Source organism: Pseudomonas putida (genome assembly GCF_022627325.1).
Taxonomy (GTDB): domain Bacteria; phylum Pseudomonadota; class Gammaproteobacteria; order Pseudomonadales; family Pseudomonadaceae; genus Aquipseudomonas; species Aquipseudomonas putida_X.
On sequence record NZ_JAETZZ010000009.1, the window covers coordinates 1 to 115,343 of the forward strand.

At 62.2% G+C, this 115,343-nt stretch carries 97 protein-coding genes, 1 other RNA gene and 3 pseudogenes (1 of these 101 running past the window's edge); 61 read left to right on the forward strand and 40 right to left on the reverse strand.

Going from position 1 to position 115,343, the window contains the following annotated elements; genetic code table 11:
• The 6 genes from JNA92_RS15155 to JNA92_RS15180 form a co-directional block, all read left to right on the forward strand.
• Positions 1–9,614 (forward strand): immunoglobulin-like domain-containing protein (locus tag JNA92_RS15155; RefSeq protein WP_241805460.1); only part of this gene is annotated, 9,614 nt, incomplete at its 5' end.
• A 156-nt stretch (positions 9,615–9,770) separates the two neighbouring features.
• Positions 9,771–10,112 carry a tryptophan synthase subunit beta gene (locus tag JNA92_RS15160; RefSeq protein ID WP_241805699.1) on the forward strand — a complete coding sequence of 114 codons (342 nt, stop codon included), beginning with the start codon at positions 9,771–9,773 and terminating at the stop codon, positions 10,110–10,112.
• A gap of 218 nt (positions 10,113–10,330) precedes the next feature.
• The gene (locus JNA92_RS15165) at positions 10,331–11,230 is read left to right on the forward strand and encodes a TauD/TfdA dioxygenase family protein (protein WP_241805461.1); all 900 of its coding nucleotides are present in this window, start codon (positions 10,331–10,333) and stop codon (positions 11,228–11,230) included.
• A 17-nt stretch (positions 11,231–11,247) separates the two neighbouring features.
• Positions 11,248–12,267: an ABC transporter substrate-binding protein gene (locus JNA92_RS15170; protein WP_241805462.1), complete on the forward strand. Its 1,020-nt coding sequence runs from the start codon at positions 11,248–11,250 to the stop codon at positions 12,265–12,267.
• A gap of 6 nt (positions 12,268–12,273) precedes the next feature.
• Entirely contained in the window at positions 12,274–13,137 is an 864-nt protein-coding gene (locus JNA92_RS15175; RefSeq protein ID WP_241805463.1) for an ABC transporter ATP-binding protein, read from the forward strand.
• A 14-nt stretch (positions 13,138–13,151) separates the two neighbouring features.
• Positions 13,152–14,015 carry an ABC transporter permease gene (locus JNA92_RS15180; RefSeq protein WP_241805464.1) on the forward strand — a complete coding sequence of 288 codons (864 nt, stop codon included), beginning with the start codon at positions 13,152–13,154 and terminating at the stop codon, positions 14,013–14,015.
• A gap of 13 nt (positions 14,016–14,028) precedes the next feature.
• Here the strand turns inward: JNA92_RS15180 and JNA92_RS15185 are convergent, their stop codons facing one another.
• A complete protein-coding gene (locus JNA92_RS15185; protein WP_241805465.1) occupies positions 14,029–14,586 on the reverse strand; it encodes a WYL domain-containing protein in 558 nt (185 codons plus the stop codon).
• Between the two features lie 206 nt (positions 14,587–14,792).
• Between JNA92_RS15185 and JNA92_RS15190 the strand changes: the two genes are divergently transcribed.
• The 6 genes from JNA92_RS15190 to JNA92_RS15215 all read left to right on the forward strand — a co-directional run bounded on the left by JNA92_RS15190 (position 14,793) and on the right by JNA92_RS15215 (position 20,725).
• Entirely contained in the window at positions 14,793–15,590 is a 798-nt protein-coding gene (locus JNA92_RS15190; RefSeq protein ID WP_241805466.1) for a tetratricopeptide repeat protein, read from the forward strand.
• A 102-nt stretch (positions 15,591–15,692) separates the two neighbouring features.
• Positions 15,693–16,145 carry a MarR family winged helix-turn-helix transcriptional regulator gene (locus JNA92_RS15195; protein ID WP_241805467.1) on the forward strand — a complete coding sequence of 151 codons (453 nt, stop codon included), beginning with the start codon at positions 15,693–15,695 and terminating at the stop codon, positions 16,143–16,145.
• Positions 16,142–18,229, forward strand: coding sequence for an FUSC family protein (locus JNA92_RS15200; protein WP_241805468.1), 2,088 nt, complete (start codon positions 16,142–16,144; stop codon positions 18,227–18,229). The genes JNA92_RS15195 and JNA92_RS15200 overlap by 4 nt, the downstream gene beginning before the upstream one ends.
• Complete coding sequence (locus JNA92_RS15205) at positions 18,226–18,438, forward strand: DUF1656 domain-containing protein (protein ID WP_209862598.1); 213 nt, start codon at positions 18,226–18,228, stop codon at positions 18,436–18,438. Before JNA92_RS15200 ends, JNA92_RS15205 begins: the two co-directional genes overlap by 4 nt.
• The gene (locus JNA92_RS15210; RefSeq protein WP_241805469.1) at positions 18,435–19,310 is read left to right on the forward strand and encodes an efflux RND transporter periplasmic adaptor subunit; all 876 of its coding nucleotides are present in this window, start codon (positions 18,435–18,437) and stop codon (positions 19,308–19,310) included. The genes JNA92_RS15205 and JNA92_RS15210 overlap by 4 nt, the downstream gene beginning before the upstream one ends.
• Positions 19,307–20,725 carry an efflux transporter outer membrane subunit gene (locus JNA92_RS15215; protein WP_241805470.1) on the forward strand — a complete coding sequence of 473 codons (1,419 nt, stop codon included), beginning with the start codon at positions 19,307–19,309 and terminating at the stop codon, positions 20,723–20,725. The genes JNA92_RS15210 and JNA92_RS15215 overlap by 4 nt, the downstream gene beginning before the upstream one ends.
• 142 nt (positions 20,726–20,867) lie before the next feature.
• Here the strand turns inward: JNA92_RS15215 and JNA92_RS15220 are convergent.
• Positions 20,868–21,323, reverse strand: a pseudogene (locus JNA92_RS15220) (REP-associated tyrosine transposase).
• 1,015 nt (positions 21,324–22,338) lie between these two features.
• On the opposite strand from JNA92_RS15220, the gene JNA92_RS15225 reads away from it, so the two are divergent.
• Complete coding sequence (locus tag JNA92_RS15225) at positions 22,339–22,791, forward strand: YaiI/YqxD family protein (protein ID WP_241805471.1); 453 nt, start codon at positions 22,339–22,341, stop codon at positions 22,789–22,791.
• On the opposite strand, the gene elbB is transcribed toward JNA92_RS15225, so the two are convergent.
• The gene (elbB, locus tag JNA92_RS15230; protein ID WP_241805472.1) at positions 22,792–23,457 is read right to left on the reverse strand and encodes an isoprenoid biosynthesis glyoxalase ElbB; all 666 of its coding nucleotides are present in this window, start codon (positions 23,455–23,457) and stop codon (positions 22,792–22,794) included.
• A gap of 113 nt (positions 23,458–23,570) precedes the next feature.
• On the opposite strand from elbB, the pseudogene JNA92_RS15235 reads away from it, so the two are divergent.
• A pseudogene (locus JNA92_RS15235) lies at positions 23,571–24,197 on the forward strand (sterol desaturase family protein); the annotation flags it as partial.
• A 501-nt stretch (positions 24,198–24,698) separates the two neighbouring features.
• Here JNA92_RS15235 and JNA92_RS15240 read toward each other — a convergent pair.
• Positions 24,699–25,343 carry a DedA family protein gene (locus JNA92_RS15240; RefSeq protein ID WP_241805473.1) on the reverse strand — a complete coding sequence of 215 codons (645 nt, stop codon included), beginning with the start codon at positions 25,341–25,343 and terminating at the stop codon, positions 24,699–24,701.
• Between the two features lie 275 nt (positions 25,344–25,618).
• Here JNA92_RS15240 and ppk1 point away from each other — a divergent pair, with 275 nt between their 5' ends.
• Positions 25,619–27,799, forward strand: coding sequence for a polyphosphate kinase 1 (ppk1, locus tag JNA92_RS15245; protein ID WP_372490516.1), 2,181 nt, complete (start codon positions 25,619–25,621; stop codon positions 27,797–27,799).
• On the opposite strand, the gene ppx is transcribed toward ppk1, so the two are convergent.
• A complete protein-coding gene (gene ppx, locus JNA92_RS15250) occupies positions 27,786–29,288 on the reverse strand; it encodes an exopolyphosphatase (RefSeq protein ID WP_241805475.1) in 1,503 nt (500 codons plus the stop codon). The genes ppk1 and ppx overlap by 14 nt on opposite strands.
• A 243-nt stretch (positions 29,289–29,531) precedes the next feature.
• Between ppx and trxA the strand changes: the two genes are divergently transcribed.
• The 5 genes from trxA (at position 29,532) to JNA92_RS15275 (ending at position 34,884) form a co-directional block, all read left to right on the forward strand.
• The gene (gene trxA / locus JNA92_RS15255) at positions 29,532–29,861 is read left to right on the forward strand and encodes a thioredoxin TrxA (protein ID WP_009684153.1); all 330 of its coding nucleotides are present in this window, start codon (positions 29,532–29,534) and stop codon (positions 29,859–29,861) included.
• Positions 29,862–30,089: 228 nt separating this feature from the next.
• A complete protein-coding gene (gene rho / locus JNA92_RS15260) occupies positions 30,090–31,349 on the forward strand; it encodes a transcription termination factor Rho (protein WP_003253661.1) in 1,260 nt (419 codons plus the stop codon).
• Between the two features lie 204 nt (positions 31,350–31,553).
• Positions 31,554–33,020 carry a 4-hydroxy-3-polyprenylbenzoate decarboxylase gene (gene ubiD, locus JNA92_RS15265; RefSeq protein WP_012316791.1) on the forward strand — a complete coding sequence of 489 codons (1,467 nt, stop codon included), beginning with the start codon at positions 31,554–31,556 and terminating at the stop codon, positions 33,018–33,020.
• The gene (locus JNA92_RS15270) at positions 33,020–33,988 is read left to right on the forward strand and encodes a CDP-6-deoxy-delta-3,4-glucoseen reductase (RefSeq protein WP_241805476.1); all 969 of its coding nucleotides are present in this window, start codon (positions 33,020–33,022) and stop codon (positions 33,986–33,988) included. The genes ubiD and JNA92_RS15270 overlap by 1 nt, the downstream gene beginning before the upstream one ends.
• A 245-nt stretch (positions 33,989–34,233) precedes the next feature.
• Positions 34,234–34,884, forward strand: coding sequence for a gamma-glutamylcyclotransferase (locus JNA92_RS15275; protein ID WP_241805477.1), 651 nt, complete (start codon positions 34,234–34,236; stop codon positions 34,882–34,884).
• A 70-nt stretch (positions 34,885–34,954) separates the two neighbouring features.
• Here JNA92_RS15275 and JNA92_RS15280 read toward each other — a convergent pair whose 3' ends face one another.
• Positions 34,955–35,932 (reverse strand): NADPH:quinone oxidoreductase family protein, encoded by a 978-nt coding sequence (locus JNA92_RS15280; RefSeq protein ID WP_241805478.1) that lies wholly within the window; start codon positions 35,930–35,932, stop codon positions 34,955–34,957.
• Positions 35,933–36,088: 156 nt separating this feature from the next.
• Here JNA92_RS15280 and JNA92_RS15285 point away from each other — a divergent pair, with 156 nt between their 5' ends.
• Positions 36,089–36,493: a flagellar basal body-associated protein FliL gene (locus JNA92_RS15285; protein ID WP_241805479.1), complete on the forward strand. Its 405-nt coding sequence runs from the start codon at positions 36,089–36,091 to the stop codon at positions 36,491–36,493.
• Between the two features lie 33 nt (positions 36,494–36,526).
• Here the strand turns inward: JNA92_RS15285 and JNA92_RS15290 are convergent, their stop codons facing one another.
• Positions 36,527–36,979: an EVE domain-containing protein gene (locus JNA92_RS15290; protein WP_241805480.1), complete on the reverse strand. Its 453-nt coding sequence runs from the start codon at positions 36,977–36,979 to the stop codon at positions 36,527–36,529.
• A 178-nt stretch (positions 36,980–37,157) separates the two neighbouring features.
• Between JNA92_RS15290 and JNA92_RS15295 the strand changes: the two genes are divergently transcribed.
• The gene (locus JNA92_RS15295) at positions 37,158–37,307 is read left to right on the forward strand and encodes a hypothetical protein (RefSeq protein ID WP_241805481.1); all 150 of its coding nucleotides are present in this window, start codon (positions 37,158–37,160) and stop codon (positions 37,305–37,307) included.
• A 20-nt stretch (positions 37,308–37,327) separates the two neighbouring features.
• Here JNA92_RS15295 and JNA92_RS15300 read toward each other — a convergent pair whose 3' ends face one another.
• The 4 genes from JNA92_RS15300 to JNA92_RS15315 form a co-directional block, all read right to left on the reverse strand.
• Positions 37,328–37,936, reverse strand: a complete 609-nt coding sequence (locus JNA92_RS15300) for a 5-formyltetrahydrofolate cyclo-ligase (protein WP_241805482.1) — start codon at positions 37,934–37,936, stop codon at positions 37,328–37,330.
• Positions 37,937–38,003: 67 nt separating this feature from the next.
• Positions 38,004–38,183: non-coding RNA, 6S RNA (gene ssrS, locus JNA92_RS15305), on the reverse strand.
• Between the two features lie 17 nt (positions 38,184–38,200).
• Positions 38,201–38,521 carry a cell division protein ZapA gene (locus JNA92_RS15310; protein ID WP_241805483.1) on the reverse strand — a complete coding sequence of 107 codons (321 nt, stop codon included), beginning with the start codon at positions 38,519–38,521 and terminating at the stop codon, positions 38,201–38,203.
• Entirely contained in the window at positions 38,518–38,700 is a 183-nt protein-coding gene (locus JNA92_RS15315; protein WP_042112137.1) for a TIGR02449 family protein, read from the reverse strand. Before JNA92_RS15315 ends, JNA92_RS15310 begins: the two co-directional genes overlap by 4 nt.
• Before the next feature lie 181 nt (positions 38,701–38,881).
• Here JNA92_RS15315 and JNA92_RS15320 point away from each other — a divergent pair, with 181 nt between their 5' ends.
• From JNA92_RS15320 to gcvP, 10 genes are all read left to right on the forward strand, one after another.
• Complete coding sequence (locus tag JNA92_RS15320) at positions 38,882–39,436, forward strand: YecA family protein (protein ID WP_241805484.1); 555 nt, start codon at positions 38,882–38,884, stop codon at positions 39,434–39,436.
• A gap of 22 nt (positions 39,437–39,458) precedes the next feature.
• Positions 39,459–40,793 (forward strand): Xaa-Pro aminopeptidase, encoded by a 1,335-nt coding sequence (pepP, locus tag JNA92_RS15325; protein WP_241805485.1) that lies wholly within the window; start codon positions 39,459–39,461, stop codon positions 40,791–40,793.
• Positions 40,790–41,989 (forward strand): 2-octaprenyl-6-methoxyphenyl hydroxylase, encoded by a 1,200-nt coding sequence (gene ubiH, locus JNA92_RS15330; RefSeq protein WP_241805486.1) that lies wholly within the window; start codon positions 40,790–40,792, stop codon positions 41,987–41,989. Before pepP ends, ubiH begins: the two co-directional genes overlap by 4 nt.
• A complete protein-coding gene (locus JNA92_RS15335; protein ID WP_241805487.1) occupies positions 41,986–42,468 on the forward strand; it encodes a DUF4442 domain-containing protein in 483 nt (160 codons plus the stop codon). Before ubiH ends, JNA92_RS15335 begins: the two co-directional genes overlap by 4 nt.
• A 9-nt stretch (positions 42,469–42,477) precedes the next feature.
• A complete protein-coding gene (locus JNA92_RS15340) occupies positions 42,478–43,695 on the forward strand; it encodes a 2-octaprenyl-3-methyl-6-methoxy-1,4-benzoquinol hydroxylase (protein ID WP_241805700.1) in 1,218 nt (405 codons plus the stop codon).
• Positions 43,696–43,850: 155 nt separating this feature from the next.
• The gene (locus tag JNA92_RS15345) at positions 43,851–44,852 is read left to right on the forward strand and encodes an extracellular solute-binding protein (protein ID WP_241805488.1); all 1,002 of its coding nucleotides are present in this window, start codon (positions 43,851–43,853) and stop codon (positions 44,850–44,852) included.
• Between the two features lie 90 nt (positions 44,853–44,942).
• Entirely contained in the window at positions 44,943–46,565 is a 1,623-nt protein-coding gene (locus JNA92_RS15350; RefSeq protein WP_241805489.1) for an ABC transporter permease, read from the forward strand.
• Between the two features lie 123 nt (positions 46,566–46,688).
• Entirely contained in the window at positions 46,689–47,771 is a 1,083-nt protein-coding gene (gene gcvT / locus JNA92_RS15355) for a glycine cleavage system aminomethyltransferase GcvT (protein ID WP_241805490.1), read from the forward strand.
• Between the two features lie 47 nt (positions 47,772–47,818).
• Positions 47,819–48,202 carry a glycine cleavage system protein GcvH gene (gene gcvH / locus JNA92_RS15360; RefSeq protein ID WP_241805491.1) on the forward strand — a complete coding sequence of 128 codons (384 nt, stop codon included), beginning with the start codon at positions 47,819–47,821 and terminating at the stop codon, positions 48,200–48,202.
• A gap of 131 nt (positions 48,203–48,333) precedes the next feature.
• Positions 48,334–51,207, forward strand: coding sequence for an aminomethyl-transferring glycine dehydrogenase (gene gcvP, locus JNA92_RS15365; RefSeq protein ID WP_241805492.1), 2,874 nt, complete (start codon positions 48,334–48,336; stop codon positions 51,205–51,207).
• A 34-nt stretch (positions 51,208–51,241) separates the two neighbouring features.
• Here the strand turns inward: gcvP and JNA92_RS15370 are convergent, their stop codons facing one another.
• Entirely contained in the window at positions 51,242–51,556 is a 315-nt protein-coding gene (locus JNA92_RS15370; protein WP_241805493.1) for a DUF2388 domain-containing protein, read from the reverse strand.
• A gap of 89 nt (positions 51,557–51,645) precedes the next feature.
• The gene (locus JNA92_RS15375) at positions 51,646–53,331 is read right to left on the reverse strand and encodes a GspE/PulE family protein (protein WP_241805494.1); all 1,686 of its coding nucleotides are present in this window, start codon (positions 53,329–53,331) and stop codon (positions 51,646–51,648) included.
• Positions 53,332–53,673: 342 nt separating this feature from the next.
• Between JNA92_RS15375 and gabD the strand changes: the two genes are divergently transcribed.
• The 3 genes from gabD to JNA92_RS15390 all read left to right on the forward strand — a co-directional run bounded on the left by gabD (position 53,674) and on the right by JNA92_RS15390 (position 57,972).
• A complete protein-coding gene (gene gabD / locus JNA92_RS15380) occupies positions 53,674–55,116 on the forward strand; it encodes an NADP-dependent succinate-semialdehyde dehydrogenase (RefSeq protein WP_241805495.1) in 1,443 nt (480 codons plus the stop codon).
• A gap of 178 nt (positions 55,117–55,294) precedes the next feature.
• A complete protein-coding gene (gabT, locus tag JNA92_RS15385) occupies positions 55,295–56,572 on the forward strand; it encodes a 4-aminobutyrate--2-oxoglutarate transaminase (protein ID WP_039601890.1) in 1,278 nt (425 codons plus the stop codon).
• A 137-nt stretch (positions 56,573–56,709) separates the two neighbouring features.
• Positions 56,710–57,972: a response regulator gene (locus tag JNA92_RS15390; RefSeq protein WP_241805496.1), complete on the forward strand. Its 1,263-nt coding sequence runs from the start codon at positions 56,710–56,712 to the stop codon at positions 57,970–57,972.
• A 31-nt stretch (positions 57,973–58,003) separates the two neighbouring features.
• On the opposite strand, the gene JNA92_RS15395 is transcribed toward JNA92_RS15390, so the two are convergent.
• Positions 58,004–58,990 (reverse strand): GGDEF domain-containing protein, encoded by a 987-nt coding sequence (locus JNA92_RS15395; RefSeq protein WP_241805701.1) that lies wholly within the window; start codon positions 58,988–58,990, stop codon positions 58,004–58,006.
• 141 nt (positions 58,991–59,131) lie between these two features.
• Positions 59,132–60,316, reverse strand: coding sequence for a delta-9 fatty acid desaturase DesA (gene desA, locus JNA92_RS15400; RefSeq protein ID WP_241805497.1), 1,185 nt, complete (start codon positions 60,314–60,316; stop codon positions 59,132–59,134).
• Between the two features lie 146 nt (positions 60,317–60,462).
• Between desA and dibA the strand changes: the two genes are divergently transcribed.
• Positions 60,463–62,358 (forward strand): phosphodiesterase DibA, encoded by a 1,896-nt coding sequence (gene dibA / locus JNA92_RS15405; protein WP_241805498.1) that lies wholly within the window; start codon positions 60,463–60,465, stop codon positions 62,356–62,358.
• 195 nt (positions 62,359–62,553) lie between these two features.
• On the opposite strand, the gene tcyN is transcribed toward dibA, so the two are convergent.
• From tcyN to tcyJ, 3 genes are read right to left on the reverse strand one after another with little or no spacing between them, the layout of a single operon-like run.
• The gene (gene tcyN, locus JNA92_RS15410) at positions 62,554–63,312 is read right to left on the reverse strand and encodes an L-cystine ABC transporter ATP-binding protein TcyN (protein ID WP_241805499.1); all 759 of its coding nucleotides are present in this window, start codon (positions 63,310–63,312) and stop codon (positions 62,554–62,556) included.
• Between the two features lie 2 nt (positions 63,313–63,314).
• The gene (tcyL, locus tag JNA92_RS15415; RefSeq protein WP_012316742.1) at positions 63,315–63,983 is read right to left on the reverse strand and encodes a cystine ABC transporter permease; all 669 of its coding nucleotides are present in this window, start codon (positions 63,981–63,983) and stop codon (positions 63,315–63,317) included.
• The gene (tcyJ, locus tag JNA92_RS15420; protein WP_241805500.1) at positions 63,980–64,774 is read right to left on the reverse strand and encodes a cystine ABC transporter substrate-binding protein; all 795 of its coding nucleotides are present in this window, start codon (positions 64,772–64,774) and stop codon (positions 63,980–63,982) included. Before tcyJ ends, tcyL begins: the two co-directional genes overlap by 4 nt.
• 268 nt (positions 64,775–65,042) lie before the next feature.
• Between tcyJ and epsC the strand changes: the two genes are divergently transcribed.
• Positions 65,043–65,975, forward strand: coding sequence for a serine O-acetyltransferase EpsC (epsC, locus tag JNA92_RS15425; protein WP_241805501.1), 933 nt, complete (start codon positions 65,043–65,045; stop codon positions 65,973–65,975).
• Positions 65,976–66,296: 321 nt separating this feature from the next.
• Positions 66,297–68,258 (forward strand): choline transporter BetT, encoded by a 1,962-nt coding sequence (betT, locus tag JNA92_RS15430; RefSeq protein WP_241805702.1) that lies wholly within the window; start codon positions 66,297–66,299, stop codon positions 68,256–68,258.
• A gap of 81 nt (positions 68,259–68,339) precedes the next feature.
• On the opposite strand, the gene tauD is transcribed toward betT, so the two are convergent.
• The 4 genes from tauD to tauA are packed head-to-tail and all read right to left on the reverse strand — an operon-like array spanning position 68,340 to position 71,834.
• A complete protein-coding gene (gene tauD / locus JNA92_RS15435; RefSeq protein ID WP_241805502.1) occupies positions 68,340–69,173 on the reverse strand; it encodes a taurine dioxygenase in 834 nt (277 codons plus the stop codon).
• Positions 69,174–69,224: 51 nt separating this feature from the next.
• Complete coding sequence (gene tauC / locus JNA92_RS15440) at positions 69,225–70,064, reverse strand: taurine ABC transporter permease TauC (protein ID WP_241805503.1); 840 nt, start codon at positions 70,062–70,064, stop codon at positions 69,225–69,227.
• Positions 70,061–70,849 (reverse strand): taurine ABC transporter ATP-binding subunit, encoded by a 789-nt coding sequence (tauB, locus tag JNA92_RS15445; protein WP_241805504.1) that lies wholly within the window; start codon positions 70,847–70,849, stop codon positions 70,061–70,063. The genes tauC and tauB overlap by 4 nt, the downstream gene beginning before the upstream one ends.
• Positions 70,850–70,862: 13 nt before the next feature.
• Positions 70,863–71,834, reverse strand: a complete 972-nt coding sequence (gene tauA / locus JNA92_RS15450) for a taurine ABC transporter substrate-binding protein (RefSeq protein WP_241805505.1) — start codon at positions 71,832–71,834, stop codon at positions 70,863–70,865.
• Between the two features lie 500 nt (positions 71,835–72,334).
• Here tauA and JNA92_RS15455 point away from each other — a divergent pair, with 500 nt between their 5' ends.
• The 7 genes from JNA92_RS15455 to JNA92_RS15485 all read left to right on the forward strand — a co-directional run bounded on the left by JNA92_RS15455 (position 72,335) and on the right by JNA92_RS15485 (position 78,658).
• On the forward strand, positions 72,335–73,648 hold the full coding sequence (locus JNA92_RS15455) for an OprD family porin (protein ID WP_241805506.1): 1,314 nt from the start codon (positions 72,335–72,337) through the stop codon (positions 73,646–73,648).
• Between the two features lie 165 nt (positions 73,649–73,813).
• The gene (locus tag JNA92_RS15460; protein WP_016497546.1) at positions 73,814–74,452 is read left to right on the forward strand and encodes a peroxiredoxin; all 639 of its coding nucleotides are present in this window, start codon (positions 73,814–73,816) and stop codon (positions 74,450–74,452) included.
• Positions 74,453–74,606: 154 nt separating this feature from the next.
• Positions 74,607–75,572, forward strand: coding sequence for a sulfonate ABC transporter substrate-binding protein (locus tag JNA92_RS15465; protein ID WP_241805507.1), 966 nt, complete (start codon positions 74,607–74,609; stop codon positions 75,570–75,572).
• A gap of 60 nt (positions 75,573–75,632) precedes the next feature.
• Complete coding sequence (gene ssuD, locus JNA92_RS15470; protein WP_241805508.1) at positions 75,633–76,781, forward strand: FMNH2-dependent alkanesulfonate monooxygenase; 1,149 nt, start codon at positions 75,633–75,635, stop codon at positions 76,779–76,781.
• Between the two features lie 10 nt (positions 76,782–76,791).
• A complete protein-coding gene (ssuC, locus tag JNA92_RS15475; RefSeq protein ID WP_241805509.1) occupies positions 76,792–77,589 on the forward strand; it encodes an aliphatic sulfonate ABC transporter permease SsuC in 798 nt (265 codons plus the stop codon).
• Positions 77,586–78,398 (forward strand): aliphatic sulfonates ABC transporter ATP-binding protein, encoded by an 813-nt coding sequence (gene ssuB, locus JNA92_RS15480; protein ID WP_241805510.1) that lies wholly within the window; start codon positions 77,586–77,588, stop codon positions 78,396–78,398. The genes ssuC and ssuB overlap by 4 nt, the downstream gene beginning before the upstream one ends.
• A 44-nt stretch (positions 78,399–78,442) precedes the next feature.
• Complete coding sequence (locus JNA92_RS15485; protein WP_008095172.1) at positions 78,443–78,658, forward strand: TOBE domain-containing protein; 216 nt, start codon at positions 78,443–78,445, stop codon at positions 78,656–78,658.
• A gap of 139 nt (positions 78,659–78,797) precedes the next feature.
• On the opposite strand, the gene JNA92_RS15490 is transcribed toward JNA92_RS15485, so the two are convergent.
• The 4 genes from JNA92_RS15490 to JNA92_RS15505 form a co-directional block, all read right to left on the reverse strand.
• On the reverse strand, positions 78,798–79,436 hold the full coding sequence (locus JNA92_RS15490) for a TetR/AcrR family transcriptional regulator (RefSeq protein WP_241805511.1): 639 nt from the start codon (positions 79,434–79,436) through the stop codon (positions 78,798–78,800).
• Positions 79,436–81,013 carry a glutamate--cysteine ligase gene (gene gshA, locus JNA92_RS15495; RefSeq protein ID WP_277818178.1) on the reverse strand — a complete coding sequence of 526 codons (1,578 nt, stop codon included), beginning with the start codon at positions 81,011–81,013 and terminating at the stop codon, positions 79,436–79,438. The genes JNA92_RS15490 and gshA overlap by 1 nt, the downstream gene beginning before the upstream one ends.
• A gap of 154 nt (positions 81,014–81,167) precedes the next feature.
• Positions 81,168–81,551: a PaaI family thioesterase gene (locus JNA92_RS15500; protein WP_241805513.1), complete on the reverse strand. Its 384-nt coding sequence runs from the start codon at positions 81,549–81,551 to the stop codon at positions 81,168–81,170.
• Positions 81,551–83,875 carry a Tex family protein gene (locus JNA92_RS15505; RefSeq protein ID WP_241805514.1) on the reverse strand — a complete coding sequence of 775 codons (2,325 nt, stop codon included), beginning with the start codon at positions 83,873–83,875 and terminating at the stop codon, positions 81,551–81,553. Before JNA92_RS15505 ends, JNA92_RS15500 begins: the two co-directional genes overlap by 1 nt.
• Positions 83,876–84,103: 228 nt before the next feature.
• Between JNA92_RS15505 and ompR the strand changes: the two genes are divergently transcribed.
• The gene (ompR, locus tag JNA92_RS15510; RefSeq protein WP_241805515.1) at positions 84,104–84,844 is read left to right on the forward strand and encodes an osmolarity response regulator transcription factor OmpR; all 741 of its coding nucleotides are present in this window, start codon (positions 84,104–84,106) and stop codon (positions 84,842–84,844) included.
• Positions 84,845–84,857: 13 nt separating this feature from the next.
• Positions 84,858–86,171, forward strand: coding sequence for an ATP-binding protein (locus JNA92_RS15515; RefSeq protein ID WP_012316722.1), 1,314 nt, complete (start codon positions 84,858–84,860; stop codon positions 86,169–86,171).
• A gap of 43 nt (positions 86,172–86,214) precedes the next feature.
• Here the strand turns inward: JNA92_RS15515 and rimK are convergent, their stop codons facing one another.
• Both rimK and JNA92_RS15525 read right to left on the reverse strand, forming a co-directional pair.
• Positions 86,215–87,120, reverse strand: coding sequence for a 30S ribosomal protein S6--L-glutamate ligase (gene rimK / locus JNA92_RS15520; RefSeq protein WP_012316721.1), 906 nt, complete (start codon positions 87,118–87,120; stop codon positions 86,215–86,217).
• Positions 87,117–87,599, reverse strand: a complete 483-nt coding sequence (locus JNA92_RS15525; RefSeq protein ID WP_241805516.1) for an ATP-dependent zinc protease family protein — start codon at positions 87,597–87,599, stop codon at positions 87,117–87,119. The genes rimK and JNA92_RS15525 overlap by 4 nt, the downstream gene beginning before the upstream one ends.
• A gap of 109 nt (positions 87,600–87,708) precedes the next feature.
• Here JNA92_RS15525 and JNA92_RS15530 point away from each other — a divergent pair, with 109 nt between their 5' ends.
• Entirely contained in the window at positions 87,709–88,110 is a 402-nt protein-coding gene (locus JNA92_RS15530; RefSeq protein ID WP_241805517.1) for an RNA-binding S4 domain-containing protein, read from the forward strand.
• 27 nt (positions 88,111–88,137) lie between these two features.
• On the opposite strand, the gene JNA92_RS15535 is transcribed toward JNA92_RS15530, so the two are convergent.
• The gene (locus JNA92_RS15535) at positions 88,138–88,932 is read right to left on the reverse strand and encodes a phosphatase PAP2 family protein (protein WP_241805518.1); all 795 of its coding nucleotides are present in this window, start codon (positions 88,930–88,932) and stop codon (positions 88,138–88,140) included.
• Between the two features lie 119 nt (positions 88,933–89,051).
• Here JNA92_RS15535 and hslO point away from each other — a divergent pair, with 119 nt between their 5' ends.
• The 3 genes from hslO to JNA92_RS15550 all read left to right on the forward strand — a co-directional run bounded on the left by hslO (position 89,052) and on the right by JNA92_RS15550 (position 92,344).
• On the forward strand, positions 89,052–89,951 hold the full coding sequence (gene hslO, locus JNA92_RS15540) for an Hsp33 family molecular chaperone HslO (protein ID WP_241805520.1): 900 nt from the start codon (positions 89,052–89,054) through the stop codon (positions 89,949–89,951).
• A 179-nt stretch (positions 89,952–90,130) separates the two neighbouring features.
• Entirely contained in the window at positions 90,131–91,672 is a 1,542-nt protein-coding gene (locus tag JNA92_RS15545) for a phosphoenolpyruvate carboxykinase (protein ID WP_241805526.1), read from the forward strand.
• 231 nt (positions 91,673–91,903) lie between these two features.
• On the forward strand, positions 91,904–92,344 hold the full coding sequence (locus JNA92_RS15550; protein WP_241805527.1) for an acyl-CoA thioesterase: 441 nt from the start codon (positions 91,904–91,906) through the stop codon (positions 92,342–92,344).
• Between the two features lie 54 nt (positions 92,345–92,398).
• Here the strand turns inward: JNA92_RS15550 and JNA92_RS15555 are convergent, their stop codons facing one another.
• From JNA92_RS15555 to fdhD, 3 genes are all read right to left on the reverse strand, one after another.
• Positions 92,399–92,878 carry a glycine zipper domain-containing protein gene (locus JNA92_RS15555; RefSeq protein WP_241805529.1) on the reverse strand — a complete coding sequence of 160 codons (480 nt, stop codon included), beginning with the start codon at positions 92,876–92,878 and terminating at the stop codon, positions 92,399–92,401.
• Positions 92,879–93,091: 213 nt separating this feature from the next.
• Positions 93,092–95,437 carry an FdhF/YdeP family oxidoreductase gene (locus tag JNA92_RS15560; RefSeq protein WP_241805531.1) on the reverse strand — a complete coding sequence of 782 codons (2,346 nt, stop codon included), beginning with the start codon at positions 95,435–95,437 and terminating at the stop codon, positions 93,092–93,094.
• Between the two features lie 5 nt (positions 95,438–95,442).
• On the reverse strand, positions 95,443–96,273 hold the full coding sequence (gene fdhD, locus JNA92_RS15565; protein ID WP_241805536.1) for a formate dehydrogenase accessory sulfurtransferase FdhD: 831 nt from the start codon (positions 96,271–96,273) through the stop codon (positions 95,443–95,445).
• A gap of 192 nt (positions 96,274–96,465) precedes the next feature.
• On the opposite strand from fdhD, the gene lysM reads away from it, so the two are divergent.
• On the forward strand, positions 96,466–96,906 hold the full coding sequence (lysM, locus tag JNA92_RS15570; protein ID WP_241805537.1) for a peptidoglycan-binding protein LysM: 441 nt from the start codon (positions 96,466–96,468) through the stop codon (positions 96,904–96,906).
• Between the two features lie 80 nt (positions 96,907–96,986).
• On the opposite strand, the gene yrfG is transcribed toward lysM, so the two are convergent.
• On the reverse strand, positions 96,987–97,649 hold the full coding sequence (gene yrfG, locus JNA92_RS15575; RefSeq protein WP_012316708.1) for a GMP/IMP nucleotidase: 663 nt from the start codon (positions 97,647–97,649) through the stop codon (positions 96,987–96,989).
• 64 nt (positions 97,650–97,713) lie between these two features.
• Here yrfG and nudE point away from each other — a divergent pair, with 64 nt between their 5' ends.
• Both nudE and cysQ read left to right on the forward strand, forming a co-directional pair.
• A complete protein-coding gene (nudE, locus tag JNA92_RS15580; RefSeq protein ID WP_241805538.1) occupies positions 97,714–98,280 on the forward strand; it encodes an ADP compounds hydrolase NudE in 567 nt (188 codons plus the stop codon).
• A complete protein-coding gene (gene cysQ / locus JNA92_RS15585; RefSeq protein WP_241805542.1) occupies positions 98,277–99,104 on the forward strand; it encodes a 3'(2'),5'-bisphosphate nucleotidase CysQ in 828 nt (275 codons plus the stop codon). The genes nudE and cysQ overlap by 4 nt, the downstream gene beginning before the upstream one ends.
• Here the strand turns inward: cysQ and JNA92_RS15590 are convergent.
• From JNA92_RS15590 to rfbC, 5 genes are read right to left on the reverse strand one after another with little or no spacing between them, the layout of a single operon-like run.
• Complete coding sequence (locus tag JNA92_RS15590) at positions 99,093–99,548, reverse strand: YiiD C-terminal domain-containing protein (RefSeq protein ID WP_241805544.1); 456 nt, start codon at positions 99,546–99,548, stop codon at positions 99,093–99,095. The genes cysQ and JNA92_RS15590 overlap by 12 nt on opposite strands.
• The gene (locus JNA92_RS15595) at positions 99,545–100,954 is read right to left on the reverse strand and encodes a sigma-54-dependent transcriptional regulator (RefSeq protein WP_241805545.1); all 1,410 of its coding nucleotides are present in this window, start codon (positions 100,952–100,954) and stop codon (positions 99,545–99,547) included. Before JNA92_RS15595 ends, JNA92_RS15590 begins: the two co-directional genes overlap by 4 nt.
• A complete protein-coding gene (locus tag JNA92_RS15600; RefSeq protein ID WP_241805546.1) occupies positions 100,951–102,765 on the reverse strand; it encodes a sensor histidine kinase in 1,815 nt (604 codons plus the stop codon). The genes JNA92_RS15595 and JNA92_RS15600 overlap by 4 nt, the downstream gene beginning before the upstream one ends.
• A gap of 38 nt (positions 102,766–102,803) precedes the next feature.
• Complete coding sequence (rfbD, locus tag JNA92_RS15605; RefSeq protein WP_241805547.1) at positions 102,804–103,664, reverse strand: dTDP-4-dehydrorhamnose reductase; 861 nt, start codon at positions 103,662–103,664, stop codon at positions 102,804–102,806.
• Positions 103,661–104,203, reverse strand: a complete 543-nt coding sequence (gene rfbC / locus JNA92_RS15610) for a dTDP-4-dehydrorhamnose 3,5-epimerase (protein ID WP_012316701.1) — start codon at positions 104,201–104,203, stop codon at positions 103,661–103,663. Before rfbC ends, rfbD begins: the two co-directional genes overlap by 4 nt.
• Before the next feature lie 191 nt (positions 104,204–104,394).
• Between rfbC and JNA92_RS15615 the strand changes: the two genes are divergently transcribed.
• From JNA92_RS15615 to JNA92_RS15630, 4 genes are all read left to right on the forward strand, one after another.
• Positions 104,395–107,295 (forward strand): aminotransferase, encoded by a 2,901-nt coding sequence (locus JNA92_RS15615; RefSeq protein ID WP_241805548.1) that lies wholly within the window; start codon positions 104,395–104,397, stop codon positions 107,293–107,295.
• 153 nt (positions 107,296–107,448) lie between these two features.
• On the forward strand, positions 107,449–108,555 hold the full coding sequence (aguA, locus tag JNA92_RS15620; protein WP_241805552.1) for an agmatine deiminase: 1,107 nt from the start codon (positions 107,449–107,451) through the stop codon (positions 108,553–108,555).
• A 181-nt stretch (positions 108,556–108,736) separates the two neighbouring features.
• On the forward strand, positions 108,737–108,934 hold the full coding sequence (locus tag JNA92_RS15625) for a hypothetical protein (protein ID WP_241805553.1): 198 nt from the start codon (positions 108,737–108,739) through the stop codon (positions 108,932–108,934).
• A gap of 474 nt (positions 108,935–109,408) precedes the next feature.
• Positions 109,409–110,698: an OprD family porin gene (locus JNA92_RS15630; protein WP_241805555.1), complete on the forward strand. Its 1,290-nt coding sequence runs from the start codon at positions 109,409–109,411 to the stop codon at positions 110,696–110,698.
• A 363-nt stretch (positions 110,699–111,061) separates the two neighbouring features.
• Here the strand turns inward: JNA92_RS15630 and JNA92_RS15635 are convergent, their stop codons facing one another.
• Both JNA92_RS15635 and JNA92_RS15640 read right to left on the reverse strand, forming a co-directional pair.
• The gene (locus JNA92_RS15635; RefSeq protein ID WP_241805556.1) at positions 111,062–111,709 is read right to left on the reverse strand and encodes a hypothetical protein; all 648 of its coding nucleotides are present in this window, start codon (positions 111,707–111,709) and stop codon (positions 111,062–111,064) included.
• A complete protein-coding gene (locus tag JNA92_RS15640) occupies positions 111,678–112,265 on the reverse strand; it encodes a DUF6036 family nucleotidyltransferase (RefSeq protein ID WP_241805558.1) in 588 nt (195 codons plus the stop codon). Before JNA92_RS15640 ends, JNA92_RS15635 begins: the two co-directional genes overlap by 32 nt.
• Before the next feature lie 136 nt (positions 112,266–112,401).
• On the opposite strand from JNA92_RS15640, the pseudogene JNA92_RS15645 reads away from it, so the two are divergent.
• The 3 genes and pseudogenes from JNA92_RS15645 to JNA92_RS15655 all read left to right on the forward strand — a co-directional run.
• Positions 112,402–112,902, forward strand: a pseudogene (locus JNA92_RS15645) (DUF2442 domain-containing protein).
• Between the two features lie 564 nt (positions 112,903–113,466).
• Complete coding sequence (locus JNA92_RS15650) at positions 113,467–114,681, forward strand: reverse transcriptase family protein (RefSeq protein ID WP_241805559.1); 1,215 nt, start codon at positions 113,467–113,469, stop codon at positions 114,679–114,681.
• Positions 114,620–115,343 carry the 5' portion of a retron Ec48 family effector membrane protein gene (locus JNA92_RS15655; protein ID WP_241805560.1) on the forward strand. 38 nt of this gene lie beyond the right edge of the window, so only the first 724 of its 762 coding nucleotides appear in the window; its start codon is at positions 114,620–114,622; its stop codon lies beyond the right edge, outside the window. The genes JNA92_RS15650 and JNA92_RS15655 overlap by 62 nt, the downstream gene beginning before the upstream one ends.

Consider the following 115,343-nt stretch of genomic DNA (forward strand, 5'->3'; position numbering starts at 1 on the left):
CGGCGGATGACGTTTACAAAGACGCCGGCCAGGTCAAAGCCACCATCACCGACACCACCGGTGGTGACTTCGAGAACCTCGCAGTCAATCCGGCTGAAGCCATAACTAACGTCAGCGATACGCTCGACACGTCGACCGTCACGTTGACCGCCACTCCAAGCGTGATCGAGGGCGGCACTGTGGTGTACACCGCGTCCGTGTCGGCCCCAGTCACCGGCAGCCCACTGGTGGTCACCCTGGCCAACGGCCAGAGCATCACCATCGGTGTCGGTGAGTCGTCCGGCTCGGTCAACTTCACCGCACCGAACAACGTCTACAACACCAATGCACCGTTGACCAACAGCATCACCAAGGTTGACGGCGGTAACTACGAGAAGCTGGATACCGCCGGTACTCCAACCACGACGGTTACCGACAGTCCTGCTACCCAGGCGACTACCAGCCTGGTGCTGAGCGCCACCGGCGATGTCGCTGAAGGCGGTCAGATCGTCTACACCGCGACCTTGAGCAACCCAGCCGGCACGGCGATGACTGTCACCCTGAGCAATGGCGCGACCATCAATATCGCGGCCGGCCAAACCACTGGCCAAGTGACCGTCGCTGCACCGGCCGATGACGTCTACAAAGACGCCGGGCAGGTCAAAGCCACCATCACCGGCACCACCGGTGGCGACTTCGAGAATCTTGCGGTCAATCCGGCTGAGGCCGTGACCAACGTCAGCGATACGCTCGACACTTCGACCGTGACCCTGACGGCCAATGCTTCAGTAATCGAAGGTGGCGTGGTGACCTACACCGCCTCGGTATCGGCGCCTGTTACTGGTTCGCCGCTGGTCGTAACCTTGGCTAACGGCCAAACCATCACCATCGGCGTTGGCGAGTCGTCCGGTTCGGTCGACTTCGTTGCGCCGAATAACGTCTACAACACTAACGCACCGCTGACCAACAGCATTACCAAGGTCGACGGCGGTAATTACGAGAAGCTGGATACCGCAGGTACTCCAACCACGACTGTTACCGACAGCCCCGCTACCCAGGCGACTACCAGCCTGGTGCTGAGCGCCACTGGCGATGTCGCCGAAGGCGGTCAGATCGTTTACACCGCCACGCTGAGCAACCCGGCAGGCACGGCGATGACCGTGACCCTGAGCAACGGCGCGACCATCAGTATCGCGGCAGGCCAGACCTCCGGCACGGTCTCTGTTCCAGCCCCGGCTGACGATGTTTACAAAGACGCCGGTCAGGTCAAAGCCACCGTCACCGGTACCACCGGTGGTGACTTCGAGAACCTCGCAGTCAATCCGGCTGAAGCCGTGACCAATGTCAGCGACACGCTCGATACCAGCACGGTGACCCTGACCGCCACTCCAAGCGTGGTCGAGGGCGGTACCGTGGTGTACACCGCCTCGGTATCGGCGCCTGTTACTGGTTCGCCGCTGGTCGTAACCTTGGCTAACGGCCAAACCATCACCATCGGTGTCGGCGAATCGTCCGGCTCGGTCGACTTCACCGCGCCGAACAACGTCTACAACACCAATGCGCCGCTGACCAACAGCATTACCAAGGTTGAAGGCGGGAATTACGAACAGCTCGACACCGCCGGCACTCCAACTACAACGGTCACCGACAGTCCGGCTACCCAGGCGACTACCAACCTGGTGCTGAGCGCCACCGGCGATGTCGCTGAAGGCGGTCAGATCGTCTACACCGCGACCTTGAGCAATCCAGCCGGCACGGCGATGACCGTCACCCTGAGCAACGGCGCGACCATCAATATTGCGGCCGGCCAAACCTCTGGCCAAGTGACCGTCGCAGCTCCGGCCGATGACGTCTACAAAGACGCCGGGCAGGTCAAAGCCACCATCACCGGCACCACCGGTGGCGACTTCGAGAACCTCGCAGTCAACCCGGCTGAGGCCGTGACCAACGTCAGCGATACGCTCGACACGTCGACCGTCACCTTGACCGCCACTCCAAGCGTGGTCGAGGGCGGCACCGTGGTGTACACCGCGTCGGTGTCGGCCCCAGTCACCGGCAGCCCACTGGTGGTCACCCTGGCTAACGGCCAAACCATCACCATCGGTGTCGGCGAATCGTCCGGCTCGGTCGACTTCACCGCGCCAAACAACGTCTACAACACCAATGCGCCGCTGACCAACAGCATCACCAAGGTTGAAGGCGGTAATTACGAACAGCTCGACACCGCGGGCACCCCGACCACGACGGTTACCGACAGTCCGGCTACCCAGGCGACCACCAACCTGGTGCTGAGCGCCACCGGCGATGTCGCTGAAGGCGGCCAGATCGTCTACACCGCCACGCTGAGCAACCCAGCGGGCACGGCGATGACCGTGACCTTGAGCAACGGCGCAACTATCAACATCGCGGCAGGCCAGACCTCTGGCCAAGTGACCGTCGCCGCTCCGGCCGATGACGTCTACAAAGACGCGGGCCAGGTCAAAGTCGGCGTTACTGGTACCACCGGTGGTGACTTCGAAAATCTTGCGGTCAATCCGGCTGAGGCCGTGACCAACGTCAGCGATACGCTCGACACGTCGACCGTGACCCTGACTGCCAATGCCTCGGTTGTCGAAGGCGGGGTGGTCACCTACACGGCGTCGGTTAGCGCTCCGGTCACCGGTAGCCCACTGGTGGTCACTCTGGCTAACGGCCAGAGCATCACCATTGGCGTCGGCGAATCGTCCGGCTCGGTCGACTTCGTTGCGCCGAATAACGTCTACAACACTAACGCACCGCTGACCAACAGCATTACCAAGGTCGACGGCGGTAATTACGAGAAGCTGGATACCGCAGGTACTCCAACCACCACGGTCACCGACAGCCCGGCTACTCAGGCGACCACCAACCTGGTGTTGAGTGCCACCGGCGATGTCGCCGAAGGCGGTCAGATCGTTTACACCGCCACGCTGAGCAACCCGGCGGGCACGGCGATGACCGTGACCTTGAGCAACGGCGCAACTATCAATATCGCGGCCGGCCAGACCTCTGGCCAAGTGACCGTCGCTGCACCGGCTGATGACGTCTACAAAGACGCCGGTCAGGTCAAAGTCACCGTCACCGGCACCACCGGTGGTGACTTTGAAAATCTTGCGGTCAACCCGGCTGAGGCCGTGACCAATGTCAGCGATACGCTCGACACGTCGACCGTGACCCTGACTGCCAATGCCTCGGTTGTCGAAGGCGGGGTGGTCACCTACACGGCGTCGGTTAGCGCTCCGGTCACCGGTTCGCCGCTGGTCGTAACCCTGGCTAACGGCCAAACCATCACCATCGGTGTTGGCGAGTCGTCCGGCTCGGTCGATTTTGTTGCGCCGAATAACGTCTACAACACCAACACACCGCTGACCAACAGCATTACCAAGGTCGACGGCGGTAACTACGAGAAGCTGGATACCGCGGGTACTCCAACCACCACGGTCACCGACAGTCCTGCTACCCAAGCGACTACCAGTTTGGTGCTGAGCGCCACCGGCGATGTCGCTGAAGGCGGTCAGATCGTCTACACCGCGACCTTGAGCAACCCTGCCGGCACGGCGATGACCGTCACCCTGAGCAACGGCGCGACCATCAACATTGCAGCCGGCCAAACCTCTGGCCAAGTGACCATCGCTGCCCCGGCGGATGACGTCTATAAAGACGCCGGTCAGGTCAAAGCCACCGTTACTGGTACCACTGGTGGCGACTTCGAAAACCTCGCGGTCAATCCGGCTGAAGCCGTGACCAATGTCAGCGATACGCTCGATACGTCGACCGTGACCCTGACGGCGAATGCTTCGGTGGCCGAAGGTGGCGTGGTCACCTACACGGCGTCGGTTAGCGCTCCGGTCACCGGCAGCCCGCTGGTCGTGACCCTGGCTAACGGTCAAACCATCACCATTGGTGTCGGTGAATCGTCCGGCTCGGTCGACTTCACCGCGCCGAACAACGTCTACAACACCAATGCACCGTTGACCAACAGCATTACCAAGGTCGACGGCGGTAACTACGAGAAGCTGGATACTGCCGGTACTCCAACCACCACGGTCACCGACAGCCCAGCTACGCAGGCGACTACCAACCTGGTGCTGAGCGCCACTGGCGATGTCGCTGAAGGCGGCCAGATCGTCTACACCGCGACCTTGAGCAACCCAGCCGGCACGGCGATGACCGTGACGCTGAGCAACGGTGCGACCATCAATATCGCGGCTGGCCAGACCACTGGCCAAGTGACCGTCGCCGCACCAGCCGATGACGTCTACAAAGATGCCGGCCAGGTCAAAGCCACCATCACTGGCACCACCGGTGGCGACTTCGAGAAGCTGGCGGTCAACCCGGCGCAAGCCGTGACCAACGTCAGCGATACGCTCGACACGTCGACCGTCACGTTGACCGCCACTCCAAGCGTGGTCGAGGGCGGTACCGTGGTGTACACCGCCTCGGTGTCGGCCCCGGTTACCGGTAGCCCGCTGGTCGTGACCCTGGCCAACGGTCAAAGCATCACCATCGGTGTCGGCGAATCGTCCGGCTCGGTCAACTTCACCGCGCCAAACAACGTCTACAACACCAATGCACCGCTGACCAACAGCATCACCAAGGTCGACGGCGGGAATTACGAGAAGCTGGATACTGCAGGTATTCCAACTACGACGGTCACCGACAGCCCTGCTACGCAGGCGACCACCAACCTGGTGCTGAGCGCCACCGGCGAAGTCGCCGAAGGCGGCCAGATCGTCTACACCGCCACGCTGAGCAACCCAGCGGGCACGGCGATGACCGTGACCTTGAGCAACGGCGCAACTATCAACATCGCGGCAGGCCAGACCTCTGGCCAAGTGACCGTCGCCGCTCCGGCCGATGACGTCTACAAAGACGCGGGCCAGGTCAAAGTCGGCGTTACTGGTACCACCGGTGGCGACTTCGAGAACCTCGCAGTCAACCCGGCTGAGGCCGTGACCAACGTCAGCGATACGCTCGACACGTCGACCGTCACGTTGACCGCCACTCCAAGCGTGGTCGAGGGCGGCACCGTGGTGTACACCGCGTCGGTGTCGGCCCCAGTCACCGGCAGCCCACTGGTGGTCACCCTGGCTAACGGCCAAACCATCACCATCGGCGTCGGTGAGTCCTCCGGCTCGGTCAACTTCACCGCGCCGAACAACGTCTACAACACCAACACCGCGCTGACCAACAGCATCACCAAGGTCGACGGCGGCAACTACGAGAAGTTGGTCACCGCTGGCTCCCCGTCAACGACGGTAACGGATGTGGCAGGCACCAAGGACACCACGAGCCTTGTCCTGAGCGCGACGCCAACGGTCGCCGAAGGCGGCAAAATCACCTACACCGCAACCTTGTCCAACAAGGCCGGTTCTGACATGACCATCAAATTGAGCAATGGCGAGACCATCTCCATTGCCAAAGGTCAGACCGAGGGCAGCATCACCCTCAACGCGCCCGCCGATGACCCTTACATCGATGCCGGCTCGGTACAGGTCAAGATCGACGGCAGCACCGGCGGCGATTTCGAATTGCTCGCCGTCGACGGCGCTTACGCCGTGACCAAGGTCTCCGATACGATCGACAATACCAGCCTGACCCTCAGCGCCACGCCCACGGTCGCCGAAGGTGGCCAGATCACCTACACCGCCACGTTGAGCAACCCGGCGGGCACGGCGATGACGGTCACCCTGAGCAATGGCCAGACCATCAACATTGCAGCAGGCAAAACGTCAGGCTCGGTAATTGTCGCCGCGCCCGCCGAGGATGTGTACATCGATGCCGCGGACGTGTCGGCGAAAATTACCGGCACTTCAGGGGGCAACTTCGAAAACCTCGTCGTCAGTAACACGGCAGCGGTCACCGCCGTGACCGACACCATCCAGACGACTACCCTGAGCATCAGTGGTACAACCGCTGTTGCCGAAGGTGGCAACGCGACTTACACGCTGAACCTCAGCAACAATGCGCAAACCGATGTGACGGTGAAGCTTTCGTATACCGGCACCGCCACCAATGGCGCCGACTACACCGGTGTGGCCATCGTCACGATCAAAGCGGGCAGCAACTCAGCCACCTTCACCATCCCGACCATCAAGGACAACGTCACCGAAGGTACCGAGCAGTTCACCGTCAAGATCGACTCGGCCACCGGCGGCAACTTCGAAAACCTGGCGGTCAGCGGTAGCGCTGGTAGCGTCACCACCCAGATCTTCGAGCCGGCGCCCGTCCTGGACCTGGACGCCAACAATTCTAGCGGCAAGACCGGCGCCGACTACCAGACCACGTTCACCGAGAACCAACCAGGAAGCGGTGTTTCGATCGGCGATATCGACGTGTCGATCACCGACTTCGACAGCTCGATGCTGACCGGCGCGACGGTGACCCTGACCAATCGCCAGCCAGGCGATGCCCTGAACCTGGGCAACAGCGTCAATGGCATCTCGATCAACGCCAACAGCACCGATGGCAAGGTGGTCCTGACCCTGAGCGGCACCGCTTCGCTGGCTGACTACATCCAGGCGATCAAGAACATCACCTTCATCAACACCAGTGAAGACCCGAGCACCGTCCCTCGGATCATCACGGTCACGGTGACTGACGGTGTGAACACCTCGAACACGGCCACCACCACGGTCAACGTCGTGGCGGTCAATGACCTGCCCACCACTACCGGCGGAGCGGTCACCGGCACCGAGGACACCGACTTGGTGCTGGGTTGGAGCGACTTCAACATCAGCGATGTCGACTCCTCGCTTAGCAGCCTAGGGGTGACCATCACCCAGCTGCCAGGGGCCGGTACCTTGAAGCTGTACAACGGCACCAGCTGGGTCGATGTGAAGGCAGGCCAGACCATCAGCCAGGCCGACATCGCCGCCGGCAAGCTCAAGTTCGTTCCCGTGGCTAACCAATCGGGTGTCGACGGTTACGGTGGTACCGGTGTGGGCAACAAGCAGGCGGACTACGCGCAGATCAAGTACGCGCCTACCGATGGCAAGGGCACGGGCAGCGAAGCCACGCTCAAGGTCGATATCACGCCGATGGCTGACAAGCCGGACCTGAGCATTGGCAGCAACAACGTCAATTCGCTGGGCCTGACCAAGGAAACCTGGACCAGCCTCAACGGCCTGGGCACCAACGGCAATGGCATCACCGGTGACGCGCTGAAGAACGTGTTCGCCAACTCCGGCAGCGCCGGCAAGAGCGAGCAGGTGACCACGGTCGACACCACGGCCACCGTCACCCCGGGGTCGGGCTCGAAGACCTCAGGCCTGATCTACCTGGAGGCCGGCAAGACCTACACCTTCAGTGGCACCGCTGACGACAGCCTGCAAATCGTCATCGGCGGTAAGAACGTCGCCGGCGGTACCTGGGGCTCGGCCAGCGGCAGCATTTCCGGCAGCTACACCCCGACCACCAGCGGCTATTACACCCTGGAGATCTACAACGCCAACCAGGCCGGGCCAGGCAGCCTTGACGTCAACATCAAGGTGGGCAATGGCGCGGTCACAGACCTTAGCAGCGCCAACATCCCGATGTACCCGAACGTCGCTGCGCTGGCCAACGCCGGTGTCACGGTGTCCGACCTGCATGGCAGCAACGGCGTGGGTTACTACGACGGCTACAAGCTCAACGAAGGCGGCGAGAATGGTGCGCCGGTCAAGTTGGTAGGCATCAGTACCGCACTGACCGACACCGATGGTTCCGAGAGCCTGAGCGTCAAGCTCAGCGGCATCCCGACAGGCTCGGTAGTGGCCGACAATGCAGGCCATACCTTCACCGTTGGCTCCAGTGCGGTGGATGTCACGGGTTGGAATCTGGGCAGCCTGACCATCAAGCCGCCGGCCTACTACTCCGGCCAGTTCGACGTGAAAGTCACTTCGACGTCCACCGAAAGCGTTGGCGGCAGCACTGCCACCAGCGAAGGCAGCATCAAGGTCACGGTCTACCCGCAGTCGTATACCACCAGCAACCTGTCGTCCGACAGCGATACCATCACCGGCACCGATGGCAATGACATCGTGGTCGCGGATGTCAGCGGCCTGCACGTGGTACCAGGCAAGGACTACAACATCGCCTTCATCGTCGACACCTCGGGCAGCATGGGCTCTGCGGGCGTCGATGCCGCGAAGCAATCGCTGGAGTCGGTGTTCAAGACCCTGGCTGCAAGCGTCAAGGGCGCACAGTCCGGGACGGTGAATATTCTGTTGGTCGACTTTGCCACCCAGGTCAAGAGCAGCGTATCGGTGACCCTCAACGATGCGGGCCTGAAAACCCTGCTGAGCGCGTTGGGCACGTTGAACTCCAATGGCGGCACCAACTATGAGGATGCCTTCAAAACGACAGCCAACTGGTTCGCCAACCTCAAGGCTGCAGGTAGCACCGGTAGTAACCAGACATTCTTCATCACTGACGGTGAGCCGACCTATTACCAGACCAGTGAACAGGGCAACCCGAACCTGGGCAACACCAACGTCAAGCTCGATACGTTCCTGTCGTCGATCAACTACAAGATGGGCGACACCGTTACCAACTATCAGTTGGATACCAACAATCGTCTCTCGATCGACAGCAGCGGCAAGTTGACCATGCAGGTTCGCGAGTTGGACTGGAGCTGGAACTCGGGTTACTACTACAAATGGTCCACCCAGAGCACAGCCACTATACGTGCCGAGGGTAATGGGGGTTATGAGCTGTCGACCCGCGACGGCACGGGCAACTCGACTGACCGGGCAACCACCAACAACTCGACTGACAGCTTCAAGATCCTCGCTGGTTTGTCCGACGTCGAGGCGATTGGCCTCAACAGCGGCGTGAACAAGGATGACCTGAAGCCCTATGACTCCGATGGCAAGCCACAGGCCAACATCGACCCGAGCAAACTGGCAGATGCCATCCTCGGCCACACCGAAGTCACCCAGCCGGGCAACGACACGGTCAACGGTGGTGATGGCAACGACATCATCTTCGGCGACCTGCTGACCTTCCCGACGGTCGCCGGCACGGGTGTAGAGGCGATCCAGGGTTACGTGGCGAACAAGCTCGGTGTGGATGCGGGCGATGTCGACGCGCGGGCAATGCACAAGTACATCAACGAGCATTACACCGAGTTCGATATTGCGGGCAGCAATGATGGCGCCGACACCCTGATGGGGGGCGCAGGCAATGACATCCTCTTCGGCCAGGGGGGTAATGACACCCTCGATGGCGGCAAAGGTAATGACATCCTGCTGGGCGGCACTGGCAACGACACCCTGATCGGCGGCCAAGGCAACGACCTGCTGATCGGTGGCAGCGGTGCCGACACCTTCGTGTGGAAGTCCGGTGACATTGGCAGTGACGTGATCAAGGACTTCAAAGTCAGCGAGGGTGATCGCCTGGACTTGCGCGACCTGCTGCAAGGTGAGAAGGCCAGCACTATCGACAACTTCCTGAAGATCACCACCGTCGATGGGTCCTCGACCTTGCAGGTCAGCACCGAAGGCAAGCTTAACGCAGCCGGTGGCCTGGCCAATGCCGATGTGTCTATCAAGCTGGAAGGGGTCAACTGGTCCAATACCACGGTCAACTCGTTGATCAGCGGTGCCGACCCCACCATCAAGATCGACAACGCCTGATCCCGTCTGCGCGGTGGCCAGCCCGGCCACCGCGCAGCGCGGTCTTTTCTGTCATCTTCGTGCAGCGCATACTTCTGCGCCGGGCTGTCATGCCCGATGAACTTTGCCTATGCTGCTGACTACCAACAAGGAACCATCGTGACGAGGGATGACGCCATGTTCTACGTGCAACGCGACGCCGAGGGCCAGTTGCTGCGGGTAGAAGCTGCACCTTATGCCGAACACACGGAGATTCTCCCAGCAGATCATGCCGAGATTCAGGAGTGGTTTGCTGACGATGTCGTCGAAAATAGCCTCAAGCAGCTCAAACAGAGCGACTTGGACATGATCCGGGTGCTTGAGGACTTGATCGAGGTGCTCACTGCCAAAGGTGTCTTCAGCATCACCGACCTGCCGCCTGGCGCCCAAGCCAAGCTGCTCAGTCGCTCCACCGCGCGAAAGGCGCTCGGCAGCTTGAACAACCTGATCGAGGAAGAGGAGGAGGGCGGGCTGATTTAATCCTCCACGCTTGTCTGCTTGGCCGGCAGACAACTGCCCTCTCATATCGTTATTCATTAAAGGTATTTAAATTATTTTTTTAATTACCTTATAGTCACTCCACTGCGTACCCGTCGACCAATCGATGCGCCGCACGACTTGAACCCACACGGGTAAACCCCCCGTGCGTTTCTGATCGTTGCGCGTCATTGAAGTCGCGCACTGCGTGGGAGTGAAAAATGTCCGCCGCCTCGAACGCCTTGCCGTCCAACCACCGCGCTCAGCCGCAAACCTTTGAAATCCGCCCGTTCTCGGGTGCCGTTGGCGCCGAGATCATCGGCCTGGACCTGGCTAAACCGGTCAACGCCGAGGACTTCAGCCTCATTCATCGCGCCCACCTCGACCACCACGTACTGGTGCTGCGCGACCAGCGCATCAGCCCTGAACAGCAGATCGCTTTCAGCCGCCGTTTCGGGCAACTGCAGATCCATGTGCTGAAGCAGTTTCTGCTCACAGGCCACCCCGAGATACTGATCGTCTCCAACATCATCGAGAACGGCCAAAACATCGGCCTGGGCGATGCCGGCAAGTTCTGGCATTCAGACCTCTCATACAAAGCGCTCCCCAGCCTGGGGTCCATGCTGCATGCCCAAGCGTTGCCCAGCGAAGGTGGCGACACCCTGTTCGCCGACATGCACAAAGCCTGGGACGCGGTACCTCAAGCACTGCGCAAGCAGGTCGAGGGCCGCAGCGCCGCTCACTCCTACACCGCCCGTTATGCCGAGACCAAGTTCGAAGGCAACTGGCGCCCGACCCTTAGCGCCGAGCAGCTTGCACAGGTGCAGGAAGTGGTCCATCCGGTGGTGCGTACCCATCCGGAAAACGGCCGCAAGGCCCTGTTCGTCAGCGAAGGGTTCACTACCCGGATCATCGGCCTGCCCGATGATGAAAGCCGCGATGTGCTGCAGCAGCTTTATGCCCTGAGCGTGCTCGAACAGAACATCTACCGCCACCAGTGGCAGCCACACGACCTGGTGTTCTGGGACAACCGCTCGCTGATCCACCTTGCCACAGGCTGCCCGTCCCACCTGCGGCGCAAGCTTTTCCGCACCACCATCCAGGGCGATGCCCCGTTCTGACGACTGAGGAAACCATCATGCGCAAATCCATCAGCCGCCTGGCGGCAAGTATCAGCCTGGGCGCAAGCCTGGTCGTGGGCAGCCTTGCGGCCCCCACCCTGGCCCATGCCGAAGGCAAGATCCGCATCGCCGAGCAGTTCGGCATCGTCTATCTGCTGCTCAATGTGGTGCGTGACCAACAACTGATTGAAAAGCACGGCAAGGAGCAGGGCATCGACATCGACGTCGACTGGGCCCAGCTATCCGGGGGGGCTGCGATCAACGACGCGCTGTTGTCCGGCTCGGTGGACATCGCCGGTGCCGGCGTTGGGCCGTTGCTGACCGTATGGGACCGCACCAAAGGCCGGCAGAACGTCAAGGCAGTGGCCTCGCTGGGCAATTTCCCGTACTACCTGGTCAGCAGCAACCCGAACGTGAAGACCATCGCCGACCTATCCGACAAGGACCGCATTGCCGTGCCGGCCGTGGGCGTGTCGGTACAATCACGCTTGCTGCAGTACGCCGCTGCCCAGCAGTGGGGCGACACGCAATACAACCGCCTCGACAAGTACACCCTGGCCGTACCGCACCCAGATGCCACCGCCGCGTTGCTCGCTGGCGGCACCGAGCTCAACGGGCACTTCTCCAACCCGCCGTTCCAGGACCAGGTATTGGCCAACAAGGACGTGCACGTGGTGCTCAACAGCTATGACCTGCTCGGCCCCAACTCGCCGACCTTGCTGTTTGCCACCGAGAAATTCCGCAACGACAACCCCAAGACTTACCAGGCATTCGTCGATGCCCTGGCCGAGGCTGCGGACTTTGCCCAGAAGGACAAAGCGGCGGCTGCCGACACCTATATCCGCGTCACCAAGGCCAAGATTGACCGCGATGTACTGATCAAGCTGATCGACAACCCCCAGTACGAGTTCACGGTAACCCCGAAGAACACCTACAAGCTGGCCGAGTTTCTCTACCGGGTGGGCGCCATCAAGCACAAGCCAGAGTCGTGGAGGGACTACTTCTTCCAGGATGAACGCCCACTGCAGGGGAGCTGACCGACCATGACCGCCCCATTGCCAGGCCACACGGCCAGCAACCTTAGCCGTGTGGCCACACCGCCCTTGCTCAAGGTGGATAACCTGAGCCTCGAATACCGTACTGCGCAGCGCGTGGTGCGGGCCACCCATCAGGTCAGCTTCGAAGTCGACCGTGCCGACCGCTTTGTCTTGCTGGGCCCCTCGGGGTGTGGCAAGTCCACATTGCTCAAGGCCGTGGCCGGGTTCATCAGCCCGCAACACGGGCAGATCCTGCTGCAGGGCCAGCCGGTCAACGGCCCTGGCCCCGATCGCATCGTGGTGTTCCAAGAGTTCGACCAGCTGCCGCCGTGGAAGACGGTAAAGCAGAACGTCATGTTCCCGCTGCTCGTTTCCGGCCAGCTCAAGCGAGCCGAGGCCGAAGAGCGCGCGTTGCATTACCTCGACAAGGTTGGCCTGGCGGCGTTTGCCGACGCTTATCCGCATACCCTGTCGGGCGGCATGAAAGCGCGCGTGGCAATTGCCCGTGCACTGGCCACGCAACCGAAGGTCCTGTTGATGGACGAACCGTTCGCCGCGCTCGATGCGCTGACCCGGCGCAAGATGCAGGAAGAGCTGCTGCTGCTGTGGGAGGAAGTGCGCTTCACCCTGTTGTTCGTCACCCATTCCATCGAAGAGGCGCTGGTAGTGGGCAACCGCATTCTGTTGCTGTCACCTCATCCGGGGCGGGTGCGGGCCGAGGTGCACAGCCATCAGTATGATCTCGGCAGCCTCGGCGCCAGTGACTTCCAGGCCAGCGCCCGGCGCATCCATCGGCTGTTGTTCGACGAGGCCGATGCCCCCGGGCCGGCCGAGGAGCTGGGTTTCAACGACATCCGCATCGCCTACTGACAGGAGCTTGAGCCATGACCACTACACCTGTACGACAGGAATACGAGGTGCAGCTCGAGCCGCTGCTCAGTGTGCCTCTGGAACGCAACCTGCCGCTGGCGCAACGCTTGTGGCAGCACGGCTGGTTACGCAAGGCGGTGATCCTGGTGGTGATCGCAGCATTGTGGGAGGCCATTGCCCGCTACCAAGGCAACGACCTGCTGCTGCCGAGCTTCTTGCAGACTGCCGCAGCGCTGTGGGGCGGCCTGCTCAGCGGTGAGCTGCCGGCCAAAGTCGGCGTGTCGCTGGTGATCCTGCTCAAGGGGTACGTGCTGGGTATCGTGCTGGCGTTCGGCCTTACCAGCCTGGCGGTATCCACCCAGTTGGGCCGTGACTTGCTCGGTACCTTGACCTCAATGTTCAACCCGTTGCCGGCGATTGCCCTGCTGCCTCTGGCTTTGCTGTGGTTTGGCCTGGGCGACAACAGCCTGATTTTCGTGCTGGTGCATTCAGTGCTCTGGGCGCTGGCGCTCAATACCTACGCGGGCTTTCTGGGGGTGTCGGAGACGTTGCGCATGGCGGGGCGCAACTATGGCCTAAAGGGGCTACGGTTGGTGCTGCACATCTTGGTGCCCGCGGCACTGCCGTCGATCCTGTCGGGGCTGAAGATCGGCTGGGCCTTTGCCTGGCGCACGTTGATCGCCGCCGAGCTGGTGTTCGGTGCCAGCAGCGGCAAGGGCGGGCTGGGCTGGTACATCTTCCAGAACCGCAACGAGCTGTATACCGACAAGGTTTTTGCCGGGTTGGCGGTGGTGATCCTGATCGGGCTACTGGTCGAAGGGCTGGTATTCAATACGCTGGAACGGGCGACCGTGCGGCGCTGGGGGATGCAGCGCTGATCTGCAGTGGCCCCTAATTCTGGTACTGCGCAGCCGCCTTGCTCAGGGTCTGGGCAATCTCACTGCGCAGTTCATCCGGCTGTTCGACCTTCACGGCGTCCCCTTGGCTCAACACCCACCAGCGTAGCGCCCAGCCATCTTCCATCGTCGCCTGCAGCCGATGCCCATGCTCCAGGGCAGTCAGCTGCATGTCTGCACTCAACGGCTGATCGCGCAACTGCCGCGCCACCCTGTCGTTGACCCAGGCTTGCAGCACCAGCCCATCACCTTGCGCCGGTTGTAGCGCCTCACCGCGCAAGTAGCCCTGCAGGTCAAAATTCCCGCGCAGCTCCCCCGCGGCGTTGACCGACCAGTGCCAGCCGAACGGAATGCTCTTGTCATTGCGCTCCAGCGGGAAGATCAACGACAGCTCGTTGAGGTCGCGTTCAACCGTGCGTTTGCTGACGCTGAAACCCACATCGCGCAGGCGCCACACCAGTTCTGCGCTGGTAATGCCCGGGGAACGGCTGGGTAGCTGGCGCAACAGCGCCCACTGACGGCTGAGGGTGGAGCGGGTGGTGGCGAACGGCAAAAGGTAACGTCCTTGTCTAGGCTTGCCGCATCAGGATGGCGGCATTAGCGGGTCATGGCAATTAGCCACGATCCGATCAGATCAAGCAGCCGCCAATTGGTTGCCTGGCGTCGAATCGTTCGCGACAGGTTTTGACGTGACGTCGCGCAGAATCACGCCTCATCACAGCCGCAGTAAGGCCTGTGGGTCGTTCAATGAGGATGAACATGTCAGCTGTCAGCAATATCCACTCGCTGCTCGCCCGTCTTCTGCCTGAGCAGGTCATTCCCGCGCCGACCCCCGCTGGCAGGCGACAGCGGCTGTTCGCCGGGGTGGGGTTGCCCAGCCAGCGGGCGCTGCTGGTCAACCGTCTGGACGAAGCGGCGGACCTGCAAGCGGTGTATGCCGACCTGCGCCATCAAGCGCTGGCTGGCCATGTGGCGGCGCTCAATGACCTGGGTTGGGTCTGGCTCAATGGCAAGTACTGGCGTGCCGACACCGTGCTGGCCGGGCACCTGCTGCGCATGGCGGCCATGCAAGGCAATGCCGCCGCCTGGTTCAACCTGGGGCAGCAACACTACTTCGGCAAGGGTGTGGAGGTTTCTTACGCCCAGGCCGCAGAGTGTTATCGCCATGCTTTTGACCGTGGCCTGCTGCATGCCGCAGCCGCACTCGGCGATTTGTACGAAGAAGAAGTCTGCGATGCGCAACTGGGCTGGCAGGTCGATCTTGCGCAGGCTTACCAATGGTTTCTTCGTGGCGCCGAACGGGGCGAGGTGCGTTGCCGCTTCGAGGTGGGCTACCGCTTGTTGCATGGCTTGAGTGTGCAGGCCGATATCAAGGCCGGGCTGTATTGGCTGGAGCTGGCGGCGGCGACCGGGGTCATGCAGGCGGCCGAGGAGCTGGCCGTGCATTTCAGCCGTAGCGATGCGGCGCGCTATCTGGATTGGCGGGATCGGGCCGTGCAGATGGGCAGTACGCTGGCATTGGCGATGAAGTTGGAGGACCAGGTACAGCCTCGATGAACAACAATTCATGTACACCCCCCGTCGCCCGCGGTTGACGACAGGGGGAGGGCCAGGCGTATATTGATAGTTAGCAAACTATGAATATCCCTGGTTCTTTACATGACGCTTGATTCACTGCGCCTGCAAGTCAGCACTGGCATGATCGTTTCCGCCCGCCATTGGCGGCGCATCTGCCATACGGCGCTGACCAGTTACGGCATTTCCGAAGCCTGCGCCGCACCCTTGCTGATGATCGTGCGCCTGGGCGATGGAGTGCACCAGGTAGCCGTGGCTCAGGCCGCGGGCCTGGAAAGCCCGTCGCTCGTGCGCCTGCTTGACCAGCTGTGCAAGGCCGGCCTGGTATGCCGTAGCGAGGATCCGCTGGACCGCCGTGCCAAGGCCCTGAGCCTGACCGGCGAGGGCCGGGCTTTGGCCGAAGCCATCGAAGCTGAGCTGGTGCGAGTCCGCCACGAAGTGCTGCAGGGCATCGATGAAGCTGACCTGCATGCCACCTTGCGCGTGCTTCGTGCCTTCGAGGCGGCAGGCCTTGGCAGCACTGGCGGGGTGGCATGAACGGTTTCTTCAGTTCGCTACCGCCGGCCCGCGACTGGTTCTATGGTGTGCGTACCTTTGCCGCGTCGATGATCGCGTTGTACATCGCACTGCTCATGCAGCTGCCACGCCCGTACTGGGCGATGGCGACGGTCTATATCGTTTCCAGCCCGTTCGTTGGGCCTACCAGCTCCAAGGCCCTGTACCGCGCCCTTGGCACGCTGCTCGGCGCTGGCGGGGCAGTCTTCCTGGTACCGCCGCTGGTGCAGTCGCCATTGTTGCTGACCGTCGCGATCGCCCTGTGGACCGGCACATTGCTGTACCTCTCGCTGAACCTGCGCACCGCGAACAACTACATGCTGATGCTGGCAGGCTATACGTTGCCGATGATCGCCCTGGCGGTGGTCGACAACCCGCTGGCAGTGTTCGACGTTGCGTCTTCACGTGCTCAGGAAATCTGCCTGGGGATCGTCTGCGCCGCTGTGGTCGGCGCCATTTTTTGGCCGCGACGCCTGGCGCCTGTCGTGGTCGGCTCGACCGGCACCTGGTTCACCGAGGCGATTCGTTACAGCGATACCTACCTCGCCCGGGATATGGCTGCCGACAAAGTAGGGGGTATGCGCGGTGCCATGGTCACCACCTTCAACTCGCTGGAGTTGATGATTGGCCAGTTGGGCCATGAGGGGGCAGGCCCGCATATGGTGAAGAACGCACGCGAACTGCGTGGGCGGATGATCCACCTGTTGCCGGTCATAGACGCCCTCGACGACGCCCTGGTGGCCCTCGAAGGCCGCGCCCCTGCGCAGTTCGCCCAATTGCAGCCTGTGTTGGCCGCCGCTCGCGAATGGCTCAAGGGCACCGCCGACAGTGCCTCGGTAGCACGCTGGACCGCCCTGCACGAGCAGATCGACCGCCTGCAGCCCGGAGCCGCCGCCCTCGACCAGCGTGCTGAGCTGCTGTTGTCCAATGCACTGTATCGCCTGACCGAGTGGGCCGACCTCTGGCAGGACTGCTGCACCTTGCAGCATGCCCTGCGCATGGATGACCCCAAGCCTTGGCGCGCAGTTTACCGCCACTGGCGCCTGGGCCGCCTGACGCCCTTCTTCGACCGTGGCTTGATGCTGTATTCGGTAGTTTCCACCGTGCTGGCGATCATCGTCGCCTGCGGCCTGTGGATTGGCCTGGGCTGGAACGACGGCGCCAGTGCGGTGATTCTCGCCGCCGTGTCATGCAGCTTCTTCGCCGCCATGGACGACCCCGCACCGCAGATCTACCGGTTCTTCTTCTGGACCCTGATGTCGGTCATCTTCTCCAGCCTGTACTTGTTCCTGGTGCTGCCCAACCTGCACGATTTCCCGATGCTGGTGCTGGCATTCGCCGTGCCGTTCATATGCGTCGGCACCCTGACCGTGCAGCCCCGCTTCTACCTGGGCACTTTGCTGACCATCGTCAACACCTCCACCTTCATCAGCATCCAGGGCGCCTACGACGCTGATTTCTTCACCTTCCTCAACTCCAACCTGGCAGGGCCTGCAGGGCTTCTGTTCGCGTTCATCTGGACCCTGGTGATGCGCCCCTTCGGGGTGGAACTGGCCGCCAAACGCATGACTCGCTTCGCCTGGCGGGACATCGTCGAGATGACTGCGCCGGCGACCCTGGCCGAACGTCGCCAGCTCGGCGTGCAGATGCTCGACCGCCTGATGCAGCACCTGCCGCGCCTGTCGCAGACCGGCCAGGACACTGGCGCAGCCCTGCGCGACCTGCGCGTGGGGCTGAACCTGCTCGACCTGCTGGCCTACCTGCCGCGCGCAGGCACCCAGGCCCGCGAACGCCTGCAAACGGTGATCGAGGAAGTGGGCGGCCACTACCAGGCCTGCCTGCGCGCCGGTCAGCGCCTGCATGCCCCTGCGGCGCTGCTGCGCAACATGAAGCGGGCGCGCCTGGCGCTGAACCTGGATGAGCTGTACGAACGCGGCGATGCCCGCACGCACCTGCTGCATGCCCTGAGTGGCCTGCGCCTGGCATTGCTGCCGGGTGTCGAGGTGATGCTCGAGCCTGCCGAACAACCGCAACTGCCCCCCGGCCTCGACGGAGCGCCCCTGTGATCGGTGAACTGGATATCAGCGGGGTGTTCCTGCCCACGCTGCTGGTGATGATGGTCTGCACTTACGTGCTGTTTCTGGGGGTGCACGCGGTGCTGGTGCGCCTGCACTTCTACCGCCTGGTCTGGCACCGGGCGTTGTTCAACGTTGCTCTGTATGCCGTGCTGCTTGGCGCGGTGGACCATTTTTGCCGAAGCCTGATGCTGCCATGAAAAAACCTTTGCTGACCCTGGGCCGTGTGGTCCTGACCTTGCTGGTAGTGACCTTCGCCGCTGTGCTCGTGTGGCAGATGGTGGTGTACTACATGTTCGCCCCCTGGACCCGCGACGGCCACATCCGCGCCGACGTGATCCAGATCGCCCCGGATGTTTCCGGGTTGATCCAAAAGGTCGAAGTGCATGACAACCAGACCGTCAAACGCGGCGACGTGCTGTTCACCATCGACCAGGACCGCTTCACCCTGGCGCTGCGCCAGGCCAAGGCGACCCTTGGCGAACGCCAGGAAACCCTGGCCCAAGCCTCTCGCGAAGCGCAGCGCAACCGTAAGCTGGGCAACCTGGTGGCAGCCGAGCAACTGGAAGAAAGCCAGTCCCGCGAGGCTCGTGCCCGTTCGGCCGTGAGCGAGGCCCAAGTGGCGGTCGACACCGCCCAGCTCAACCTTGACCGTTCGGTGGTGCGCAGCCCGGTGGACGGCTACCTCAACGACCGCGCGCCACGTAACCACGAATTCGTCACGGCTGGCCGCCCAGTGCTTTCGGTCGTCGACAGTGCTTCGTATCACGTCGATGGCTATTTCGAAGAGACCAAATTGGGCGGCATCCACATTGGCGATGCCGTGGACATCCGTGTGATGGGCGACAACACTCGCCTGCGTGGCCATGTGCAGAGCTTTGCCGCCGGCATCGAAGACCGCGACCGCAGCAGCGGCAGCAACCTGCTGCCCAACGTCAACCCGGCGTTCAGCTGGGTGCGCCTGGCCCAGCGGATCCCAGTACGCATCGCCTTCGATGAAGTGCCGCAAGACTTCCGCATGATCGCCGGGCGTACCGCCACGGTCTCGATCATCGAGGGCCCGCGCCCATGAAACAGCTGATCCTGGCTGGCTTATGCCTGTCGCTTGGGGCCTGCATGATGGTCGGCCCGGACTATGAAGTGCCCAAGGACGCGGCAGTGCAGCGCAGCGACCTCAGTGGGCCACTGCGCCAGGATGCTGCCAGCGTGGTGTCGGCGCCGGTACCTGAGGACTGGTGGCAGCTGTATCAGGATCAACGCCTCAATGAGCTGGTGCGCCAGGCATTGAGTGCCAACACCGAACTGCGCGTGGCGGCCGCCAATATTGCCAAGGCCCGTGCGCAGGTCGAGGTCGCGCAGTCGCAGGGTGGCTTCAATGGCGGCATCAAGGCCGGCGCCCAGCGCTTGCAGGAGTCTGGCGAGGCTTTCCTGCTGACCGAGAAGGTGCCAGTGGCCAACATCGGCGAGGCGATCATCAGTGCCTCCTACCAGTTTGACCTCTGGGGCACCTTCAAGCGCGGCACCGAAGCCGCCAAAGCCAATGCCGACGCTGTGCAGGCCGCCGCCGATACTGCCCGCATCACGCTGGTGGCCGATGTGGTGAAGGCTTACACCCAGGTGTGTTCGGCCAACGAGGAGTACCACATCGCCCGTGAGTCGCTCGATCTGCAGCAGCAGAGCGTGCAGCTCAACCAGCGTCTGCGTGATGCTGGCCGGGGTGACGAAACCCAGGTCACCCGCTCGCAGACCCAGTTCAAATCGCTGCGCGCAGAGTTGCCGCGCTTCAAGGCCGAGCGGGAAACTGGCTTGTACACGTTGGCTGCGCTGCTGGCCAAGCCTGTGGAGCAACTGCCGGCCGGCACTGCCGATTGTGCCGAGCTGCCACATCTGAACCAGCTGTTGCCGGTCGGTGATGGCGCCGCGCTGCTCAAGCGCCGCCCCGACGTGCGCCAGGCCGAACGCCAGTTGGCGGCGTCTACAGCGAATATCGGCGTGGCCACGGGCGCGCTGTATCCCGACATCAGCATCGGCGCCCAGGTCGGTACCATCGGTATTCTCGAAAACCTGGGGGAACCTGCAACCAACCGGTGGGGCTTCGGCCCGCAGATCAGCTGGAGCATCCCCACCAACGGCACCCGTGCGCGCATTCGCATGGCCGAGGCCTCGACCCAGGCGGCGCTGGCGCATTTCGACGGCGTGGTGCTCAACGCCATTCGCGAAACTCAGACCCGCCTGGCCCAGTACAGCGCCTTGCTGGACCGGCGTGATGCGCTGGCCGAGGCGGAAAAATCGGCGAAAGAAGCGGCGGACCAGACGCACCGGTATTACCAGGCGGGGCGTGAGTCATTCCTGGCGGACTTGCAGGCGACACGGACGTATACCGATATGCGTGCGCAGCTGGCTGCGGCCAACAGCCAGGTGGCGATGGGGCAGATCGGGGTGTTCCTGGCGTTGGGCGGTGGGTGGAAGGATACCGCCAAGCCTTGAGGCCCCATCGCCGGCAAGCCGGCCCACAGGTACCGCGCAGCTCTTGAGCGCTGCGCTGTACCTGTAGGTGCAACTGTCTTACCCAATTTCTAAAAGTTGACGCGGTTGGTGTGGCCGGCTTGCCGGCGATAGGCCCTGCGAGTCAAACCCAGATAGCATCCCAATGCGGATAATCCCCCACCCGCTCAACCAACCCTGCCCGCTTAGGATTCAAGACGATATACCGCGCCACAGCCTGCACGTCCTCTTCTCGCCGCAACGCCCTGTCATGAAAGCTCTTCTGCCAAAGCCGCCCATATCGCCCGAGATGGCGGTTGATGGCACAGGTGCTGCGTGACTTCACTCGGCGCATCAACGTTTTCAGGCTCACCGGCCCCAGCTCGATCAACCAGTGGAAATGATCAGGCATTACAACCCAGGCTAAAGACCGCGCTGCACCTTCTGCCTCGGCCTCGCGCAGCTAGCTGACCAACAAGCGGGCCGAGTGAAACTCACCCAGCACAGGGGCCCTGTGCAATGTGGTGCTGGTGAGAAGGTACAACCGATGCCTTTCTGAGAACCTGCCAACCCTTGGCTGATTTAAATGGGGACGATCCATGTTCCCTGCCTCCTGATGGTTTGCTCATGAGGCTAGTAGCGACGGTTCCACTAGGTTGGGCTCAATTGGTACCTGCTGTTTCTGCAGGGCCATCGCCGACAAGCCGGGCCCTATTGTTAGCAACAGTCTTGCCTGCGATGCAGACGCAGCGCTGCATGGCACCGGCTTCGCCGGTGATCGCCGGCAAGCCGGCTCCCACTGGGCTGCGGCATTTCTTGAGGCCTATGCCAGAATCTCTGGGAGCTAGACTTCGGCAGTTTTTGAGGCTTGCGCCGTATTTGTGGGAGCCGGCTTGCCGGCGATCGAGGGCGAAGCCCTCGCAGCCGCCGCAAAGCCGTAAGACGTTTCCGAACCTGAAACCAAATGCTTCAGTTCTTTCACTCTGGCGACTTACCCTACGATGCCTGTCGCAATGGTGCCGTCTTGGCTGTTAAGCGCTCCGGGAATAATGTCCTCGGGACGCCTCGCAAGGCGATCGGGCGTGCGACGCCCGGTTCACATTCGGTACCGCCGCGCCATGGCGGTCGTGCGCGGGCAGGCTTAGGTCTTGCCGGGTTCCTGTACCCCCGGGTCTCACCCTACGCACGACTGCCACCCAAGCTCGATCCTCCCGCCATCTCGCTCCCGTAACCACCACTGAACGAGCACGCCGGCGCGCAAAGAGCGTCACAATGGGCAAGGCTCACTGAGGCTGCAGGCTCCATCTGTTGCGATTGCTGCTTTTGCCACTGCACGGGGCCATTGAAATAGATGTGCCATTGCGTGTTTCTTTCGCCGGGACGAGTAACATGACCCTAGTCGCGCAAGGAGAGCGCAGGCTTGATGCCAGTCGTTAGGGTTTCGGGGCTGCTCTGCAGCCCATCGCCGGCAAGCCCCACCGGTACCTCGCCGTTCCTAAGCTGTGCGTCCATACCTGTGGGAGCCAGCTTGCCGGCGATGGGCCGCAAAGCGGCCCCAAATCGCTCGACTGAAGGGCATCGGGCACTGCCCCACCTGCTTCAAGAGGAAACATGCAATGCGCATATGGATCGACGCCGACGCCTGCCCCAAGGCAGCCAAGGACCTGATCGTCAAATTCGCCCTCAAGCGCAAGCTCGAGGTGGTAATGGTGGCCGGGCAGGCCGTGGCCAAACCGGCCTTCGCCGTGGTGCGGCTGATCGTGGTACCCAGCGGCATGGATGCCGCCGATGATTACCTGGTCGAGCATGCCGTGCCAGGTGAGCTGGTCATCTGCAGCGATGTGCCGCTGGCCGACCGCCTGATCAAGAAGGGTGTAGCGGCACTGGACCCACGTGGCCGTGAGTTCGACGAGCGCAACATGGGCGACCGCCTGGCAGTGCGCAACCTGTTTACCGAGTTGCGCGAGCAGGGCCAGGTCGGCGGCGGCCAGGCGCCTTATGGCGAACGCGAAAAGCAGGCGTTCGCCAATGCGCTGGACCGTATTCTGGCCCGCTTGGCCAAGGGCTGATCAGTCAGCCTCGTGGGTCATTTCCAGCACACGATCCACCAACTTGTAAATGCCGCCAGCCGCCTCGCTGATCGACTGGGCCAGCATGTACGCCGGCGTAGTCACCAGCTTGCGCTGGGTGTCCTCGACAATGTCATGCACATCGCACTCTTCATGGGTGCCACCCATCTTGACCACCGCGGCGGCAGTATCGGCATCGTTACCGATGGTGCAGACCACACCCGGGCCGTAGATCTTCGCCGCCAGTGCCGGTGAAATGCACATCAGGCCAACCGGCTTGCAGGCTTCGGCAAAGGCTTCGGCCAAGGCCAGGACCTGCGGGTTGACCGTACACTCGCTACCTTGAGTGGCAAAGTCGGACAAGTTCTTCGCCGCGCCGAAACCACCCGGGACGATCAGCGCGTCGAAGTCCTCGGCCCTGGCCTCGCTGATGTCCTTGACCTCACCGCGGGCGATGCGCGCCGATTCCACCAGCACATTGCGCGACTCAGGCACCTGCTCACCGGTGAGGTGGTTGATCACATGCAGCTGCGCGATGTTCGGCGCGAAGCACTGCACCTGCGCGCCGCGCTGGTCGAGGCGCAGCAGGGTGATCACGCTTTCATGGATTTCGGCGCCATCGTAGACGCCACAGCCGGAAAGAATCACCGCTACTTTTTTCGTCATGCTCATTACTCCAGTGTCGAGGCGCTAAATGTCCTCTAGTTTGGCAGATGTGGCCATAGGGGTTGCCATGGGAGCATCCTAATCTCTCTGGGTACCCTTGGAGGCAGCTGTCCATGGACCTGATTCTGCTGGCCGTACCGTTCTTTTTCGTGCTGATCGCGGTTGAACTGGTCGCCGACCGTGTGCGTGGCCAGCGTAATTTCACCGTGGCCGATTCGATCAACAGCCTGAGCACTGGCGTGCTTTCCACCAGCACCGGCCTGCTGACAAAAGGGGTAGGGGTGGTGACCTATGCACTGGCGTGGGAGCATCTGGCGCTGCTGCACTTGCCGGACCACGCCCTCTGGGTCTGGTTGCTGGCGTTCGTGCTGTACGACTTCTGCTATTACTGGCTGCACCGCTTGGGCCATGAGCGCAATGTACTGTGGGCGGCCCATTCGGTGCATCACCAGAGCGAGGAGTACAACCTCACCACCGCGTTGCGCCAGACCAGCAGCGGTTTCCTCTTTTCGTGGATCTTCTACCTGCCGCTGGCGCTGCTCGGCGTGTCGCCCTGGGTGTTCATAACGGTGGCGTCGCTCAACCTGCTGTACCAGTTCTGGGTGCATACCCGGCACATTCCCAAGTTGGGCTGGCTCGAATGGATACTGATCACTCCGTCCAACCATCGCGTCCACCATGCGCAAAATCCTGTTTATTTGGATCGCAACTACGGCGGTGTGTTCATTCTGTGGGACCGTCTGTTTGGCACATTCAAGGAAGAAGATCCGGCCGAGCCCGTGGTGTTTGGCGTGACCACGCCGCTGGCCAGCTGGAACCCGTTATGGGCCAACCTGCAGTTCTATGCCCAGCTCTGGGACGATGCCCGGCGCACCGAAAGCCTGTGGGACAAACTGCGTATCTGGTTCATGCCCACGGGCTGGCGGCCGGCGGATGTCGCCGCGCGTTATCCACAGGCCAAGCAGAACCTGGCGCTGTTCCGTAAGTTCGCGGTGGCCCTGGGGCGGGCGCAGCAGGTTTACGTGGTGCTGCAGTTCGCCGTTTACGTGGCATTGGGCAGCTACTTGATGAGCGTTGCCGAGCAGGTGCCGACAGCGGCCCTGGTGCTGGGCTGGGCGGTGATGGCCTTGGGCCTGTTTGCCTTGGGCGCGGCCTTGGAGAACCGGCCGTGGGCAGCGCGCCTGGAGCTGGTGCGCCTGTTGTTGAATGCGCCCGCACTGTATCTGGCTGGCGCTCTGGGCTTAGGGGTTGTCACGCCCTTGGTCTGGGCCATGCTCGCGCTTTACAGTTTGCTCAGCCTCGTCAGCCTGGGCTTGTGCGGCGGCCTTGCGCTCGGCGCGCAAGGTGCGAAAGCGCCGGCGCAGCCACAGCAGGGCACCGAGCAGCAGCAGGCCACCGAGCACCCATAGCTCGTACTTCTTCACGTTGCCCAGCATGCCTTCCAGAATGGCGCCGAAGTGGTACGCGGCAGCGCCCAGGGCCAAGGCCCACACGGCTGCACCGATGCCGTTGAGCAGCAGGTAACGCCGGGGTGGGTAGCCAGACAGGCCGATAGCCACGGGCATCACCGTGCGCAGGCCATAGACGAAGCGGAAGCTCAGTACCCAGATGTCGGGGTGGCGGCGGATATGCTCCAGCGCCCGGTCGCCCATTGCCTGCCAGCGCGGCTTGCGCGCAAGGATCTTGCGCCCGTGCCGGCGGCCCATGAAGTACCACAGCTGGTCGCCGGCATAGCTGCCGAAGAATGCCACGATCACCACCAGGCTGATGTCCATGTACCCGCGGAACGCAAGGAATCCTGCAAGCACCAGGATGGTCTCGCCTTCAAAGAAGGTGCCTAGAAAAAGGGCAAAATAGCCGAAATCCTGCAGGAATTGTTGAAGCATTTTCTGAGGTGCTGGCGAAATGAACGCGCAGCCTACCCCTTCACGCGCGTTCGTGAAAGTGCCCAGGCGCGTCTCGACGTGAACAATTGGTAGAAGGACAATGGCTTGAGCCACAAGTCGCGGGCTTGCCTATAGATGTAACACAGACGTCATAATGGCCGCTTATCGTCCCGCTCAATTGATGATAGGGCGTTAACGTCCTCCAGGAACGCCAGATGAATAATGAAGTGCTAACCCCTGTCGCGATCAAGGATGCCCAGGCAGTCCCTGAAGAGATGGTGCAGACCCCGCCAGATCTGCCAGAGGCCCCGGAGCCTGCAGCAGAGGCCGCCGCCCCCGCGCCGGTGCATGCCGCCCCCGCGCCGGCCATCGCCATCCCAAGCCTGGACGACAGCAGCCTGTACATTCATCGCGAGCTGTCGCAACTGCAGTTCAACATCCGCGTGCTGGAGCAGGCGCTGGATGAGTCCTACCCGCTGCTCGAGCGCCTGAAATTCCTGCTGATCTTCTCCAGCAACCTCGATGAGTTTTTCGAGATCCGCGTCGCGGGCCTGAAGAAGCAGATCAACTTCGCCCGTGAACAGGCCGGTGCCGACGGCCTGCAGCCGCATCAGGCGCTGGCGCGCATCAGCGAGCTGGTGCACACCGAAGTGGAGCGCCAGTACGCCATCCTCAATGACGTGCTGCTGCCGGAGCTGGAAAAGCACGCGATCCGCTTCATCCGCCGCCGTTACTGGACGCCCAAACTCAAGACCTGGGTGCGCCGCTACTTCCGTGACGAAATTGCGCCGATCATCACGCCGATCGGTCTGGACCCGACGCACCCGTTCCCGTTGCTGGTGAACAAGAGCCTGAACTTCATCGTCGAACTCGAAGGGGTCGATGCCTTCGGTCGTGATTCGGGCTTGGCGATCATCCCGGCGCCGCGCCTGCTGCCGCGGGTCATCCGTGTGCCGGAAGACGTCGGTGGCCCTGGGGACAACTACGTGTTCCTGTCCTCGATGATCCACGCCCATGCCGATGACCTGTTCCAAGGCATGAAGGTCAAGGGTTGCTACCAGTTCCGCCTGACCCGTAACGCCGACCTGGCACTGGATTCGGAAGAAGTCGACGACCTGGCGCGCGCCCTGCGCGGTGAGCTGTTCTCGCGCCGCTACGGTGATGCCGTGCGCCTGGAAGTGGCTGACACTTGCCCCAAGCACCTGTCCGACTACCTGCTCAAGCAGTTCAGCCTCAGCGAGAGCGAGCTGTACCAGGTCAACGGCCCGGTCAACCTGACCCGCCTGTTCAGCATCACCGGGCTGGACAGCCACCCGGAGCTGCAGTACACGCCGTTCACCCCGGCGATCCCCAAGCTGCTGGCCAACGCCGACAACATCTTCAGTGTCATCAGCAAGCAGGACATCCTGCTGATGCACCCGTTCGAGTCCTTCACCCCCGTGGTCGACCTGCTGCGCCAGGCCGCCAAGGACCCGCACGTGCTCGCTGTGCGCCAGACGCTGTACCGTTCAGGGGCCAACTCGGAAATTGTCGATGCGCTGGTGGATGCGGCACGTAACGGCAAGGAGGTCACTGCGGTGATCGAGCTGCGTGCGCGTTTCGACGAAGAGTCCAACCTGCAGATGGCCAGCCGCCTGCAGGCCGCCGGTGCCGTGGTCATCTATGGCGTGGTGGGCTTCAAGACCCACGCCAAGATGATGCTGATCCTGCGCCGTGAGCAGGGCGAGATCGTCCGCTACGCCCACCTGGGCACCGGTAACTACCACGCCGGTAATGCCCGCCTGTACACCGACTACAGCTTGCTGACCTCCGACGACGCCCTCACCGAGGACGTGGGCAAGCTGTTCAGCCAGTTGATCGGCATGGGCAAGACCTTGCGCATGAAAAAGCTGCTGCACGCGCCGTTCACCCTGAAAAAGGGCATGCTCGACATGATTGCCCGGGAAACCCAGTTCGCCCTGGAAGGCAAACCCGCGCATATCATCGCCAAGTTCAACTCGCTGACCGATGCCAAGGTCATCAAGGCCCTGTACAAGGCCAGCCAGTCGGGTGTGAAGATCGACCTGGTGGTCCGTGGCATGTGCTGCTTGCGCCCAGGCATTCCGGGGGTTTCGCATAATATCCAGGTGCGCTCGATCATCGGCCGCTTCCTGGAGCATACCCGGGTGTTCTACTTCCTCAACGGCGGCGACGAGCAGATTTACCTGTCCAGCGCCGACTGGATGGAGCGTAACCTCGACAAGCGTGTAGAGACCTGCTTCCCGGTGGAGGGCAAGAAGCTGCTGCTGCGGGTGAAAAAGGAACTGGAAGGCTACCTGACCGACAACACCCACGCCTGGACGCTGCAGCCGGACGGGCGCTATGTGCGCAGCACGCCGACCGGCAACCAGAACCCGCGCAGCGCCCAGGCGACCCTGTTGGAGCGCCTGAGCAACCCGGTACTTAACGTACGCTGAGGACGAAGTTGACCCGGGTCAGCCACTCCGCCTCGTTGGCGAAGTCGGCCTGGGTCAGCTGGTTCTGCTCCAGCCAGCCGGCCGGGAAGGCCACATCGAGGCTATTGTCTGCGGCCTGCAGTTGCACCTTCGGCATCTGTTGGGTGCCGCGGATGTGATGGAACAGAATGGCGAAGCGCAGCAGTACGCAAAGACGCAGCAGTTTCACCCCTTCATCGCCCAGTTCGGCGAACTTTTCCTTGGGGATGTTGCGCCGGTGGCCACGGACCAGCAGCGCCATCATCTGCTGGTCTTCACGCGAGAAGCCCGACAGGTCGGAGTGTTCGATCAGGTAGGCGCCATGCTTGTGGTAGTGATAGTGGGCGATGTCCAGGCCGATTTCGTGAATTTTGGCAGCCCAGCCCAGTAGATCGCGCCAGTTACCCTCTTCAAGGTCCCACGCCTTGGCCACTTGGTCAAAAGCGTGCAGCGCCTTGCGCTCGACGCGCGCCGCCTGGCCCTGATCGACGTGGTAGCGTTCCATCAGCGAATTCAGGGTGCGTTCGCGCACGTCTTCGTGGTGGTGGCGGCCAAGCAGGTCGAACAGCACGCCTTCACGCAGCGCGCCATCGCAATGGTCCATGCGTTGCAGTTCCAGCGCGTCGAAGATCGCTTCGAGAATCGCCATGCCGGCTGGGAAGATGGCGCGGCGGTCGGGTTTGACCCCGTCGAAGTCGATCTTGTCGGTGTCGCCCAGCTTGAACAGCCTGCGTTTGACCCATGCCAGCCCCTCGGCGTTGACTTCGCCATTGCCCAGGCCTGCTGCTTTGATCGCGGCGCCGATGGCGCGGATGGTACCGGACGAGCCAATCGCTTCATCCCAGGTCAGGCGGTGCAGGGCGTTCTCGATGCTCATCAGCTCCAGGCGCGCTGCCGTGTAGGCCTGGGCGTAGCGGGCCGGGGTGATCTTGCCATCGCGGAAATAGCGCTGGGTGAAGCTGACGCAGCCCATCTGCAGGCTTTCACGCAGCAGCGGCTCAAAGCGCTGGCCGATGATGAACTCGGTGCTGCCGCCGCCGATGTCGGCGACCAGGCGTTTACCGGGGGTGTCGGCCAGGGTATGGGACACGCCCAGGTAGATCAGGCGCGCTTCTTCGCGGCCGGAGATCACTTCCACAGGGTGGCCGAGGATCACTTCGGCACGCTGGATGAATTCGTTGCGGTTGCGCGCCTCGCGCAGGGCGTTGGTGCCAACGATGCGCACGGCGCCTGCAGGCATGCCGTTGATCAGTTGGGCAAAGCGTTTCAGGCATTCCAGGCCCCGGACCATGGCTTCTTCACTGAGCATGCGTGCTTCGTCGATGCCAGCGGCGAGCTGAACCTTCTCCCCAAGCCGTTCCAGGATGCGGATTTCGGTATGGTGAGCCTTGGCCACGACCATGTGAAAACTGTTGGAGCCCAGGTCGATGGCGGCAATCAGGGACAGGTTCTTCGCTAAGGTATGCGGCATGATCTGAGTAGTCTCGGTCGGTAACCCGGCAATCGTGCCACGTTAGCAGGCTGTCGCCAACGCGCGACTCGCCAGGGCTTGATGCAAGGCAATGTGCCAGTCGATGCTATGACACTTCTGTGACAGTTTCGATTCGTGGCGTCTTGCACAACTATAGTGACACTCAATCGTCCGTGACTTCCTGTAGCGCGTGGGTGCGGCTATGATGGGCCACGATTTTTGCTTACGACCCTGGAGATATCCATGAGCAGCGACCTTATCAAACACGTCACCGACGCCACCTTTGAGGCCGAAGTCCTGCAAGCCCAAGGCCCGGTGCTGGTCGACTACTGGGCTGAATGGTGCGGCCCATGCAAGATGATCGCTCCAGTTCTGGACGACATCGCCAGCACCTACGAGGGTAAACTGACCGTCGCCAAGCTGAACATCGACGACAACCAGGAAACCCCGGCCAAGCACGGCGTGCGTGGCATCCCGACGCTGATGCTGTTCAAGAACGGCAACGTCGAGGCCACCAAGGTCGGCGCCCTGTCCAAATCCCAGCTGGCTGCGTTCCTCGACGCCCACCTGTGATGTGAAAAAGCCCCGGAAATTCCGGGGCTTTTCTTTTCCAACCCACTAGACGTCTAAAAAAGCAAGTGTTACATTCGGCCTCGCACTGTTTCTCCAGTGCCCCCTGCACGCCGTCGCCGACGCACTCCTAATTAGAATCTGTGCGCGATCCTATCGCCTTCTAGCGGCGCGGCTTCATTAAGCCAGAAGCTTAATCCTCCCTTCATACATGATTACGTCATTCCCCTTATGAACCTGACTGAACTCAAGCAAAAGCCGATTACCGATCTGCTGGAAATGGCCGAACAGATGGGCATCGAAAACATGGCCCGTTCGCGCAAACAGGACGTGATTTTCGCCCTGCTGAAGAAGCACGCGAAAAGCGGCGAAGAGATCTCAGGTGACGGCGTGCTGGAGATTCTCCAGGATGGTTTCGGTTTCCTGCGTTCGGCTGATGCGTCCTATCTGGCCGGCCCCGACGACATCTACGTCTCGCCTAGCCAGATCCGCCGCTTCAACCTGCGTACCGGCGATACCATCGTCGGCAAGATCCGCCCGCCGAAGGAAGGGGAGCGTTACTTCGCGCTGCTCAAGGTCGACACGATCAACTTCGATCGCCCGGAAAACGCAAAGAACAAGATCCTCTTCGAAAACCTGACGCCGCTGTTCCCGAACAAGCGCCTGAAGATGGAAGCCGGCAACGGTTCCACCGAAGACCTGACCGGCCGCGTCATCGACCTGTGCGCGCCGATCGGCAAGGGCCAGCGTGGCCTGATCGTCGCCCCGCCGAAAGCCGGTAAAACGATCATGCTGCAGAACATCGCGGCCAACATCACCCGTAACAACCCCGAGTGCCACCTGATCGTTCTGCTGATCGACGAGCGCCCGGAAGAAGTGACCGAAATGCAGCGCACCGTGCGCGGTGAAGTGGTGGCTTCGACCTTCGATGAGCCGCCAACCCGCCACGTGCAGGTTGCCGAAATGGTCATCGAGAAGGCCAAGCGCCTGGTCGAGCACAAGAAGGATGTGGTCATTCTGCTCGACTCCATCACCCGTCTGGCGCGTGCCTACAACACCGTGATCCCGAGCTCCGGCAAGGTACTGACCGGTGGTGTCGATGCCCACGCCCTGGAGAAGCCGAAGCGCTTCTTCGGTGCTGCGCGTAACATCGAGGAAGGCGGTTCGCTGACCATCATCGCCACCGCGCTGGTAGAAACCGGTTCGAAGATGGACGAAGTGATCTACGAAGAGTTCAAGGGTACCGGCAACATGGAGCTGCCCCTGGACCGTCGTATCGCCGAGAAGCGTGTGTTCCCGGCCATCAACATCAACCGCTCGGGCACCCGCCGTGAAGAGCTGCTGACCGCCGACGACGAACTCCAGCGCATGTGGATTCTGCGCAAGCTGCTGCACCCGATGGACGAAATCGCCGCCATCGAGTTCTTGGTCGACAAGCTCAAGCAGACCAAGACCAACGACGAGTTCTTCCTGTCGATGAAGCGCAAGTAAGCGCTCAGATCGTCCAAGCAATGATTGGGGCTGCTTCGCACCCCATCGCCGGCAAGCCGGCTTCCACAGGTCCTCTGCGACCCTTGTGGCGGCCGGCCTGCCGGTGATGGGGCGCGAAGCGGCCCCAAGTCATTTTTGGCCATTGAGCACTGAACGGCGCTACACTCTGCACCCCGACCGATACGGCCAACACGAGGCTCATGCATGCAGTATCGCGACTTGCGCGACTTCATCCGTGGCCTGGAACAGCGCGGTGAACTCAAGCGCATCCAGGTTCCGATCTCCCCCGTCCTGGAAATGACCGAGGTGTGTGACCGCACCCTGCGTGCAAAGGGGCCGGCGTTGTTGTTCGAAAAGCCCACGGGCTTCGATATCCCGGTGCTCGGCAACCTGTTCGGCACCCCGGAGCGGGTGGCCATGGGCATGGGCGCCGAATCGGTCGAGGAGCTGCGCGAGATCGGCAAGCTGTTGGCCTTCCTCAAGGAGCCGGAGCCGCCGAAAGGCCTCAAGGATGCCTGGTCGAAACTGCCGATCTTCAAGAAGGTCGTGTCCATGGCACCGAAGGTGGTCAAGGATGCCGTTTGCCAGGAGGTGGTGGTCGAGGGCGATGACGTCGACCTTGGCCAACTGCCGATCCAGCACTGCTGGCCGGGCGACGTGGCGCCGCTGATCACCTGGGGCCTCACCGTGACTCGCGGGCCGAACAAGGACCGCCAGAACCTGGGCATTTATCGCCAGCAGGTCATCGGCCGCAACAAGGTCATCATGCGCTGGTTGAGCCACCGCGGTGGTGCGCTGGATTATCGCGAGTGGTGCGAGAAGAACCCCGGCCAGCCGTTCCCGGTCGCCGTTGCCCTGGGCGCTGACCCGGCAACCATCCTCGGCGCCGTCACGCCGGTGCCCGATACGCTTTCCGAGTACGCCTTCGCTGGCCTGCTGCGCGGCAACCGCACCGAGCTGGTCAAATGCCGAGGCAGCAACCTGCAGGTACCTGCCACCGCCGAGATCATCCTCGAGGGTGTGATCCACCCGGGGGAGATGGCCCCGGAGGGCCCCTATGGTGACCACACCGGCTACTACAACGAAGTGGACAGCTTCCCGGTGTTCACCGTCGAACGCATCACTCACCGGCAAAAACCGATCTACCACAGCACCTATACCGGTCGGCCGCCAGATGAGCCAGCCATCCTTGGCGTGGCACTCAATGAAGTGTTCGTGCCAATCCTGCAAAAGCAGTTCCCGGAGATCGTCGACTTCTACCTGCCGCCGGAAGGGTGCTCGTACCGCATGGCGGTGGTGACGATGAAGAAGCAGTACCCGGGCCACGCCAAGCGCGTGATGCTGGGTGTGTGGTCGTTCCTGAGACAGTTCATGTACACCAAGTTCGTTATCGTCACCGATGACGACATCAACGCCCGTGACTGGAATGACGTGATCTGGGCCATCACCACGCGCATGGACCCCAAGCGTGATACGGTGATGATCGACAACACGCCGATCGACTACCTGGACTTTGCGTCGCCGGTATCGGGCCTGGGGTCGAAGATGGGCCTGGATGCCACCCACAAGTGGCCGGGCGAGACTACACGCGAATGGGGCCGGGTCATCGTCAAGGACGAGGCCGTCACCCGCCGCATCGATGAGTTGTGGGACCAGTTGGGAATAGATTGATGCAGGTAACGTTGCAGCCGTCCGGGGCGGTGCTGGCGCTCGAACCCGGGGAACGGATCCTGGATGGAGCGCGGCGGCTGGGCTATGACTGCCCGAACAGCTGTCGCAATGGCAATTGCCATGTGTGCGCCGCATTGTTGGTCGAGGGTCGCGTTCGCCAGAATGGTGAGGTGCGCGACCATGGTGAGCTGTTCACCTGCATCGCCGAACCACTGGAGGACTGCGTGCTGCTCTGGGATGGTGTGCTGGCCTTGGGCGAGCTGCCAGTGCGCAAGCTGGCATGCAGCGTCACTGAATGCGTCGAGGTAGGTGGCGACGTCTGGCGCGTGCGCTTGCGTGCGCCGGCTGGCAAGCCACTGCGCTATCACGCCGGGCAGTACCTGATGATCGAGCGCGAGGGCGGCAAGCCGGCGGCGTTCTCGCTGGCGTCTGCCCCCCACAGTGGGCGCGACCTTGAGCTTCACGTGCTGGTCCGCGAAGACAGTGCCAGGCAGCTGTTGGCGCAGTTGCAGCGCGACCCTGTCGCGCGCATCGAGATGCCATTCGGGGACACCCACCTGGCCGAGTTGCCCGATGGGCCCCTGGTGCTCATCGCTGCGGGGACCGGCATGGGGCAGATGCACAGCCTGGTCGAGCATTGCCGCGCCCAGGGCTTCAAGCACCCGGTGCACCTCTACTGGGGGGTGCGACGCCCTGAGGATTTCTACGCCATCGAGCACTGGGCCGAGTGGGAGCGCTTGCCCAACCTGTTCCTGCACAAGGTGGTGAGCGACTTGTGTGGCTGGGAAGGCCGTTGTGGCATGTTGCACGAGGCGGTATGCGAGGACGTGCAAGACCTCAATACGGTTCACGTTTATGCCAGTGGCTCGCCCAACATGGTTTATGCCACGCTCGATGCCCTGGTCGAGGCCGGTATGGATGCGCATCGCATGCGCGCTGATGTGTTTGCCTACGCCCCGCGTGGTTAATAACCGAAGTTCAAAGTAGTGGGTATAAGGCGGTAATTCCTGCCGCCTTGCCTAATAACTTTCACTATACTTTGCAGCAAGGCGCTCCAGTCGTCGGAAGTTCGCGTGAAACTCAGGCTCCAGGGCTTGAGTGTTGGCGCGCTTCTTCTTAAGGTGATTGCAGCCTCCAAGGGCATCGGCGCAAGCCCCGCCCTACAGGGCTTTTCGCGCTATCAGTAGTTCACAGGGAATAATGGCGGCAGCTTATGTCGGCACTTGAAAGTTTAGCCTGGAAAAGCACTTATCCTCCGGCACTCGACTTCGGCCAGCAACTGACCCGCGAGCAATTGATCAACTCCATGCATACCACCATGTCGCGCCATCACGGCGGCCCGGTCTGGTTATTTGCCTATGGTTCGTTGATATGGCGCCCGGAGTGCAGTTCGGTAGAGCGCCAGCGTGCACGGGTGCATGGCTATCACCGTGGCCTTTATCTGTGGTCGCACGAGCATCGGGGCACGCCGGAAACGCCAGGCCTGGTATTCGGCCTCGACCGCGGCGGTTCGTGCAGCGGTTTTGCCTACCGCCTCGATGAAAGCAACCTCGACGACTCGCTGATGGCCTTGTGGCAAAGAGAGATGCCGTACCCGGCGTACCGGCCTCACTGGCTCAGCTGCCGGCTGGGTGATGGCAACAAGGTGCAGGCCTTGGGCTTCGTACTTGAGCGACACCTGCCGTGCTACGCCGGGAATTTGCCCGATACGCTTCTTAGCCAGATTCTTGCCAGTGCCAAAGGGCGCTATGGCACCACGCGTGAGTATGTCGAGCAGACGTTGAACGCACTGCGCAGCCACCAGATGCCCGACCGCAACCTCGAAGCGCGCTTCAGGCGCTGCCACAACCTGCGTGAGGTCTGATCGGGCGGTGCAGCGCTCTTCGCGGGCTCATCCGCGAAGCGCGCTGCGGGGTCAGCCTTTTCTCAAATGATCATCTGGCCTGTACCACCAACTTACCTACCGCTTTCCTTTGGCCCAGCTGCTCGATCGCCGCGCCCGCCTCGGCCAGCGGGTAAGTCTTCGATACCAGGGGCTTCAGCTTGCCCTCGGCATGCCAGGCAAACAGCTGGCTGAAGTTGGCCGCATTGTCCTGCGGCTGGCGCTGGGCAAAGGCCCCCCAGAATACCCCCAACACCGCGGCGCCCTTGAGCAGTACCAGGTTGGCCGCCATCTGTGGAATCGTCCCGCTGGCGAAGCCGACCACCAGCAACCGCCCGTTCCACGCCAGCCCGCGCACGGCCTGGTCGAACAGTTCACCGCCGACCGGGTCATAGATCACATCTACCCCTTGGCCGCCGGTCAGACGCTTGATTTCCTCCTTGAGGCTGGCCTGGCTGTAGTCGATCAGCTCGTCCGCACCTGCAGACTTGGCCACAGCCAGTTTCTCGGCGCTGCTGGCAGCTGCGATCACCTTGGCGCCCATCGCCTTGCCGATCTCCACGGCCGCCAGGCCGACGCCACCGGACGCACCTAGCACCAACAGGGTTTCCCCTGGCTGCAACTGGCCGCGCTGCTTGAGCGCGTGCATCGAGGTGCCATAGGTCATGCCAAAGGCGGCAGCGGTGGTGAAGTCCATGCTTTCGGGGATGGGCAGCACGTTGTAGAACGGCACGGCCACCTGTTCGGCGAACGCCCCCCAGCCGGTGAGGGCCATCACTCTGTCCCCGACCTGTAAGGCACCGGCGCGCTCGCCCACAGCGGCAACGACACCCGCCGCCTCGCCACCTGGAGAGAACGGTAGCGGTGGCTGGAACTGGTATTTGCCTTCGATGATCAGGGTATCTGGGAAGTTGACCCCGGCCGCATGCACCTCGAGCAGAATTTCGTTTTTCTTCGGTACCGGGCTGGCCACCTCTTCCAGAACCAGGTTGCGTGCGGGCCCCAAGGTTTTACACAACACAGCTTTCATCGGGCTATTCCTTTGCGGGTAGTGGCCGATAAGTGTAGGAGGGCGACCTGCCGGGTCAACGAGCATGGCTCGCCCTGATGGGGCGGCATAAGCCCGGGCTTGGGTTTGGGTCGCATGCTGGGTAAGCTGGCGCCAATTGTTTTGAGGAGCGAATTCGTGAAAGCGTGGATCTTGATGGTGCTGGCCCTGATGCTGCCAGCGGCGGCTCTGGCCGAAGAAGCCAAGGAAGGAGCCCCCAAGGTCTCCTATATCAGCCTGAGCCCGCCCTTTGTAGGCAACTATGCCCTCGATGGTGGCCCCAGGTTGCGCGTGTACAAGGCTGACGTAGCCCTGCGCGTGACTGGCGACGAGGCAGCCAAGGCGGTCAAGCACCACGAGCCGTTGATTCGCAACCAGCTGGTGGCGCTGTTCACCCAGCAGGGTGTGGATAACTTGAGCAACGTCGAAGCGAAGGAAAAACTGCGCCAAGAGGCACTCAAGCAAGTGCAGCAGGTGATGGAAGCAGAAGAGGGCAAGCCGATTGTCGAGGACCTGCTGTTCAATAACCTGATCGTGCAGTGAACGAGATCCAGGCTGGCCCCTTCGCGGGGCCGGTCATGTGCTTAGCGCAATGATCGCCGCCCACTGCTCTGCGGTCACCGGCATCACCGACAGCCGAGTGCCTTTCTGAACCAGCGGCAATTCCTCCAGCGCGCTTTGCTGCTTGAGCAAGCCCAGCCCCAGTACCTGCCTGAATGTCTTCACGTGCGCCACATCCACGGCGCTCCAAGGGTTCTTTTCGGCAGTGGCCTTGGCGTCGTAGTAATGGCTCTGAGGGTCCAGCGCAGTCGGGTCCGGGTAGGCCGCTGCAGTGATTCGGGCGATCCCGGCAATGCCAGGTTGAGGGCAGCTGGAGTGGTAGAAGAAAAACTCATCGCCTACGTTCATGGCGCGCATAAAGTTGCGCGCCTGGTAGTTGCGCACGCCGTCCCAGCGAGCTTCGCCCAAGCGGCCCAGGCCTTCGATCGAAAGCTCATCGGGCTCGGATTTCATCAGCCAGTAGGCCATGGATACTGCTCCTGAAAAGGTTTGAAATAACCTGTTGCACGAAACCGACAGCCGGTTGGCGTCAACGTTTGCGTGTCGACTCAGGTTGTCGGAAAATGCGCCGATTTTAACGTCATATGCTCCGGCGGCACCAAGAAGGTCGCCGAGCCAGTAAGTATGCCTAGGGGGGCATTCTTCGATGAATCAACGCAAACCGGACCTGCTCTGGGTCCTAGTCTTCATTTTTGGTCTGGGTGTGGTTACCACCGGTTACGCGCAAGGTATCTGGGAGCGCAAGCTCGATACCGCGTACCAGACACCGGTCGAAGCCGGCCAGCAGCAGCGCTGAACCGTCCCCGCTGACGCCGGTTATTTCGGCGCCAGGTACCAGGCACGGTCCGAAACCGTGCCCTGCAGTGGTACATCCCAGCTGGCCTGCGCCAGTCGTTCGACCTTCTGGCATTCATGGGCCAGCCCCAGCAGCAGGGGTTTTTTCCATGTCTTGCGTCGCGCCTGGTAAGCCAGGCTGCGATCGTAGAAGCCCCCGCCCATGCCTAGCCGCCCGCCGGCTTCATCGAAGCCCACCAGTGGCAGCAGGATCAGGTCCAGCGACCAGATCGGGCGCTGGCGCTTGCGGTCAGTCAGCGGCTCTGGAATACGGAAACGGTTGCGCTTGAGCCGTTCACCCTTCTCGAACCGCTGGAACACCATGCGCGTACGCGGCCAGGCGTGCAGTACCGGCAAGTAAGTACGTTTGCCGCGCCGTTGCGCCTCGCGCAGTAGCAGCTGCGGGTCGATTTCACCGTCGTTGGGGAGGTACAGGGCGATGTGCCGGGCGCGGCGGAAAAGCGGGTTTTGCGCCAGCTGCCGATACAGCCCAAGGGAGGCTTGGCGTTGCTGGGCTGGCGTGAGCGCGCGACGGGCATTGCGAAGCAGGCGACGAAGCTGGGGGCGTGTGAGCGGCGCGGTGTCGGTCATGGCACGGGCGTTCCCAGGTGTCGAAGCTAAAAGCGAGAACTGCCCACCGGGGTGGGCAATCGAAAACAGGCTCCCCGATAAGACCGCTATCGGTGTAGCCCTTGAACCCGAAAGTTCAAGGTGGAGATTGCAGGGGGCGTTAAGGCTTTCCGTCGGGCGGACATGCACACCGGCCCCAGCGTGCAACCCCCGTGGTTGTGCGTATCGGCTCAGGGACATAACCGACTGGCGCATCCACCAGGGAGTGGCGCCAGTATACCAACCTCAGCCGATTTTGGTATCCGTGTCGTCGGACAAAGCCTTGTCGACGCGATCGAGCAGGTCGCGGACCTGTTCGCGGGTGGCGCTACCAGCGGGGGCGTCGGTGCGGTCGTCCTGGCGGTGGAGCATCTCGTGGGTGATGTTCAATGCGGCCATCACCGCGATCCGGTCGGCACCGATCACCTTGCCGCTGCTGCGGATCTCGCGCATCTTGCCGTCCAGGTAGCGTGCCGCGCTGACCAGGTTGTTGCGTTCTTCCGGCGGGCAGATGATCGAGTATTCCTTGTCCAGGATCTGCACGGTGACACTATTGCTTGAGCTCATGAGTCTTGCTCCAGGGCCTTGAGGCGTAAGATCATCGACTCGACCTTGCGCTTGGCGATCTCGTTCTTTTCGATGAGGTGGGCGCGCTCTTCGCGCCAGGATTTTTCCTGAGCTACTAGGAGTGCATTTTGCCGTTTAAGTTGCTCGACCCGCTCGATCAGCGACTCGAACCGGCTCATCAATGCTTGCAGGTCGTTCTCTTGCGTGGGTTGCACTCGATTCGCTCCGTCATGAATCACCCGTCGATGATGCCTCTCCCTGAGCGGTGACGGCCAGTGCCGATGGTCTTGGCGCGCCTGCCGGTGCTAGGATACAAGGCCTTCATTCTAGTCAAATGCGCCGTCTGGCGCCTAGCCGCCCATGCCTAATACCCAATCGCCCTACACCGCATTCGCCGCACTGCTCTCGAGCAACGGCCACCCTGTTTCCCCCGCCGAGCTGCACGGCCTGCTGATTGGCCGCAGTTGCGCCGGTGCCGGCTTCGACGCCGATGCCTGGCTGGCCGATGCTGCCGGGGTGCTGGAAAACGAACCTGAAGACAATGTGCGCGCTGCACTGATCGGCCTGCAGGAGATGGTCAAGGCCGAGCTGACCGGCGAGGACATTGCCATCGTGCTGCTGCTGCCAACCGATGAAACCTCGCTGACCGAGCGTGCCACGGCCCTGGGCCAGTGGTGCCAGGGCTTCATCGCCGGCTTCGGGCTGAATGCTGGCGGCAAGGACCTGTCCACTGATGCCAAGGAAGTGCTCCAGGACCTGGTGGCCATTTCCCAGGTCCAGGAAGCGCTGGAGGAATCCGAGGACGGCGAAAGCGACTACATGGAAGTCATGGAGTATCTGCGCGTTGCGCCGCTGCTGCTCTACACAGAGCTGGCCGCGCCCGCCGCGCCCGCGCCAAAACCTTCGCTGCACTGATCAACCGGGGGTAGTCTTGCCCATGAGCCGCATACCCAAGGCCGAATATGCCCGTCGGCGCAAGGCGCTGATGGCGCAGATGGTCCCCAACAGCATTGCCATCCTGCCGGCTGCCGCGGTCGCCATTCGTAACCGCGATGTCGAACACGTGTACCGCCAGGACAGCGATTTCCAGTACCTGAGCGGCTTCCCGGAGCCGGAGGCGGTGATTGCGCTGATCCCGGGGCGCGAGCATGGCGAGTACGTACTGTTCTGCCGCGAGCGTAATCCCGAGCGTGAGCTATGGGACGGCCTGCGGGCCGGCCAGGAAGGTGCCATCCGCGACTTTGGCGCGGACGATGCCTTCCCGATCACCGACATCGACGAGATCCTCCCAGGCCTCATCGAAGGTCGCGAACGGGTCTACAGCGCCATGGGCAGCAACCCCGAGTTCGACCGCCGGCTGATGGACTGGATCAACGTGATCCGCTCCAAGGCGCGCCTTGGCGCCCAGCCTCCCAACGAGTTTGTTGCCCTGGATCATCTGCTGCACGACATGCGTCTGTATAAATCAGCGGCGGAAGTGAAAGTGATGCGCGCCGCTGCAGACATTTCTGCACGCGCCCATGTGCGGGCCATGCAGGCCTGCCGGGCAGGGCTGCACGAGTACAGCCTGGAAGCCGAGCTGGACTACGAATTCCGTAAGGGTGGGGCAAGAATGCCAGCCTACGGGTCGATCGTCGCGGCTGGCCGCAATGGCTGTATCCTGCACTATCAAGAAAACAATGCCGCGCTCAAGGACGGTGACCTGGTGCTGATCGACGCCGGTTGCGAAATCGATTGCTATGCCAGCGACATCACCCGCACCTTCCCGGTCAGCGGGCGTTTTTCGCCTGAGCAGAAGGCCATTTATGAATTGGTGCTCAAGGCCCAGGCCGCTGCCTTCGCCGAAATTGCTCCCGGCAAGCACTGGAACCACGCCCATGAAGCGACCGTGCGGGTAATCACCGAAGGGCTGGTGGAGTTGGGGTTGCTCAAGGGCAAGGTGCAGGCGCTGATCGAAAGTGAAGCGTATCGCGCCTTCTACATGCACCGTGCCGGGCACTGGCTCGGCATGGATGTGCACGATGTGGGCGAGTACAAGGTCGGCGGCCAGTGGCGAGTGCTGGAGCCCGGCATGGCGCTGACCGTCGAACCGGGTATCTACATTGCCGCCGACAATCAGCAGGTCGCGAAGAAATGGCGTGGCATCGGCGTAAGGATCGAGGACGACGTGGTGGTGACCAGGCAAGGTTGTGAAATTCTGACGTCGGGCGTGCCCCGGACGGTCGCCGAGATCGAGGCGCTGATGCTGGCGGCACGTAAGGACGCGGCATGAACCGAGTCAACCTGGCGATCATTGGTGGCGGCCTGGTCGGCGCCAGCCTGGCGCTGGCCCTGCAGGCTGGCGCCAAGGCGCGTGGCTGGAAGATCCTGCTGATCGAGCCGTTCGCCCCGGGCGACAGCTTCCAGCCCAGCTATGATGCACGCTCCTCTGCGCTATCGTTCGGTACCCGGCAGATCTATCAGCACCTGGGCATGTGGCAAGCGATCAGCCCGCGTGCCGAGCCGATCCGGCAAATTCAGGTCTCGGACCGTGGGCGCTTTGGCTGCACCCGCCTGGATGCGCTGGAGGAGGGTGTGCCAGCGTTGGGCTACGTGGTCGAGAACGCCTGGCTTGGCCAGTGCCTTTGGCAAGGGCTGGACAGTGAGGTGGTGAGCTGGCGCTGCCCGGCCGAAGTGAAGGCGATGCAGGCTGTTGCCGGTGGTTATCGCTTGCAGCTGGACGATGACACCAGCCTGGAGTGCGACCTGGCAGTGCTGGCCGACGGTGGCCGCTCGGGCTTGCGCGAGCAATTGGGCATACATGTGCGCCGCACGCCGTACGAGCAGAGCGCGCTGATCGCCAACATCACCCCAGGCGAATCCCATCGCGGGCAAGCCTTCGAGCGTTTTACCGAGCAAGGCCCCATGGCACTGCTGCCGCTGCCCGAGAATCGCTGTGCGTTGGTCTGGACCCGTCAGGGTATGGACGCCAAGCGCCTGGCCGAGATCGACGAGCGCAGCTTCCTGCGCGAGCTTCAGGATGTATTCGGCTATCGCCTCGGCGCCCTGCGCCAGGTCGGCGCACGGCATCTTTACCCGCTGGCACTGGTCGAAGCCCAGGAGCAGGTGCGCCCTCATCTGGTTGTATTAGGCAATGCCGCGCACAGCCTGCACCCCATTGCCGGGCAGGGCTTCAACCTGTCGCTGCGTGACGTGCAGGCGCTGGCCGACGCGCTGCTGGCCGGCCCGCAGCAGCCAGGCGATCTGGCGACCCTGCAGGCGTACCATCGACGCCAGCAACTCGATCAGGCCATGACCATCGGTTTTTCCGACCAGGTCACCCGCCTGTTCGGCAGCAACCAGCCATTGTTGGCCGCTGGGCGCAACATCGGTTTGCTTGGGCTCGACTTGCTGCCGCCGGCAAGAAGCTGGTTCGCCCGCCAGGCCATGGGCTTGGGCACCCGCCCTGATCCGCGGGGTCAGGCATGAGCAACCCGCGCAAGCTGGCGCGCCGGGCGCGCATGCTGCGCTGGCTGCTGAACCTTTACCCACCGTACCTGGGTGCTGGCATTCGCATTCAGCACATCAGCCCAGACATGCGCAGTGTCAGGGTGCGCATGAAGTTGACGCGCTGGAACCGCAACTACGTCGGTACCCAGTTTGGCGGTAGCTTGTATTCGATGGTCGATCCGTTCTACATGCTGATGCTGATCGAACTGCTGGGCCGTGAGTACATTGTCTGGGACAAGGCAGCCAGCATTGACTTCATCACACCCGGCAAAGGCCCGGTGTATGCCGATTTCCACATCGAAGACGCACTGCTGGATGAGATCCGCCAGCAGACCGCCGGTGGCAAGAAATACCTGCCACGTTTGCAGGTCGATGTCCGTGACGGTGCCGGCGAGCTGGTGGCGCGGGTCGATAAAACCCTATACGTGCGGCTAAAGCCGCAAGCGAGGCAGGCGTAAGGCATGGAAATGCGCGCAGATCTGTTGATTGTCGGTGCTGGTATGGTCGGCAGCGCCTTGGCCTTGGCGTTGCGCCACAGTGGCCTGGAAATACTCCTGCTCGACGGTGGTTCGCTGACGGTGAAGCCGTTTGACAGCGATGCGCCATTCGAGGCGCGGGTCAGCGCCCTCTCGGCGGCCAGCCAGCGCATCCTCGAGCGGTTGGGCGCCTGGGAAGAAATTGCCAAACGGCGTGTTTCGCCCTACTCGGACATGCATGTCTGGGACGGCAGCGGCACTGGGCAGATTCACTTCTCCGCCGCCAGCGTGCACGCGCAGGTGCTTGGCCATATCGTCGAAAACCGGGTGGTGCAGGATGGCCTGCTGGAGCGCCTGCATGACAGCGATATCGGCCTGCTGCCCAACGCCCGCCTGGAGCAGATGCGCCGTTCTGGCGATGAGTGGTTGCTGACCCTGGCCGATGGTCGCCGCCTGCGGGCGCCGCTGGTGGTGGCTGCCGACGGTGCCAATTCGGCGGTGCGGCGCCTGGCCGGCTGCCAGACCCGTGAATGGGATTACCTGCATCACGCCATCGTAACCAGCGTGCGCTGCAGCGCTGCACACCAGGCTACCGCCTGGCAGCGCTTCACCGATGAAGGGCCGCTGGCCTTTTTGCCCTTGTCGCGAGACGGCCAGCAGGGCTGGTGCTCGATCGTATGGTCGACCACGCCGGAGCAGGCCGAGCAGTTGATGGCGCTGGATGATCACGCTTTCCTCAAGGCCTTGGAGCGTGGCTTCGAGGGGCGACTGGGCCACGTGCTGCACGCCGACCCTCGGGTCTGTGTGCCGTTGCGTCAGCGCCACGCCAAGCGCTACGTGGATGAGGGGCTGGCACTGATCGGTGATGCCGCGCACACCATTCATCCGCTGGCTGGGCAAGGCGTGAACCTGGGTTTTCTCGATGCAGCGGTACTGGCTGAGGTGCTGGCGAAGGCGTGCGAGCGGGGTGAACGGCTGGCCGATGTGAAAGTGCTCAGCCGTTATGAGCGCCGACGCATGCCGCACAACCTGGCCTTGATGGCTGCGATGGAGGCCTTTGAGCGGCTGTTCCAGGCCGATCCGCTGCCGTTGCGCTGGTTGCGTAACAGCGGCCTGAAGCTGGTGCAGCAAATGCCCGAGGCCAAGGCGCTGTTCGTGCGCCAGGCGTTGGGGCTCTCAGGCGACTTGCCGGACCTGGCCAAGCCTTGAGATTGAGGGGCCGCTTTGCGGCCCTTTCGCGGCACAGGGCCACTGCTGGAAGCGTTCGCGTACCCTTGCAACATCTGGTAACGGCTGGGTAGGTGAGCCAGGAAATGGGATTCACTACCATTTGCGCCTCTCATACGATTCGAGGAGTGCATCCCATGTTGCCACGCAAGCCCCTACTGGCCGCCCTGGCCCTGACGCTGTTCGGTGGCAACGCCCAGGCGGCGGACGAAGTAGTGGTGTACTCCTCGCGCATCGACGAGCTGATCAAGCCGGTGTTCGACGCCTACACCGCCGAGACCGGCGTCAAGATCAAGTTCATCACCGACAAAGAAGCCCCGCTGATGCAACGCATCAAGGCCGAGGGCGACAACGGGGTGGCCGACCTGCTGCTGACCGTCGATGCCGGTAACCTGTGGCAGGCCGAGCAGATGGGCATCCTGCAGCCCATCGAGTCGACCATCATCGACCAGAACATCCCCGCTCAGTACCGCGCCTCGTCCCATGAATGGACCGGCCTGAGCCTGCGTGCACGGACCATCATCTACTCCACCGAGCGCGTCAAGCCTGAAGAGCTGAGCACCTACGAGGCGCTGGCAGACAAGCAGTGGGAAGGGCGCCTGTGCCTGCGCACGGCGAAGAAGGTCTACAACCAGTCGCTGACCGCCACCCTGATCGAGAACCATGGCGAGGCCAAGACCGAACAGATCGTCAAAGGGTGGGTCAACAACCTGTCTACCGACGTGTTCTCTGACGACAACTCGGTTATCCAGGCCATCGAGGCCGGCCAGTGCGATGTGGGGGTGGTGAACACTTACTACTACGGCCGCCTGCACAAGCAGAACCCGGACCTGCCCGTGAAGATCTTCTGGCCTAACCAGGGTGACCGTGGCGTGCACGTCAATCTGTCCGGTATCGGCCTGACCAAGCACGCACCGCATCCGCAAGCGGCCAAGAAGCTGGTGGAGTGGATGACCGGGGAGCAGGCGCAAAAGCTGTTCGCCGACATCAACCAGGAGTTCCCGGCCAATCCGAAGGTCAAGCCATCGGACGAGGTCCAGGCGTGGGGCAGCTTCAAGGCTGACAGCATCCCGGTCGAGGTGGCGGGCAAACGCCAGGCTGAGGCCATTCGCTTGATGGATCGGGCTGGCTGGAACTAAGCCCCAGGCTTTATCCTTCTGAGGCCCGCAGGGGCCTCTTCGCGGGGCAAGCCCGCGCAGCGGTTGCCATCTGCCACAGAGACAGTTGCCTTGCCCCACGCTCCCCAACGCCGCTGGTACCTCCCGGTCATCCTGATCGCCGCCCTCGTGCTCCTGCCCTTGAGCGTCTTGCTGCTGTCCTGGCAATCGATCGACGTGCAGATCTGGTCGCACCTGCTCGACACCCAGATGAGCCGCCTGCTCGGCAACACATTAACCTTGGTGGCGGGCGTAGGCGCAGGCGTCACCGTGCTCGGCGTTAGCCTGGCCTGGCTCACCAGCCTTTGCCAGTTCCCCGGCAGGCGCTGGCTGGACTGGGCACTGATGCTGCCGTTTGCCATCCCCGCCTATGTCTTGGCGTTCGTCTTCGTCGGCCTGCTTGATTTCGCCGGCCCCGTGCAGAGCGCCTTGCGTGAAGTGTTCGGGCCCATGCGCCTGCCGCGGGTGCGCTCCACCGGCGGGGTGATTGTGGTACTGGTGCTGGTGTTCTACCCGTATGTCTACCTGCTCGCACGCACGGCATTCCTGGCCCAGGGCAAGGGGCTCATGGAAGCGGCGCGGGTGCTGGGCCTTTCGCCGCTGCAAGCCTTCTGGCGGGTTGCCCTGCCCATGGCGCGGCCGGCCATCGGCGCAGGCATCGCCCTGGCCCTGATGGAGACCTTGGCAGATTTTGGCGCGGTGGCGGTGTTCAATTTCGACACGTTCACCACTGCCATTTACAAGACCTGGTATGGCTTCTTCAGCCTGTCCAGCGCGGCCCAGCTGGCCAGCCTGCTGTTGCTGGCGGTCATGCTGGTGCTGTACGCAGAGCGCCGCGCTCGTGGTGCCTCGCGCAGCGCCAATGAACGCCCTCGGGGTCAAGCCCTCTATCACCTGCGCGGGGTGAAGGCACTGCTGGCCAGTGGCTGGTGCCTGCTGGTATTTGCCTGTGCCTTCGTCATCCCGGTGCTGCAGCTGCTGGTATGGTTCTGGCAGCGTGGGCGGCATGACCTGGACGAGCGCTATGTCAGCCTGGTGCTGCACACCCTGTACCTGGGCGCCATGGCAGCCTTGATCACGGTGTGCGTCGCGCTGGTGCTGGCCTTTGCCCGGCGCCAGGCGCCGACTGGCGGCATCCGTGCCGGGGTCGGCCTGGCCAACCTGGGCTATGCCTTGCCCGGCTCTGTGCTGGCGGTTTCGATCATGCTGGCCTTCAGTTACCTGGACAACCGCCTGGTGATCCCCCTGTCGACGTGGCTGGGCGGGGCAGGCAAGCCCTTGCTGCTGGGCAGCCTCGCGGCATTGCTGGTGGCCTATCTGGTACGTTTCATCGCCGTAGCCTATGGGCCACTGGAAGGCAGCCTGGAGCGCATCCGCCCGTCGTTGCCCGAGGTTTCACGGAGCCTGGGTGTGGGAGGGGCGAGATTGTTTTTCAAAGTGTATATGCCGCTGCTGGTTCCCGGTGCACTCAGTGCCGCACTGCTGGTCTTCGTCGATGTGCTCAAGGAAATGCCCGCGACGTTGCTGATGCGGCCCTTCGGCTGGGATACCCTCGCCGTACGGGTGTTCGAGATGACCAGTGAAGGCGAGTGGGCCCGTGCCTCACTGCCTGCCTTGACCTTGGTGCTGGTTGGCCTGCTGCCGGTCATCGGCCTGATTCATCGTTCAGCCAGGCGCCCTGGTCACAGTCACTGAGGGTGCCAGCCCGCGCCCTTGCGGCTACAATGCGCGGCATTCGCGCGACGGGTCCTACAAGAAGAGCTGACGACCAAACGTCATCGACCGCCGCCGCTTCGCCACGCCCGGAAGGAGAAACCCATGGGACAGCGCACGCTTTTGTACGACTTGCACCTGGCGCTAGGCGCCAAGACAGTCGATTTCGGTGGCTGGGACATGCCCCTGCACTACGGCTCGCAAGTCGAAGAGCACCATCAGGTGCGCAGTGACTGTGGGGTGTTCGATGTTTCCCACATGACCGTGATCGACATCGATGGCACCGAGGCCACCGTCTGGCTGCAGCGTTTGCTGGCCAACGACGTTGCCCGCCTCGGGAGTGTCGGCAAGGCGTTGTACAGCCCGTTGCTCAATGACGAGGGCGGGGTTATCGATGACCTGATCGTCTACCGTACGGAGAATGGCTACCGGCTGATCACCAATGCCGCTACCCGCGCCAACGTACTGGCGTGGCTGGAGGCCCGCAGTAGCGGCTTTTCGGCCGAATTCAAGGTGCGCCCTGACCTGGCCATTCTCGCCATCCAGGGGCCCCAGGCCCGCGAGAAGGTCGCTGCCTTGCTCAGCGCTTCGCGCGCGGCGCTCATCCGTGAGCTGCGCCCGTTCGAAGGGATCAGCGAGGGCGACTGGTTCATTGCCCGCACCGGCTATACCGGTGAAGACGGGTTGGAAATCATCCTGCCAGGCCATGAGGCCGTGGCCTTCTTCAACGACCTGGTCGGCGCTGGCATCGCCCCCAGTGGCCTTGGCGCCCGCGACACCTTGCGCCTGGAAGCCGGCATGAACCTGTACGGCCAGGACATCGACGAAGCCCACACCCCGCTTACCTCCAACCTGGGCTGGAGCATCGCCTGGGAGCCGGCCGAGCGCGATTTCATCGGCCGCGCTGGCCTGCTGGCGGAAATCGAGCGCGGCGTACAGGACAAATTGGTCGGCCTGGTGCTGGAGGAGCGCGGTGTTTTGCGCGCCCATCAGGTGGTTCGCGTTGCCGGCATTGGCGAAGGGGAGATCACCAGTGGTAGTTTCTCTCCTACGCTGAGCAAATCCATTGCCCTGGCGCGTGTACCCATGGCCACCGGTGATCGTGCCGAGGTCGAGATCCGCGGCAAGTGGTACCCGGTGCGGGTGGTCAAACCGACCTTCGTGCGTCACGGCAAGATTCTGATCTGAACAATCAACGGCGGGCCGACCGCTGACCCAATCGAGGAATACAAGACATGAGCAATATCCCCGCCGATCTGCGTTTTGCCGAAAGCCACGAGTGGGCGCGCCTGGAAACCGACGGCACTGTGACCGTGGGCATCAGCGACCACGCTCAAGAGGCCCTGGGTGATGTGGTGTTCGTGGAGCTGGCAGAGGTTGGCAAAGTATTCGCTGCCGGCGATGCGGCTGGCGTGGTCGAGTCGGTCAAGGCCGCTTCGGATATCTATGCCCCGGTGGGTGGCGAGGTGATCGCGGTCAACGAAGACCTGGCCGACAACCCGGAGCTGCTCAACGAAGACCCTTACGGCGCCTGGATCTTCAAGCTCAAGCCAAGCGACAAGGCCGAGCTGGACAAGCTGCTGGATGCTGATGGTTACCGCGCCGCTATCGGCGAGTGATCATGCTGGCCTCATCGCTGCCTTGCCAGCGATGAGGCCGGTACTGGCGAAGCAAGTTTTCCCGCAGTATCGGCAATCCTTCCTAGACTTATAAGTCTCCACGAGGCCTGGTCTAGGAAGAGAGCGTCGTCATGTCCCAGTCGCCGTCCCTGCATCAACTGCAAGAGCTCAACCCATTCCTGCGTCGTCACCTGGGGCCTGATGCCTCGGAGCAGCAGGCCATGCTCAGCGCCCTGGGCTTGAGCAGCCGCAGCGAGCTGATCGAGCAGACCGTCCCGCCGGATATCCGCTTCAACCGCGCCCTCGACCTGCCTGCCGCCCTGGATGAACAGGCTGCGTTGGCCAAGCTCGCCAGTTATGCCGAGCAGAACCAGGTGTGGACCAGCCTGATCGGCATGGGGTACCACGGCACCGTCACGCCAACGGTCATCTTGCGCAACGTGCTGGAGAACCCCGGCTGGTACACCGCCTATACGCCTTACCAGCCAGAAATCGCCCAAGGCCGGCTGGAAGCCCTGCTCAACTTTCAGCAAATGGTCATCGATCTGAGCGGCCTGGCCCTGGCCAATGCCTCACTGCTCGATGAAGCCACCGCCGCAGCCGAAGCCATGGCCTTGGCCAAACGTGTGGCGCGCAACAAGAGCAATGCTTTCTTTGCCGATGAACACTGCCACCCGCAGACACTGTCGGTGTTGCGAACCCGGGCTGAAGGTTTTGGTTTCGAACTGATCGTCGACGCTGTGGATAACCTTGCCCAGCACGAGGTATTCGGCGCGTTGCTGCAGTACCCGGATACCCATGGAGCAGTGCGTGACCTGCGCCCGCTGATTGACCAGTTGCACGGCCAGCATGCCCTGGCATGCGTGGCGGCAGACCTGTTGAGCCTGGTGCTGCTCACGCCGCCGGGTGAACTTGGCGCAGACGTAGTGCTTGGCTCGACCCAGCGCTTTGGCGTGCCCATGGGCTACGGCGGCCCGCACGCGGCCTATTTTGCCTGCCGTGACGACTACAAGCGGGCGATGCCGGGGCGCATCATCGGCGTGTCGCGTGATGCCCGTGGCAACACCGCCCTGCGAATGGCCCTGCAGACCCGCGAGCAACACATCCGCCGCGAAAAAGCCAACTCCAACATCTGCACGGCCCAGGTACTGCTGGCCAACATCGCCGGTTTCTACGCGGTGTACCACGGCCCTGAAGGCTTGCAGCGCATCGCGCAGCGCGTGCATCGGCTGACCGTCGTGTTGGCTGCCGGCCTTGAGGCCAAGGGCATCAAACGCCTCAACCAGCATTTCTTCGACACCCTTACCCTGGAGGTCGGCGGTGCCCAGGCGGCCATCATCGAAAGTGCGCAAGCGGCGTGCATCAACTTGCGCATTCTGGGCCGCGGCCACCTGGGTGTGAGCCTGGACGAAACGTGCAGCGAAGACACCGTGCTTCAGCTGTTCGACATCTTTCTTGGCGTGGATCATGGCCTTGAGGTCTCCGCGCTTGACCAGCAGGCCCTGGCAGGCGGCATTCCCGCCGGGTTGCAACGGCGCACGCCGTTCCTTTCCCACCCTGTGTTCAACCTGCATCACAGCGAAACGCAGATGCTGCGCTACCTCAAGCAGCTGGAGAACAAGGACCTGGCGCTGAACCAATCGATGATCCCGCTGGGTTCCTGCACCATGAAGCTCAACGCCACCAGCGAAATGATCCCCATTACCTGGCCCGGGTTCGCTCAGCTTCATCCCTTTGCGCCCGAAGCTCAGGTCGTGGGTTACCAAGCGATGATCGACGAGTTGGAGCGCTGGCTGTGCGCTATTACCGGTTTCGACGCCATCTGCATGCAGCCCAACTCGGGTGCCCAGGGCGAATACGCCGGGCTGATGGCAATCACCCGTTACCACCGCAGCCGTCATCAACACCAGCGCACCCTGTGCCTGATCCCTTCGTCGGCCCACGGCACCAACCCTGCTTCGGCGCAGATGGCAGGCATGGAAGTGGTGATCGTCGACTGCGATGACCACGGCAACGTTGACCTCGACGACCTCAAGGCCAAGGCCCATGCTGCAGGCGAGCGTCTTTCCTGCCTGATGGTTACCTACCCGTCGACCCATGGTGTGTATGAGGAGGGCATTCGGGACATCTGTGAAGTCGTTCATAAGCAGGGCGGGCAGGTGTACATGGACGGCGCCAACCTCAATGCCCAGGTCGGCCTCACGCGGCCGGCCGACATTGGCGCCGATGTCTCGCACATGAACCTGCACAAGACGTTCTGCATCCCGCACGGCGGCGGGGGCCCCGGCATGGGGCCGATTGGCATCCGCGCGCACCTCAAGCCGTTCGTCGCCAGTCATCCGGTGGTGCCGGTGCCGGGCCTGGACCCGAACAACAGCGCGGTCAGCGCCGCGCCCTGGGGCAGCGCGAGCATCTTGCCGATCAGCTGGATGTACATCGCCATGATGGGGCCGCAACTGGCCGATGCGAGCGAAGTGGCCATCCTGTCGGCCAACTACCTGGCCAGCCAGCTTGATGGTGCCTTCCCGGTGCTTTACAGAGGCCGAAACCAGCGGGTGGCGCATGAGTGCATCCTTGACCTGCGGCCACTCAAGGCCATTACCGGGATAACGGAAGAGGATGTGGCCAAGCGCCTGATGGACTATGGCTTCCATGCCCCCACCATGTCATTCCCGGTTCCTGGGACCTTGATGATCGAACCTACAGAGAGCGAGTCCAAAGCCGAGCTGGACCGGTTCGTCGAAGCCATGCTGGCGATCCGGGCGGAGATCGAAGAGGTGCAAGAGGGTCACTGGCCGGCGCAAGACAATCCGCTCAAACATGCCCCGCATACCCTGGCCGATGTGCTGGCGCCGTGGAGCCGGCCTTACAGTCTTGAGCAGGCGGTGGCCCCCAGCGCTCACGTGCGCCAGCACAAGTACTGGCCAGCGGTGAACCGGGTCGACAATGTGTACGGGGACAGGAATCTTTTTTGTGCGTGTGTACCGGTGGAGGCGTATCGCTGAGTTGAAGCTGGGGCTGCACGGCAGCCCCAGGGCCTTACTCGGCTATGGCATTCTTCGCCAGGATGGCATTTGCCAGTTCCATGTCGCTGGCTTGCATACCTGGGTTCTCAGCCCGCACCTGGCGCATTGCCGCCTCCAGGAACGGCCCACGAATAGCACCTTCACTGGCCACGAAGCTGCCGGCGTCTTCCTGCGCCGCGACGACCAACTTGTGATCTTTGGAGGTCAGGTAGGTCGATGCCGTGGTCGCGCCGGAAGAAATCACGTTGCGCCAGAAGGTATCGGCCATGGCGGAGCCAATGGGCAGCGAAAGCAGGGCAGCGGCTGCGATGGCGGTTGGGAGACGCATGATGAAACACCTCGAAGGGTGAGGGCTGATGGAGCCCGATTTGATTGCGCCTGCGGGGCGCAAGTTCCTCGAAAACAAGGGTTTTTTGCTCACGCGCAGACCCGCAGCACTTCCTCTTGGCAGGTCAGCCCACGGGCCACTTTGGCTTCCCCGCAGCGTTTCAGGTCCAGCAACCCTTCGCTCAACGCCTGTAGCCGCAAGCTGGCAAGGTCCGCCCCAGCGCCTATCCGGGCGCGTAGGTTTTCGCTCGGCACCAGCAGCTCGAACAAGCCCGTTCGGCCATGAAAGCCGGTGCCCCGACACATCAGGCAAGGCTGGCCGCTGGCCGATGCTGCGCGGCGCTGGCACTCACGGCAAATCAAGCGCACCAAGCGCTGCGCCATCACCCCACCGAGGGAGGCCTTGATCAGGTAATCGGGCACGCCAAGCTCCAGCAGGCGGGTAATGGCAGCACAGCTGTCGTCGGTGTGCAGCGTCGAGAGCACCAGGTGCCCGGTAAGGGCAGCTTGCACGGCTACCAGCGCCGTCTCGCGATCACGGATCTCGCCGATCATGATGATGTCCGGGTCCTGGCGTAGCAGCGCGCGTACGCCGTTGGCGAAGCTGAGGTCCAGTGTCGGCTGCACCTGCAGTTGATTGAATGCCGGCTCCAGACGTTCGATCGGGTCCTCGATGGTGCACAGGTTGACCTCCGGCGTGGCCAACTGCTTCAGGCTCGCGTAAAGCGTGCTGGTCTTGCCTGAGCCGGTAGGGCCGGTGACCAGCAGGATGCCTTGACGGCGCTGCAGCAGGGCCAGCCACTGGTGCAGTTGTTCACCTTCCAGCCCCAGGCGGTCGAAGTCTTCCTGTAGCTGTTGTGGGTCGAACAACCGCAGCACCAGCTTTTCGCCAAAGGGGGTGGGCAGCGTAGACAGGCGTAGCTCCACTTCGCGGCCACCTGGCAGGCTGCACTTCACGCGGCCATCCTGCGGGCGGCGTTTCTCCGCGACATCCATGCGGCCCAAGTGCTTCAGGCGGCTGACGACCGCCAGAGTGACGCCGGCCGGGAAGGCGTAGACCGTATGCAGGAGGCCGTCTATGCGATAGCGCAAGCGGCCCTGCTCGCGGCGCGGCTCAAGATGGATGTCGCTGGCGCGCTGTTCGACAGCGTACTGCAGCAGCCAGTCGACGATGTGCACGATATGCGCGTCATCTGCCGTGGCGTTGCCCAGGCGCTTGTCCTGCTCGAGCAATTGCTCGAGCTCACCGAGGCTTGCCGACTGCTGATGCTGGGCGCCTTGCACCGAGTGGGCGAGGCGAAACAGTGACTGGCCCACCTGGCGCAGTTGCAGGGGGCTGGCGAACACGCGGCGGATCGGCTTGCCCAGGCTGCGGGCCAGATCGGTTTGCCAGTCACACTGGTAAGGCTGCGCGCTGGCCACGGTGATGCCCAGGCTGTCGCTGGCCAGGATGAGTATGCCGTGGCGCTGGGCGAACGCTGGCGATATCAGCCCGTTGACCTTGGACAGGTCGAGTTGCAGTGGGTCGATACGTTCATAGGGCTGGCCGACTTTTCTGGCGAGCCATTGGCACAGGCTGTCCAGGTGCAGGCGCTGGCCGGGGTGCCGGCGGTCTTGGAGTTCCAGCGCCGCTACGGCTTCGAGCGGATGGCAAGGTGGCCGTGCGTTGGCGTATTCGAGTACTTGCCAGGCGTCGCTGGCGCTCAGGAGCTGGTCGGCTTGCAACGTGTCCAGTACGCGTTTGAGGTCGAGGGATTGATCGTCAGGGTTGTGCATGGCGGCGTCCGTGCCAGGTTATGAGGTCCTGATCAAGGCTAGCCGGGTGGGCGGGTTCGAGCGTGGGTGAAAGGTTTCGGGATCTTGCCGGGCTGGTCGTAGTACTGTCGTGCGCAGAGTGGTGTCGGCTGGTACTCCCATCACCTTGGAGCTGCGCGCCGTCGTCTACCCTATACGGGGCGCTGCCGGGGGCTTTCAGATGGGCTGTGCAACCATTCGTTCTTTTTTTCGAACAGCCTATTGTCCTATACCCCAGCAGCCGCTTAGCATTCGTTTGAGATTTCAAACGCTCGATGCCCTGCCTTGGGCGCTTTTCAACAATCAACAATTCGGGAAGCCGACATGCAGCTCAAAGACGCTCAGTTGTTCCGCCAGCAAGCCTTCATCAACGGTGAATGGCTGGATGCGGACAGCGGCCAGACCATCAATGTGACCAACCCGGCCACTGGTGAAGTCATCGGTACCGTGCCGAAGATGGGCTCTGCGGAAACCCGCCGCGCCATCGAAGCTGCCGACAAGGCCCTGCCGGCCTGGCGTGCTCTGACCGCCAAAGAGCGCTCGAACAAGCTGCGCCGCTGGTTCGAACTGATGATCGAGAACCAGGACGACCTGGCTCGCCTGATGACCACCGAACAAGGCAAGCCACTGGCCGAAGCCAAAGGCGAAATCGCTTATGCAGCCTCGTTCATCGAGTGGTTCGCCGAAGAAGCCAAGCGCGTTTACGGTGATACCATCCCAGGCCACCAGCCTGACAAGCGCCTGATCGTCATCAAGCAGCCGATCGGTGTTACCGCGGCCATCACCCCGTGGAACTTCCCGGCGGCGATGATCACCCGTAAAGCCGGCCCGGCCCTGGCCGCTGGCTGCACCATGGTGCTCAAGCCTGCTTCGCAAACCCCGTACTCTGCCCTGGCCCTGGTCGAGCTGGCTACCCGTGCCGGCATTCCGGCTGGTGTGCTGAGCGTGGTGACCGGCAGCGCTGGCGAAGTCGGCGGCGAGCTGACCGGCAACTCCCTGGTGCGCAAACTGTCCTTCACCGGCTCGACCGAAATCGGTCGCCAGCTGATGGAAGAATGTGCCAAGGACATCAAGAAGGTTTCCCTGGAGCTGGGTGGCAACGCCCCGTTCATCGTGTTCGACGATGCCGACCTGGACAAGGCGGTAGAGGGCGCGATCATCTCCAAATACCGCAACAACGGCCAGACCTGCGTTTGCGCCAACCGTATCTACGTGCAGGACGGCGTCTACGATGCCTTCGCCGAGAAGCTCAAGGCCGCTGTGGCCAAGCTGAAGATCGGTAACGGCCTGGACGACGGCACCACCACTGGCCCGCTGATCGATGGCAAGGCTGTCGCCAAGGTTCAGGAGCACATCGAGGACGCCGTCTCCAAAGGCGCCAAGGTGCTGTCCGGTGGCAAGCTGATCGAAGGCAACTTCTTCGAGCCGACCATTCTGGTCGACGTGCCGAAGACCGCTGCCGTCGCCAAGGAAGAGACCTTCGGCCCGCTGGCGCCGCTGTTCCGCTTCAAGGACGAGGCCGAAGTCATCGCCATGTCCAACGACACCGAGTTCGGCCTGGCCTCGTACTTCTATGCCCGTGACATGAGCCGTGTGTTCCGTGTTGCCGAGGCGCTGGAATACGGCATGGTGGGTATCAACACCGGCCTGATCTCCAACGAAGTCGCGCCGTTTGGCGGTATCAAGGCTTCGGGCCTGGGCCGTGAAGGTTCCAAGTACGGTATCGAGGACTACCTCGAAATCAAGTACCTGTGCATCAGCGTCTGATGCGCTGAAGGCTTTACCTCTGCCAGCGGGGCGCGAGAGCGACGTCTCGCTGGCTTTTTTGACATCGCAGCACCTGGTGGCCAGGGCGTTCACGGCAGTCGATCAACGAATACTGTTCGCGAGCACTCCCAGCCACCCCCGAATAAAAGCGCCGCTGATCGGCGCAAATGAGGGCATTATGAGCAAGACCAACGAATCCTTGATGCAACGTCGTGTAGCCGCCGTCCCGCGTGGCGTAGGCCAAATCCACCCGATCTTCGTCGAAAGCGCGAAGAACTCGACCGTGATCGACGTTGAAGGCCGCGAACTGATCGACTTCGCCGGCGGCATCGCAGTCCTGAACACCGGCCATCTGCACCCTAAAGTGGTCGCCGCTGTTCAAGAGCAGCTGACCAAAGTCAGCCACACCTGCTTCCAGGTACTGGCTTACGAGCCTTACGTAGAGCTGTGCGAGAAGATCAACAAGCTGGTCCCAGGGGACTTCGACAAGAAGACCCTGCTGGTTTCCACCGGCTCCGAAGCCGTTGAGAACGCCGTGAAAATCGCCCGTGCCGCCACTGGCCGTGCTGGCGTGATCGCCTTCACCGGCGGCTACCACGGCCGCACCATGATGACCTTGGGCCTGACCGGCAAGGTTGTACCGTACTCCGCTGGCATGGGCCTGATGCCGGGCGGCATCTTCCGCGCCCTGTTCCCGAGCGAACTGCACGGGGTCAGCGTTGACGACGCTATCGCTTCGGTCGAGCGCATCTTCAAGAACGACGCCGAGCCGCGCGACATCGCCGCGATCATCCTCGAGCCGGTACAGGGCGAAGGCGGCTTCCTGCCAGCGCCTAAAGAGCTGATGAAGCGCCTGCGCGCCCTGTGCGACCAGCACGGTATTCTGCTGATCGCCGACGAAGTACAGACTGGCGCCGGCCGTACCGGCACCTTCTTCGCCATGGAACAGATGGGTGTAGCGCCGGACCTGACCACCTTCGCCAAATCCATCGCTGGCGGCTTCCCGCTGGCCGGTGTTTGCGGCAAGGCCGAGATCATGGACGCCATCGCTCCGGGCGGCCTGGGCGGCACTTACGCCGGTTCGCCGATCGCCTGCGCCGCGGCGCTGGCCGTCATCCAGGTGTTCGAGGAAGAGAAGCTGCTGGACCGCAGCAAGGCAGTAGGTGAGCACCTGACCACCGGCCTGCGCAAGATCCAGGAAAAGCACCCGATCATTGGCGATGTCCGTGGTCTGGGTTCGATGATCGCTGTGGAAGTCTTCGAAAAAGGCACCCACACCCCGAACGCCGCCGCCGTTGCTCAAGTGGTTGCCAAAGCGCGCGACAAGGGCCTGATCCTGCTGTCCTGCGGCACCTACGGCAACGTCCTGCGTATCCTGGTTCCGCTGACCGCCGAAGATGAGCTGCTCGACAAGGGCCTGGCCATCATCGAAGAGTGCTTCGCTGAACTGGCCTGATGTGACAGGCTTCATAAAAAAACCCGCCTAGGCGGGTTTTTTTTGTGCCTAACAAAGGGCTGTGGCGCTATGGTTGTCACAGGACTTGCCTTGGAAGCTGCAACGGATTGCGTGTCAGGGATATTCAGGAGTTGGCCATGAGCGCTGCAGACCCCACCCCACCTTGCGTACTGATTGCCGAAGGCGACCCTTGGGTGCGCGACATGCTGCGTGAGATGTTGCTCAGCGTGCGCTGTGATGCCCGGCTGCAGGTATGCGCCGATGGCTCCCAGGCGCTCACGGCATTGGCCAGCAAGCCTGACCTGATCATCGCCGCCCGTGAGCTTGCAGGTGTCGATGGCCTGGACCTGTTGCGCAAGGTGCGCGCCAAGGGGCCGGGGTTGCCGTTCATTCTCATGAGCAACCGCAGTGACAGCGCCAGCGTGCGTGAGGCGCTGCCGCTACACCCCACGGCTTACCTGAGCAAGCCACTGAACATGGACAACCTGCGCAAGCGTCTGGAAGAGCTGCTGCTTGAAGTGGGTGAGCAGATTGCCTGCCCGGTGCCGCCGTTGCAGCCTGGGGCAAGCCTGCCAGCCTTCCTTGAGCAGCGCCGCGCCACCGCCGATGGCGGGCCGCTGTTCGCTGATGTGCAGGTGGCGATCAAGCGCGCGCTGAACCCTCAGGGGCTGGACCTCAAGGTGCTCGAAGAGGAGGTGCGCAACGACCCGCAGGTGACTGCCGTACTGATCGCTGCCGCCAACAGTGCTGCCCTGCACCGCGATGCACCGGTGCAGACCTTGCTACAAGCCCTGAACAAGCTTGGCAGCACGCAGAGCATGAACCTGATACTGGGCCTGGCCCTCAAGCGCAGCGCCCGCCTGACCGAGCCACTGCTGGCGCAGCAGGCGGCGCATTTCTGGAACTTGTCGCTGCATACCGCCGAATACGCGCGTTCGCTGGCGCGCATGCTCGAACTTGACGAAGAGCTGTGTTACTGCGCGGGGCTGTTGCACTGCCTGGGTGACCTTGCGGTGCTGCGCTGCCTGCAGGAATGGCGGCTGGCCGGTGGTGAACTGCACGATGGCCTGGTGCAGGCGTCACTGAGCGACTTCGGTGCAGCGTTCGGCTCGGCACTGCGAACCCGCTGGCGCTTGCCGCTGGGCCTGCGCGAGCTGATCGCGGCAATCTATCAGTTGGGTGGTGGGGTTTATTCCCGGGAGATCCTGGCCATGAACCTGGCCGGGCAACTGGCGCGACTGCCGGCGAGCCAAGGGTTGGAGAGGGTTGCCGAGAGCAAGACCGCGCGCTTGCTCAAGGTTGGGCTGGCGCAGTTGAGCCGGTTGCGCAAGGTGGAGAATCCAGAGGTAAAACCGCAGGAGCAAGAGCCGCCTGTGGCTGAGGAGGGGGTACGTAACTGAGTTGTTGGGGCCGCTGTGCGCACCCAATGGTTCAGCCCCGCACGATCTGGTTCTTGCCCTGCCGCTTGGCCCGGTACATCGCCGCATCAGCCCGGGCGAAGAGGCTGTCCAGTGAATCATCCTCATCCGTGAGCCCGGTCAGCCCCTGGCTTACCGTCACGCCATACACCTGCTCGCCATGGCTGAAGCTCAGCCGCTGAATCTCGCGCTGCAGGCGCTCGGCGATCTGCTCGGCGACCTGCGCATTGCAGCCGGGGAACACCGCAGCAAACTCCTCGCCACCAATGCGCCCGAACAGGTCGCCGCGGCGCAGCACCGCCTTGCCGCTGTCGGCGATGCGTTGCAGCACCTGATCGCCTTCCTGATGGCCATAGCTGTCGTTGATCTGCTTGAAATCGTCGATATCCAGCAGCAGGAATGCCAGGGGTGTGCCGTCTTCGCGCGCGTTGTCGAAGGCTTGGCCTGCACATTCGAAAAAGTGCCGGCGGTTGCTGCTTTGGGTCAGCACGTCGGTGGTAGCCAGGCGATGCAGTTCGCCTTCAAGCTGCTTCTTTTCGGTGATGTCCTCGGCAATGCCGACGATGATCACCCGCTCGCCTTCATGCTGCTGGTTGATGTAGCACTTGTCACTCAGCCAGCGCACTTGGCCGTTTGCATTGAGGATGCGGTATTCGCGGTCTTCAACCGCGCCTTTGATCAGCACCTGGGCCAGGCTGCGCTCGGCGTACTCCAGGTCATCGGGGTAGATGCTATCGCGCCACTCGTTGAAGTCGGCCAACACCAGGCTGGTAGGCCGGCCGAAAATGCGTTCGTAGGCGGGGCTGACGTAGAGCACCTGGCGTGTTTCCCAGTCGAACGCCCAGAGCACCGCATTGACGCTGTCGAGCAACGAACTGTAGAGCTGTTCACGTTCGCTCAGGCGAGCCACTTCGCCTTGGGCATGCAGCAAGGCCAGCAGTGTTTGGGCTGCCTCGGGAGCTGAATTGCCGGGCAGCGTTGGATAGATGTTCTTGGCCATGTGCACGGAGTGGCTCTCGACGGGTAAGCGTGCGGCCACAGACCGGCCCGCCACGCGGGCGATGTGCCGGGTTTGAGTGGTTTTTCAGAGGGGAAGTTCCAGCGGGCACGCCCCGTTGCAGGGCGTGCCGATCAACGGTGGTCAGGCGCCGTGCGGGCGCAGGGAGTAGGTTTTCAATTGCGCTGCAAAGTCGTGCAGTGCATGAATGCCACTGGCCTCCGCCTCGTGTACCCAGTCTTTCATGGCGGCGAGCATGTCGTGGCCGTTGGCGCTGGTACGGGCCCAGATCTGCTGCAAGGCCAAACGCTTTTCATAGATGGTCTTGAGTGCCTGGCTCTGCGCCAGCAGGGACTCGATGCGCACATGGTGACGCTCTTCGAGCAGGCTGGGTTCCCGCGACAGCAGGCGTTTGGCCCGGCGGAAGCGATGGCGTACCGAGGCGTCGACCTTGGCCAGTTCCTGCTTGACCAGCGGACCGATCACCAGCTTGCGGTATTGGGCCATGATCTGGAAGCGGTTGTTGAGGATGGCCATGGTGGTGTCCATGTCCAGGTTGGCCTTGCCCTCGACGCGGTGGGCGATGGGGGCCACGCGTTGGACTTTGGCCAGGCGCAGCAGGCACAACAGGCGTATCCAGGCCCAGCCCATGTCGAACTCCCAGCGCTTGACCGACAGCTTGGCCGAGTTGGGGTAGGTGTGGTGATTGTTGTGCAGTTCTTCGCCACCGATGACGATGCCCCATGGCACCAGGTTGGTCGCCGCGTCACGGCACTCGAAGTTGCGGTAGCCCACCGCATGGCCCAAGCCGTTGACCACACCCGCTGCCCAGAACGGAATCCACATCATCTGCACCGCCCAGATGGTGATGCCGATGGTGCCGAACAGCAGCAGGTCGAGCACTGCCAGCAGGGCGATACCGCCATGTTTGTAGCGTGAGTAGAGGTTGCGCTCGATCCAGTCATCCGGGCAATTTTTGCCATAGATACGCAGGGTTTCGGGGTTGAGCGCTTCTTCCCGGTAGAGTTCGGCGCCCTTGCGCAGCACTGTGCCCAGGCCTTTGTGTACCGGGCTGTGCGGGTCGTCCGGGGTTTCGCACTTGGCGTGGTGCTTGCGGTGAACGGCTGTCCACTCGCGGGTGTTCTGCGCCGTGGTCAGCCACAGCCAGAAGCGGAAGAAGTGCTTGAGCGCGCCATTGAGCTCCAGGGCGCGGTGGGCCGAGTAGCGGTGCAGGTAGAGGGTGACACTGATGATGGTCACGTGAGTCATCAGCAGGGTAACGCCAACCAGTTGCCAGGCCGACAAGTCGAGCAGACCGTAATACCACATAGGTGTGAAAGCCCTCGAAGAAACAGGGAAAGGCCTGATTATCCCTTGGTAGGGAAATAAAACCAGTCACCCTTTCAGATAGGACGTCACTGCATGTTTCTGGCTCTATAATGCCCCATCATTTTTCATGGACTTTTGTTGCCGACATGTCTGTTTCCGTTCGCGACGCCTTGCGCATGGCCGCGCTGTATCTGGTGCTCTCGATCCTCTGGCTGGTGCTGTCAGAGGTGGTTTTGCGCAGTATGTCTGAAGATCCCCTGGCCTTGGCCGTAGGGCGGCAGATCAATGTTGTCCTTTGGGTGCTGGCCAGCGCGGCGCTGATTTTCTTCACCCGGGCCCGTCTGCTCAATTTCATCGGCGTCGGCGCACGTCTTCGCAGCGAGGACCGCGCCCGTCTGCGCATGGCCGCAGCCGTGTTCGACTGCACCCTGGAGGGCGTGCTGGTCACCGACCGCCAAGGGCTGATCGTGCACGTCAACCGCGCGTTCATGCGGATCACCGGCTACCAGCAGGATGAAGTGCTCGGCCAGCGCCCGAGCAAGTTCAAGTCGGGCCGGCACGGCGTGCCGTTCTATCAGCAGATTTATGCCACCCTGGCAGAGAAGGGCGAGTGGAGCGGGGAGATATGGAACCGGCGCAAGAGTGGTGAAATCTACCCGCAATGGCAGACGATCCGTGCCATTCACGACGATGGCGGCGAGCTGACCCATTATGTCGCGGTATTCAGCGACATCAGCGCAATCAAGCATACCGAGCAGGAATTGGCCTACCTGGCCCACCACGACCCCCTTACCGGCTTGCCCAACCGTTTGCTGTTCAACGACCGGGCCGAGCAGGCACTGGCTTCGGCACAGGCCAACAAGCGTGGATGTGCGTTGTTGCTGCTCGATCTGGACCACTTCCAGAGCATCAACGATGGGCTAGGCCACACCATCGGTGATCAGCTGCTCAAGCTGGTAGGCGAGCGTCTGGCCGAGGTGGTTGGCAACGGTGTGACCTTGGCGCGCCTGGGCGGTGACGAGTTCGGTGTGCTGGCGGAGAACTGCCAGCAGGTCGGCCAGGCCGGCAAACTGGCACAGGCCCTCATCGAACGCATGCGTGAACCGTTCGAGTTCGATAGGCATCGGCTGTTCATCAGCGTCAGCGTTGGTATCAGCCTGTTCCCCAGCGATGCGTTGAGCGCCGAACAGCTGCTGCGCAACGCCGACTCGGCGCTGTACAAGGCCAAGCACAATGGCCGCGCCTGTTACGCGCTGTACACCGAAGAGCTGACGGCGCACGCCCAGCACCGGGTGGAAACGGCAGGCGAACTGCGCCGCGCACTGGCCCAAGACGAGCTGCGGGTGTTCTACCAGCCGGTGTTCGACCTGTTCACGTCGAAGATGGTGGGGGTGGAGGCGCTGGTGCGTTGGCAGCACCCGCAACGTGGCTTGGTGCCGCCAAGCGAGTTCATTCCTATCGCCGAGCGTACTGGGCTGATTGCCGACATCGACGCCTGGGTGATGCGCGAGGCGTGCCGGCAGATGGTCAGTTGGCAGGCTGACGGTCGCCTGCTCGAGTTCGTCGCAGTCAATATTTCCAGCCGGCTGTTCGGCCAGCGTGAGCTTTACCGGCAAGTGGCCGGTGTGTTGCACGAGACCGGCCTGGATCCGTCGCTACTGGAGGTCGAGGTGACCGAGAGTGCAGTCATGGAAGACCCTGAAGTCGCGCTGGAGCAGCTGCACCGGTTGCGTGAACTGGGCTTGAACCTGGCAATCGACGACTTTGGCACCGGCTATTCGTCGTTACTGCGGCTCAAGCGCCTGCCGGTGCAGAAGCTGAAGATCGACCAGGGCTTCGTCGCCGGCTTGCCGATGGATGACGATGACGTCGCCATCGTGCGGGTGATCATCGCCCTGGCGCGGAGCATGGGCATGCAGGTGCACGCTGAAGGCATCGAGCAGGCGGAGCAAGCCAGGTTCCTGCTCGAGCAGCAGTGCCAGCTGGGGCAGGGCTACTGGTTCGGGCGGCCCGTGCCGGCTGAGGGTTTGCGCTGGCACTGAGCCGGGCCGGCACGGTGACGCCACCAGGGCTGCTGCGCAGCCATCGCCGGCAAGCCGGCTCCCACCGCGACCGCGCAGTTCTTCAGGCCTGCGCTTTACCTGTGGAGGCAACGGTCTTGCTCAACTTCTAAAAAGCCGGCGCAATCCATGTGGGGGCCGGCTTGCCGGCGATGGGGCCAGTGAACCGAATGCAGATCACTCGGAAGCCGCAGTCCCGAGAAACTTGCGCAAGAACTGTCGAGTCCGCTCTTGCTTGGGGTCGGCAAACAGGGCCTTGGCCTCGCCCTGCTCGACGATCACCCCCTTGTCGAAGAAGATCACCCGGTTAGCCACATCACGCGCAAAGCTCATCTCGTGGGTGACGATGATCATGGTGCGCTTTTCTTCGGCCAGGCCGCGGATGGTCGCCAGCACTTCGCCGACCAGCTCAGGGTCCAGCGCCGAGGTGGGTTCATCGAACAGGATCACCTCAGGTTCCATGGCCAGCGCCCGGGCGATTGCAACGCGCTGTTGCTGCCCGCCGGAAAGGCGTTTGGGGTAGGCGTCTTCCTTGCCCGCCAGCCCGACCTTGGCCAGCAGCGTGCGGCCCAGCTCCATGGCTTGCGCGCGGGGTGTCTTCTTGACGATCACCGGGCCTTCCATCACGTTCTCCAGCGCGGTGCGATGAGGGAACAGGTTGAAGCTCTGGAACACGAAGCCGGCCTGCTGGCGCAAGCGGCGAATGGCACTTTGCTGGTTGCCAAGCGGACGGTTGGCATCGATGCTGATGGCACCGATCTGGATGCGCCCGGCGTCAGGCGTTTCCAGCAGGTTCAGGCACCGCAGGAAGGTAGTCTTGCCCGAGCCGCTGGGGCCGATGATGGCCACCACTTCGCCCGGTTGCACGGTCAGATCGATGCCGTTGAGCACGGTCTGGCCTTTGAACTGCTTGGTCAGGCCTTCTACTACGATCATCTTCAGTGCTCCTGATCGTGCTGGTTGACCCGCGCTTCCATGCGGTTCTGGAAGTGCGCGAGGATGCTGCAGAGGATCCAGTACACCACCGCAACGGCCAGGTACATGGTGAAAACTTCGAAGGTCCGCGCAGTAATCAGCTGCGCCTGGCGGAACAGTTCGGGCACCTGGATGGTCGCCGCCAGGGCGGTGTCCTTGACCAGGGAGATGAAGCTGTTACCCAGCGGCGGCAATGCCGTGCGCAGGGCTTGCGGCAGGATCGCCCGGCGCATGGCCTGGGTGCGGGTCATGCCGATGCTGGCGGCTGCTTCCCACTGGCCACGGTCGATCGAGGAAATCGCCGCACGCAGGATTTCGCAGATGTACGCTGCCATGTTCAGCGACAGGCCAATCAGCGAGGCCGGGATGGGGTCGAGTTCGATGCCGATCTGCGGCATGCCGAAATAGATCACGAACAGCTGCACCAGCAGCGGCGTGCCCCGGAAGAACGACACATAAATGCGTGCCAGCCAGTCCAGCGGCAGGATCTTCGACAGGCGCATCAGTGCCAGGGCAAAACCCAACACCAGGCCGAAGAACATGCCGCCGACACTCAGCAGCACTGTGTAACCCGCGCCCTTGAGCAGGAAGGGCGCGGAGTCGACAACGAGTTGCAGGCTTTCAGCGATCATTGGGTGACATCGGCACCGAAGTATTTCTCGGACAGCTTGGCCAGGGTGCCGTCGGCCTTGAGCTTGTCGATGGCCTTGTTGATGGCTGCCAGCAGCTCAGGCTCACCCTTGCGCAGGGCCACGCCGCTTTCCAGGCGCGAGAAGGCGTCGCCGGCAAGCTCGGTATCCTTGGCTTTTTGCGCGTATTCCAGGGCGGCCAGGCGGTCGATCAGGATGGCGTCGATACGGCCGTTGCGCAGGTCGGCGAACTTGCTCGGGTCATCTTCGTAGGTGCGCACTTCAGCGTTCGGAACGTCCTGCTTCACCCACTGTTCGTAATTGGTGCCCAGGCCCACGCCGACTTTCTTGCCGGCCAGGTCCTGCGCGGTCTTGATGTTCAACTGCTCGGCTTTTTTCTTCAGGATCAGCGCCTGGATGCCGGAGACGGTGTAAGGCTCGGAGAAGTCGTACTTCTTCTTGCGCTCCTCGGAGATGGTCACTTGGTTGATCACCACGTCCAGGCGTTTGGATTCCAGCGCTGCAAGGATGCCATCCCATTTGGTCGGCTGAATCTTGGCCTTGACGCCCAGTTCCTTGGCCAGCAGTTCCGAAAGCTCGACCTCGAAGCCGGCAAGCTTGCCGTTTTCATCCTGGAAACTGAATGGCGGGTAGGTGCCTTCGAGGCCGACGTTGATCACGCCCTTTTCCTGGATGGTTTTCAGTTGCTCGCCGGCGAATGCCTGGCTGAACAGACCGGTGCCCAGCAGGATGGCCAGGCTGGCATTGAGAAGCGGTTTGGCGAATTTCGACATGTCAGGCCCCGCGCTTGTTGTGGAAGTGGTGGGTGGCGACTATAGGGTTGGCTTCATAGGCCGGGAAATAATAAAAACTTATTTTGTTATTTCCTTTTTTATCTCTGCCAGGGTTCGGCTGCTTTGAGGGTAGGCGACGATGCCGGGTACGTCGTCGCAGCTTATGCCGACTTAGTGCAGGATGGAATAAAGCGTTGTTTTTTCCAAGGGGCTGATTTGCCGTAAAGTGGATTGCAAACTATCAGCTTGGCCCTGCCAGGAGATCACCGTGAGCGAACACCCTTCATCCGCGCATTGGCAGTTGCACAGTATCGTCAGTGGCTTGCGCAGCGCCCGTGAGCAGTGGCGCAGCCGCAATGGCCGCAGTATTGGCGAGCAGGGCGGGCGCGAATTGCCGTCGCGCGAGGCGATGCGGCACATCCTTGAGCAACTGTGCGGCGCACTGTTCCCGATGCGCCTGGGGCCGGTAGACCTGCGCGAGGAGAGTGAGGACTTTTACGTTGGCCACACCCTGGATGCCGCGCTGACTGCGTTGCTGGCCCAGGCACGCCTGGAGCTGCGTTATGCCGCACGCCAGAGCAAGGCTGACCTGACGGCCGTCGATGCCCAGGCGCTGCGCTTGATACAGGATTTTGCCGCGGCGTTGCCGGCCTTGCGTGTGCTGCTCGATACCGATGTGCTGGCGGCGTACCACGGTGACCCAGCAGCGCGTAGTGTCGACGAAGTCTTGCTGTGCTACCCGGGTATCCTGGCAATCATCCACCACCGCCTGGCCCACCACCTGTACAAGGCTGGCTTGCCGCTGCTGGCACGCATCAGCTCGGAACTGGCGCACTCGGCCACCGGCATCGACATCCATCCAGGTGCGCAGATTGGGCAGAGCTTCTTCATCGACCACGGCACCGGTGTAGTGATCGGTGAGACTGCGATCATCGGCGAGCGGGTGCGTATCTATCAGGCCGTGACCTTGGGGGCCAAGCGCTTCCCGAGCGACGAGTCGGGCTCGCTGCACAAAGGCCTGGCGCGGCACCCGATCGTCGAAGACGATGTGGTGATCTACGCAGGCGCGACCATTTTGGGGCGCATCACCATCGGCAAGGGTTCGACCATTGGCGGCAACGTGTGGCTGACCCGCAGCGTGCCGGCGCAGAGCAACATTACCCAGGCCAATCTACAGCTCGATTGCCAGGACAAGAACTGACCTGAATTCAGCCGTGTTCGTACCGGCCCTATCGCCGACAAGCCGGCTCTCACGGGTTCACCGGCACACCTGAGTACAGTGGCTTGGCTGTGTAGGGCTTACCCGCAATAGGGCCGGTACGAGCGCGCCGATCGGCGCCTCGGGTCGCATCGAATCCCGATCCATGTTTAACTTGAACGCTTGTTCAACGAAAAACGCTGGTCCGTTGCCGGTGTTCAACAGGAGGATTCCTTTGCTGAACCCGTTCATTCCGAACCTCACGTCAATCGACGAGGTGCATGCCCCATGAGTGCACCGACCCCTTCCAACAGCCAGATCCGCATGAACCCTCCGGTGTTCTATTTTGCGGCAAGTTTCATCCTCATCTTCGGCCTGGTGGTCATCGCCCAACCTCAAGCAGCGGGCGACTGGCTCTTGGCGGCGCAGAACTGGGCGGCCAATACGGTCGGCTGGTACTACATGCTGGCCATGACCCTGTACCTGGTCTTCGTGGTGGTCACCGCCTTGTCCGGCTACGGCAAGATCAAGCTCGGTGCCGACCACGACGAACCCGAGTTCAGCTACCTGTCGTGGGCCGGCATGTTGTTCGCCGCCGGTATCAGCATCACCCTGTTCTTCTTCTGCGTTTCCGAACCCCTGACCCACATGCTCCAGCCCCCCCAGGGTGAGGCGGGCACGGCGGAGGCAGGGCGCCAGGCGATGCAGATACTGTTCCTGCACTGGGGCCTGCATGGCTGGGGCGTGTTCGCCTTCGTCGGCATGGCGCTGGCCTATTTCGCCTACCGGCACAACCTGCCGCTGGCGTTGCGTTCGGCGCTGTACCCGCTGATTGGCAAACGTATCAACGGGCCGATCGGCTATGCGGTGGACGGCTTCGGCATTATCGCTACGGTGTTCGGCCTGGGGGCCGACATGGGCTTCGGCGTACTGCACCTCAATGCCGGCCTGGACTACTTGTTCGGCATCAGCCATAGCCAGTGGGTGCAAGTGATCCTCATCACCCTGATGATGGGCGCGGCCGTGGCGGTGGCAGTCGCTGGGGTGGAGAAGGGCGTGCGGGTGATGAGCGACATCAACCTGTTCCTGGCCTGTGCGCTGTTGCTGTTCGTGTTGTTCGCCGGCCCAACCCAGCACCTGTTCAACACCCTGATCCAGAACCTGGGTGATTACCTCGGCGCGCTACCCCGCAAGAGCTTCGACGTGTATGCCTACGGCGAAAACCGTGACTGGCTGGGTGGCTGGACGGTGTTCTACTGGGCCTGGTGGATTGCCTGGGCGCCGTTCGTAGGGCTGTTCATCGCCCGCATCTCGCGTGGCCGCACCATTCGTGAATTCGTCTTCGGAGTGCTGCTGATCCCGCTGGGCTTCACCCTGGCGTGGATGTCGATCTTCGGCAACAGCGCGCTGGACCAGGTACTGAACCATGGCATGACGGCGCTTGGGCAGTCGGCCATCGATAACCCGTCGATGAGCCTGTATCTGCTGCTGGAGACCTACCCGTGGAGCAAGGTCGTCATTGCAGTGACGGTATTCATCAGCTTCGTGTTCTTCGTCACCTCGGCAGACTCGGGCACGGTGGTGCTGTCGACCTTGTCCGCCAAGGACGGCGGTGCTGATGAAGACGGCCCGAACTGGTTGCGGATCTTCTGGGGCGCGATGACTGCGCTGATCACCAGCAGCCTGCTGTTCGCCGGCAGCATCGATTCGCTCAAATCGGCGGTGGTGCTGACCTCGTTGCCGTTCTCGTTGATCCTGCTATGCATGATGTGGGGGCTGCATAAGGCGTTCTACCTGGAGTCGCAGCGCCAGATCGCCCAGCTGCATTCGCTGGCCCCGTTCGCCCAGTCCCGCCGTGGCCGTGGTGGCTGGCGCCAGCGCCTGAGCCAGGCGGTGCATTTCCCGTCACGCGATGAGGTGTACCGCTTCATGGACGATGTGGTGCGCCCGGCGATTGCCGAAGTGCGCGAGGTGTTCGAGCAGAAAGGTCTGGTGTTGGTGACCCAGGATGATCCCAGCCACGACAATGTCAGCCTGAAAGTCGGCCACGGTGAGGAGCAGCCGTTCATCTATCAGGTGCAGATGCGGGGGTATTTCACACCGTCGTTCGCGCTGGGTGGGTTGGGCTCTCAAGACTTGAAGAACCGCCGTTATTACCGCGCGGAGGTGCATCTTAGCGAGGGCAGCCAGAACTACGACCTGGTGGGCTACAGCAAGGAGCAGATCATCAACGACATCCTCGACCAGTACGAACGGCATATGCAGTTCTTGCACCTGGTCCGCTAGAGCGCCGGGGCCGCTGCGCGGCCCTTTCGCCGGCAAGCCGGCTCCACAAGGATCCTGTAGGAGCCGGCTTGCCCGCCACCCTCAGAACGGCGCATCCCCCAGGATGGTCGCCCGATGCATCACCCGCCGGTTGGGTCGGTAATCATCCACCGCAAAATGCTGGGTGACGCGGTTGTCCCAGAACGCCACGTCGTTCTCCTGCCAACGCCAGCGGATGCTGAACTCCGGCCGCGTCGCATGGGTGAACAGCAGCTTGAGCAATGCTTCACTCTCCAGTTCGCTGAGCTCATTGATGCGTGTGGTGAACCCTTCATTGACGAACAACGCCTTGCGCCCGCTCACCGGGTGGGTACGCACTACCGGGTGCGACAGCGGCGGGTTGTTACGCCGGGTGGCTTCCCAGCGTGCCAGGTCTTCAGGCGTAGTGCCGAAGCGCTTGAGCGGGAACGACTGGGTGAAATCGTGCGTTGCAGTCAGGCCATCGAGCATCTCGCGCAGCGGCGCCGACAGGGCTTGGTACGCGGCAATGCCGCTGGCCCACAGGGTATCGCCGCCCCAGGCCGGCAACTGCTTGGCACTGAGCACCGCACCCAGCGCCGGGGTAGGCAGGAAGGTCACGTCGGTGTGCCACACGGCATTATCGCGTACGTCGGTGACCGCGGTGTCGAGGATCAGCACCTGCGGGGTTTGCGGGACGTTGGGATAGATCGGATGGATGTGCAGGTCGCCGAAGCGCGCGGCGAAGCGCGCTTGCTGCTCAGGCGTGATCGGCTGGACCCGGAAGAACAGCACCTGGTGTTGCAGCAGCGCCTGCTCGATGGCATCGCGCTGCTCGGCAGTCATCTCGCGGCTGATGTCCACACCGCTGATCTGGGCACCAAGGGCCGGGCTGAGGGGGGTAACGGTAAGCGTCATGTCTTTTTCACTCCAGGCGCCGGGTAGCCGGCGTGGTCGGTCAGCAACCCGTCAGTGGCTTTGCCCATGCCAGGGCACCAGCTTGCGCTGCAGGGCGCGCAGGCCCATCTCCAGGGCGAAGGCGATCAGGGCGATCAGCAGGATGCCCAGCACTACCACGTCAGTCACCAGGAACTGCGCCGCCGACTGCACCATGAAGCCCAGGCCGCTGGTGGCAGCGATCAGTTCGGCGGCTACCAGGGTCGACCAGCCCACACCCAGGCCGATACGGATGCCGGTGAGGATATCGGGCAGGGCACTGGGCAGGATCACGTGGCGGATCAGTTGTACCTTGGTCGCCCCCAGCGATTGCGCAGCGCGCAACCTGGCCGGGTCGACGGTGCGCACGCCGGTAGCCGTGGCGATCGCGATCGGGGCGAAGATTGCCAGGTAGATGAGCAGCACCTTGGACAGCTCGCCGATACCGCACCAGATGACGATCAGCGGCAGGTAGGCCAGGGGCGGTATGGGGCGGTAGAACTCGATCAGTGGGTCGAGAATGCCGCGGGCTACACGGTTGTAGCCGATGGCGATACCAACCGGGATGGCGGTCAGGGTCGCAGCAACCAGTGCCAGGCCGATGCGCCCCAGGCTCGCGCCCAGGTGTTGCCACAGGCTGGCGTCCATGTAGCCTTGGGTGAGCAAGCTCCAGGCTTTGGCCAGGATGTCGCTGGGCGCAGGCAGGAACAGGGGCTCGATCCAGCCGGCGGCGGTCACCAGCCACCAGACCAGCAGCAGGCTGGCCAGGGTTAGCGTGCTGATCCAGCGGGTGGAAAGCTGGCGGCGCGCTTTTTCGACGGGCCGCGCGTGGCTGTCGCGCTTGCTGGCGACCGGCAGATCGAGGCTGCTCATGCGTGCTCCTGCAGGCTTTGGCGTTGGGAGAAAACCCGCGCCAGCACATGCTCGCGGGTTTCAATGAAGCGGGGGTCAGACTTGATCGCCCGAGCCGACTCGCCAGCGGCATAACGTTGGCCGAAGCCCAGCTGCAGGCGCTCGACCACACGGCCCGGGTCTGGGGCCAGCAGCACCAGCTCGGTTGCAAGGAATACGGCTTCCTCAATGTCGTGAGTAATAAGGAACACCGGTTTGGCAGTGCGCTGCCAGACTTGCAGCAGCAGTTCCTGCATCTGCTCGCGGGTGAACGCGTCAAGGGCGCCGAACGGCTCGTCCATCAGCAGTACCCTTGGGTCGGCCGCCAGCGCGCGGGCCAGGCCCACACGCTGCTTCTGGCCGCCGGAGAGTTGCCAGGTGCGCCGCTCGCCAAAGCCATCCAGATCGACCAGGGCCAGCAGTTGCCGTGCCTTGGCCTCCCGCTCTGCGCGGGCCACACCGGCCAGCTCCAAACCGAAAGCGACATTGCCCAGCACGTTCTGCCACGGCAGCAGGGCATCGTCCTGAAACACCACGCCGCGTTCGGCGCCGGGGCCTTGCACCGCAACGCCGTCAAGGGTGATACGCCCGCCGCTGGGGGTGACGAAGCCCGCGATAAGGTTGAGCAGCGACGTCTTGCCGCTGCCGGAGGGCCCCAGCGCGACCAGCAACTGGCCTGGGCCCAGGCTGAGGTTGATGTCCGCCAGCACAGGGGTGCTGGCGCCGGGGTACTGTGCGCTGATGCGCTCCAGTTCTAGCAAGGCCATGACGGGCTCCGGATCAATTGGGCAGGAACTTGGCGCTGACGTAGGCCGAGTAGTCCGGCAACACGGCGTCGACCTTGCCTTGCTGCTTGAGGAAGGTGGCGGTGTCGGTCAGTGCTTGAGTGGTCGGTGCGCCCAGGGCGTTGGCCTGGTCGGCGGCCAGCGGGTAGACGTTACCCTCCAACAGCACCGGGATATCGCTGGCCTTGGCGCCGGACAGTTTCACCAGCTTGGCCACGTTGTCCTTGTTGGCCAGCCAGGCCGCCGGGTCTTTGCGGTAGTCGGCGTAGGCGTCGAGGGTGACCTTGGCAAAGGCTTTGACCACCTCGGGGTGCTTGTCGGCGAAGTCCTTGCGCACGATCCAGGCATCGAAGGTGGGTGCGCCTTTTTCTGCCAGTTCCCCGGAGGTGATCAGTACCTTGCCGTTTTCCTTGGCCACGCCCAGTGCCGGGTCCCAAACGTACGTGGCATCGATGTCACCGCGCTTCCAGGCCGCGATGATCGCCGGTGGGGCGAGGTTGAGGATCTGCACCTTGGACGGGTCGATGTTCCAGCTTTTGAGCGCGGCCAAGAGGCTGTAGTGGCCGGTCGAAACAAAAGGCACTGCGACTTTCTTGCCGATCAGGTCTTGTGGGGTCTTGATGCTGTCGCGGGCCACCAGCGCTTCGCCGGCGCCGATCTGGGTGGCGATCAGGAAGGTTTCCACCGGCAGCTTGCGGCTGGCAGCAGCGGCCAGCGGGCTGGAGCCCAGGTAGCCGATCTGCACGTCGCCGCTGGCCACCGCAGTGATCACATCGGCGCCGTTATCGAACTTGCGCCAGTCGATGCTGGCCTTGCTGGCTTTTTCGTAGTCGCCATCGACCTGGGCCACCTTGGCCGGGTCGACGGTGGTCTGGTAGGCGACGGTGAGGTCGGCGGCTTGGGCGAACCAGCTGGTGCCAGCGAGGGCCAGGGCAGCGAACAGGCGCAGTGGAGCGTGCGGGATCATGGTCGGACCTCTTGTCAGACAATCGAAGTGATGAATGGCAAGAAGGCTAGATGATCTAAGAAATATAAAATAAATAACTTTTTGGAATTAGCATAGGAGCCATTCGCTTTAAGACCTAGGGCGTGGCGGGGCTTTGGGGCGAAGACCTAGTGCGATGCTAGGTTTTTATCGGCTGCACAGATCAATTGGGAATAAAGCTATGAGCAAACGTTTGCAAATAACCTAAAGCTATTACAGGCCCGTGCCGATACAATTTTTGGCAGTAAAGGTTTCGACCATATGCCTTAAAAATCTTAGAAATTCATAAAACGGTCATTTTGGATTTATAGGATTGTCATTATCCTGTAGCACAGGTGGCGTCTTAGACTAAAGTCGTGAAATGTTCAGTAACGATTGACTTGTTGGTCATTCTTTGTGACTAAATCGCCAATCCACGGTGAGCGGGGCATCAGATCCTGCCGCCAGAGATACACAAAAATTAGAACGTAGAGGAGCAAAACATGTACAAGTCCAGCCTGGCTCTGGCCGTGGCACTGGGGGTTCTCGCCCAGCAAGCAGGCGCTGCCGGTTTCGTTGAAGACAGCAAACTGTCGCTTAGCTCGCGCACCATGTATTTCAATGGCGACAACCGTGACGGTGGTGCTGACAACCGTGAATCGGGTCAGGGCTTCAAGCTCGACTATCTGTCCGGTTTCACCGAAGGTACCGTTGGGTTTGGTGTTGATGTCCAGGCTCTGTGGGGCATTCATCTGGACGGCGGCCGTGGCAAGCATCCAGACACCAGCAGTTTCTTCCCAAGCGACTCCGACGGGTCCGCTGAGAGCCAGTGGGCACGTCTCGGTGCTAACGCCAAAGCTCGCTTCTCCAAGACTGAAGTCCACTACGGCAGCGCTCTGGCGCCAAACCTGCCAATCCTCGTTTCCAACGATGGCCGTCTGCTGCCCCAGACCTTCGAGGGTGGCACCATCCAGTCGAAGGAAATCGACAACCTGACCATCAACGCCGGTCAGTTGACCCACGCCATGGGTCGTGCATCGAGCAACCGTACCGGTCTTTCGGTACAGGGTGCTACCGAGGAGAGCAACAAGTTCCGCTACGCCGGTCTGGATTACAAGCTCACTCCCGACCTGACCTTGCAGTACTACTACTCGAATCTGGAAGACTTCTACAAGCAGCACTTCCTGGGTGCCACTCACGTCTTCAAGATTGCTGATGATCAGTCGTTCAAAACCGACCTGCGCTACTTCGATAGCAGCAAGGACGGTCGCAATGGTGAGGCTGGCTACGAGTTCAAAAACAACAACGGCTATGCCAAGAACCCAGGTGAAGTGGACAACAAGACTTGGTCCGCCATGTTCACCTACACGCTGGGTGGCCACGCTCTGATGTTGGGTCATCAGCAGGTCAGCGATGACGGTGGCTTCGTCTGGCTGAACCAAGGCAGCCTGGTCGATGAAGGCGCTGGCGGCTCCAGCTTCTACCTGTTCACCGACAGCATGATCAACCAGTTCGCCAAGGCCGGTGAAAACACCACCTTCGGTCAGTACTCGTATGACTTTGCTCGCCTGGGCGTGCCTGGCCTGAAAGCGTCCGTTTCCTACCTGCGTGGTGAAGACGGTCGCAGCACCAATGGTAACGGTACCTTCAGCGAGTGGGAGCGTGATGCTCGCGTTGATTACGTCCTGCAGGAAGGCACCCTTAAAGGTCTGGGCTTCAGCCTGCGCCAAGGCGTCTATCGCGGCACCGGTTCTGGCTCTGCTAACGATCAAGACCAGACCCGCTTCATCGTGAACTACACTTACAACTTCATGTAAGACGTAGTTGCGCAAAAGAGCCTCGCCTAGTGCGAGGCTTTTTTTTGCCCTTCGATTTCTTTAGTTTTTGGTTATAAATAAATCGTTATTTATTCTTTTTGTTTTTATCTGAATGAAGGCACATTGAACCCACAAGGCCAGTCCACAGCACAGGAGCCGCACCCCATGAGCCTCAAACTCGGCGACATCGCCCCCGATTTCGAACAGGATTCCAGCGAAGGCAAGATCCGCTTCCACGAGTGGCTTGGTAACAGCTGGGGCGTGCTGTTCTCTCACCCGGCCGACTTCACCCCGGTGTGCACCACCGAGCTGGGCCTGACCGCCAAGCTCAAGGACGACTTCGCCAAACGTGGGGTCAAGGCCATTGCCCTGTCCGTGGACCCGGTCGACTCGCACCACAAATGGATCGAGGACATCAACGAGACCCAGAACACCGTGGTCAACTTCCCGATCATCGCCGACGCCGACCGCAAGGTTTCCGACCTGTACGACCTGATACACCCGAACGCCAGCGACACCTTGACCGTGCGCTCGCTGTTCGTCATCGACCCGAACAAGAAGGTGCGCCTGACCATCACTTATCCGGCCAGTACCGGGCGCAACTTCAACGAAATACTGCGGGTAATCGACTCGCTGCAGCTCACCGACAACCACAAGGTCGCCACGCCGGGTAACTGGCAGGACGGCGACGAAGTAGTGATCGTGCCTTCGCTGAAGGATGAGGAAGAGATCAAGCAGCGCTTCCCGAAAGGCTACCGCGCCGTAAAACCCTACCTGCGACTCACCCCGCAACCTAATCGCTGAGGCGAGCTGCAAGCTGCAAGCTACAAGCTACAAGCTACAAGCTACAAGCGGGGCCAGTTTTTTCTTGAAGTTTGCGGCTTACAGCTTGCCACCTTACTCGCCCGTCAACGAGGCAAGCAGGTGCAACCCGAACCTACTCGCACAGGAGAGCGCCATGCGCACAGTCTTCTTGCGTCGTGGTCTGGTCGCCCTGTTTGCGGCGGCTGTGTCCTTCGGCGCCATTACCCAAGCCCAGGCTGAAAGCCTGCGTATCGGCTATCAGAAATACGGCACCCTGGTGCTGCTCAAAGCCAAGGGCACGCTGGAAAAGCGCCTGGCCGATCAGGGTGTCCAGGTGCAATGGACCGAATTCCCCGGTGGCCCGCAGCTGCTCGAAGGCTTGAATGTCGGCTCTATCGACTTTGGCGTAACCGGTGAAACGCCCCCGGTATTCGCTCAGGCTGCTGGGGCCGATCTGCTCTATGTGGCCTACGAACCGCCTGCGCCGCACAGTGAAGCGATCCTTGTCCCAAAGGGTTCGCCGGTCCAGTCGGTGAAGGAGCTCAAGGGCAAGAAGGTTGCCCTCAACAAAGGCTCGAACGTTCATTACCTGCTGGTCCGCGCCCTGGAAGAGGCGGGCCTCAAGTACAGCGACATACAGCCCGTCTACCTGCCGCCGGCCGATGCCCGCGCCGCGTTCGAGCGTGGCAGCGTCGATGCCTGGGTGATCTGGGACCCGTACCAGGCCGCCGCCGAACAGCAGCTGCAGGCACGCACCCTGCGTGACGGCAAAGCGCTGGTCGACAACCACCAGTTCTACCTGGCCACCCGCAACTACGCGACCCAGCATCCGGCTGTGATCAACGCCCTCATCGAAGAAGTACGCGCCGTGGGCAGATGGTCGCAGGCCAACCCTCAGGAAGTGACCGACCAGGTCGCTCCGCTGCTCGGGCTGCCCGCCGACATCACCCTGACCTCAGTCAAACGCCAAGGCTACGGTGCCGCGCCGCTGACACCCGAGGTGGTGGCCGCACAACAGAAAATCGCCGACACCTTCCACGCGCTGAAGCTGATCCCCAAGCCGCTGAGCATCAAGGACGTGATCTGGACACCCCCGGCCAAGGTCGCCAGCGCGCCTTGATCGATTCGCCTGTGCCGGGGCGCCGCTGTGGCCCTCGCCACCTTTGAGGAGACAACGCCAATGAGCCTTAACATTTTCTGGTTCCTCCCGACCCATGGTGACGGCAAGTACCTGGGCACATCCGAGGGCGCCCGCGCGGTCGACCACGGTTACCTGCAGCAGATCGCGCAGGCCGCCGACCGCCTTGGTTTTGCTGGGGTGCTGATCCCTACCGGGCGTTCCTGCGAGGACTCGTGGCTGGTGGCAGCGTCGCTGATTCCCGTGACCCAGCATCTGAAATTCCTGGTTGCCCTGCGCCCAGGCATCATTTCGCCGACCGTGGCAGCACGTCAGGCTGCAACGCTGGACCGCCTGTCCAATGGCCGTGCGCTGTTCAACCTGGTGACCGGTGGCGACCCCGATGAACTGGCGGGTGATGGGCTGCACCTGAACCACCAGGAGCGCTACGAAGCCTCGGTCGAGTTCACCCGTATCTGGCGCAAGGTGCTGGAAGGCGAAAACGTTGATTACGACGGCAAGCACATCCAGGTAAAGGGCGCCAAGCTGCTCTACCCGCCGATCCAGCAACCACGCCCGCCGCTGTATTTCGGCGGTTCGTCGCAGGCCGCTCAGGACCTGGCCGCCGAACAGGTCGAGTTGTACCTGACCTGGGGCGAGCCGCCGGCAGCCGTGGCCGAGAAGATCGCCCAGGTGCGTGAAAAAGCCGCTGCTCAAGGCCGCGAAGTACGCTTCGGCATTCGCCTGCACGTGATCGTGCGCGAAACCAACGAACACGCATGGGCTGCGGCTGACCGCCTGATCTCGCACCTGGACGATGACACCATCGCCCGTGCCCAGGCCTCGCTGGCGCGCTTCGACTCGGTGGGCCAGCAGCGCATGGCTGCGCTGCACGGCGGCAACCGTGACAACCTGGAAGTCAGCCCCAACTTGTGGGCAGGCGTTGGCCTGGTGCGTGGCGGTGCCGGCACCGCCCTGGTGGGCGATGGCCCGACTGTCGCGGCGCGGGTGAAGGAATATGCCGACCTGGGGATCGATACCTTCATCTTCTCGGGTTATCCACACCTGGAAGAAGCGTATCGGGTTGCCGAACTGCTGTTCCCGCACCTCGATGTACAGCGCCCGGAGCAACCGAAAACCGGAGGCTACGTAAGCCCGTTCGGCGAGATGGTGGCCAACGACATCCTGCCCAAGTCTGTGTCGCAGAGCTGAGGGCCGGGCCATGAGTCGTGCAACATCCTCCACCCTGACCCAGCGCCTGGCGCCGTGGGCACTGCCGGTGCTGCTGTTGGCAGTCTGGCAACTGGCGGTCAGCGCTGGCTGGCTGTCGACGCGCATCTTGCCAGCACCTAGCGCAGTGGTCAGCGCAGGTGTCGAGCTGGTGCGTAGCGGCGATATCTGGACCCACCTGGCCATCAGCGGCTGGCGTGCCGGCCTGGGGTTTCTGATCGGTGGCAGCATTGGGCTGGTGCTGGGCTTCATCACCGGCCTGTCGAACTGGGGCGAGCGCCTGCTCGACAGCTCGGTGCAGATGATCCGCAACGTGCCGCATCTGGCGCTGATCCCGCTGGTGATCCTGTGGTTCGGTATCGACGAGTCGGCAAAGATCTTCCTGGTCGCGCTGGGCACGCTGTTCCCGATCTACCTGAACACCTACCACGGCATCCGCAATGTCGACCCGGCGCTGGTGGAAATGGCGCGCAGCTACGGCTTGTCCGGCTTCAGCCTGTTCCGTCAGGTGATCCTGCCGGGTGCACTGCCATCGATCCTGGTGGGCGTGCGCTTCGCACTGGGTTTCATGTGGCTGACCCTGATCGTGGCCGAGACCATTTCAGCGAACGCCGGCATCGGTTACCTGGCGATGAACGCCCGTGAGTTCCTGCAGACCGACGTGGTGGTACTGGCCATCGTTCTGTATGCCGTGCTCGGCAAACTTGCCGACCTCGCCGCTCGTGGCCTGGAGCGTGTGTGGCTGCGCTGGCACCCGGCCTATCAAGTGGCCAGGAAGGAGGGCGCATGACCGTGCTCAAGGAACAGCCGCCACGCCTGTTGCGTGGCATCCCGCTGGCCTGCAACGGCCTGCGCAAGACCTTTGGCCAGCGCGAAGTCTTGAAGGGCATCGACCTGCACATTCCGGCGGGGCAGTGCGTGGCCATCGTTGGCCGCAGCGGCTGCGGCAAAAGCACCCTGTTGCGGCTGCTGGCCGGGCTCGACCAGCCTACGGGCGGGCAGTTGCTGGCCGGCGCTGCGCCGCTGGAAGAGGCCCGTGAAGAAACCCGCCTGATGTTCCAGGACGCTCGCTTGCTGCCGTGGAAGAAGGTGATCGACAACGTTGGCCTGGGCCTGTCGGGTGACTGGCGCCCCCGTGCGCTGCAAGCGCTGGAGGCGGTTGGCCTGGCTGACCGCGCCAATGAATGGCCGGCAGCCCTGTCGGGTGGCCAGAAACAGCGCGTGGCCTTGGCGCGTGCGCTGATCCACCAGCCACGCCTGCTGCTGCTGGACGAGCCGCTGGGTGCGCTGGATGCATTGACCCGTATCGAGATGCAGCAACTGATAGAACGCCTGTGGCGTGAGCACGGCTTCACCGTGCTGCTGGTCACTCACGATGTCAGCGAGGCGGTTGCCGTGGCTGACCGGGTGATCCTGATCGAAGACGGCGAAGTCGGGCTCGACCTCACCGTCGACCTGGCACGGCCCCGCGCGCGCGGTACACACCGCCTGGCCGCGCTGGAAAGCGAAGTGCTCAACCGTGTTCTGTCGGCACCGGGCACTGCGCCCGAGCCGGACCCTGTAGCCCCTCTGCCCATGCAATTGCGTTGGGCGCATTGAATGACTCACTCACCAGCCTGAAGCCATAGAGAAGGAATGACATCATGACCATCAAAGCCATCAACGTCCGTAACCAGTTCAAAGGCACCGTGAAAGAAATCCTCGAAGGCCCGGTACTGTCGGAAATCGACGTGCAGACGGCCTCAGGTATCGTCACATCCGTGATCACCACCCGCTCGGTAAAAGAGCTGGAGCTGCAGGTGGGCAGTGAAGTGATTGCGTTCGTGAAGTCCACCGAGGTGTCCATCGCCAAGCTGTAATGGCCGTGGCGGCGCTGTGCGACCCAGTCGCGGCTTGGACCGCGAATGGGCCGCCATATGGCGTCAGGCGAGTCCCAGCCCGCGTGACCAATCGCTCCGCACCGCGCCTCGCTCTTGCAGCTACAACTGAGGGCCTGGCTCAGGGCGCTGTGTGGCGTTTACCCAGAAACGGTGGCAGGTAGAGCCCCAGATACGCCTCGCATACCCGCATCCCTTCTTCTGCCATGCGCGGCGTGATCTGTTCATGCAGCTGCATCGAGCGGGCATAGACCCGGTCACTGAGCTCCATGGCCAAGGCAAACACATCCACATCCAGCGGCATCGCCGGCAGGTGGAAATGCTGGTCGAACAGCTTGTGCATCAAGTCGCCCAGTTCCATGTCGTGCTGCCGGTCGGCCTGCACCACTTCGCTCAGGCCATGCTGCGCCAGAATCAGCTGCCGCGCCGCCGCATCCTCGTTGTAGATGGCAAGCATGCGCTCTTCGATCAGCCGTGACAGTTGCTGCCAGGTGCCCAATGCGCTGCTGTCGATCGGTGCGCTCAGGGCTTCGCGAAACGCCCGGTGCACATCGGCTGTCAGGGCTTCCAGCAAGGCCGGTACGCTGGCGAAGAAGTGATACACCGACGAGGGTGGAATCTGCGCCCGCTCGGCCACGCTGTAGATGGAAAGTGCCGCCACCCCTTGTTCAGCCAGCAGTTCGCGCGCCGCCGCCAGGATGGCTTCGATCCTGGCCTGGCTGCTGGCGCGCGGCTTGCGCGGGGTGGTCGAGCGGTTCATCAGTTGCTGATTGCCAGGATACTGGCCTGGTAGGCGCCGACGAACAGGTCGAAGTCACCGACTTCGTCTTGCTCCAGCTCGGACTGCTTGGCGAGCGATTCGCGTGCCAGCGTTTCGAATGCCTGCTGCTTGTCGTTGCTCAGTGGCTGCTCGCGGAAAGCCTCGGCGTGGAGCCGGCTTTGGCGAAGCGAGAACTGGACGAAGCTTTCGTCATGCTCGGCCATGCGTGCCAACACCTGGGCAGAGGGGGTCAGCGAGGCGTCGTCGACCTTGGCCTGCTGGGCATCCAGGGCCTTGGCGTGCTCATCAGAGCCTTGCGCCTGGTCGAGCAGGTTGGCCAATAGCCGGATACGCTCGATCAGTTCACTGGCCCAGTCTTTCAGGCCGATCGGCAGGCCATTGCGGTGCAGCTCAAGGCCTGGGCGACGGCCTTCCTTGACCACGGTCAGGAAGTTGTCGGTGCACTGGCCGCATTCGCCGTTGTCCAGCTGTGGGCTGTCTTTCAGCGCACAGAACAGCAGGAACGCATCGATGAAGCGCGCCTCGGTGAGGTCGATGCCTACCGGCAGGAACGGGTTGATGTCCAGGCAACGCACCTCGACATACTGCACGCCGCGGGAGGTCAGGGCCTGGATCGGCCGTTCGCCGGTGTAGGTGACACGTTTGGGGCGAATGTTCGAGTAGTACTCGTTCTCGATCTGCAGGATGTTGGTGTTCAACTGCACCCATTCGCCGTCGACATGCGTGCCGATCTCGACGTAGGGCGGGTAGGGCGTGCCCACTGCCTTGCGCAGGCTGTCGGTATAACTGGCCAGGTTGTTGTAGCAGGGCGTCAGGCCCGCCTGAGCATTGCTCTGGTAACCCAGGTCGCTCATGCGCAGGCTGGTGGCGTAGGGCAGGTACAGGGTTTCGGCGTCCAGCTCTTCGAGCTGGTGCGGGCGACCGCGCAGGAAGCCTTTGTCCAGGGCTGGCGACGCACCGAACAGGTACATCAGCAGCCAGCTGTAACGGCGGAAGTTGCGGATCAGCGCAATGTAAGCCGCCGATTGATAGTCGCGGTCGCTCTGATCGTTGCCTTCGGCGGCGCGCAGCAGGGGCCACAGCGCTTCAGGCAACGAGAAGTTGTAGTGGATGCCGGCGATGCACTGCATGGTGCGGCCGTAGCGCAGGGCCAGGCCCTTGCGGTAGACGTGCTTCAGCTTGCCGATGTTCGAGGTCCCGTACTCGGCGATCGGGATGTCCTCCTCGGCCGGCAGCGTGCACGGCATCGACGGGCTCCACAGCAGTTCGTCGCCAAGCTTGCTGTAGACGAAACGGTGGGTTTGCTCGAGGCTTTCCAACACCTGGGCCGGGTCAGCCAGGGCCGGGGTGATGAACTCCAGCAGCGACTCGGAATAATCGGTGGTTATCTGCTCGTTGGTCAGCGCCGAACCCAGGCTTTCCGGGTGTGGGGTCTGAGCCAGGCGACCTTCGTCGGTGACGCGCAGGCATTCGCGCTCAATACCGTGCAGGCACTGCTTGAGCAGGGGAAGATTGGCGCCGAGCAGGCTCAGGCGGCGGTTGAGGAGGTCGCTCAAGATGGTTTCCTTCACGCATCAGTCGCCCCAATATGGGGGTAGAGTTGACGGTCTACAAGGGTAGGAGGAAAGGAACTGGCGTTGTCGCCTGGTTTACGCGGTTACGGCAGTGCCAGCGCACTGCCGCAAAATACCGCAGATACCATTTGGTGAGCTAGAGAACTGCGAAGGTTCCCTGCGCTTTGGCGACCAGTTTGTCGCCTTGGACTACGTCGGCGTCGACCACCAAGGTCCGCCGGCCGGCGTGCAGCACCCGCGCCGTGCACAGTACCTCGCCGTCACCGACCGCGCGCATGTAGTTGATCTTGCATTCGATGGTCACGCTCTGCTGGTCAAAGCCATGGCTGGCCGAGCAGGCCAGGCCCATGGCGATGTCCACCAGGCTGAAGATGGCCCCGCCATGCAGCTTCTGGCCGCGGTTGCGCAGGTGCGGCTCAAGCGCCAGAGCCACCTCTGCGACGCCGATGTCCAGGCGTTGCAGGCGGCAGCCCAGCAGCTGGCTGTAGGCGCTTTCAACCAGCGCCTTGGGGATCTCCATCACTTCTTCTTCAACTGCTTGGCGTTGGCAAAGAGCGCAGCCATGGCGTTGTTCGTCGGTGCGGCGCTAGCGGTTTCGCGCTGGCGCGGTGCCTGCTGCTGGCGGTTGCCGCCATTGCCACGGTTGCCACCGCGGTTGCCTTCGACTTTTTCGCCCGGGGTATCGCTCATGCGCATGGACAGGCCGACACGCTTGCGCGGGATGTCCACTTCCATGACCTTGACCTTGACCACGTCGCCGGCCTTGACCGCCTCGCGCGGGTCCTTGACGAACTTCTCGGAAAGCGCCGAGATGTGCACCAGGCCGTCCTGGTGCACGCCGATGTCGACGAACGCACCGAAGTTGGTGACGTTGGTGACCACGCCTTCGAGAATCATGCCAGGCTCCAGGTCCTTGAGGTCTTCGACGCCGTCCTGGAAGGTGGCGGTCTTGAACTCGGGGCGCGGGTCACGCCCGGGCTTGTCCAGTTCCTGGAGGATGTCGGTGACGGTGGGCAGGCCGAAGGTTTCGTCGGTGAACTGCTTGGGGTCCAGGCGCTTGAGGAAGCCGCTGTCGCCGATGAGCGAGCGGATGTCACGGCCGGTGTCGGCGGCGATGCGTTTCACCAGCGGGTAGGCCTCCGGGTGCACGGCGGAGGCATCCAGCGGGTTGTCGCCGTTCATGACGCGCAGGAAGCCGGCGGCTTGCTCGAAGGTTTTTTCGCCCAGCCGGCTGACCTTCTTGAGTGCGGCACGGGTGGCGAACGGGCCATTGGCATCGCGGTGCGCGACGATGTTCTGCGCCAGGGTGGCGTTGAGGCCAGAGATACGGGTCAGCAGCGCGACCGAAGCGGTGTTGACGTCCACACCCACGGCGTTCACACAGTCTTCGACCACAGCGTCCAGCCCGCGCGCCAGCTTCACCTGGGATACATCGTGCTGATACTGGCCGACACCGATGGATTTGGGGTCGATCTTCACCAGTTCGGCCAGTGGGTCCTGCAGGCGGCGGGCAATCGACACGGCGCCACGGATCGAGACGTCCAGGTCAGGGAATTCACGGGCAGCCAGCTCCGATGCCGAGTACACCGACGCTCCGGCTTCGGACACCATGATCTTGGTGATCTTCAGTGCTGGGTATTTTTTAACCAGCTCAGCGATCAGCTTGTCGCTTTCGCGGCTGGCGGTGCCGTTGCCAATGGCGATCAGCTCCACCGAGTGCTTGGCGCACAGCGCGGCCAGTACCGAAATCGTGCGGTCCCAGTCGTTGCGTGGCGCGTGCGGATAGACCGTAGCGGTGTCCAGCAGCTTGCCGGTGGCATCGACCACTGCGACCTTGCAGCCGGTACGCAGGCCCGGGTCGAAGCCCAGGGTGGCACGCGGGCCGGCCGGGGCGGCCAGCAGCAAGTCATGCAGGTTGTGGGCGAAGACATTGATCGCCTCGCTTTCGGCGTTGTCGCGCAACTCACCGAACAGGTCGGTTTCCAGGTGGGTGTACAGCTTGACCTTCCAGGTCCAGCGCACCACCTCGCCCAGCCACTTGTCAGCCGGGCGATTGCGGTTTTCCACGCCGAAGTGGCCGCCAATCATCATTTCGCAGGGGTGCAGGGTGCCCGGCAGCTCTTCGCCGACTTTCAGCGATGCGCTCAGCACGCCTTCGTTACGGCCACGGAAAATAGCCAGTGCGCGGTGCGACGGGCAGTTGCGCAGCAGTTCGTCATGGGCGAAATAGTCGCGGAACTTGGCGCCTTCCTCTTCCTTGCCAGCCACCACGCGGGCGCTGAGCACCGCCTCCTGCTTGAGGAAGTTGCGCAGCTTGTCGAGCAGGGCAGCGTCTTCGGCGAAGCGCTCCATGAGGATGTACTTGGCGCCCTCGAGGGCGGCCTTGACGTCGGCGACACCCTTTTCGGCATCGACGAAGCGCGCTGCTTCGCTTTCCGGCGCCAGTTGCGGGTCGTTGAACAGGCCGTCGGCCAACTCGCCCAGGCCCGCTTCCAGGGCGATCTGGCCCTTGGTGCGGCGCTTTTGCTTGTAGGGCAGGTAAAGGTCTTCGAGGCGGGTCTTGGTGTCGGCCAGCTTGATCTCGCGGGCCAGTTCAGGGGTCAGCTTGCCCTGTTCCTCGATGCTGGACAGGATGCTCGCACGGCGGTCGTCCAGCTCGCGCAGGTAGCGCAGGCGCTCTTCCAGGTGCCGCAACTGGGTGTCGTCCAGGCTACCGGTCACTTCCTTGCGGTAACGGGCGATGAAGGGCACGGTCGAGCCCTCGTCCAACAGGCCCACGGCCGCCTCGACCTGCTGAGGGCGTACGCCCAGTTCCTCGGCGATACGGCTGTTGATGCTGTCCATGTAAACCACCTGACAATTGTGAATACGGGGGCTGCGAGGCGCTTGTTCCGCCCGGCGGCGCTGGATGAAAGCCGCGCATTATACCCATCGGAGAAGGCTTGCGGTGATGGCGCCAGGCCAGTCGCCGAGGCCGGGAACTGGCGCCGGGGGAAAAATCTGCTAACAATGCTCACGGCACGCGTGGCAATGGCTACGCCATAATGCGCGGCGATCTCAGAGGAGTTATTCATGACCGGCACCGCAAATACCGCTGAAGGTGACAAGATTCTCATCGTCGACGACGATCCGGGGCTCAGCAGCCTGCTGGAACGTTTCTTCACCAGCAAGGGCTACCGTGCCCGCGCGGTGCCCAACACCGAACAGATGGACCGCCTGCTGCAGCGCGAGGTGTTCAACCTGGTGGTGCTCGACCTGATGCTGCCCGGCGAGGATGGCTTGTCAGCGTGCAAGCGCCTGCGCCAGTCGAACAACCAGATCCCGATCATCATGCTCACCGCCAAGGGTGACGAGCTCAGCCGCATCAAGGGGCTTGAGCTGGGCGCTGACGATTACCTGGGCAAGCCGTTCAACCCGGACGAGCTGATGGCGCGGGTCAAGGCCGTGTTGCGCCGTCAGGCACCGACGGTGCCGGGCGCCCCGGGCAGCGAGGACGAGTTGGTCACCTTCGGCGATTACGAGCTGTCGCTGGCCACCCGTGAACTCAAGCGTGGTGAAGAGGTGCACATGCTCACCACCGGTGAGTTCGCCGTGCTCAAGGCGCTGGTCATGCACGCCCGCGAGCCGTTGACCCGCGACAAGCTGATGAACCTGGCCCGTGGCCGAGAGTGGGATGCCCTGGAGCGCTCGATCGACGTACAGATCTCGCGCCTGCGCCGCATGATCGAACCGGACCCGTCCAAACCGCGGTATATCCAGACTGTGTGGGGCGTAGGTTACGTCTTCGTACCGGACGGAAACGCCAGCAAATGAACGCTGGCCTTCGATGAAAACTCCGGTCTGGTTCCCGCAGAGCTTCTTCGCCCGTACCCTGTGGCTGGTGCTGATCGTCGTCCTGTTCTCCAAGGCGTTGACCCTGGTCTACCTGCTGATGAACGAGGACGTGCTGGTCGATCGGCAATACAGCCATGGTGTGGCGCTGACGCTGCGCGCCTATTGGGCGGCCGATGAAGAAAACCGCGACAAGATTGCCGAAGCCGCAGGCCTGATCCGGGTGACCGGCTCTGGCGTGCCAGAGGGCGAGCAGCACTGGCCCTACAGCGAAATCTATCAACGCCAGATGCAGGCCGAGCTGGGCGAGGACACCGAAGTGCGCTTGCGCATCCACGCACCGCCGGCGTTGTGGGTCAACGCGCCAAGCCTCGGCCCAGGCTGGCTGAAAGTGCCGCTTTATCCGCACCCGTTGCGGGGCCAGAAGATCTGGAACGTGCTTGGCTGGTTCCTGGCCATCGGCCTGTTGTCCACCGCTTCGGCATGGATCTTCGTGCGCCAGCTCAACCAGCCGCTCAAACGCCTGGTGTTCGCTGCCCGCCAGTTGGGCCAGGGTCGCAGTGTGCGTCTGCCGATCAGCGATACGCCGAGCGAAATGACCGAGGTGTATCGCGCGTTCAACCAGATGGCCGAGGATGTCGAGCAGGCCGGGCGTGAGCGCGAGTTGATGCTGGCGGGGGTGTCCCACGATTTGCGCACGCCACTGACGCGTCTGCGTCTGTCGCTGTCCTTGCTCAACAGTGACAACGACCTGAGCGACGACATGGTCCGCGACATCGAAGACATGGATGCGATTCTTGACCAGTTCCTGGCTTTCATTCGCGATGGCCGCGACGAGCCGCTGGAGGAGGTCGACCTGGCCGACCTGGTGCGCGAAGTGGTGGCGCCCTACAACCAGCCGCAAGAGCGTGTGCGCTTGTGCCTCGAGCCTATTCCGCCATTCCCGCTGCGACGGGTTTCGCTCAAGCGCATGCTGGGCAACCTGATCGGTAATGCGCTGCATCATGCGGGCAAGGGGGTCGAGGTGGCCGCCTATGTGTCGGGCGATGAGAGCGCGCCCTATGTGGTGCTGAGCGTGCTGGACCGGGGCGCGGGGATCGATGAGTCGGAGCTGGAGACCATCTTCAACCCGTTCATTCGTGGGGACCGGGCGCGGGGTGGCAAGGGCACCGGGCTGGGGCTGGCGATCGTCAAGCGGATCGCCGCCCAGCATGGCGGTAATGTCGAGTTGCGCAACCGCTCCGGGGGCGGGATCGAGGCGCGGGTGAGGTTACCGTTGGGGCTGTTGCTGCCGCGTAACGCGGTGTGAGCTTTCGCTGCCGACGATGGGGCTGCACGGCAGCCCCGAAGCCTCAGCCCTTGCCCTTGGTCCGGGTCTGATTCGGCCCGCCATTTTTCTCCAGATGCTCGATGATCATACCGGCCACGTTCTTGCCGGTTGTCACCTCGATACCTTCCAGCCCCGGTGAGGAATTCACCTCCATCACCAGCGGGCCGTGGTTGGAGCGCAGAATATCCACCCCCGCCACACTCAGGCCCATCACCTTGGCCGCACGAATGGCGGTTATACGTTCTTCGGGGGTGATCTTGATCAGGCTGGCCACCCCGCCCCGATGCAGGTTGGAGCGGAACTCGCCTGGTTTGGCCTGGCGCTTCATCGAAGCAATCACCTTGTCGCCTACCACGAAGCAGCGGATATCGGCACCGCCGGCCTCCTTGATGTACTCCTGAACCATGATGTTCTGTTTCAGGCCCATGAACGCTTCGATCACTGACTCGGCTGCTTGGGTCGTCTCGCACAACACCACGCCGATGCCTTGCGTGCCTTCCAGTACCTTGATGACCAGGGGGGCGCCATTGACCATCTGGATCAGGTCGGGGATGTCGTCCGGCGAGTGGGCGAACCCGGTAATGGGCAGGCCGATGCCGCGCCGGGACAACAACTGCAACGAACGCAGCTTGTCACGCGAACGGGCGATGGCCACCGACTCGTTGAGCGGGTAAACGCCCATCATCTCGAACTGGCGCAGCACCGCGCAGCCGTAGAACGTCACTGAGGCGCCGATGCGTGGGATCACTGCATCGAAGCCCTCCAGCGGCTTGCCGCGGTAATGGATCTGCGGCTTGTGGCTGGCGATGTTCATGTAGGCCCGCAAGGTATCGATCACCACCATTTCATGGCCACGCTGAGTGCCGGCTTCGACCAGCCGGCGGGTGGAATACAGACGCGGATTGCGCGACAGCACAGCGATCTTCATGCAGCACCTGTGACAGGAGATAGGGTGGCCGGGTAGGCCGGTTTGTCTTGCACGTACTTGAGCCCCGGGTTGACCACCAACTGGCCGTGAATGAGCGCCTTGGAGCCAAGCAGCAGGCGATAGCGCATGTTCTTGCGGCAGGCGAGGGTGAACTCTACCTCCCAGAGGCCATCGCCCAACGCCAACGATGTGCGGATCACGTAACGGGTCTGGGCGTGGCCGTTGGAGCTCTTGATGGTCTTCATCGTCACCAGTGGGGCTTCGCAGCGGCGGTGGCGCAATTGCACGACCGAACCCAGGTGAGCCGTAAAGCGCACCCACGGCTGGCCGTCGCGTTCGAAAGGCTCCACCTCGGTAGCGTGCAGGCTGGAGGTGCTGGCACCGGTATCGATCTTGGCGCGCAGGCCCGCCACGCCGAGGTCGGGCAAAGCGACCCACTCACGCAGGCCGATTACAGTCAGATGGTCAAATGTCTTCACGAAGCACACCCTGCGAATGAGGTGGTGAACTGTAAGCACGGCGGGGACTTTTTGCATCCGTCAGTTACGGTAGTACAGTTCGGTTAAAGACAGAATTCGAGGTAACGGGATGGCACACAAAGCGGAAGAGGACGACAAGGTACGCCTGGATAAATGGTTATGGGCGGCGCGGTTCTACAAGACCCGCGCGCTGGCCAAGGCCGCCATTGAAAGTGGCAAGGTGCATTGCCGTGGCGAGCGCTGCAAACCCGGCAAAGAGCCGAGGGTGGGTGACGAGTTCGTGCTGCGTACCGGTTTCGACGAGCGTACCGTGGTGGTCAAGGCGCTGTCGGCGGTACGCAGGGGCGCGCCTGAAGCGCAGGCCCTGTACGCAGAAACCGAGGAGAGTGTGCGCCGCCGTGAGCAGGCAGCCGAGCTGCGCAAGGCCGGGGCGATGGGCGTGACCACCGACGGCCGGCCGAACAAGAAGCAGCGGCGGCAGATTCACCAACTGCACGGTCATTTTGACTGAAAGGGGCTGAGCAGCGGCCCCTGGCCTCTAGCGGAACACCGCCAGGCGCCCGACCAACGGTAGCCTGGCCCCGATGGCAAACAATGGCGCCGTCCACCGCACCAGCAATGCGCTACCCTTTGCCGCTAGCGGCGTATGGCAGCTCCAGCCCAAGGCCAGCACTGCCATCAGCAAGCCACCGATGTAGTCATCCTGCCCCCAGTGCGCGCCTGCGACCAGCCGTGGCAGCATGAACAGCAACGCCAGGCCCCAGATCACCAGGTGCTGGACCAGGCGCCGGCTGAACAGGCTCATGAACAAGGCCCAGATCAGCAACACCGAGGCGTGGTCGCCCGGGAAGCTGTTGCTGGAACGGTCCTTCAGCTCCCATGCCTTCTCAAGGTTCGGGTAGTAGTCGCTCAGGTGCACAGCGTTGGTGAATACCATCGATGGGCTGTCATGCTGCCAGCCCATTGCATCCACCCACTTGGAAAACAGCGCGCGAATCACCACTAAGAGGATTAGCGTAACCAGAAAGCCGAAGAAGGCTTCACGCACCTGGCTGGCTTTGAACACCCAGTCGCCGCGGATCAGCACGGCCAGAAGGACCAGGCCAACGACGATGTCGAAGGGCCGCAGGCTGCCGATGGCCCAGACATGGCGCCAGGCGGTGTTGTCGGCCAACGGTGCATTGAGGCTGTGGAACAGCCATTCGTCGAAAGTCAGGCACAGGATCTGGCCAAAGGGCCATAACCAGAAACACAGTAGAGCGATGGGCAGCAACGTGCAGGCTGCCAAGGGGCCCCAGGACCACGTTGCTTTTAACAGTGGTCGATTGTCCATAAAATACCTCTATTGCAATCAGGAATCGGAGCGCCTTGTAAGGGCTCTGTCACGGAATCTAGCAACTGTCAGACATCCCGTGTAACCATTTTGTCATCATTTTTAGATAGCCAAAACCTATGAGCGATTTGCCGGATACCGATTTCACCCAACGTTTCATCTTCGACGACCGCGATATTCGCGGCGAGTGGGTGGCACTCGATGACAGCTACGCCGCAGTGTTGGCTCGTCACGCCTACCCACAGCCCGTTGCCACATTGCTCGGCGAACTGATGGCCGCTACCTCGCTGTTGGTGGGCGCGTTGAAGTTCGACGGCCTGCTGATCCTTCAGGCCCGCTCTGCCGGCCCCATCCCACTGTTGATGGTGGAGTGCTCGGGCGAGCGCGACATCCGGGGCATGGCGCGATACGAAGCGGACCAGATCCCCGCCGACGCGACGTTGGCTCAGCTGATGCCGGACGGCCATCTGACCCTGACCATCGACCCGGTCAAGGGCCAGCGCTACCAGGGTACCGTCGAGCTCGACGGCAAAAACCTGGCCGAGTGCTTCACCAACTACTTCGTGCAGTCGCAGCAGCTCAACACGCGCTTCTGGCTCAACGCCGAAGGCGGCAAGGCCCGCGGCCTGTTGCTGCAGCAGTTGCCGGTGGATCGCCAGCGTGACGAAGAAGAGCGCGAGGACAGCTGGCAGCATGTGATCGCCCTGGCCAACACTCTCAAGCCGCAGGAGTGGGCCGAGGCCAACGAAACCTTGCTGCACCGCCTCTACCATGAAGACGCCGTACGCCTGTTCGACATCCAGCCGCTGCGCTTCAAGTGCAGCTGCTCGCGCGAACGTTCCGGCAATGCGCTGGTCAGTCTTGGCGAGCAGGACGCCAAGCAGCTGGTCGAGGAGTGCGGTGGCAAGGTCGAGATCGATTGCCAGTTCTGCAACGAGCGTTATTTCTTCGATGCCAGCGATGTGGCACAACTGTTTGCCGGTGGTGGCACTGACACGGCGTCAGAAACTCGCCACTGAAACGTTTCATTTCAGTGAATTCTCCTGTCGAATTGCGCAAAAGGGCAGTTACGACAGGAGGGGCCTACTTTTTTTGGGCGTTTCTGGCATAATCCGGCCACTTTTTTCGCTGTAGTAGTTTTTTTTAGACAACTACAAAACGTTTGGAGCACTCGGCCTCGGGCCGGATGGGGTATCTCATGACGCAAGCCAACAACACCGTGTACACCGACCTGAGCGTCGATGAGCTGGTAAAAGAAGCGCTGCAACGCGGTGAAGGCGTGCTAGCCGATACCGGCGCACTGGTCGTCGAGACCGGGCACCGTACTGGCCGTTCGCCGGCTGACCGTTTCATCGTCGAAGAACCTTCCACCCAGGACGCCATCGCCTGGGGCCCGATCAACCGCAAGTTCCCGGCCGACAAGTTCGATGCCCTGTGGGACCGCGTCGAGGCGTTCAACAACGCCCAGGATCACTTCGTTTCCTACGTTCACGTAGGGGCTGCCGCCGAGCACTACCTGCCGGTGAAGATGACCACCCAGACCGCCTGGCAGAACCTGTTCGGCCGGTGCCTGTTCATCAACCCTGAGCAGTTCAACCCGGCTGGCCGCGACCAGTGGCAGGTCCTCAACGTTGCCAACTTCGAGTGCGTGCCTGAGCGTGACGGCACCAACTCCGACGGTTGCGTCATCATCAACTTCGCCGCCAAGAAGGTGCTGATCGCTGGCATGCGTTATGCCGGCGAAATGAAGAAAGCCATGTTCTCGGTGCAGAACTTCCTGCTGCCGGCTGCCGACGTGCTGCCAATGCACTGTGCCGCCAACATCGGTGAAGAAGGCGACGTCACCCTGTTCTTCGGCCTTTCCGGCACCGGCAAGACCACCCTGTCGGCTGACGAAAGCCGTTACCTGATCGGTGATGACGAGCACGGTTGGGGCGAAGGCGTTGTCTTCAACATGGAAGGCGGCTGCTACGCCAAGTGCATCGACCTGTCCGAGAAGAACGAGCCGGTCATCTGGAAAGCCATCAAGCATGGCGCCGTGCTGGAAAACGTCGTCCTCGACGGCAACAAGCACGCCGACTACGCCGATGTCAGCCTGACCCAGAACAGCCGCGCCGCCTACCCACTGGAGCACGTCGCCAAGCGCGCCGAAGCCAACCTGGGTGGCGAGCCTAACGCGGTCATCTTCCTGACCTGCGACCTGACCGGTGTTCTGCCGCCAGTTTCGATCCTGAACAACGAGCAGGCGGCCTACCACTTCCTGTCTGGCTACACCGCGCTGGTCGGTTCTACCGAAATGGGTTCGGGCGGCGGCATCAAGTCGACCTTCTCCACCTGCTTCGGCGCACCGTTCTTCCCGCGCCCGGCAGGCGAATACGCCGAGCTGCTGATCAAGCGTATCAACGCCTTCGGCTCCAAGGTGTACCTGGTCAACACCGGTTGGACCGGTGGTGGCTATGGTGTCGGCAAGCGCTTCAGCATCCCGACCACCCGTGGCGTGATCGCTGCGATCCAGAGCGGCGCGCTGGTCGGTACCGAGACCGAGCACCTGGACATCATCAACCTGGACGTGCCGAAGGCCGTTCCGGGCGTCGAGACCGAGCTGCTCAACCCGCGCAACACCTGGGCTGACAAAGCTGCCTACGACGAAGCTGCAAAAGGCTTGGCCAAGCTGTTCACTGAAAACTTCAAGAAGTTCGACGTGTCCGACGCCATCAAGGCTGCTGGCCCACAGCTGTAAGCTGAGCCAGTCGAGTCAGCGTTAGCAGGGCTGCTTCGCAGCCCATCGCCGGCAAGCCGGCTCCCACAGGTGCCGCGCAGCGCTTGAGTTTTGCGCTGACCCGTGGGAGCCGGCTTGCCGGCGATGGGGCCCAATGGTTTTTCTCACTGGCCTCTGCGCGGTGAAATACCCACCGCTTCCCGAATTTCTGTTTCACTGATGGCATCCCCTGCGATCTTGCGAGACAGACAGATGACCGAATGCCCTCAGCGCAGCGCTTTCTCCCACTTCCACCCCATCCTCACCCGCCCCCAAGACAACGACCATAACGGCCACATTGCTGGCGCCACCGTACATGGCTTCTTCGAAACCGCCATCCAGGCGTTTCTGGTCGAGCAGGCTGAAGTCGACCTGCGTGAAGGTGAGCTGGCCGCGTTCGTGGTCAGTTCGGCGGCAGACTTTTTCGCGCTGCCGGGCTTCCCGGATGTGCTAGAGGTGGGTTTGGGCGTAACTCGCCTAGCAGGTAGCACGGTGGAGTTCCGGCTGGCGCTGTATCGCCCGGGCGAGCCCGATGCTTGCGCGGCAGGGACCGTGGTACAGGTGTTTATCGAGCGCGCCAGCGGTCGGCCGATACCGTTGCCGCAGGCGCTGCAGGTGATCTTGTCGGGCCTGCAGCTCGCGCCGCAGGCATGAAAAAGCCCCGCGGGTGAGGGCGGGGCTTTTGCTGCCTGAGGAGGGTCTCAGGTATCAGTGGCGCCAATGGCGCTTGTGCTTGCGGTGGCCGTAGTGGCGGCCACGGTCGTAATGACGGCGGTCGTCGTAGCCGCGACGGTAGCGGCGATCGTCGTGGCGCTCGTCATCATCGGCCTTGTTACCCAGGTAGTTACCGAGCGCGCCACCGGCGCCGCCGCCTGCGGCTGCACCAATGTAGCTGCCAGTGGTACCGCCCACCGAACGACCGACCACGTTACCGCCCGCAGCGCCCAGCGCGCCACCGATGGCGGCCTCACCACGCTGACGCTTGTCGGCACCCAGGGCACCGCCGGCCGCACCGCCAAGGCCGGCACCAATGGCGCCGCCGGTGCTACCACCGATGGAGTTGCCCACTACGGAGCCGAGTACCCCACCCAATGCGCCGCCAATGCCGGCTTCGGTATTGCCACCGGCCATGGCAACGCCGCTGAGCAAGCTGAAAGACAACAACAGAATCGAGGAGTACTTCTTCATCAAGAGAGCCTCATAAGGATGACGAGGGCGAATTTGCAGTTCCTTGAGGCGGCTGGCAACGGAAAACCGACGAGTAGCACGAGTTGTACACAATTTTCTAAGTTACTGATTTTCCGATGAAACTTTTTCGTTTTTCATGTGTCTGAGGTAATTGTGACAAAGCCCTGAACCCCTGTGGAACAGGGCTTTTTCGTTTTTAACCGTTCCGTTCGGTTACACGATTCGCCCGTCGTCGCGCGCCCGCTCCAACTTGATGGCGACGAACTTGGAGGTCGGTGTATGGCTGCCCTGGCCAATGCTTTCCAACGGAATCAGCGGATTCACTTCCGGATAGTACGCCGCCGCTTGCCCAGCCGGGATATCGAAAGGCAGCAGGGTGAAGCCCTGCACACGGCGCACATGCGCATCACCCCACAACGAGACGATGTCGACCTTCTGCCCCGGCTGGAAGCCCAGGCGGATGATGTCGGCCTCGTTGACGAACAGCACGTCACGCTGGCCACGCACGCCACGGTAGCGGTCGTCCAGGCCATAGATGGTGGTGTTGTACTGATCGTGCGAGCGCATGGACTGCATGATCAGGTCGGGTACCTGGCCGCTGGCGCGTACCCGCTCGTCGAGCAGGGTGTCCGGCAGCAGGTTAGCCTTGAAGTTGGCGCGGCCGCTGATGGTCTTCCACTGGCGGCTGGCTGCACTGTTGCCCAGGTAGAAACCGCCTGGGTGGCTCAGGCGCTGGTTGAAGTCTGCAAAGCCTGCAATGGTGTCGCCGATCAAGTCGCGGATACGGTTGTAGTCGGCCACCAGCCAGTGCCAGTCGACCGGGTTTTTGCCCAGTGTGGCCGCGGCGATGCCGGCAACCACTGCCGGCTCCGAGCGCATGTGAGTCGACAGCGGCTTGAGCTGGCCGTTGGAGGCATGGACCATGCTGAAAGAGTCTTCAACGGTGACCGCCTGCGGCCCGTCGGCCTGTAGGTCGATGTCGGTGCGGCCCAGGCACGGCAGAATCAGCGCCTGTTTGCCATGGACCAGGTGGCTACGGTTGAGCTTGGTGCTGATGTGCACGGTCAGCGCGCAGTTGCGCAGGGCCTGTGCGGTACGCTCGGTATCCGGGGTGGCCTGGGCGAAGTTGCCACCCAGCCCGATGAACACCTTGGCGCGGCCGTCGAGCATGGCGTGGATCGCTTCGACGGTATTGTGGCCATTGTGCCGCGGCACCGGGAAATTGAAGCGTTTTTCGATGGCATCGAGCAGCGCCACCGGTGGGCGCTCATTGATACCCATGGTGCGGTCGCCCTGCACGTTGCTGTGGCCACGTACCGGGCACAGCCCTGCGCCAGGCACACCGATGTTACCGCGCAGCATCTGCAGGTTGACGATTTCCTGGATGGTAGGCACCGAGTGGCGGTGCTGCGTGATGCCCATCGCCCAGCACATGATCACCCGCTTGCCGCGGCAGTACATGCGTGCCGCCAGCTCGATGTCCGCAAGCTCAAGGCCCGACTGCTCCTGGATGTGCGCCCACGAGGTGGCGTCTACCGCCGCCAGGTACTCATCGACGCCGTGACCATGCTCGGCGATGAATACGTGATCGAACACCGCCGGCTCACCTTTGGCCTGCGCCTCACGCTCCCACTGCAGCAGGAATTTGGCCATGCCGCGCAGCAGCGCCATGTCACCGCCCAGCGCCGGGCGGAAGAACGCGGTGTTGGTCGGCCGGTCGCTGTTGGTCAGCATTTCCAACGGATTCTGGGGATGCTGGAAACGCTCCAGGCCGCGCTCCTTGAGCGGGTTGATGCACACTACCTGGGCGCCACGTTTCACGGCATCGCGCAGCGGGTCGAGCATGCGCGGGTGGTTGGTGCCGGGGTTCTGGCCCCAGACGAAGATTGCGTCGGCGTGCTCGAAGTCATCGAAAGTCACCGTCCCCTTGCCCACACCGATGCTTTGCCCCAAGGCTACGCCGCTGGCCTCGTGGCACATGTTGGAGCAGTCGGGGAAGTTGTTGGTGCCGTATGCCCGCACGAACAACTGGTACAGGAACGCCGCTTCGTTGCTGGCCCGCCCGGAGGTATAGAACTCAGCCTGATCGGGGCTTGCCAGGTTGTTCAGCTCACGGGCGATCAAGGCAAAGGCTGCATCCCAGGCGATCGGCTGATAGCGGTCGCTGGCCGGGTCGTAGACCATCGGTTCGGTCAGGCGGCCTTGGTATTCCAGCCAGTAGTCGCTCTGCTCGAGCAGTGCACTGACGCTGTACCGGGCGAAGAATGCCGCATCGACGCGGCGCTTGGTGGCTTCCCAGTTGACCGCCTTGGCGCCGTTCTCGCAGAACTTGACCATGCCGCTTTCGGGCGAGTCGCCCCAGGCGCAACCGGGGCAGTCGAAGCCGCCATTCTGGTTGGTCTTGAGCAGGGCGCGAAGGTTCTTCAGCGCATTGTCGCTGCCCACCCAGGCCTTGGCCACGCTGCGCAGTGCGCCCCAGCCGCCGGCGGGGCCGTGGTAGGGCTTGTAGCGTGGTGGAGAGGCTGGGGCGTTGTCTGGAAGAGGTTGGTACGAGGTCACGGCTATTACGACTCCGCCGCTGGGCTGTAGACCCGCGGTGCACTGTGTTTGGGCAGGTGAATGAGGTTGAGGTTGTGCTTGCGCGCCCATTGCAGGGCAAGCCCGGTAGGGGCCGAGAGGCTGACCAGGGTCTGGATGCCGGCACGCAGGACTTTCTGGATCAGCTCCAGGCTGCAGCGGCTGGTGACGATGGCCAGGCCACCTGCGGTGGCGATGTCTTGGCGCAGCAGGGCGCCGATCAGCTTGTCCAGCGCGTTGTGGCGGCCAATGTCTTCACGGCCGAGCAGCAACTCGCCCTGGGCGTTCATGAACAATGCCGCATGCACGGCGCCGCAGTGCTGGCCCAGCGGCTGGAAGGCATCGATGCGCTCACGCAGGCCCACCAACCACTGCGCCGGGGGCAATGGCGCGCCAGGCAGCTCGGCAAGCTCTGGTAGCGCTTGCTCCAGGGCTTCGACGCCACACAGGCCACAACCGCTGGTGCCGGCCAGTTGGCGACGCTGGTTTTTCAGGTTCCAGAATGCGCGGCTGGAAATTTCCAGGTCGGCGTACAACGCCGAGCCACTGCCGGAAAGTTTCAGGTCGTAGATGTCTGCGGTGCCTTCGACGATGCCGCTGCCAACGCTGAAACCGACCGCAAAGTCTTCAAGGTCGGTGGGGCTGACGAGCATCACGGCCTGATTGAGGCCGTTGTAGACGATGGCCAGGGCGACTTCTTCGGCCAGCGGTGTGCTGGCCCGCGCAGCGTCGTCGAGCTGGACGTAATCATAGGTGTTGCTGGCGGCAGGCAAGGCCAGAGGCGTCGAGGCCGCGCAGACCGGTGGCTTGCTGTTCATCGGGGCTGGTTGTTCATCGGCGCTGACTACCGGCGGCTTTTTGATAGCACCAGCCTAGGCCTGTGGGCCGGTCACGTCTAATCGCTAGGGTCTATGCCTTGATAGACCGCGTCGATTGGTCGCAGTGGGGCGGGGGAGGAAATCCTGGCCTAGACTCGTGATTCCGAGGTTAACGTCAACATGGAGAACGCAATGAGCCTTTTCAGTTTCGTGAAAGAAGCCGGCGAGAAGTTGATCGACCTACTGACGCCAGGCAATGCCAATGCCGAGGAGCAGTTGAAGAAACATGTGGAGAACGTCGGCCTGGGCAACCCGAACATCACCGCTACGGTAGACGGTGACAAGATCACCCTCAAGGGCGAGGTTGCCAGCCAGGAGGAGAAGGAGAAGATCATCCTTGCGGCCGGTAACATAAGTGGTGTGGCCAGCGTTGACGATCAGATCACTGTAACAGGGCCGGTCGTTAAGGCTGCGCGGTTCGTTACCGTTAAAAAGGGTGACACGCTGTCAGCCATTGCCATGGTCGTGTATGGCAACGCCAGCCAGTACCACAAGATCTTCGAAGCCAACAAGCCGATGCTCAAGCATGAGGACAAGATCTATCCGGGCCAGGTGCTGCGTATTCCGGACTGACAGATCGCTATCGTCTGCCCCGGCCAATCGCCGGCAAGCCGGCTCCCACCGGATGGAGCCGGCTTGCCGGCGATTCGGCCCTAAAGACCGACCAGCAACTCCCGGTAATCCTCGACTGCCGCAAACTCCTGGGTATCGCGCGGCGCGGCCTGGCTATCGGGCTGGCGCACAGCCAGCAAATGCCCCACGCCAAACCGCCGGGCACTGCGCAGGATGGCCAGGGTGTCGTCGATGAACAGGCTGCGCCCAGGCTCGAAGCCGATATCGGCCTGCAACGCGTCCCAGAACTGCGGGCTTTCTTTCGGGTAGCCATAATCATGCGAACTGATCAGCCGCTCGAAATACGGCGCCAGTTCCACCCGCTCCAGCTTCAACGACAGCGAATCGCGGTGCGCATTGGTGATCATTACCACGCGCTTGCCTGCCTGGCGGATCGCCGCCAGGAAGGTATCGGCGTCTGGGCGCAGGGCTATCAGGTCGGCGATCTCGCGCTTGAGTTCGCGGATCGGCAAGTTCAGCTCACGGCTCCAGAAGTCCAGGCAGTACCAGTTGAGCGTACCGGCATTGCGCTCGAACAACGGCTGCAGCTCCATCTCAGCCATTGCCCGGCTTACGCCGTGCACCTGTGCGTAGCGCTGGGGCAGGTGCTCCAGCCAGAAGCGGTTGTCGTAATGCAGATCGAGCAGCGTGCCGTCCATATCCAGCAGGACAGTATCGATGGCAGACCAGGGAAGAACAGGCATGGGAAACTCTCGTTCAGTCGGCAAGCCACGGTATAGTAACCCGTTCACGCCAAGGAGCCGCCCCATGCGCCAGAAACCCACCGTTCTCAGCCGCGAGATCGTCGCCAGCAGCCGCTTGTTCCGCGTCGAGGCCGTGCAGTTGCGCTTCAGCAATGGCACCGAGCGTACCTACGAGCGTCTGGTCGGGCGCGGCAATGGCTACGGCGCGGTCATGATCGTGGCCATGCTCGATGCCGAACACGCCGTGTTGGTCGAGGAGTATTGCGGTGGCACGGATGAATACGAAGTGTCCCTGCCCAAAGGCCTGATCGAGCCGGGCGAGGATGTGCTGGCAGCGGCTGACCGGGAGCTCAAGGAAGAAGCCGGCTTTGGCGCGCGCCAGCTGGAACATTTGACCGAGCTGTCGCTGTCGCCCGGCTACATGAGCCAGAAGATCCAGGTGGTGCTGGCCACCGACCTTTACGAAGAGCGGCTGGAAGGCGACGAGCCTGAGCCGATGCGGGTCGACAAGGTCAACCTTCGCGAACTCTCGGCGCTGGCCATGCACCCCCAGTTCAGCGAGGGGCGGGCGCTGGCGGCGTTGTACCTGGCGCGCGACCTGCTGATCCAGCGGGGGCTGCTCGAGGTATGAACGACCAGCAACTGATGCATGCAGTGGTGCAACTGGCCGGCCTGGCAGGGCAGGCGATCCTGCCGTTCTGGCGCGCCGACGTCGCGGTGACCAACAAGGCGGATGATTCGCCGGTGACCGCCGCCGACCTGGCCGCACACCGGGTAATCGCCGACGGGCTGCAGGCCCTGGCGCCGCACATCCCGGTGCTGTCCGAGGAGGACTGCAATATCCCGTTGGCCGAGCGCCAGGGCTGGCAGCGCTGGTGGCTGGTCGACCCTTTGGACGGTACCAAGGAGTTCATCGCGGGCAGCGAAGAGTTCACCGTCAATATCGCGCTGATCGAAAACGGCGAAGTGGTGTTTGGCGTGGTTTCGATGCCGACCAGCGGCCGCTGTTACTTCGGTGGCCACGGCCTGGGCGCCTGGCGGGCAGAGGCCGGCGGCGAGCCCCAGCCGGTCCAGGTGCGTAACGCGCCACCTGCCGATGGCCGTTTCACCGTGGTCGCCAGCCGACGCCACTCCAGCCCACAGCAGGAGGCGTTGCTGGCTGGCCTGGGCGCTGCTGTCGGCGAGCTGGAGCTGGCCAATATCGGCAGCTCGCTCAAGTTCTGCCTGCTGGCCGAAGGCAGTGCCGACTGCTACCCGCGACTGGCGCCGACATCGCAGTGGGACACCGCTGCGGCGCAAGGTGTGCTGGAAGGGGCAGGCGGCGAAGTGATTGGCGTGGACGGCCAGCCGTTCTGCTACCCGCCGCGCGAATCCCTGCTCAACCCCTTCTTCCTGGCTTTGCCCGCAGCGGCAAGCTGGCGTCAGGCGCTGATCCAGCTCGCCTCAGCGATGTAACACATACTGCCCGCTGAACCTCACGGCGGGCTCGTCGCTGCCAGCATTGCACACCGTGGTGTCCAGCGTCAGGCGCGCACGGCCGCGGCGCTGATACAGCGTCACGAAGCGCTCCCAGGTTTTTTCGTCCGGTGCGGCGCAGCGTGCCACGGCCGTGCCGGTGACCGGCAGCGGGTAGCTGATCTGCCCCTCCTGAATGACGATATGCCCGTCGTCGATGCCCAGTTCGCGCAGGCGCAGGTGCAGCCAGCCCCAGCCCACCAGAACGGCGGCGCAGTACAGGCTGCCGCCGAACATGGTGCTCTTGTGGTTGACGTTGGCGGCCAGCGGCAGTTGCAGGCGCAGGCTCTGGCCTTGCCAATCGATGACCTGCAGGCCCATTTCACGGGTCAGGGGAATGTCGCTGTGCAGTACGTCCTGCAGGTACTGGCTGTCGCTGTTCATGGGCGGTTGTCCTCTTGGTCGTCGGGCCCGCTGTGGCCACCGTCAAAACTGAGGCCGTGCTTGCGCAGCTTGTCATGCAAGGTTTTACGCGGGATACCGAGGGCCTCGGCCAGGCTGCGCATGGAGCTGTGCGGCTGGCCCAGTTCGGCAGCAATCAACGAACGCTCGAACTGCTCGACCTGTTCGCTGAGGTTGCCCAGCTGATGCGCTGTTGTGGGTGCTGCGGCAACGGGAGCCTGGTTATCGAGCGCCAGCTCCAGGCCCAGGGCGAAACGCTCGGCGGCGTTTTGCAGTTCGCGCACATTGCCTGGCCAGGCATGGCGCAGCAGCATGGCCCGGTGCGCCGGCTGCAGGGTTTGCGGTGGCAGGCCGTGACGCTGGCTGGCGGTATCGGCGAAGTGCTGGAACAGCACCAGGATGTCATCCCCACGCTCGCGCAGCGGCGGTATGCGCAGCGGCGCCACGTTCAGGCGGTAATAAAGGTCGGCACGGAAACGGCCCTGGTCGGCAGACTGGCGCAGGTCTTCCTTGGTTGCGGCAATGATGCGGATGTCCAGCGGGATCAGTTGGTTGCCGCCCAGGCGCTCGACCACCCGTTCCTGCAGCAGGCGCAGCAACTTCACCTGCACGTCCAGGCTCATGCTTTCGATTTCGTCGAGGAACAGCGTGCCGCCATTGGCGAACTCGAATTTGCCGATGCGGCGCTTCTGCGCGCCGGTGAAAGCACCGGGCTCATGGCCGAACAGCTCGCTTTCGACCACCGACTCGGCCAGGGCGCCGGCATTGATGGCCACGAATGGCCCCTCGCGGCGGCTGGACAAATCGTGCAGGGCGCGGGCGACCACCTCTTTGCCAGCGCCGGTTTCACCGAGGATCAGCACATCGGCGCGGGTGCCGGCCAGGGCACCGATCTGTTCGCGCAGGCGCTGCATGGCGGGCGACTGGCCGACCAGGCGGGTAGAGAGTTGCTGGCGGTCGCTCAAGGCCAGGCGCAGGCTACGGTTGTCGAGCACCAGCCGGCGCAGGGCCAGGGCGCGGCGCACGCTGTCGAGCAGGGCTTCACTGGCAAACGGTTTTTCAAGGAAGTCGTAGGCGCCGGCACGCATGGCCTGCACTGCCAGGGGCACATCGCCGTGGCCGGTGATCAGCAGCACTGGCAATTCGTTGTCCCGCCCGTGCAATTGTTCGAGCAGTTGCAGGCCATCGATGCCGGGCATGCGGATATCGCTGACGACCACGCCAGGCCAGTCGGGCTCCAGGCGCTCGGCCAGGCCTTGGGCGTCGCCCAGGGCAACCACCTTCAGCCCCGCCAGGTCGAGGGTTTGGCTCAAGGCCTGGCGCAGGTGTGGGTCGTCGTCGACCAGCAGCACCTGGGCCTGGCTGTCGATCTGTATCTCGGGGGTCATGCCGAGGGGTCCTCCGATGGTTGCAGGTTGGCGCCGGGAGCTGCCACGCGCATTTGCAGGGTGAGCAGGGCGCCGCCTTCCGGGTGGTTGGCCAGCAGCAGTTCACCGCCCAGGGCACGCATCAGGCTTTCGCAGATGGCCAGGCCCAGGCCCAAGCCCTGGGTGCGGGTCTTGGTGGTGAAGAACGGCTCCTTGGCATGCTCAAGGGCCTGCCGGCTGAAGCCTGGGCCATTGTCGCGGATGAACAGGTAGACGTAGTCATCGCGCTGTTCGGCACTGAGCCACAGGCGGCGCGGGTTGGCTTTTTCAGTCAGGGCATCGAGGGCGTTGGCCAGCAGGTTGCCGAGCACCTGGCGCAGGCGGGTTTCCCCGGCCTGCACCCACAGGGTGGCATCGGGCAGGTCACGGATCAGCTCGACGGCCATCGCCCGGCGGCGTTTGGCCAGAAGCGCCAGGGCGTCGTCCAGCGCCGGCTGCAGGGCCACGCTTTCCGGCGCGTGGCGATCGCGCCGGGCGAAGGCCCGCAGGTGAGCGATGATCGAGGCCATGCGCCCGGTCAGTTCACCGATCAGCTTGAGGTTGCCACGGGCATCTTCAGTGCGCTGATGATCGAGCAGGATCTCGGCGTTTTCCGCGTAACTGCGGATGGCTGCCAAGGGCTGGTTGAGTTCGTGGCTGATGCTCGCCGACATGGTACCGAGCACCGACAACTTGCCCGCCTGCACCAGCTCATCCTGGGCGCGTACCAGCTCCTGCTGGGCATTTTCGCGCTCCAGTACCGCGCTTTTCAGGCGGTTGTTGAGGCCTTCGAGGTCGGCGGTGCGCTGCGCCACACGATTTTCCAGCTCCTGACGGCCCCGGGCTTCGAAGTCGATGCGGTCGATGTAGTGCCGGCGGCGTTGCATCACCAGCCCGGCCAGCAGCATCAGCACCAGCAGTGCGCCGCCACCGATGGCCATGACGGTTTGCACCGAGCGGTCGACCAGCATGCGCGGTGCGAGGATGCTGACCTGCCAGCCGGTCTCCTTGATGTCACGGGTCTGCGCCAGCCAGGCGTTCGGGTTGAGGTCCAGCGGCTGTGGCGCCTGGGTCGGGTAGGGCTGGATGGCGATGATCGCCTGGCGCTCGGCCTCGGTCAGCTCGCGGGTGGCGCGAAAACGCCATTCGGGCCGGGAGGTGAGGATCACCACACCGTTGTGGTCGGTCAGCAGCAATTGCTCAGGCGTATTGCCCCAGAGCGTCTCGGTGTGGTCCAGGTCGACCTTGACCACCAATACACCGACGATGCGTTCACGGTCATGTACTGCAGCGGCAAAAAAGTAGCCGCGCTTGGCCGATGTGGTGCCTTGCCCGAAGAAGCGCCCAAGTTGCCCGGCCATGGCTTCGTTGAAGTACGGGCGGAAGGCGAAGTTACGGCCCACGAAGCTGTCGCGCTTGTCCCAGTTGGAGGCGGCCAGAGTGTTGCCGCTGACGTCCATCAGGTACATCACCTCGGCACCGGTCTGGTGGGCGATGTCTTTGAGCAGGCGATTGGCGTTGGTCACCGCTTCGAGCTTGAACGGGTCGGCCAGCACGCCACGCAGCGCCGGCAGTTCGCCAAGAATCTGCGGCAGGGTTTCGTAGCGGTGCAGGGTGCCGAGCAGGTTGGCGACGTACAGGTCCAGGGTCTGGCGATTCTGCGACGCCAGTTCGTCCTGGTAATAGCGTTCGGCAAGGTGATGCAGCGGCCACAGCAAAGGGGCCAGGCACAGGGCCAACAGGGCCAGGCTGCGCCAGCGGGGACGGCGTGGGTGCGTGGGTTTTGCAATCATCGCGTAAATGCGCCAGAAGAGTCTGGCGCAATTATGCGCTACTTGAGGCAGTCGATCAGCGCCTGCTGCCAGTGCGGCAGCGTCACGCCCCATTCGCCGGCCAGGCGCGAGCAGTCCAGGCGCGAGTTGGCCGGCCGGCGCGCGGGCGTGGGGTAGTCGCTGGAGGGGATCGGCAGCAGCTCGGCGCAGGGCAGGCCACGGGCCTTGAGCTGCTCGCCGATGGCCTGAGCAAAGCCGAACCATGACGTCTGGCCCTGGGCGGTCAGGTGATAGGTGCCCCAGGCTCCGGCCCCGCCGGCCTGCCAGCGTTCGATCAGCAGGCGAGTGCTGTGGGCGATGGTCGTGGCCCAGGTCGGCGCGCCGATCTGGTCGTCGACCACGCGCAGTTGCGGTTTTTCCTGCAGCAGGCGTTGCATGGTCAGCAGGAAGTTGCGCCCATGCAGCGAGTACACCCAGCTGGTACGCAGAATCAGGTGTTCGCCCCCCACGGCAGCGATGGCCTGCTCACCGGCAAGCTTGCTGCGCCCATAGACGCCGAGCGGGTTGGGTACGTCCTGCTCGGTGTAGGGCGTGGCCTTTTCCCCGTCGAACACGTAGTCGGTGGAATAGTGAATCAGTGGTGCGCCAAGGCGCAGCGCTTCTTCGGCAAGCACGCCTGGGGCTTGGCCATTGATCGCAAAGGCGGTGTCTGGCTCGCTTTCGGCCTGATCCACCGCGGTATAGGCGGCGGCATTGATGATCAGCGCGGGGGCAAGCTGGCGCAGCGGTTCGCGCAAGGCCTCGGGCTGGGCCAGGTCCAGCTGGTCGCGGCCCAGCAGGTACACCTCGCCCAGGCCGGCCAGCTGCGTTTTAAGCGCTTGGGCGACCTGGCCATTGTGGCCACACACGAGCACCCTCATGGGAACAGGTCCGCGTCTGCCAGCAGCGCGCCGGCCTGGTCCTTGGCCGACAGCAGCGGCGCTTCCACGCCCCAGTCGATGGCCAGCTGTGGGTCATCCCAGCGGATGCAGCGCTCGGCGGCGGGGTTGTAGTAGTCGGTGGTCTTGTACAGGAAGTCAGCCGACTCGCTCAACACCAGGAAACCATGGGCGAACCCCGGTGGGATCCAGAATTGGCGGTGGTCTTCGGCACAAAGGCGGGTGGCCACCCAGCGGCCGAATGTCGGTGAGCTGCGGCGGATATCCACGGCCACATCCAGCACTTCGCCCTGAACGACCCGCACCAGTTTCCCCTGGGGGTTGTCGATCTGGTAGTGCAGCCCGCGGAGCACGCCGCGCTGTGAGCGGGAGTGGTTGTCCTGGACGAAATGGGCGTCAAAGCCTGTCAGCCTGGCAAACTCGCGGGCATTGAAGCTTTCGAAGAAAAAGCCGCGGCTGTCACCGAAGAGCTTGGGCTCGATGATCAGTACGTCGGGAATGTCTGTAGCGATTATGTTCATGGCAATTTTCTGACCAGTGTACTCAGGGGTGGACCGTACCGGCCTCGTTCAATGTAGCCGCCTTGGTGCTTTGCAGCCCGGATTGCCATCATGACCGAGCGTGGACGCACGATCATCATTTCATCACTGCCACTTGTGTATCGGCTTCGGCAGTGGCGAGATAAGCGAAAAGTAAAAGAGGTTCCATCTTCATGCCCCTCAGCACCCTTATCCAGCGTTCCAGCTTGCCAAGCCCTTCGCTCAGCGAAGCCCAGGCGCATGCCTTGCTCCAGGCGCATTACGACCTGGCCGGCAGCCTGTCCAGGCTGGGCAGCCAGCAAGACCTGAACTTGCGGCTGGATACGGGCCAGGAGCGGTTCGTGCTCAAGGTTTGCCACGGCAATTATGCCCGGATGGAACTGGAGGCGCAGCATGCGGCGCTGGCGTACCTGCGCGCGCAAGGCTTGCCGGTACCGGCCGTACGCCCGGCACGCGACGGCCAGTCGTTGTTGGCATTGGACATCGATGGCCAACCGCTGCGCGCCCGCCTGCTCGATTATATAGAGGGGCAGCCGCTGACCCGCCTCAAGCACATGCAGCCGCGGCTGATGGCCGAACTGGGCGCGCTGTGCGCCAGGGTCGACAAAGCCTTGGTCGATTTCGACCACCCAGGCCTGGTGCGCACCCTGCAATGGGACCCGCAGCACGCCCAGGCGCTGATCGAGCATTTGTTGCCAGTGCTGCAGGATGCCGGGCAGCGCGCCCGCGTGGAACAGGCCACGCGCCTGGCCGCCGCAAACCTGGCACCGCTGGCGGACGCCTTGCCGAGCCAGGCCGTGCACCTGGACATCACCGATGACAATGCCGTCTGGGCCCGCGATGAGCAGCGCCAGTGGCAACTGCAGGGCATCATCGATTTCGGTGACCTGGTGCGTACCTGGCGCATCGCCGACCTGTCGGTTACCTGCGCAGCCCTGCTGCACCACGCCGAAGGCGACCCGCTGCGCATCCTGCCGGCCGTGAGCGCCTACCAGGCCCTCAACCCGCTGAGCGAAGCCGAGTTGCGCGCCCTGTGGCCGCTGGTGCTCAACCGCGCGGCCGTGTTGGTACTCAGCAGTGAGCAACAACTGGCCGTGGACCCCGACAACCAGTACACCCGTGACAACATCGCCCATGAGTGGGAGATCTTCGACACTGCCACCGCCGTGCCTTTTGCCCTGATGGAAGCGGCCATTTTGCAGGCCGCCGGCATCGAGCCGAGCCGACCGGACCTGACCGATTGCACCCTGTTGCTGCCGGACCTAGCGCTCGAGGCAGTAACCCGCGTCGACCTGGGCGTGCTCAGCCCCCTCTGCGAAGCGGGTAACTGGGAGCAGCCGGGCTTCGATCAGCGTCAACTGACGGCGCAGCCCGCGCCTGCCTGCAGCCTGCACGGCCAGTATCGTCTGTCGCAAACCCACATCGACCGCCCTGATGAACCGGCCACCTGCGCCCTGGGCGTCGAACTGCATGTGCCCAACGGCAGCGAGGTACAGGCACCGCAGGCCGGGACCTGGCAGCGCCATGGCGATGGCCGTGGCTGCTTGCGCACGGCGCAGTGGGCCTTGTGGCTCAGTGGCCTGGAAGATACGCCCGCAGACGGCCAGGCCGTGGCCAAGGGGCAGGCGCTGGGCACCAGCTGTGGTTTTCTCAGTGTGCAGCTGTGCCTGGATGCCAGCATCCAGCCGCCACTGTTCGCTGCACCTTCCCAGGCTGCCGCCTGGCTGGCGCTGTGCCCCTCGCCTGCAGCGTTGCTGGGCTTCGATTGCGATGCCGAGCCGCTGGCCGACCCGCAGGCATTGCTGGCCCGCCGTGACGCCAGCTTCGCCCGCTCGCAGAAGCACTACTATGCACAGCCACCCCACATCGAACGCGGCTGGCGCAACTACCTGATCGACATGCAAGGCCGCTCCTACCTCGACATGCTCAACAACGTCGCGGTACTGGGCCATGGGCACCCTCGAATGGTGGCCGAGTCGGCACGGCAGTGGTCGTTGCTCAACACCAACTCGCGCTTCCATTACGCGGCGATTGCCGAGTTTTCCGAGCGCCTGCTCAAGCTGGCGCCGGCGGGCTTTGACCGAGTGTTCCTGGTCAACAGTGGTACCGAGGCCAACGACCTGGCCATCCGCCTGGCCTGGGCCTACAGCGGCGGGCGCGACCTGCTCAGCGTGCTGGAGGCCTACCATGGCTGGTCGGTAGCCACCGATGCCATTTCCACCTCCATCGCCGACAACCCGCAAGCCCTGGAAACCCGGCCCGACTGGGTACACCCGGTCGAGGCGCCGAATACCTTCCGTGGCCGCTACCGCGGCGCAGACAGTGGCGGTGACTACCTGCGTGACGTCGATGCCAAGCTCGCCGACCTCGATGCCCGTGGCCGTCAGCTGGCCGGCATGATCTGCGAACCGGTTTATGGCAACGCCGGTGGCATCTCGCTGCCGGCGGGTTACCTGAAAGAGGCCTATGCCAAGGTCCGTGCCCGCGGCGGTGTGTGCATCGCCGATGAAGTGCAGGTGGGCTATGGCCGCCTGGGCGAGTACTTCTGGGGCTTCGAGGAGCAGGGTGTGGTGCCCGACATCATCACCATGGCCAAGGGTATGGGCAATGGCCAGCCACTGGGGGCGGTGATCACCCGGCGCGAGATTGCCGAGGCGCTGGAGGCGCAGGGCTACTTCTTCTCCTCGGCGGGCGGCAGCCCGGTGAGTTGCCGTATCGGCATGGCGGTGCTGGACGTGATGGACGAGGAGGGCTTGTGGCAGAACACCCGTGAAACCGGGCGTTATTTCAAAGCGCGCCTGCAAACGTTGGTCGATAAACATCCGCTTGCTGGTGCCGTCCATGGTTCGGGCTTCTACCTGGGGCTGGAGCTGGTGCGTGATCGCCAGACCCTGGAGCCGGCCACCGAGGAAACCATGGTGCTGTGCGACCGCCTGCGTGACCTTGGGATCTTCATGCAGCCGACCGGCGATTACCTGAATATCCTCAAGATCAAACCGCCGATGTGCACCACGCGGGCCAGCGTGGACTACTTTGTGAACAGTGTGGACCGCATCCTGTCCGAGGAGCTGTAAGCATCAGCGATGCCGCTCACGTCGATTGTTATCGGCTTGGGCGGCATTTTTATTAGCCGTTCGGCTGTTTCAGGCTTTTAATGCCGATATATATCGGTTATAAAATCGCCATCCACATTGACCATCGGCCTAGGGCCTTTGCAGAGGTTACCCATGAAAACCCTCAACTCCACCCCCCGCGCCGACGGTTTCCACATGCCCGCCGAATGGGCGCCGCAAAGCCAGGTATGGATGGTCTGGCCCGAGCGTTCGGACAACTGGCGCCTGGGCGGCAAGCCTGCCCAGGCTGCCCACGTCACCCTGGCCAAGGCCATCGCTCGCTTCGAGCCGGTGACCGTTGCCGTTTCTGCCGGGCAGTATGAAAACGCCCGCCGTCAGCTCGACCTGCCGAACATCCGTGTGGTGGAAATCAGCAACGACGACGCCTGGGTACGTGATACCGGCCCGACCTTCGTCATCAACGATGCGGGCGAAGTGCGCGGTGTGGATTGGGGCTTCAACGCCTGGGGCGGCTTCGACGGCGGCCTGTACGCGCCATGGAACCGCGATGAGGAGCTGGCAGCCAAGGTGCTGGAGATGGAGCGTTGCCAGCGCTACCAGACCGAAGGCTTCGTGCTGGAGGGCGGCTCGATCCATGTGGACGGCGAGGGCACCCTGATCACGACCGAAGAGTGCCTGCTCAACCGCAACCGCAACCCGCACCTGAACCGCGAGCAGATCGAAGAGATCCTGCGTGAGCACCTGGCGGTAGAGACCATCGTCTGGCTGCCCGATGGCCTGTACAACGACGAAACCGACGGCCACGTCGACAACTTCTGCTGTTACGTCAGCCCAGGCGAAGTGTTACTGGCCTGGACCGATGATTCCAACGACCCCAACTATGCGCGCTGCCATGCCGCCTATGAGGTGCTGAAAAACAGCCGCGATGCCAAAGGCCGCGAGTTTGTGGTGCACAAGATGCCCATTCCCGGGCCGCTGTTCGCTACTGAGGAAGAGTGTGCCGGTATCGACCACGTGGCCGGTAGCCAGGAGCGAGACCCATCGGTACGCCTGGCCGGGTCTTACGTGAACTTCCTGATCGTCAACGGCGGCATCATCGCGCCAAGCTTCAATGACCCGGCAGATGCCCAGGCCAGAGCCATTCTGGCCAAGGTCTTCCCGGACCACGAGGTGGTGATGATCCCCGGGCGTGAACTGCTGCTGGGGGGTGGCAACATCCACTGCCTGACACAGCAGCAACCGGCGCCGGTCAAGCGCTGACGCAACGCTTCCGAAAAAGCCCGTCGCCTGACGGGTTTTTTTTTCGGCCGCGACGTGCGGCATGTCGGTATGGCATATGTTTTGTATTGTTTTCAGAGGGTTAACTCGCAGTACGGTCACTCCGTTCTGTAACAATCAAGCCGTAGATTAGCCGCTCACGGGGTAAGGAGTACGTGTAGACATGAACGCAGCAAGTGAGACGGCTTTGCGCCCATTGGCAGTAAACCACCAAGCGCTGAAGACCTTGGCACATTGGTTGAAACACCATGGAAGCAATCGGGTCAGGACGACCGACCCACGACGTTTGCTGGTTGGCCGCTATCCGCAGGGCCTGATCAGCGATGCGGAGCTGGAAGCGCTGCTGGGCGTGTGGCACTGAACAGGGCAGGAGCCCAAACCACCCTCTAGAAACGCCACCGCACTTGCGGTGGCGTTTTCATTTCTGACGGGCCAAGGCCTGCCTGCACTCCAGAAGCTGCACATGAGCGTGCCACTGACGGCGCCGTGCTGAGGCTTCATTTCAGAATTGCCCTACGTAATAAAGCGACCTATCCCACCAGAGATAAATTGCCCGCCGATAGCGCGATCGTGCAAGGAATTGCCCTGCTCGATGGCCTTATTTTGGTTATATCGTTCTGCATTTCACGAATTTTTGACATTTGTAATCGCACGCGGCTAGGATTCGGCCAACGCCTGCTGGCCATGACCTGGCCATGCTGCTGCACAAGGCCCGCCACACGACCACTGGCGGGCCTTATCAGTTCGGATCCGCATAGCGTCGAACCTACGAAGGGGCGTTGGTTCCTGGCGTCATATTGCAGAGCGTTTTTGATTACGAAACAAGGAAAACAAGATGTTGAAAACCAGGATCAGCCTGGTCGCGTTGGCGATGATCGCCGCGACCCAGGCCCAGGCCAACGAGCAGGCCGAAAGCAAAGGCTTCATCGAAGACAGCCACGCAAACATTCTTCTGCGTAACGCGTACATGGACCGTGACAAGAAACACGGCAAGAAGGACCAGAGCGAGTGGGGCCAGGCGTTCATCGGCAACTTCTCCTCCGGCTTCACCCAGGGCACCGTGGGCGTAGGCGTTGACGCTTTCGGCCTGTATGCCGTGCGCCTGGACGGCGGCAAAGGCCGTAACGGCGCTGCCGGCGTCGACTTCTTCAAGGCCAGCGACACTGCGCCGGCAAACTCGCCGCACAACCTGGCGCGTGCCGGTGCCGCGATCAAGTTCCGCGTATCCAACACTGTACTGAAGTACGGTGACATGATGCCTGCGCTGCCAGTGCTGCAGTACGACGACAGCCGTCTGCTGCCAGAGAGCTACACCGGTACCTTCATCACCTCCAAGGAGATCGAAGGCCTGGAGCTGAATGCCGGTCACTTCACCCAAGAGGCGCGCAAGAGTGCCGAGGGTCGTGACAGCGGCCACCTGAAGTCGATTGATGTGTTCGGTGGCAGCTACAAGTTCACCGACAACTTCACGGCCTCTGCCTACACGTCCAACATCGAAGACGTGATGAAGAAGCACTACCTGGGCCTGAACTACGTCTTCCCGATCGCGGCAGACCAGTCCCTGACCCTGGACTTCAATGGCTACAAGTCGGACATCAACAGCAAGTACGTGCAGAAAGCCGACCTGACTGGCGACGACAACACCATCTGGAGCCTGGCGGCCACCTACGCGTTCGGCCCGCACTCGGTGACCCTGGCGCACCAGCGCAGCACAGGCAGCACTGGCTACAACTATGGCTGGTACCAGGACCGCGGTGGCGTGGGTGACGGTGGTTCGACCATCTACCTGGCCAACTCCTACTGGTCTGACTTCAACGCCGAAGACGAGCGTTCCTGGCAGGTTGCCTACGGTCTGGACTTTGGCGCCTACGGCGTTCCGGGGCTGACCTACAAGATCGCTTACGTGCGTGGTGACAACATCAACACCCACGGCTACGGCGAAGGCAAGGAGCGTGAAATCTTCAACCAGCTTCGCTACGTGGTCCAAGATGGCCCGGCCAAAGACCTGTCGGTCAAGCTGCGCGGCTCCTGGCTGCGGACGTCGGAAAGCGTTCGCCAGAACGGCTACTTCGACGACGGCAACGAAGTCCGCGTATTCGTCGAGTACCCGATCAGCATCTTCTGATACTGACCTGGCTTAGGGCTGCCCTGCAGCCCATTCGCCGGCAAGCCGGCCTCCCCAGATCCAAGTGGGAGCCGGCTTGCCGGCGATGAGGCCGGCACAGATGCACGGCATTCTGCCCCATGAGCAGGCTCACCTTCCTTCCCGAGCCGTTTTTGCTACAGCCACTTGTCTCGATCAGCAGCCCATGTTGCTCAGGATCGGAGTGTTGCGTCGTACTGCCTGATAACTATGGCGCAGGTCGTTCAAGCCAACCCGGCTGACCAGGGCGGTGATCACCGTCAGCGGCCAAAGCTACGATGAATTCCACCACCTCCCGGGACAGGTTCCGCATCGGCGGGCCTATGTAAGGAGAGCTGGCAAATGTCACTGGTGTGAAGCGCTATGGCGCGCTGCCAACTTGTCATACCCATTGGGTAGCCGGTGAGCGTCCACAAAATGTCGGGTCTGCAGTTCAAGGACCATACTCATCAGGTGTCCCACAGGTTCAGCCACGCCCCATGCGACGGCAACCTTGTCGTATCGATTGAGTTGCTGCGCCTTTGCCAGCAGCCTTTCGTTCACGTTGCGCGACAGACTTTGCCATTTGGCGACCAGTTTTTTCATCTGATCGGCCTGCTCCGGTTTCATGCAGGGGAATCGGCGAAGCCGATCCACCAGATACATGAGTCGGCGCTTCCTGACGGGAGCGAGCCCAGGCGTTTTGAGGCGGTCTTCCAAGGCTTCATGCATATCTTCGTTTTTGTACCAAAACAAAAGCGCGAAGGTTTCTGCGACGGCCCTGTCAACCTTCGCCAAAGGCATTTTGGTCGCTTGCACGACCAGGTAATCCAGTTCTTGACGGACGCGCTGGTCGTGAACCGGCACATCTGGCGATGCAAACGCCCAGAGCTTTCCAAGCCGGCTATCGGGCTGAACGGTATCCAACGCCTTGGATACTGGCGTTTCCTTCAGGCTGGAAGCCTGAGGGCTACAGCCTTTGTCAGGGGGTACGGTCTTGCTCTCGCGCTTCATCGAGGATCAGCCTCAGACAGCTGGTTACGGTGCCTTTGTCACAGGGGTAGTAATCAATTGCTTCCCTAGCAAGCCTATCAAAATCATCAAGGTCAAGCTTGCCTGCCCTGATGAGCAGATGGATGTCTTCCTGGTCGCGCTCAGTAAACCGCCCCAGTTTGGAAATGGCTAGATCGATGGGATGTGCGATGAAAACCTGCATTGGAGAGGTTTCGTGCCCCGGTAGAGGGATGGCACGATCCTCATAGTCTTCATGGAGAGGGCATAGGGAATTGTTGAAGTGCTGATCAAACACTACAGATAGGTCAAGACCATCCTGTTCGTAGTCTTCGGGCGCAGCGTAAACTGCCATGATTTCTTCCTTTAGCAGATGCTCACTGGCAATCACCTCTGCATCGATATCTGCGCTGCCTCGTGCATTCGTCAGTATGTGCAGAGCACACCCCCCAAATACATAGATCTTCACAGTCCTTGGATCCCTACCGTCGAGCAAAGGCAAAGCCCGATTGAAAAGCAAGCAGACCGCCTTCGCCAGTGGCGTATTGAGATGCAACATGGAGCAGCTCCTATGGCTTGATAAGACCAAGTCTACTGAAGCAAGGCAGCTGTCAGGCATGCTTGTGAAGGCTTGATACAAAGGTCCTAGCGTTGGTCGCGGCCAATCAGGCCGTTTTGTTGACGGGCTGGATGAAATGGCATCGATGAAATGTCCCCGCCTGCGGGCTGTTAGGCTCGGCCCGGCGCACGGCTGGGGCTGACTTTTACCAATGGTCAGCGATTCGACTCGGATATGAGTGACGCGCTAGGCGTGTTTCCAGGCTTGGCACCGCATGCCAAGCGTGAGGCGTTCCAAAGTGCTAGTTAGGTGACGGGGGCTGGTCGGTGGAATGGCCTGGCCCTGGATGTTCAGATCGGTGCAGACACCTTGGTGCTGGACGCCCTCGCCCAGACGGCGCCGGATGAAATCAAGAGGATTTTCATCCTCTGGGGGCCTGAGGCATCGGATGATGCTCGACCAGGCTGCCGAAGCACTGCACGTCAGCGCACGTCGCATCAGCCGATGTAGCAGTGCTCGAGAAGCGATGCCGCGCACATTAGCGTTGGACTGTTTGTGCATGAAAACACTGGGGCAGCCTTTTATGAAACTGCGAATGGTGCGGCACCAGGAGTCGAAAATCTTTCTAATTATATGATTGTTATAGGTTTTTTATTAATCCTTAGTCGGCCTATCTCTAAGGCTATCCTTTTTGAATTGTGTTATCGCATCAGTGTTCTGGAGAGGCGCAAACCAAAAGTCGTGTCTCCCGCGCACGGCTGCGCACCTCGCTACGCTGGCGATAAAAAAATTAGAGTCGGAGTTGCGTCAACACAGCTACTGGTTTGAGCGGGCTGGCCAGTGGTTTCGGTAACTGAAAGTAGAAAATTCCGCATGCTTCCTGAGATAGTGATGACAGGTTGCCATCAGCCTGTTAGCCGGGTATGGTGACGCTGCGTGGGCGTCCCGCCTACCTGCAGCAGTCGAGTCCAACAGTCGGTGAAAATGCGTACTTCGGTATGCGCTCAGCGTTTGAGTTGAGCTAATGGGGTGGGGGGCCCCGCAGTCCCCGACCCCCGCGCTCCCGCTCTCCCGCAGGAGTATTTCAAGGTAGGTGTAGCCATGTGGTAGTGGCGGTACTCACCGACTATCGATGAAAGCAGCACTGCCACTGTCCCTATGTTATGGGGGGCGAAGCCTACATTTATCTTCAGGATGAAGTATGATAGACGCTCGCTTCGTTAATCCCATAAAACTCTCTGCAGATTCTATTTCCTCTGTCAGCTCGCTTTGCGACGTTTTAGATATCTCGCAAAAAGAACTGGGTGAAGTACTCGCGTTGTCCGGGGAGGAGAGATATTCCAGCAAGGAGATTAGTAAGGCAGGTGGAAAGTCCCGGATAGTACATAATCCGCATAAGCTCGTAAGAAAGATTCAAAGGCGGATTAATAATCGAATTTTTACTGCCGAAAACTATATCCAATGGCCATCCTACTTGTACGGCTCAGTATCCAATCAAGAGTATGACGTGGAAGATGATCAGACTTATCTGAACGGAAAGGATTACGTTTCTTGTGCTGCAAGGCACTGCCAGGCGAGCAGTATCCTAAAGCTGGATGTTCAAGATTTTTTTGATAATATTCATATTGGTTTGGTTGAGCAGGTTTTCAAGGATTTTTTGTGTTTTCCTGAACCAGTTGCAAAAGTCCTAGCAAATCTATGCTCTCGAAATGAGCACCTACTACAAGGCGCTTTGACATCTAGCTATCTAGCGTCACTGTGTCTCTGGGATGTCGAAGGAAAAGTAGCGGAGCGGCTTGGCAGAAAAGGCCTTGTTTACACTCGGCTGGTAGACGATATAACTGTCTCGTCCAAATCGATCAAAACCGACTTTACCTATGCTAAAAATATAATAATAGGTATGCTTGAGAGTAAAGATTTACCTGTAAATGAAGCTAAAACTCAGGTCCACCGTGCTAGTACCAAGCCTCTAACCGTTCATGGGCTGAGAGTAGGCTTCTCGACACCACGCCTCCCTGCAGACGAAGTTAGGCGTATCCGCGCAGCAGTGAGAAATGTCGAATCCCTAGCGGAAGAGCCTAATTATCGCGTGAAACATGCTTATCGCAAAGATTTTAATGTATGCATGGGGCGTGTGAATAAGCTCCAGCGCGTTGGGCACTCACAGTATGATGCTTTGGTTTCTCGGTTGGAAAAAGTACAGCCTCTGCCATCTAAAAGAGACATTGGTAGAGTTAGATCTATGATCGAACGCCTTAGATCGGACTATCCAAAGCGTGCTCACACTTATTGGTATCGCGTCCGATTTTACAAAGTTCACGAGCGCCTTAATATACTAAAGCGGACTTATAGGCATGAAGCATTGGATTTCAGGATTGAACTCAAAGCTCTTAAACCTCCTAAGAGCGGGCAATAGCCACCACTCATACCAAAAGCTTATTCTGTGTTTGACTTACACGGGAGTGATAGGCATAGCACTTGTGCTTGCCCTGGCGGTGCTCTTAATCTTCACGGGAAAGCTGTATTCACAAACTTCTTGTTTTACTAATGAGTGTTTTGAAAGCTTCTTTAAATCAATTAGTTCGGCAGTTGTTTTTGGGCAGATTGTAGTTGGGCTTATTGCTCTGGTCGCAACAATTGGAGCGCTATTTATTGCGCTGTTAAGCTATCTTGCAGCAGATAAGACGGCCCGCTTCACTAACTATATATCCCATCTTTCAATGTTTCAGGCATATTTCCTTAGTGAGGTGAACAAGCTTGAGCATCTCTCGGTGTCAAGCTTTGATATTCACAGGCTTTATGTTTTTATATTTAGTCGAGCCGATGAGGGGGTTATTAACCCTTCTAGTCAGTATTTTGATTTTTTGGCGGAATTAAATTCTGAAGTGACGAGGTCAAATCAAATGGCAAGCAGTGCTCAGGGGGGAAGCTTCAGGCACTTGGAGCATCAGGCTAGGCTGCGATTAGTGTTTATGAAAATTGGTTTTGACCTTCAGCTTCAACCAAAAATTAATTTTTTTGAGATCGAGGGTGACTTGTTTAAGTTGATAAATAGTATTAATGTTTCGTTTTGTCGGA

Coding starts and splice junctions, on each gene's coding strand:
- JNA92_RS15160 (WP_241805699.1), top strand. CDS start 9,771: ATGTTCTACGTGCAACGCGACGCCGAGGGCCAGTTGCTGCGGGTAGAA.
- JNA92_RS15165 (WP_241805461.1), top strand. CDS start 10,331: ATGTCCGCCGCCTCGAACGCCTTGCCGTCCAACCACCGCGCTCAGCCG.
- JNA92_RS15170 (WP_241805462.1), top strand. CDS start 11,248: ATGCGCAAATCCATCAGCCGCCTGGCGGCAAGTATCAGCCTGGGCGCA.
- JNA92_RS15175 (WP_241805463.1), top strand. CDS start 12,274: ATGACCGCCCCATTGCCAGGCCACACGGCCAGCAACCTTAGCCGTGTG.
- JNA92_RS15180 (WP_241805464.1), top strand. CDS start 13,152: ATGACCACTACACCTGTACGACAGGAATACGAGGTGCAGCTCGAGCCG.
- JNA92_RS15190 (WP_241805466.1), top strand. CDS start 14,793: ATGTCAGCTGTCAGCAATATCCACTCGCTGCTCGCCCGTCTTCTGCCT.
- JNA92_RS15195 (WP_241805467.1), top strand. CDS start 15,693: ATGACGCTTGATTCACTGCGCCTGCAAGTCAGCACTGGCATGATCGTT.
- JNA92_RS15200 (WP_241805468.1), top strand. CDS start 16,142: ATGAACGGTTTCTTCAGTTCGCTACCGCCGGCCCGCGACTGGTTCTAT.
- JNA92_RS15210 (WP_241805469.1), top strand. CDS start 18,435: ATGAAAAAACCTTTGCTGACCCTGGGCCGTGTGGTCCTGACCTTGCTG.
- JNA92_RS15215 (WP_241805470.1), top strand. CDS start 19,307: ATGAAACAGCTGATCCTGGCTGGCTTATGCCTGTCGCTTGGGGCCTGC.
- JNA92_RS15225 (WP_241805471.1), top strand. CDS start 22,339: ATGCGCATATGGATCGACGCCGACGCCTGCCCCAAGGCAGCCAAGGAC.
- elbB (WP_241805472.1), bottom strand. CDS start 23,457: ATGACGAAAAAAGTAGCGGTGATTCTTTCCGGCTGTGGCGTCTACGAT.
- JNA92_RS15240 (WP_241805473.1), bottom strand. CDS start 25,343: ATGCTTCAACAATTCCTGCAGGATTTCGGCTATTTTGCCCTTTTTCTA.
- ppk1 (WP_372490516.1), top strand. CDS start 25,619: ATGGTGCAGACCCCGCCAGATCTGCCAGAGGCCCCGGAGCCTGCAGCA.
- ppx (WP_241805475.1), bottom strand. CDS start 29,288: ATGCCGCATACCTTAGCGAAGAACCTGTCCCTGATTGCCGCCATCGAC.
- trxA (WP_009684153.1), top strand. CDS start 29,532: ATGAGCAGCGACCTTATCAAACACGTCACCGACGCCACCTTTGAGGCC.
- rho (WP_003253661.1), top strand. CDS start 30,090: ATGAACCTGACTGAACTCAAGCAAAAGCCGATTACCGATCTGCTGGAA.
- ubiD (WP_012316791.1), top strand. CDS start 31,554: ATGCAGTATCGCGACTTGCGCGACTTCATCCGTGGCCTGGAACAGCGC.
- JNA92_RS15270 (WP_241805476.1), top strand. CDS start 33,020: ATGCAGGTAACGTTGCAGCCGTCCGGGGCGGTGCTGGCGCTCGAACCC.
- JNA92_RS15275 (WP_241805477.1), top strand. CDS start 34,234: ATGTCGGCACTTGAAAGTTTAGCCTGGAAAAGCACTTATCCTCCGGCA.
- JNA92_RS15280 (WP_241805478.1), bottom strand. CDS start 35,932: ATGAAAGCTGTGTTGTGTAAAACCTTGGGGCCCGCACGCAACCTGGTT.
- JNA92_RS15290 (WP_241805480.1), bottom strand. CDS start 36,979: ATGGCCTACTGGCTGATGAAATCCGAGCCCGATGAGCTTTCGATCGAA.
- JNA92_RS15295 (WP_241805481.1), top strand. CDS start 37,158: ATGAATCAACGCAAACCGGACCTGCTCTGGGTCCTAGTCTTCATTTTT.
- JNA92_RS15300 (WP_241805482.1), bottom strand. CDS start 37,936: ATGACCGACACCGCGCCGCTCACACGCCCCCAGCTTCGTCGCCTGCTT.
- JNA92_RS15310 (WP_241805483.1), bottom strand. CDS start 38,521: ATGAGCTCAAGCAATAGTGTCACCGTGCAGATCCTGGACAAGGAATAC.
- JNA92_RS15315 (WP_042112137.1), bottom strand. CDS start 38,700: ATGAGCCGGTTCGAGTCGCTGATCGAGCGGGTCGAGCAACTTAAACGG.
- JNA92_RS15320 (WP_241805484.1), top strand. CDS start 38,882: ATGCCTAATACCCAATCGCCCTACACCGCATTCGCCGCACTGCTCTCG.
- pepP (WP_241805485.1), top strand. CDS start 39,459: ATGAGCCGCATACCCAAGGCCGAATATGCCCGTCGGCGCAAGGCGCTG.
- ubiH (WP_241805486.1), top strand. CDS start 40,790: ATGAACCGAGTCAACCTGGCGATCATTGGTGGCGGCCTGGTCGGCGCC.
- JNA92_RS15335 (WP_241805487.1), top strand. CDS start 41,986: ATGAGCAACCCGCGCAAGCTGGCGCGCCGGGCGCGCATGCTGCGCTGG.
- JNA92_RS15340 (WP_241805700.1), top strand. CDS start 42,478: ATGCGCGCAGATCTGTTGATTGTCGGTGCTGGTATGGTCGGCAGCGCC.
- JNA92_RS15345 (WP_241805488.1), top strand. CDS start 43,851: ATGTTGCCACGCAAGCCCCTACTGGCCGCCCTGGCCCTGACGCTGTTC.
- gcvT (WP_241805490.1), top strand. CDS start 46,689: ATGGGACAGCGCACGCTTTTGTACGACTTGCACCTGGCGCTAGGCGCC.
- gcvH (WP_241805491.1), top strand. CDS start 47,819: ATGAGCAATATCCCCGCCGATCTGCGTTTTGCCGAAAGCCACGAGTGG.
- gcvP (WP_241805492.1), top strand. CDS start 48,334: ATGTCCCAGTCGCCGTCCCTGCATCAACTGCAAGAGCTCAACCCATTC.
- JNA92_RS15370 (WP_241805493.1), bottom strand. CDS start 51,556: ATGCGTCTCCCAACCGCCATCGCAGCCGCTGCCCTGCTTTCGCTGCCC.
- JNA92_RS15375 (WP_241805494.1), bottom strand. CDS start 53,331: ATGCACAACCCTGACGATCAATCCCTCGACCTCAAACGCGTACTGGAC.
- gabD (WP_241805495.1), top strand. CDS start 53,674: ATGCAGCTCAAAGACGCTCAGTTGTTCCGCCAGCAAGCCTTCATCAAC.
- gabT (WP_039601890.1), top strand. CDS start 55,295: ATGAGCAAGACCAACGAATCCTTGATGCAACGTCGTGTAGCCGCCGTC.
- JNA92_RS15390 (WP_241805496.1), top strand. CDS start 56,710: ATGAGCGCTGCAGACCCCACCCCACCTTGCGTACTGATTGCCGAAGGC.
- JNA92_RS15395 (WP_241805701.1), bottom strand. CDS start 58,990: ATGGCCAAGAACATCTATCCAACGCTGCCCGGCAATTCAGCTCCCGAG.
- desA (WP_241805497.1), bottom strand. CDS start 60,316: ATGTGGTATTACGGTCTGCTCGACTTGTCGGCCTGGCAACTGGTTGGC.
- dibA (WP_241805498.1), top strand. CDS start 60,463: ATGTCTGTTTCCGTTCGCGACGCCTTGCGCATGGCCGCGCTGTATCTG.
- tcyN (WP_241805499.1), bottom strand. CDS start 63,312: ATGATCGTAGTAGAAGGCCTGACCAAGCAGTTCAAAGGCCAGACCGTG.
- tcyL (WP_012316742.1), bottom strand. CDS start 63,983: ATGATCGCTGAAAGCCTGCAACTCGTTGTCGACTCCGCGCCCTTCCTG.
- tcyJ (WP_241805500.1), bottom strand. CDS start 64,774: ATGTCGAAATTCGCCAAACCGCTTCTCAATGCCAGCCTGGCCATCCTG.
- betT (WP_241805702.1), top strand. CDS start 66,297: ATGAACCCTCCGGTGTTCTATTTTGCGGCAAGTTTCATCCTCATCTTC.
- tauD (WP_241805502.1), bottom strand. CDS start 69,173: ATGACGCTTACCGTTACCCCCCTCAGCCCGGCCCTTGGTGCCCAGATC.
- tauC (WP_241805503.1), bottom strand. CDS start 70,064: ATGAGCAGCCTCGATCTGCCGGTCGCCAGCAAGCGCGACAGCCACGCG.
- tauB (WP_241805504.1), bottom strand. CDS start 70,849: ATGGCCTTGCTAGAACTGGAGCGCATCAGCGCACAGTACCCCGGCGCC.
- tauA (WP_241805505.1), bottom strand. CDS start 71,834: ATGATCCCGCACGCTCCACTGCGCCTGTTCGCTGCCCTGGCCCTCGCT.
- JNA92_RS15455 (WP_241805506.1), top strand. CDS start 72,335: ATGTACAAGTCCAGCCTGGCTCTGGCCGTGGCACTGGGGGTTCTCGCC.
- JNA92_RS15460 (WP_016497546.1), top strand. CDS start 73,814: ATGAGCCTCAAACTCGGCGACATCGCCCCCGATTTCGAACAGGATTCC.
- JNA92_RS15465 (WP_241805507.1), top strand. CDS start 74,607: ATGCGCACAGTCTTCTTGCGTCGTGGTCTGGTCGCCCTGTTTGCGGCG.
- ssuD (WP_241805508.1), top strand. CDS start 75,633: ATGAGCCTTAACATTTTCTGGTTCCTCCCGACCCATGGTGACGGCAAG.
- ssuC (WP_241805509.1), top strand. CDS start 76,792: ATGAGTCGTGCAACATCCTCCACCCTGACCCAGCGCCTGGCGCCGTGG.
- ssuB (WP_241805510.1), top strand. CDS start 77,586: ATGACCGTGCTCAAGGAACAGCCGCCACGCCTGTTGCGTGGCATCCCG.
- JNA92_RS15485 (WP_008095172.1), top strand. CDS start 78,443: ATGACCATCAAAGCCATCAACGTCCGTAACCAGTTCAAAGGCACCGTG.
- JNA92_RS15490 (WP_241805511.1), bottom strand. CDS start 79,436: ATGAACCGCTCGACCACCCCGCGCAAGCCGCGCGCCAGCAGCCAGGCC.
- JNA92_RS15500 (WP_241805513.1), bottom strand. CDS start 81,551: ATGGAGATCCCCAAGGCGCTGGTTGAAAGCGCCTACAGCCAGCTGCTG.
- JNA92_RS15505 (WP_241805514.1), bottom strand. CDS start 83,875: ATGGACAGCATCAACAGCCGTATCGCCGAGGAACTGGGCGTACGCCCT.
- ompR (WP_241805515.1), top strand. CDS start 84,104: ATGACCGGCACCGCAAATACCGCTGAAGGTGACAAGATTCTCATCGTC.
- JNA92_RS15515 (WP_012316722.1), top strand. CDS start 84,858: ATGAAAACTCCGGTCTGGTTCCCGCAGAGCTTCTTCGCCCGTACCCTG.
- rimK (WP_012316721.1), bottom strand. CDS start 87,120: ATGAAGATCGCTGTGCTGTCGCGCAATCCGCGTCTGTATTCCACCCGC.
- JNA92_RS15530 (WP_241805517.1), top strand. CDS start 87,709: ATGGCACACAAAGCGGAAGAGGACGACAAGGTACGCCTGGATAAATGG.
- JNA92_RS15535 (WP_241805518.1), bottom strand. CDS start 88,932: ATGGACAATCGACCACTGTTAAAAGCAACGTGGTCCTGGGGCCCCTTG.
- hslO (WP_241805520.1), top strand. CDS start 89,052: ATGAGCGATTTGCCGGATACCGATTTCACCCAACGTTTCATCTTCGAC.
- JNA92_RS15545 (WP_241805526.1), top strand. CDS start 90,131: ATGACGCAAGCCAACAACACCGTGTACACCGACCTGAGCGTCGATGAG.
- JNA92_RS15550 (WP_241805527.1), top strand. CDS start 91,904: ATGACCGAATGCCCTCAGCGCAGCGCTTTCTCCCACTTCCACCCCATC.
- JNA92_RS15555 (WP_241805529.1), bottom strand. CDS start 92,878: ATGAAGAAGTACTCCTCGATTCTGTTGTTGTCTTTCAGCTTGCTCAGC.
- fdhD (WP_241805536.1), bottom strand. CDS start 96,273: ATGAACAGCAAGCCACCGGTCTGCGCGGCCTCGACGCCTCTGGCCTTG.
- lysM (WP_241805537.1), top strand. CDS start 96,466: ATGAGCCTTTTCAGTTTCGTGAAAGAAGCCGGCGAGAAGTTGATCGAC.
- yrfG (WP_012316708.1), bottom strand. CDS start 97,649: ATGCCTGTTCTTCCCTGGTCTGCCATCGATACTGTCCTGCTGGATATG.
- nudE (WP_241805538.1), top strand. CDS start 97,714: ATGCGCCAGAAACCCACCGTTCTCAGCCGCGAGATCGTCGCCAGCAGC.
- cysQ (WP_241805542.1), top strand. CDS start 98,277: ATGAACGACCAGCAACTGATGCATGCAGTGGTGCAACTGGCCGGCCTG.
- JNA92_RS15590 (WP_241805544.1), bottom strand. CDS start 99,548: ATGAACAGCGACAGCCAGTACCTGCAGGACGTACTGCACAGCGACATT.
- JNA92_RS15595 (WP_241805545.1), bottom strand. CDS start 100,954: ATGACCCCCGAGATACAGATCGACAGCCAGGCCCAGGTGCTGCTGGTC.
- JNA92_RS15600 (WP_241805546.1), bottom strand. CDS start 102,765: ATGATTGCAAAACCCACGCACCCACGCCGTCCCCGCTGGCGCAGCCTG.
- rfbD (WP_241805547.1), bottom strand. CDS start 103,664: ATGAGGGTGCTCGTGTGTGGCCACAATGGCCAGGTCGCCCAAGCGCTT.
- rfbC (WP_012316701.1), bottom strand. CDS start 104,203: ATGAACATAATCGCTACAGACATTCCCGACGTACTGATCATCGAGCCC.
- JNA92_RS15615 (WP_241805548.1), top strand. CDS start 104,395: ATGCCCCTCAGCACCCTTATCCAGCGTTCCAGCTTGCCAAGCCCTTCG.
- aguA (WP_241805552.1), top strand. CDS start 107,449: ATGAAAACCCTCAACTCCACCCCCCGCGCCGACGGTTTCCACATGCCC.
- JNA92_RS15625 (WP_241805553.1), top strand. CDS start 108,737: ATGAACGCAGCAAGTGAGACGGCTTTGCGCCCATTGGCAGTAAACCAC.
- JNA92_RS15630 (WP_241805555.1), top strand. CDS start 109,409: ATGTTGAAAACCAGGATCAGCCTGGTCGCGTTGGCGATGATCGCCGCG.
- JNA92_RS15635 (WP_241805556.1), bottom strand. CDS start 111,709: ATGAAGCGCGAGAGCAAGACCGTACCCCCTGACAAAGGCTGTAGCCCT.
- JNA92_RS15640 (WP_241805558.1), bottom strand. CDS start 112,265: ATGTTGCATCTCAATACGCCACTGGCGAAGGCGGTCTGCTTGCTTTTC.
- JNA92_RS15650 (WP_241805559.1), top strand. CDS start 113,467: ATGATAGACGCTCGCTTCGTTAATCCCATAAAACTCTCTGCAGATTCT.